The organism is Actinomyces oris (assembly GCF_006546825.1).
GTDB lineage: Bacteria > Actinomycetota > Actinomycetes > Actinomycetales > Actinomycetaceae > Actinomyces > Actinomyces oris.
Window position 1 is genome coordinate 409,617 of record NZ_VICC01000001.1, and the last position, 115,343, is coordinate 524,959.

The 115,343-nt window shown below is 69.4% G+C and carries 89 protein-coding genes and 1 pseudogene (2 of these 90 cut by a window edge); 47 read left to right on the plus strand and 43 right to left on the minus strand.

Going from position 1 to position 115,343, the window contains the following annotated elements; genetic code table 11:
* Nucleotides 1-1,720, minus strand: the 5' portion of a protein-coding gene (locus FK267_RS01740) for a carbon starvation CstA family protein (RefSeq protein ID WP_141405983.1). The gene continues 671 nt to the left of window position 1, outside the view; the window shows 1,720 of its 2,391 coding nt (coding positions 1-1,720); its start codon is at nt 1,718-1,720; the stop codon falls past the left edge of the window.
* Nucleotides 1,721-1,991: 271 nt separating this feature from the next.
* Between FK267_RS01740 and FK267_RS01745 the strand changes: the two genes are divergently transcribed.
* Nucleotides 1,992-3,575: an aspartate:alanine exchanger family transporter gene (locus FK267_RS01745; RefSeq protein ID WP_141405985.1), complete on the plus strand. Its 1,584-nt coding sequence runs from the start codon at nt 1,992-1,994 to the stop codon at nt 3,573-3,575.
* Nucleotides 3,576-3,859: 284 nt separating this feature from the next.
* Here FK267_RS01745 and FK267_RS01750 read toward each other — a convergent pair whose 3' ends face one another.
* Nucleotides 3,860-4,288, minus strand: a complete 429-nt coding sequence (locus FK267_RS01750) for a carboxymuconolactone decarboxylase family protein (protein WP_141405986.1) — start codon at nt 4,286-4,288, stop codon at nt 3,860-3,862.
* Nucleotides 4,285-4,830 (minus strand): MerR family transcriptional regulator, encoded by a 546-nt coding sequence (locus FK267_RS01755; protein WP_141405987.1) that lies wholly within the window; start codon nt 4,828-4,830, stop codon nt 4,285-4,287. Before FK267_RS01755 ends, FK267_RS01750 begins: the two co-directional genes overlap by 4 nt.
* Before the next feature lie 89 nt (nt 4,831-4,919).
* On the opposite strand from FK267_RS01755, the gene FK267_RS01760 reads away from it, so the two are divergent.
* Complete coding sequence (locus FK267_RS01760) at nt 4,920-5,228, plus strand: thiamine-binding protein (RefSeq protein WP_141405989.1); 309 nt, start codon at nt 4,920-4,922, stop codon at nt 5,226-5,228.
* 109 nt (nt 5,229-5,337) lie between these two features.
* Here the strand turns inward: FK267_RS01760 and mtnN are convergent, their stop codons facing one another.
* The 3 genes from mtnN to FK267_RS01775 form a co-directional block, all read right to left on the minus strand.
* Nucleotides 5,338-6,081 (minus strand): 5'-methylthioadenosine/S-adenosylhomocysteine nucleosidase, encoded by a 744-nt coding sequence (gene mtnN / locus FK267_RS01765; RefSeq protein WP_141405991.1) that lies wholly within the window; start codon nt 6,079-6,081, stop codon nt 5,338-5,340.
* A gap of 358 nt (nt 6,082-6,439) precedes the next feature.
* Nucleotides 6,440-7,393, minus strand: a complete 954-nt coding sequence (locus tag FK267_RS01770; protein ID WP_141405993.1) for a hypothetical protein — start codon at nt 7,391-7,393, stop codon at nt 6,440-6,442.
* Nucleotides 7,394-7,716: 323 nt separating this feature from the next.
* Complete coding sequence (locus FK267_RS01775; protein WP_141405994.1) at nt 7,717-8,340, minus strand: TetR/AcrR family transcriptional regulator; 624 nt, start codon at nt 8,338-8,340, stop codon at nt 7,717-7,719.
* 129 nt (nt 8,341-8,469) lie between these two features.
* Here FK267_RS01775 and FK267_RS01780 point away from each other — a divergent pair, with 129 nt between their 5' ends.
* A complete protein-coding gene (locus FK267_RS01780; RefSeq protein WP_141405996.1) occupies nt 8,470-10,800 on the plus strand; it encodes an MMPL family transporter in 2,331 nt (776 codons plus the stop codon).
* Between the two features lie 435 nt (nt 10,801-11,235).
* Here the strand turns inward: FK267_RS01780 and FK267_RS01785 are convergent, their stop codons facing one another.
* Together FK267_RS01785 and FK267_RS01790 are read right to left on the minus strand one after the other, a co-directional pair.
* A complete protein-coding gene (locus FK267_RS01785; RefSeq protein ID WP_003788621.1) occupies nt 11,236-12,204 on the minus strand; it encodes an AlbA family DNA-binding domain-containing protein in 969 nt (322 codons plus the stop codon).
* A gap of 437 nt (nt 12,205-12,641) precedes the next feature.
* The gene (locus FK267_RS01790) at nt 12,642-13,124 is read right to left on the minus strand and encodes an S-ribosylhomocysteine lyase (RefSeq protein WP_009406873.1); all 483 of its coding nucleotides are present in this window, start codon (nt 13,122-13,124) and stop codon (nt 12,642-12,644) included.
* A gap of 40 nt (nt 13,125-13,164) precedes the next feature.
* Between FK267_RS01790 and FK267_RS01795 the strand changes: the two genes are divergently transcribed.
* Nucleotides 13,165-13,989 (plus strand): alpha/beta fold hydrolase, encoded by an 825-nt coding sequence (locus tag FK267_RS01795; RefSeq protein ID WP_141405998.1) that lies wholly within the window; start codon nt 13,165-13,167, stop codon nt 13,987-13,989.
* A 190-nt stretch (nt 13,990-14,179) separates the two neighbouring features.
* Nucleotides 14,180-15,478 carry an AI-2E family transporter gene (locus tag FK267_RS01800; protein ID WP_141406000.1) on the plus strand — a complete coding sequence of 433 codons (1,299 nt, stop codon included), beginning with the start codon at nt 14,180-14,182 and terminating at the stop codon, nt 15,476-15,478.
* A 273-nt stretch (nt 15,479-15,751) separates the two neighbouring features.
* Here FK267_RS01800 and FK267_RS01805 read toward each other — a convergent pair whose 3' ends face one another.
* From FK267_RS01805 to FK267_RS01825, 5 genes are all read right to left on the minus strand, one after another.
* Nucleotides 15,752-16,699, minus strand: a complete 948-nt coding sequence (locus FK267_RS01805; protein ID WP_141406002.1) for an ROK family glucokinase — start codon at nt 16,697-16,699, stop codon at nt 15,752-15,754.
* A 193-nt stretch (nt 16,700-16,892) separates the two neighbouring features.
* The gene (locus tag FK267_RS01810) at nt 16,893-17,840 is read right to left on the minus strand and encodes a DsbA family protein (RefSeq protein ID WP_141406004.1); all 948 of its coding nucleotides are present in this window, start codon (nt 17,838-17,840) and stop codon (nt 16,893-16,895) included.
* 223 nt (nt 17,841-18,063) lie between these two features.
* Nucleotides 18,064-18,561, minus strand: a complete 498-nt coding sequence (locus FK267_RS01815; RefSeq protein WP_141406006.1) for a fluoride efflux transporter FluC — start codon at nt 18,559-18,561, stop codon at nt 18,064-18,066.
* Nucleotides 18,558-19,241 (minus strand): fluoride efflux transporter FluC, encoded by a 684-nt coding sequence (locus FK267_RS01820; protein WP_249039330.1) that lies wholly within the window; start codon nt 19,239-19,241, stop codon nt 18,558-18,560. The genes FK267_RS01815 and FK267_RS01820 overlap by 4 nt, the downstream gene beginning before the upstream one ends.
* Nucleotides 19,234-20,955, minus strand: a complete 1,722-nt coding sequence (locus FK267_RS01825) for a DUF2079 domain-containing protein (RefSeq protein ID WP_141406007.1) — start codon at nt 20,953-20,955, stop codon at nt 19,234-19,236. The genes FK267_RS01820 and FK267_RS01825 overlap by 8 nt, the downstream gene beginning before the upstream one ends.
* Before the next feature lie 80 nt (nt 20,956-21,035).
* Here FK267_RS01825 and FK267_RS01830 point away from each other — a divergent pair, with 80 nt between their 5' ends.
* The 7 genes and pseudogenes from FK267_RS01830 (at nt 21,036) to FK267_RS01870 (ending at nt 30,703) form a co-directional block, all read left to right on the plus strand.
* The gene (locus tag FK267_RS01830; protein ID WP_198498119.1) at nt 21,036-22,502 is read left to right on the plus strand and encodes an amino acid permease; all 1,467 of its coding nucleotides are present in this window, start codon (nt 21,036-21,038) and stop codon (nt 22,500-22,502) included.
* Entirely contained in the window at nt 22,499-23,368 is an 870-nt protein-coding gene (locus FK267_RS01835) for an inositol monophosphatase family protein (RefSeq protein ID WP_141406008.1), read from the plus strand. Before FK267_RS01830 ends, FK267_RS01835 begins: the two co-directional genes overlap by 4 nt.
* A 145-nt stretch (nt 23,369-23,513) precedes the next feature.
* Entirely contained in the window at nt 23,514-24,803 is a 1,290-nt protein-coding gene (locus tag FK267_RS01840; protein WP_141406009.1) for an AAA family ATPase, read from the plus strand.
* Nucleotides 24,800-25,327 carry a hypothetical protein gene (locus FK267_RS01845; protein ID WP_141406010.1) on the plus strand — a complete coding sequence of 176 codons (528 nt, stop codon included), beginning with the start codon at nt 24,800-24,802 and terminating at the stop codon, nt 25,325-25,327. Before FK267_RS01840 ends, FK267_RS01845 begins: the two co-directional genes overlap by 4 nt.
* Nucleotides 25,328-25,404: 77 nt before the next feature.
* Nucleotides 25,405-25,578 (plus strand): annotated as a pseudogene (locus tag FK267_RS01850) (inositol monophosphatase family protein); the annotation flags it as partial.
* Between the two features lie 894 nt (nt 25,579-26,472).
* Entirely contained in the window at nt 26,473-28,035 is a 1,563-nt protein-coding gene (locus FK267_RS01860) for an MFS transporter (RefSeq protein WP_141406014.1), read from the plus strand.
* Between the two features lie 781 nt (nt 28,036-28,816).
* Nucleotides 28,817-30,703 (plus strand): alpha/beta hydrolase, encoded by a 1,887-nt coding sequence (locus FK267_RS01870; RefSeq protein WP_141406017.1) that lies wholly within the window; start codon nt 28,817-28,819, stop codon nt 30,701-30,703.
* Nucleotides 30,704-30,829: 126 nt separating this feature from the next.
* Here the strand turns inward: FK267_RS01870 and FK267_RS01875 are convergent, their stop codons facing one another.
* From FK267_RS01875 to FK267_RS01890, 7 genes are all read right to left on the minus strand, one after another.
* The gene (locus FK267_RS01875) at nt 30,830-31,894 is read right to left on the minus strand and encodes an SGNH/GDSL hydrolase family protein (protein ID WP_232622477.1); all 1,065 of its coding nucleotides are present in this window, start codon (nt 31,892-31,894) and stop codon (nt 30,830-30,832) included.
* 682 nt (nt 31,895-32,576) lie between these two features.
* Nucleotides 32,577-32,948, minus strand: coding sequence for a hypothetical protein (locus tag FK267_RS13550; RefSeq protein WP_232622478.1), 372 nt, complete (start codon nt 32,946-32,948; stop codon nt 32,577-32,579).
* 71 nt (nt 32,949-33,019) lie between these two features.
* A complete protein-coding gene (locus FK267_RS13555; protein ID WP_232622479.1) occupies nt 33,020-33,196 on the minus strand; it encodes a hypothetical protein in 177 nt (58 codons plus the stop codon).
* Nucleotides 33,197-33,383: 187 nt separating this feature from the next.
* Nucleotides 33,384-33,464, minus strand: coding sequence for a hypothetical protein (locus FK267_RS13810; RefSeq protein WP_309313460.1), 81 nt, complete (start codon nt 33,462-33,464; stop codon nt 33,384-33,386).
* 557 nt (nt 33,465-34,021) lie between these two features.
* Nucleotides 34,022-34,825 (minus strand): IS1634 family transposase, encoded by an 804-nt coding sequence (locus FK267_RS13465; RefSeq protein ID WP_198498120.1) that lies wholly within the window; start codon nt 34,823-34,825, stop codon nt 34,022-34,024.
* Nucleotides 34,826-34,830: 5 nt separating this feature from the next.
* The gene (locus tag FK267_RS13470) at nt 34,831-35,436 is read right to left on the minus strand and encodes a hypothetical protein (RefSeq protein ID WP_198498121.1); all 606 of its coding nucleotides are present in this window, start codon (nt 35,434-35,436) and stop codon (nt 34,831-34,833) included.
* 400 nt (nt 35,437-35,836) lie between these two features.
* Nucleotides 35,837-38,806, minus strand: a complete 2,970-nt coding sequence (locus tag FK267_RS01890; RefSeq protein WP_141406020.1) for a lysylphosphatidylglycerol synthase domain-containing protein — start codon at nt 38,804-38,806, stop codon at nt 35,837-35,839.
* 158 nt (nt 38,807-38,964) lie between these two features.
* On the opposite strand from FK267_RS01890, the gene FK267_RS01895 reads away from it, so the two are divergent.
* The 4 genes from FK267_RS01895 (at nt 38,965) to FK267_RS01910 (ending at nt 42,180) form a co-directional block, all read left to right on the plus strand.
* Nucleotides 38,965-39,618 (plus strand): hypothetical protein, encoded by a 654-nt coding sequence (locus FK267_RS01895; protein ID WP_141406022.1) that lies wholly within the window; start codon nt 38,965-38,967, stop codon nt 39,616-39,618.
* Nucleotide 39,619: 1 nt separating this feature from the next.
* On the plus strand, nt 39,620-40,021 hold the full coding sequence (locus tag FK267_RS01900) for a winged helix-turn-helix domain-containing protein (protein WP_141406024.1): 402 nt from the start codon (nt 39,620-39,622) through the stop codon (nt 40,019-40,021).
* 206 nt (nt 40,022-40,227) lie between these two features.
* The gene (locus FK267_RS01905) at nt 40,228-41,232 is read left to right on the plus strand and encodes an alpha/beta hydrolase (protein ID WP_141406026.1); all 1,005 of its coding nucleotides are present in this window, start codon (nt 40,228-40,230) and stop codon (nt 41,230-41,232) included.
* A gap of 213 nt (nt 41,233-41,445) precedes the next feature.
* Nucleotides 41,446-42,180, plus strand: a complete 735-nt coding sequence (locus FK267_RS01910; protein ID WP_141406027.1) for a response regulator — start codon at nt 41,446-41,448, stop codon at nt 42,178-42,180.
* A 315-nt stretch (nt 42,181-42,495) separates the two neighbouring features.
* Here the strand turns inward: FK267_RS01910 and FK267_RS01915 are convergent, their stop codons facing one another.
* Nucleotides 42,496-43,164 (minus strand): response regulator transcription factor, encoded by a 669-nt coding sequence (locus FK267_RS01915; protein WP_170198564.1) that lies wholly within the window; start codon nt 43,162-43,164, stop codon nt 42,496-42,498.
* A complete protein-coding gene (locus FK267_RS01920; protein WP_170198565.1) occupies nt 43,161-44,336 on the minus strand; it encodes a sensor histidine kinase in 1,176 nt (391 codons plus the stop codon). Before FK267_RS01920 ends, FK267_RS01915 begins: the two co-directional genes overlap by 4 nt.
* Before the next feature lie 420 nt (nt 44,337-44,756).
* Here FK267_RS01920 and FK267_RS01925 point away from each other — a divergent pair, with 420 nt between their 5' ends.
* Complete coding sequence (locus FK267_RS01925; protein ID WP_198498122.1) at nt 44,757-45,596, plus strand: ABC transporter ATP-binding protein; 840 nt, start codon at nt 44,757-44,759, stop codon at nt 45,594-45,596.
* The gene (locus FK267_RS01930) at nt 45,593-46,336 is read left to right on the plus strand and encodes an ABC transporter permease (RefSeq protein WP_141406034.1); all 744 of its coding nucleotides are present in this window, start codon (nt 45,593-45,595) and stop codon (nt 46,334-46,336) included. The genes FK267_RS01925 and FK267_RS01930 overlap by 4 nt, the downstream gene beginning before the upstream one ends.
* 115 nt (nt 46,337-46,451) lie before the next feature.
* Here FK267_RS01930 and pulA read toward each other — a convergent pair whose 3' ends face one another.
* On the minus strand, nt 46,452-49,349 hold the full coding sequence (gene pulA, locus FK267_RS01935) for a pullulanase-type alpha-1,6-glucosidase (RefSeq protein ID WP_141406035.1): 2,898 nt from the start codon (nt 49,347-49,349) through the stop codon (nt 46,452-46,454).
* Nucleotides 49,350-49,783: 434 nt separating this feature from the next.
* Here pulA and FK267_RS01940 point away from each other — a divergent pair, with 434 nt between their 5' ends.
* On the plus strand, nt 49,784-51,166 hold the full coding sequence (locus FK267_RS01940; RefSeq protein ID WP_141406037.1) for a replication-associated recombination protein A: 1,383 nt from the start codon (nt 49,784-49,786) through the stop codon (nt 51,164-51,166).
* Between the two features lie 224 nt (nt 51,167-51,390).
* Here the strand turns inward: FK267_RS01940 and FK267_RS01945 are convergent, their stop codons facing one another.
* Complete coding sequence (locus tag FK267_RS01945) at nt 51,391-53,982, minus strand: (Fe-S)-binding protein (protein ID WP_141406039.1); 2,592 nt, start codon at nt 53,980-53,982, stop codon at nt 51,391-51,393.
* Between the two features lie 370 nt (nt 53,983-54,352).
* Nucleotides 54,353-54,670: a DUF4235 domain-containing protein gene (locus FK267_RS01950; protein ID WP_070510195.1), complete on the minus strand. Its 318-nt coding sequence runs from the start codon at nt 54,668-54,670 to the stop codon at nt 54,353-54,355.
* 451 nt (nt 54,671-55,121) lie between these two features.
* Here FK267_RS01950 and FK267_RS01955 point away from each other — a divergent pair, with 451 nt between their 5' ends.
* Nucleotides 55,122-55,439, plus strand: coding sequence for a hypothetical protein (locus tag FK267_RS01955; protein WP_232622480.1), 318 nt, complete (start codon nt 55,122-55,124; stop codon nt 55,437-55,439).
* Nucleotides 55,440-55,696: 257 nt separating this feature from the next.
* Here the strand turns inward: FK267_RS01955 and FK267_RS01960 are convergent, their stop codons facing one another.
* The 4 genes from FK267_RS01960 to FK267_RS01975 form a co-directional block, all read right to left on the minus strand.
* On the minus strand, nt 55,697-56,062 hold the full coding sequence (locus FK267_RS01960; protein ID WP_003788709.1) for a hypothetical protein: 366 nt from the start codon (nt 56,060-56,062) through the stop codon (nt 55,697-55,699).
* An 81-nt stretch (nt 56,063-56,143) separates the two neighbouring features.
* Nucleotides 56,144-56,593 carry a TetR/AcrR family transcriptional regulator gene (locus tag FK267_RS01965; RefSeq protein ID WP_070510191.1) on the minus strand — a complete coding sequence of 150 codons (450 nt, stop codon included), beginning with the start codon at nt 56,591-56,593 and terminating at the stop codon, nt 56,144-56,146.
* Nucleotides 56,594-56,671: 78 nt separating this feature from the next.
* Complete coding sequence (locus FK267_RS01970) at nt 56,672-57,739, minus strand: YdcF family protein (RefSeq protein ID WP_141406040.1); 1,068 nt, start codon at nt 57,737-57,739, stop codon at nt 56,672-56,674.
* Between the two features lie 301 nt (nt 57,740-58,040).
* On the minus strand, nt 58,041-58,472 hold the full coding sequence (locus tag FK267_RS01975; RefSeq protein ID WP_141406041.1) for a winged helix-turn-helix transcriptional regulator: 432 nt from the start codon (nt 58,470-58,472) through the stop codon (nt 58,041-58,043).
* A 111-nt stretch (nt 58,473-58,583) separates the two neighbouring features.
* Between FK267_RS01975 and FK267_RS01980 the strand changes: the two genes are divergently transcribed.
* The 15 genes from FK267_RS01980 to FK267_RS02050 all read left to right on the plus strand — a co-directional run bounded on the left by FK267_RS01980 (nt 58,584) and on the right by FK267_RS02050 (nt 82,145).
* A complete protein-coding gene (locus FK267_RS01980) occupies nt 58,584-59,411 on the plus strand; it encodes an NAD(P)H-binding protein (RefSeq protein ID WP_141406043.1) in 828 nt (275 codons plus the stop codon).
* A 368-nt stretch (nt 59,412-59,779) separates the two neighbouring features.
* Nucleotides 59,780-60,877 (plus strand): thiamine ABC transporter substrate-binding protein, encoded by a 1,098-nt coding sequence (locus FK267_RS01985; protein WP_075375411.1) that lies wholly within the window; start codon nt 59,780-59,782, stop codon nt 60,875-60,877.
* On the plus strand, nt 60,874-62,766 hold the full coding sequence (locus tag FK267_RS01990) for an ABC transporter permease (RefSeq protein ID WP_141406045.1): 1,893 nt from the start codon (nt 60,874-60,876) through the stop codon (nt 62,764-62,766). The genes FK267_RS01985 and FK267_RS01990 overlap by 4 nt, the downstream gene beginning before the upstream one ends.
* Nucleotides 62,763-63,911 carry an ABC transporter ATP-binding protein gene (locus FK267_RS01995; protein WP_141406047.1) on the plus strand — a complete coding sequence of 383 codons (1,149 nt, stop codon included), beginning with the start codon at nt 62,763-62,765 and terminating at the stop codon, nt 63,909-63,911. The genes FK267_RS01990 and FK267_RS01995 overlap by 4 nt, the downstream gene beginning before the upstream one ends.
* 212 nt (nt 63,912-64,123) lie before the next feature.
* The gene (locus FK267_RS02000; RefSeq protein WP_141406049.1) at nt 64,124-65,161 is read left to right on the plus strand and encodes an ABC transporter permease; all 1,038 of its coding nucleotides are present in this window, start codon (nt 64,124-64,126) and stop codon (nt 65,159-65,161) included.
* The gene (locus tag FK267_RS02005; RefSeq protein WP_141406051.1) at nt 65,158-66,144 is read left to right on the plus strand and encodes an ABC transporter permease; all 987 of its coding nucleotides are present in this window, start codon (nt 65,158-65,160) and stop codon (nt 66,142-66,144) included. The genes FK267_RS02000 and FK267_RS02005 overlap by 4 nt, the downstream gene beginning before the upstream one ends.
* 103 nt (nt 66,145-66,247) lie before the next feature.
* Nucleotides 66,248-67,924, plus strand: a complete 1,677-nt coding sequence (locus FK267_RS02010) for an ABC transporter substrate-binding protein (RefSeq protein ID WP_141406053.1) — start codon at nt 66,248-66,250, stop codon at nt 67,922-67,924.
* A complete protein-coding gene (locus FK267_RS02015; RefSeq protein ID WP_075378939.1) occupies nt 67,921-69,891 on the plus strand; it encodes an ATP-binding cassette domain-containing protein in 1,971 nt (656 codons plus the stop codon). Before FK267_RS02010 ends, FK267_RS02015 begins: the two co-directional genes overlap by 4 nt.
* 345 nt (nt 69,892-70,236) lie before the next feature.
* Nucleotides 70,237-73,890, plus strand: coding sequence for a DUF4011 domain-containing protein (locus tag FK267_RS02020; RefSeq protein ID WP_232622481.1), 3,654 nt, complete (start codon nt 70,237-70,239; stop codon nt 73,888-73,890).
* Between the two features lie 525 nt (nt 73,891-74,415).
* Nucleotides 74,416-75,471 carry a hypothetical protein gene (locus FK267_RS02025; RefSeq protein ID WP_040322109.1) on the plus strand — a complete coding sequence of 352 codons (1,056 nt, stop codon included), beginning with the start codon at nt 74,416-74,418 and terminating at the stop codon, nt 75,469-75,471.
* 161 nt (nt 75,472-75,632) lie between these two features.
* Nucleotides 75,633-76,124: a hypothetical protein gene (locus FK267_RS02030; RefSeq protein ID WP_141406054.1), complete on the plus strand. Its 492-nt coding sequence runs from the start codon at nt 75,633-75,635 to the stop codon at nt 76,122-76,124.
* 123 nt (nt 76,125-76,247) lie between these two features.
* Nucleotides 76,248-76,688: a YbjN domain-containing protein gene (locus FK267_RS02035; RefSeq protein WP_141406055.1), complete on the plus strand. Its 441-nt coding sequence runs from the start codon at nt 76,248-76,250 to the stop codon at nt 76,686-76,688.
* Nucleotides 76,688-77,539, plus strand: a complete 852-nt coding sequence (locus tag FK267_RS02040; RefSeq protein WP_101587623.1) for a hypothetical protein — start codon at nt 76,688-76,690, stop codon at nt 77,537-77,539. Before FK267_RS02035 ends, FK267_RS02040 begins: the two co-directional genes overlap by 1 nt.
* 389 nt (nt 77,540-77,928) lie before the next feature.
* On the plus strand, nt 77,929-80,964 hold the full coding sequence (locus FK267_RS02045) for a hypothetical protein (RefSeq protein ID WP_141406057.1): 3,036 nt from the start codon (nt 77,929-77,931) through the stop codon (nt 80,962-80,964).
* 314 nt (nt 80,965-81,278) lie between these two features.
* On the plus strand, nt 81,279-82,145 hold the full coding sequence (locus FK267_RS02050) for a glutathione S-transferase C-terminal domain-containing protein (protein ID WP_101587627.1): 867 nt from the start codon (nt 81,279-81,281) through the stop codon (nt 82,143-82,145).
* 72 nt (nt 82,146-82,217) lie between these two features.
* Here the strand turns inward: FK267_RS02050 and FK267_RS02055 are convergent, their stop codons facing one another.
* From FK267_RS02055 to FK267_RS02075, 5 genes are all read right to left on the minus strand, one after another.
* The gene (locus tag FK267_RS02055) at nt 82,218-82,733 is read right to left on the minus strand and encodes a GNAT family N-acetyltransferase (RefSeq protein WP_070513752.1); all 516 of its coding nucleotides are present in this window, start codon (nt 82,731-82,733) and stop codon (nt 82,218-82,220) included.
* Entirely contained in the window at nt 82,730-83,035 is a 306-nt protein-coding gene (locus FK267_RS02060) for a type II toxin-antitoxin system TacA family antitoxin (RefSeq protein ID WP_070513754.1), read from the minus strand. Before FK267_RS02060 ends, FK267_RS02055 begins: the two co-directional genes overlap by 4 nt.
* Before the next feature lie 190 nt (nt 83,036-83,225).
* Nucleotides 83,226-84,572, minus strand: a complete 1,347-nt coding sequence (locus FK267_RS02065; protein ID WP_070513756.1) for a DUF4921 family protein — start codon at nt 84,570-84,572, stop codon at nt 83,226-83,228.
* 90 nt (nt 84,573-84,662) lie between these two features.
* On the minus strand, nt 84,663-85,103 hold the full coding sequence (locus tag FK267_RS02070) for a TA system VapC family ribonuclease toxin (protein ID WP_075378948.1): 441 nt from the start codon (nt 85,101-85,103) through the stop codon (nt 84,663-84,665).
* Nucleotides 85,090-85,320 (minus strand): hypothetical protein, encoded by a 231-nt coding sequence (locus tag FK267_RS02075; RefSeq protein WP_040322114.1) that lies wholly within the window; start codon nt 85,318-85,320, stop codon nt 85,090-85,092. The genes FK267_RS02070 and FK267_RS02075 overlap by 14 nt, the downstream gene beginning before the upstream one ends.
* 193 nt (nt 85,321-85,513) lie before the next feature.
* On the opposite strand from FK267_RS02075, the gene FK267_RS02080 reads away from it, so the two are divergent.
* On the plus strand, nt 85,514-87,124 hold the full coding sequence (locus FK267_RS02080) for a cation:proton antiporter (RefSeq protein ID WP_141406059.1): 1,611 nt from the start codon (nt 85,514-85,516) through the stop codon (nt 87,122-87,124).
* Nucleotides 87,125-87,321: 197 nt separating this feature from the next.
* Here FK267_RS02080 and FK267_RS02085 read toward each other — a convergent pair whose 3' ends face one another.
* The gene (locus FK267_RS02085) at nt 87,322-87,981 is read right to left on the minus strand and encodes a GOLPH3/VPS74 family protein (protein ID WP_141406262.1); all 660 of its coding nucleotides are present in this window, start codon (nt 87,979-87,981) and stop codon (nt 87,322-87,324) included.
* 255 nt (nt 87,982-88,236) lie between these two features.
* On the opposite strand from FK267_RS02085, the gene FK267_RS02090 reads away from it, so the two are divergent.
* The 5 genes from FK267_RS02090 (at nt 88,237) to FK267_RS02110 (ending at nt 93,703) form a co-directional block, all read left to right on the plus strand.
* Complete coding sequence (locus FK267_RS02090) at nt 88,237-91,884, plus strand: DEAD/DEAH box helicase (RefSeq protein ID WP_141406060.1); 3,648 nt, start codon at nt 88,237-88,239, stop codon at nt 91,882-91,884.
* A 513-nt stretch (nt 91,885-92,397) separates the two neighbouring features.
* A complete protein-coding gene (locus FK267_RS02095; RefSeq protein WP_020992132.1) occupies nt 92,398-92,649 on the plus strand; it encodes a DUF4244 domain-containing protein in 252 nt (83 codons plus the stop codon).
* 21 nt (nt 92,650-92,670) lie between these two features.
* Entirely contained in the window at nt 92,671-92,856 is a 186-nt protein-coding gene (locus FK267_RS02100; RefSeq protein ID WP_141406062.1) for a hypothetical protein, read from the plus strand.
* On the plus strand, nt 92,850-93,164 hold the full coding sequence (locus tag FK267_RS02105; protein ID WP_043538407.1) for a TadE family type IV pilus minor pilin: 315 nt from the start codon (nt 92,850-92,852) through the stop codon (nt 93,162-93,164). The genes FK267_RS02100 and FK267_RS02105 overlap by 7 nt, the downstream gene beginning before the upstream one ends.
* A 134-nt stretch (nt 93,165-93,298) precedes the next feature.
* Entirely contained in the window at nt 93,299-93,703 is a 405-nt protein-coding gene (locus FK267_RS02110; RefSeq protein WP_141406263.1) for an Rv3654c family TadE-like protein, read from the plus strand.
* 47 nt (nt 93,704-93,750) lie between these two features.
* Here the strand turns inward: FK267_RS02110 and FK267_RS02115 are convergent, their stop codons facing one another.
* The 7 genes from FK267_RS02115 to FK267_RS02145 form a co-directional block, all read right to left on the minus strand.
* Nucleotides 93,751-95,961: an ABC transporter ATP-binding protein gene (locus tag FK267_RS02115; RefSeq protein ID WP_232622484.1), complete on the minus strand. Its 2,211-nt coding sequence runs from the start codon at nt 95,959-95,961 to the stop codon at nt 93,751-93,753.
* Nucleotides 95,958-97,691, minus strand: coding sequence for an ABC transporter ATP-binding protein (locus FK267_RS02120; RefSeq protein ID WP_141406063.1), 1,734 nt, complete (start codon nt 97,689-97,691; stop codon nt 95,958-95,960). The genes FK267_RS02115 and FK267_RS02120 overlap by 4 nt, the downstream gene beginning before the upstream one ends.
* A 197-nt stretch (nt 97,692-97,888) precedes the next feature.
* A complete protein-coding gene (locus tag FK267_RS02125) occupies nt 97,889-100,759 on the minus strand; it encodes a DEAD/DEAH box helicase (protein ID WP_141406065.1) in 2,871 nt (956 codons plus the stop codon).
* 577 nt (nt 100,760-101,336) lie between these two features.
* Nucleotides 101,337-102,101, minus strand: coding sequence for a zinc transporter (locus tag FK267_RS02130; protein WP_373693216.1), 765 nt, complete (start codon nt 102,099-102,101; stop codon nt 101,337-101,339).
* A 53-nt stretch (nt 102,102-102,154) separates the two neighbouring features.
* Nucleotides 102,155-102,793: a DUF6318 family protein gene (locus FK267_RS02135; protein ID WP_141406265.1), complete on the minus strand. Its 639-nt coding sequence runs from the start codon at nt 102,791-102,793 to the stop codon at nt 102,155-102,157.
* Between the two features lie 409 nt (nt 102,794-103,202).
* Nucleotides 103,203-104,993 carry a M20/M25/M40 family metallo-hydrolase gene (locus tag FK267_RS02140; RefSeq protein WP_141406068.1) on the minus strand — a complete coding sequence of 597 codons (1,791 nt, stop codon included), beginning with the start codon at nt 104,991-104,993 and terminating at the stop codon, nt 103,203-103,205.
* A 143-nt stretch (nt 104,994-105,136) separates the two neighbouring features.
* Nucleotides 105,137-105,319: a hypothetical protein gene (locus FK267_RS02145; RefSeq protein WP_232622485.1), complete on the minus strand. Its 183-nt coding sequence runs from the start codon at nt 105,317-105,319 to the stop codon at nt 105,137-105,139.
* Between the two features lie 620 nt (nt 105,320-105,939).
* On the opposite strand from FK267_RS02145, the gene FK267_RS02150 reads away from it, so the two are divergent.
* The 4 genes from FK267_RS02150 to FK267_RS13815 all read left to right on the plus strand — a co-directional run bounded on the left by FK267_RS02150 (nt 105,940) and on the right by FK267_RS13815 (nt 111,210).
* The gene (locus FK267_RS02150) at nt 105,940-106,824 is read left to right on the plus strand and encodes a PDDEXK family nuclease (RefSeq protein WP_081379388.1); all 885 of its coding nucleotides are present in this window, start codon (nt 105,940-105,942) and stop codon (nt 106,822-106,824) included.
* A 564-nt stretch (nt 106,825-107,388) separates the two neighbouring features.
* On the plus strand, nt 107,389-109,368 hold the full coding sequence (locus FK267_RS02155) for a ribonucleoside triphosphate reductase (RefSeq protein WP_075378957.1): 1,980 nt from the start codon (nt 107,389-107,391) through the stop codon (nt 109,366-109,368).
* A gap of 267 nt (nt 109,369-109,635) precedes the next feature.
* Nucleotides 109,636-110,346, plus strand: coding sequence for an anaerobic ribonucleoside-triphosphate reductase activating protein (locus FK267_RS02160; RefSeq protein ID WP_198498186.1), 711 nt, complete (start codon nt 109,636-109,638; stop codon nt 110,344-110,346).
* A gap of 210 nt (nt 110,347-110,556) precedes the next feature.
* Nucleotides 110,557-111,210 carry a 4'-phosphopantetheinyl transferase family protein gene (locus FK267_RS13815; RefSeq protein WP_075373699.1) on the plus strand — a complete coding sequence of 218 codons (654 nt, stop codon included), beginning with the start codon at nt 110,557-110,559 and terminating at the stop codon, nt 111,208-111,210.
* Here the strand turns inward: FK267_RS13815 and FK267_RS02165 are convergent.
* Nucleotides 111,182-111,793: a TetR/AcrR family transcriptional regulator gene (locus tag FK267_RS02165; RefSeq protein WP_075373700.1), complete on the minus strand. Its 612-nt coding sequence runs from the start codon at nt 111,791-111,793 to the stop codon at nt 111,182-111,184. The genes FK267_RS13815 and FK267_RS02165 overlap by 29 nt on opposite strands.
* A 186-nt stretch (nt 111,794-111,979) precedes the next feature.
* On the opposite strand from FK267_RS02165, the gene FK267_RS02170 reads away from it, so the two are divergent.
* Both FK267_RS02170 and FK267_RS02175 read left to right on the plus strand, forming a co-directional pair.
* Nucleotides 111,980-113,527 (plus strand): MFS transporter, encoded by a 1,548-nt coding sequence (locus FK267_RS02170; protein WP_232622486.1) that lies wholly within the window; start codon nt 111,980-111,982, stop codon nt 113,525-113,527.
* A 120-nt stretch (nt 113,528-113,647) separates the two neighbouring features.
* Nucleotides 113,648-115,343 carry the 5' portion of an SDR family NAD(P)-dependent oxidoreductase gene (locus FK267_RS02175; RefSeq protein WP_141406074.1) on the plus strand. Its footprint extends 3,023 nt past the window's final position, so the window shows 1,696 of its 4,719 coding nt (coding positions 1-1,696); it begins with the start codon at nt 113,648-113,650; its stop codon lies beyond the right edge, outside the window.

Consider the following 115,343-nt stretch of genomic DNA (forward strand, 5'->3'; position numbering starts at 1 on the left):
CGTCGGAGAGCTGGAAGCGGGCCACGCGGGTGACGGCGTCGACGGCCGAGAGGATGAACAGGGCCTCGAACATGATGGCGAAGTGGTACCAGAAGCCCATCATGGCCCGGCCTCCGCCGATCTGGTGGAGGATGTGGGCGATGCCCACCGACAGGGTGGGGGCGCCGCCGGTGCGCGAGACGACGTTGGGCTCGCCGACGTCACTGGCCAGGCGCTCCAGGGCCTCAGCGCCCGTGTAGGTCTTGGGGTTGCCGTTGTCGTCCCAGGAGTCCCACTCGGGAGTGGGCTTGTGGCCCTGGGCGTCGGTGACGCCGAGGTTGCCGACGGCGACCTCGGCGAGCTTCTCGCAGTGGTGCTCGGGGTCGTCGGTGGTCTTGCAGGGGGCCGCGGCCACCGTCTCGGGGCCGGCGAGCTTATTCATGGTCGCCGTCGAGGTGTTCATGGAGAAGTAGATGCCCGGGCTCAGCGAGACCGCGGCGGCCAGCGCCATGATGGCCACGAAGGACTCCATGAGCATGCCGCCGTAGCCGATCATGCGGACCTGAGTCTCCTTCTCCACCATCTTGGGGCTGGTGCCCGAGGCGACCATGGCGTGCATGCCGGACAGGGCGCCGCAGGCGATGGTGATGAACAGGAAGGGGAAGAGGGTGCCGGCGAAGACCGGGCCCGCGGTGTTGAAGGCGAATTCGGTGACGGCGGACATCTCCACCAGGGGGCGCACGATGATGATGCCCAGGGCCAGGATCGTGATGGTGCCGACCTTCATGAAGGTCGACAGGTAGTCGCGCGGGGTGAGCAGGACCCACACCGGCAGGACCGCGGCCAGGAAGCCGTAGATGATCATGGCCCACACCAGGGTCTTGGGGGACAGGTGCAGGTAGTGGCCCAGGGGTGACTCGGCCACCCAGCGCCCGCCGATGATGACGGCGATGAGCAGGCCGAAGCCGACGAAGGAGACCTGCGTGATCTTGCCGGGCTGGACGAAGCGCAGCCACAGGCCCATCCCGATGGCGATCGGGATGGTCATGCCCACCGAGAAGACGCCCCAGGGGGAGGCGGCCAGGGCGTTGACGCAGACCATGGCCAGGACCGCCAGGACGATCATGAGCATGACGAAGACGACGATGGTCGCCACGATGCCGCCGATCCGGCCGATCTCGTCAGTGGCCATCTGGCCCAGGGAGCGGCCGCCGCGGCGCATGGAGAAGAACAGGACGAGCATGTCCTGGACGGCGCCGGCCACGAGCACGCCGATGATGATCCACAGGGTGCCGGGCAGGTAGCCCATCTGGGCGGCCAGGACCGGGCCGACCAGCGGGCCGGCGCCGGCGATGGCCGCGAAGTGGTGGCCGTAGAGGACGACGCGGTGGGTGGGGTCGAAATCGCGCCCGTTGTTGATGCGCTCGGCCGGGGTGGCGTTGGTGTCGTCGGGGCGCATGATGCGCCGCTGGATGTAAAGGGCGTAGAAGCGGTACCCGATCGCGTAGGTGCACACGGCGGTGACCACGAACCAGATGGTGTTGACGTGCTCGCCGCGCACGACCGCCAGCATCCACCACCCCAGGACGCCCAGGGCGGTAATGGCCACCCATGTGGCGATCCGAGCGGGTGTCCATCGATTGTCAGGATGTATGCCGACGGGGACGCCGTCGGCGTTGCGGATGATCCGCTTCTCCTCCTCCGGTGAGTAGGTCGGCAGAGAGGCTTCTTTCTGGGGCATCGGGATTCCGTTCTCGTCGTCGAGAAAAGGTGTGACGTCATCGTCTCCGGTGACTCTCCCAGGGTATTCCTCCTGGTGGCGGAAAGGAAGCAATCGTGAGACCGATGGCGGGGCGTTCGTCTTTCTGCTCCGATATCAGCACCATTTATCCCACCTATTGAATAATGCTTCCGGTGGCCGCTTCGCGGCCTCGCGCATGACGCCGGCGGGCCCGAGCCGAGACCGGTGCGCGGGGTTCGGGGTGCCCGGGGCCTGCGACTACCCTGGCGTCGTGTCCGTGCTCCATCCCGTCCTCGACGTCCTCGCGCAGGCGCCGATCCTCACCGTCTTCCTCGTCATCGGCCTGGGGACCGCCGCCGGGCAGATCCCGCTGGGGCCGATCCGCTTCGGCGCGGCCGGGGCGCTCTTCGTGGGCCTCGCGGTGGGCGCCCTCGACCCCCGGCTCGGTGCCGATCTGACTCTGCTGCGCAGCCTCGGCCTGGCGCTGTTCTGCTACACCGTGGGCCTGGGCGCCGGCAACACCTTCTTCCGCGACCTGCGCAGACAGCTGCCGCTCATGGCCCTGTGCGTCGTCGCGCTCGTGATCGCCGGCGCGGCGGGCGGCCTCTACTCCCACCTGACCGGGGTGAGCCCCGCCATGGACTCCGGCGCCTACGCGGGGGCCCTGACCTCACCGGTGCTCGACGCCGCCATCGAGGCGGCCGGTACCCAGGAGCCTGCCGTCGGCTACGCCCTGGCCTACCCCGTGGGCGTCGCCGTCGCCATCCTCATCGTGGCCGGGGTCGTGGGGCGCACCTGGCCCGGGCGACGCGACCCGCGGCCCGCCAGCGCCGACGGCATCACCGCCACCAGCGTCTACCTCCTCCAGCGGGTGGCCCTGGGCGAGATGAAGGCCTTCAAGGAGGGCCGCATCCGCATCTCCTACCTGGAGCGCGACGGCGAGACCCGGGTCGTGGCCCCCGGTGAGGAGCTGCTGCCCGGGGACAAGGTCGTCATCGTCGGGGCGCCGGCCGCCGTCGAGTCCGCCATGCACGACCTGGGCACCGGGCTCCACAACTGCCTGGCCAAGGACCGCACCGCCGTCGACTTCCGGCGCCTGACCGTCTCCTCGACGCGGGTGGCCGGGCGCACGATCGCCGAGGTGGACATGCCTGGGCGCTTCCAGGGCGTCATCACCCGCGTCAAGCGCGGTGACCTGGACCTGCTGGCCCGCGAGGACCTTGTCCTGGAGCTCGGCGACCGGGTGCTGGCGGTCGTCCCCAGCGACGAGCTGGAGAAGGCCGCCGACTGGTTCGGCGACTCCGAGCGCTCCATCGCCCAGATCGACGCCTTCTCCGTCGGGGCAGGCATGGCGCTCGGCGTGCTCCTGGGGCTGGTGGCGATCCCGCTGCCCGGCGGCATCACGCTGCGGCTCGGGGTGGCGGCCGGGCCGCTCGTCGTCGGCATGATCCTGGGGTGGGTGGGGCGCACCGGACCCTTCGTGTGGGGGCTGCCGCACGCCGCCAACTCCACCATCCGCCAGCTGGGGCTGCTGTTCTTCCTGGCCGCGATCGGGCTGGCCTCGGGGCCGGACTTCGCGGCCTCGGCCTTCTCGATGACGGGACTCAAGGTGGGGGTGCTCGCCGCGCTCATCGTGGTGGTCAACGCGATCGTCCTGCTGGCCGGGGCGCGGTGGGCCGGGGTGTCCGCGCAGCGCGCCTCCGGCGGCCTGGCCGGGCTCGTCGGGCAGCCCGCGATCCTCGCCTTCGCCCTGTCCAAACGCGATGACGAGCGCATCGAGGCCGGCTACGCGACCCTGTTCGCCCTGGCCATCGTCGTCAAGATCGTCATGGTCCAGGTCCTCGTGGCGCTGTAGGCGCGGATCCTGGTGGTGGGCGGGGGAGTGCCTCCGGGGCCGCCGGATCCGGGCGGCGGTGCACGAAGGAGCGCTTCTTGGGTGGTCGGAGCCGGTCCGAGTGAGCCCTGGTGTCCACATCGGTGACAAAGAAGCCTGTGGCTCGATGAGGCCGTCAATAGAACCGCGGAATCATGCGGTTTCTTGGCGGCGGTGTGTACCCGGAGCCCGCCTTTGTCTCCGATGTGGACACGCACGCGTCTTTCGCTGTCTGCTGTGGCCGTGCGACGGGGCGGTGCGGACGATCAGTCGGTCGCGTCGCGCCCGGCGAAGACCTCGCGGGCCACGAAAGTGGCGTTGAGCGCCCGCGGGAAACCGGCGTAGACCGAGGCGTGCAGGATCGCCTCGACGATCTCCTCACGGGTCAGCCCCACGTTGAGGGCGGCTCCGATGTGGATCCTCAGCTGCGGCTCGCAGCCGCCCAGCGCCGTGAGCACGCCAATCGTGACGAGCTGACGGCTGCGCGGGTCCAGGCCGGGGCGGGAGTAGACGTCCCCGAAGCCGAAGGCTGCGATGTGGTGGCCAAGTGCCGGGCTGATGTCCGCCAGCGAGTCGATGACGGCCTGGGCGGCCTCGCCGTCGACCGAGCGGGCGACCTCCAGGCCGCGCTCGCGCCGCGCCAGGTTCTCGGGGCTGGTGACGTCGTGCTGTGGGTGAGAGGTTTCAGCGGTCATGAGGGGTTCTCCTTGTCAGTGCTGGAAATGTTGGTGTTGGGGGTGTTGATGTTGTCCGGGACGGCCTGCCCCTCCAGCTCCCGTGTGTAGGCGGCGATCTTGTAGTCGGTGGCGGCCAGCGCCAGCCGGAGCTCGTCGATCCGGGCTCGCAGCCCCTCACGGTGCTCGGTGAGCAGAGCCAGGCGCTCGGGCACCGTGTCCCGACCGGCTTCGACCAGTTCGATGTAGCGCCGCAGGTCGCGGATCGGCATGCCTGAGGTCCGCATCCGGGTGAGGAACACCAGACGCCGCACGGCCGCGGCGTCGTAATGACGGTGTCCGGAGGCGTCACGGTCCACCCGCACGAGCCCGATCCGCTCGTAGTAGCGCAGCGTGTGGACGCTGACCCCGAGGCGGTCGGCGGTGGTAGCGATGTCCCATCCGGTCGCACCGGGCCCGTCTGTAGGCCCGAGGTTGTCGCTGCGTGGGATGGAGGCGAGCCGCAGCGCCTCGCGGAGCCGGGCGTCGTCGGGCTCGCCGCCTGGAGCAGTTGGGCTGGTCATGGGGCAGACCGTAGGACTTCGAGCGCGCTCGAAGGCAAGAATGCTCGGAGTGGCGGCTCCGGGCGGCGGCGCGGGGATAGCCTGGCCGCATGCTTGTCGCCTTCTCCGTGTCCCCGACCACCACTGACGCGCCCGACGGGTCTGTCTCCGAGGCGGTGGCCCGAGCCGTGCGCGTGGTGCGCGACTCCGGCCTGCCTTATGAGACGATCTCGATGTTCACCACGGTCGAGGGTGAGTGGGACGAGTGCATGGACGTGGTCAAGCGGGCCTGCGAGGCGGTCGCCGAGGTGAGTCCGCGCGTGGTGCTCGTCCTCAAGGCCGACATCCGCCCCGGCTGGACCGGCCAGATGACCGCGAAGGTCGAGCGCGTCGAGGCCCGCCTGCGCCAGGCCGACTGAGCGCGCCCGGCAAATCGACCAAAACTTCAAAAACGACGCGGCTCCGAGTCGATTCTGAAGATTCTGTCGAAGTGTGGGTGGGGAGGGAGGCGCGAGCGGCGTCAGCGACTCAGCTGAGCAGGGCCAAGACGACGGCGGCGCTGCGGGCGGCGGCCTCCTCGGCGGCGATGTGGAAGTCCTGGCCCGCCTCGGGGCCGCACAGGTCGGACACGCCGCGCACCGAGACGAAGGGGACGCCGGTTCCGGCCGCCACCTGCGCCAGCGCCGTCGACTCCATGTCGGTGCTCAGTGCCGCGGGGAAGACCTCGCGGGTGTCGGCGACGTTCGCGGCCGTCACGAAGGAGTTGCCGGCCAGCATCTGACCGACGCGCAGTCGCGCCGAGCCCGACGACGCCGTGGCGCCGCGCAGGGCCTCCTGGCCCACCTGCTCCAGGCGCTCCAGCAGGGCCGCATCCCCGGCGAAGGTCTCCGGCTGTCCCGGGGTCTGGCCGCGGGCGTAGCCGAAGGCGGTGGCGTCGGCGTCGGTGTAGGCCAGGCTCTCCGAGGCGCACACGTCGCCGACCTCGACCTGCCGGCCGAGCCCGCCGGTGGTTCCCGCCGAGATGACGGCGCTGGGGCGGACCTGAGCCAGGACCGTCGCCAGCGCGCTCGCGGCCGCCACGAGCCCGATGCCGCTGCGCACCACGATGAGCTCGCGCTCGTCGCCGGGAAGCTGGAGGGACCAGGCGCGTGCGGCTCCCGGCAGGATCGGCGCCTGGGCTGCCTCGCGCTCGGGCAGGGCGTCCAGGAAGGGCTGGACCTCCTCGGCCATAGCGCAGGAGACAATGACGGGTGCGGCACTGGTGCGACTCACACGCCGAGCCTACAGGGGCGGCCGAGCCCTGAAAGCGTCCAGAGGGGACGGCTTTGACGGCCGATCGCAGCCACTATCAGGAAGTAACAGGGCGATGACCTGGGCTTTTGTAGACCGCGGTGCGGGTGTCGTGATTCAAAGTCGTCCCAGATGGACAGAATCGCTGCATGGTGACTCTGCCGGTGTCGTTGCTCTGAAGACATGCTGCCGTCATACGTCCGCGGGTCAAGAGCTGGGGCGTCTGGTTCCCGGGCGGGGCAGATGCGGCGGGATGCGCCCGCCAACGATCCAGGTGACGGTTCCCTCCGGTTCGTCTGCCGTGCCCGTCGCACTCGGAACCTATGAGGTAAGAGTGCCATCACCCTGCCTGGAGCGGGATGATCGGGGTGATCCCCATGCGCATGGCGATGGGGGCGACAATTTCGACCGTGCTGTGCTGGAGGACCTGTCGGCTAGTCAGACGCACTGGAACGTGACTCGCGGTGAGTGCGGCCTGGTCGCGCAGGTGGTCGTGCTCCCAGTCGAGATGGGAGGAGTGAAAGGCGTAGCCGTCCGTTTCGATGAGAAGTGCTGGGTGACTGTCTGCTCGAAGCGCCTTGGTGTCGGGCGTGAGACCGGGGATGAGGTCGTGTGGATGAGCTGTCAGCACCAGATCCACCTCTCCAACGCCCGGGACGAACACTGCCGTCGCCGGCCGGTATCCCGCCTCTTCCAGCTCGTAACGAGCGATCGTCTCCAGAAGAGAGCGGGCATCGGGGAGCGACCGCGACACAAGCGTGCGGGAGCGGTGGTTTCGCGGACCCCGTAGGAGGCTCTCAAGCTGAGAACGGGTCGTCAGACCAAGTCGAAGGGCCGCATCGAGCGCGATGAGTGCATCAAGCTCATCCGCACAACGCAGGTAACAGATGAGTGCCGGCTCCACGGGTGCCACCGGTGCCGCATCTGCGGCGGGCAGAATGAGTCCACTCAACCGATGGGTGACGACGCGTCCGATTGCGTCCGGTATGTGACCCTGGTTGCAGGGGATGGCGATATGCAACGTTGTGGGCGCTGATTGCAGCGGTAGGCCGTAGTGCCGCATCGCGTGGGCACAGGTGATGACACCCCTGATGCGTCGGCAGAGGATGAAACGAGGGTCGGCGCCCTTCAGCGCGGCCACGTGGTTCGGGTGAAGAGTGACGAGCCCGTCGGCGGCGGCTCGGGCAACCAGACGACGCTCGGTCCGCGTGCTGCACAGCGTGCTCAGGCGCGCTGCTCCCTGGTAAGCGGCGAGACGCGCCAGCAGTCCCTCGATCCTGGATGACTTATCCATACCTAAATGATGTCAAACATCATCAAAACGCGCCTTGCTGGAGTGGGGGGTTGTGGACTGAGGTGTGTCCGTTTTGTCCAGAGGGGACGGCTTTGACGGCCGATCGCAGCCACTATCAGGAAGTAACAGGGCGATGACCTGGGCTTTTGTAGACCGCGGTGCGGGTGCCGTGATTCAAAGTCGTCCCATCTGGACAGATTCGCCGCACGGCAACTCTGTCGAGGCGCTGTAGAGAGCGTGCAGTGGGGGTCGGTGGGGCGGTGGCCTTCTGTCGGGGTGGAATCCTCGCTTCGCCAGGAGGCAAGCTCTGGTGTGGAGCGACGTCAGGCGTCGCCGGTCTGCGTCGGCGTGCTCAGCCCGATAATGACCGCCTCGATGAGGTCTCGCAGCCTGTCGCAGTCCGCGTTCTCAGTGATCGAGTCCATGAAGAGCAGGCTGACGAGGTCGGCCAGGCTCGCCGTGGGGACGGTGGGGCGGCGCCCCATGCGGGCGAGAACCTTCTCGACCGTCCCGGACAGTCTGGCGGTGAAGTCGGCGCGCGCCGTACCGGGGATTGTCGGGCTGTCGGGGTTGCGCAGCTGGAAGAGGGAGTACTCCGTGGTCAGCAGGTAGATGGTGCGGGCCTCGGGGCGGATGGCCTCGAGCAGCTCCATCAGCGAGTCCATCGTGGGGGCGCCCTCGAAGGAGTCGATGGCTTGCGTGACCCGTGACAGCAAGGTGTTGGAGCGCGTGACGATGGCCTCGGTCAGGACGTCCTGGAGTGAGGAGTAGTTGGAGTAGAAGGCGCCCCGGGTGAAGCCGGCCTGTTTGACGACGTCGTCAATGCGAGTGCTGGCAATGCCCTTGGAGGCAACGATGTCCGCAGCCGCCTCAATGAGGCGGGCGCGGGTGTTCTCCCGCTTGCGCAGCGTGCGCTCGGCGGCGGGCGGGTCGGTACTCGGTGTCATGAGACCGCCCACCTTACCGGCGCCATAGGGGTGCGAGGAGTCACAACGTCCTGGGTTTCAATACATGAATGTATCCAGTACGTTTGCGTATCGAATTCGATCATCTCCGTACCTTCTGAAAGGTCCGCCATGTCCACCTTCCTTTTATCCCTGGGGCGATGGTGCGCTCGTCACGCCACCCGGGTCCTCGCGGCCTGGGCGCTGCTTATCGCTGCCCTCGGCGGCGTCGTCGCCACCACCGGTATCCAGCTCGACGACACCTTCACCATTTCCGGCACTGAGTCGATGCGCGGCCTGGAGGTCCTCACCGATCGGCTTCCCCAGGCGGCGGGCACCAGCGAGCAGGTCCTCATCACCAGCTCCAACGGCCGCATCGAGAACCACGCCCCGGCGGTCAACGCCTTTGCTCTTCGGGCATCGCAGATCGACGGCGTCGCCACGGTTTCCCCGCCCTTCGGTGACAAGACCGCAGGCGTTGCGTCATCCGTCTCCGCGGACGGCGCCCACGTACTCGTCCAGGTGCAGACGGACGCCTCGGTCGGCTCCATCACCACCGGAACCACACCGAAGGCCAAGACCGTCGCCCAGGACCTCGACACCCTCGCCGAGCGCGCCGAGGCCATGGACCCGTCTCTGACAGTCCAGCGCAGCGGCAACATCGACCAGGAGGTGGGGATCGGCATCTCCGCCGTTGAGCTCGTCGGCGTCGCCATCGCCGCGATCGTCCTGCTCATCACCTTCGGCTCCCTCGTGGCCGCGGGTACCCCGCTCATCGCCGCCGCCGCCGGCGTGGGCGTCGGCATGCTCGGCATCCTCGCGGCGGCGAGCATCACCGACATCAACTCCACCACCCCGGTCCTGGCCGTCATGATCGGACTGGCGGTCAGCATCGACTACGCCCTGTTCATCGTCTCTCGGGCGCGCGAGTACCTCGCCGACGGCGTTGATCCGGCCGAGGCAGCAGGTCGGGCCACCGCCACCTCCGGAGGGGCCGTCGTCTTCGCCGGCACCACGGTCATCGTGGCCCTGTGTGGTTTGAGCGTGGCCGGCATCAGGTTCCTGACCACGATGGGGCTGGCCTCGGCGGCGGTCGTGGCAGTGGCCGTGCTCGTGGCCCTGACGGTCGTTCCTGCTCTCATCGGCCTCCTCGGTCAGCGCCTGCTCCCGAGGCGTCGCAAGGTCGCCGGCGTCGGCGCGGACGCGGACCGGAGGCCGGCCTCCCGCTGGGTGCGCACGGTGACCCGCCGCCCGTGGGTGACCATCGGCGCCGTCGTCGTCCTTCTGGGACTGTGCGCCGTCCCCGTCAGCGGCCTGCGCCTCGCCCTGACCGACAACGGCTTCGCTGAGAAAGGGTCGCAGCAGCGCGAGACCTACGACGCCGTCGCCGCGGCCTACGGAGAGGGCTACAACTCTCCGATCGTCGTGATCGCTGACATCTCTCAGCCCTCCGGCTCCGTCGCCGCGGTCCAGGGTCTGGCCCGTGACCTCTCCCAGCTCGACGGCGTCGAGGGAGTCTCCCTGGCCACTCCCAACGAGGACGGGACCCTCGCCTTCGTCCAGCTCCGCCCCGAGAAATCGCAGGCCGACCCCTCCACGATGGAGCTCGTGCGCAACATCCGCTCCCACGCCGGTGACTATGAGAGCCGCTACGGGCTTACTAACGTCATGGTCACCGGTCAGACCGCCGTTGCGATCGATGTCGCCGAGGAGCTCAACGCCGCCCTCATCCCCTTCGGCATTGTGGTGGTGGGCCTCTCGCTCATCCTCCTCATGGTGGTCTTCCGCTCCATTGCCGTTCCCGTGACCGCGACCCTCGGGTACCTGCTGTCTCTGGGCGCGGGCATGGGCGCCGTGGGGGCCGTCTTCGGCTGGGGCTGGGCTGCCGACCTCCTGGCCGTCTCCAAGGTTGGCGCCGTCATCTCCTTCCTACCGGTCATCGTCATGGGAGTCCTGTTCGGGCTGGCCATGGACTACCAGGTCTTCCTCGTTTCACGCATGCGCGAGGAGTGGAGCCGACGGCGCGGCGACGCGACTGATGCGACGCCTGAGGCTCGCCGCGAGGTGGCCGTCGCGGCGGTCGAGACCGGATTCCTGGGAAGCGCGAAAGTCGTGGTCGCGGCGGCCGTCATCATGATCGGCGTCTTCATGGCCTTCGTCCACACCGACAACGTGTACGTCAAGCCCATCGCCCTTGGCCTGACCGTCGGGATCGCCGCCGACGCCTTCCTCGTGCGCATGACCCTCATCCCTGCGCTCATGGCGGCGCTGGGAGAGAAGGCCTGGTGGCTGCCGGCATGGCTGGACCGGCTGCTCCCCGTCGTCGACGTCGAGGGGGAGGGCCTGGAGCAGGTACTGGAGCAGGAGGAGGCCGCCGCCGGCCAGTCCGCCCGACCGGTGACGGACAGCTCGGGCGATGAGGCCGCGGACGCCGAGGACAGGCAGGCCGCTGTCGTGTCCTGAGCCCGCGCTCGCGGGGTCTGGCGAGGGCGGGTCAGGTGGATTGCCGCCGGCCCGCCCTTGCCGGGGACATTCCACGCGGCCGGGTGCGTGTCCTTCCGGGCGGGGGCGTTCGACGCCGTCGGGGACAGGAATACGGTCACCGGACGCGCAGGATGTCCCCGGCCGCGGGGAAGTGTCCCCGGGTGCGCAGGATGTCCCCGGTCGTGGGGAGGTGTCGGTGGGGTCTGGTGGTGGATGCACCATTCGTGGGAGGGGTGTTTTGTGTCTGGTTCTGGGGTTGGTCAGGATGTGCGTCGTGATGCGGTGGCGCGGGTGGTGGCTGGTGAGTCGGCCTCGGCGGTGGGGCGGGTTCTGGGGTACCGGCGTGGGACGGTGAGCCGGTGGTGCCTGGCGGTGGGCCCCACTGTGTTCCGGTGCCCCATGGTCTGCGACGCCCTACTGACCCGCACCCTCGTCGTCCCGGGAGCCCGTGGCGGCGGTGACGGCCGCGGCCGGGTTGATGGGCAGTGCCCGGCGCGACTGGTCGCGGCGCAGCAGGAAGTTCCCCAGCCGGATCGGCCAGGCCACGTGGTTGATCCGCGGCCAACGCAGCATGACGTAGTCGACCGCGTCGTCCACCTCCAGGCGCCGCGTCGAGTTGCCGACCCGCACCCACAGCGCCGCTCCGTCGTGCCCTTTGGCCGGCTTGAGGTAGACCGGCAGCGGGGATGGGGGCGCCGTCACCCGGCACACCTCCGCGGTCCCGTCCGGGGTGGGCGCGAAGTCCACCCGGGGCAGTGCCGCCGCGTTCGTGCCCATGCGCGTGCGCCACATGCCGCGCAGCCACAGCTCGAAACGGTCGGCGTCGGGCTGTTTGAGGGTCGCGTAGTCGGGGCCGAGCCCGATGAGGTTGCCGCCGTCATCGACGCCGAGCAGGAGCGTGCCGCCCGCGGAGTTCATGAAGGCCGCCACCGTCTTGGCGACGACCTCCTCCATGGCCTCATCGCGCTTGTCCGTGCGCAGGTTCCAGCGCGCCGAGGACTTGAACTCCAGGCGGTCGGACTCGCCCATCTGGGCGACCTCCGCGATCGGCAGCAGCGTGGGATGGTGCTGGACGCGCGCCAGCACCGCGGAGGTTGCCACCAGCACCACGACCGCCACGCCGCAGGAGGTCGCCAGCATCTTGAACGAGAACAGGTCGCCCTCGTCGAAGATCCACCCCGCCAGCAGCAGCCCCAGCCACAGGCCGACAAGCGCGATGAGCGTGGCCGCCGCACCCGACACGGAGACTCGCCCGCGCAGCAGGAACCGCGTCAGCCGCCCCACGAGGAAGGACAGCAGGAGCAGCAGCGGCTGGGCGATGACCCACCAGATGAGGATGGGGTTGGCGGGGTTGGTGATGGTGACGGTCTCGATGCTCTCCACGTGCGTCAGGTTCTCTTCGTCTCGGTGCCTCGCGGCGCGGGCACGGGGTGGGCGGGGGTGGGCTGAGTGCGATTCAGGATGCGGTTGGTGCCGGTGCCGGTGCTGGACCGGGCCCGACGTCGGAGCCCGGCGACGGCGCGCCGTCCCGCTCCATGACTGTGCCAGGCCCGGTGTTGCCAGACTGTGAGGACGGTCCTCTCCGCGGTTCCTGGTCTCGGTGGTTCCTGGTCTCGGTGGCGCTTGGTTGTGCCGGCTCCGCGTCTCGCCGGCGGGGACATTCCGCGCGGCCGGGTGCGTGTCGTTCCGGGCGGGGGCGTTCGACGCCGTCGGGGACAGGAATACGGTCCCCGCACGCGCAGCTTGTCCCCGGCTGGCAGGGAGTGTCCCCGGGCGCGCAGGACGTCCCCGGCCGGGCGGCACAGGGTCGCGCGGCTGCGTCAGGCCATGACCTGCGTCCACTCCTCGCGGGCGGCGAGGAAGTCGCGCACCGCCTCCTGGGCGGCGGCCAGCGAGTGGTTCGCCCCCCAGCCGCACTGGACCTCGTTGGCCGCCGGCACCTCCTGAGCAGTGAGGATGTCGCGGAAGGTCGCCTCCAGCAGTGGCAGGAACTCCTCGGTCTCCACCCCCAGCATGAGGGCGTAGAAGCCGGTCTGGCAGCCCATGGGGGAGAAGTCGATGAGCCGGTCGGTGTGGTTGCGCATGAGCTCGGCGCTCAGGTGCTCGATGGAGTGCACGGCCTCCATCTCCAGGTGCTCGTGGTTGGGCTGGCAGAACCGCACGTCGTACTTGACGAGCACGTCCCCGCCGGGCAGCTCCTTGCGGTCGGCGACGCGCACGTAGGGCGCGGCCACCTTGGTGTGGTCCAGGTTGAAGGACTCGACGTTCATCCTCGGCGTGCTTTGCTGGCTCGTCTCGCTCATGGGCTCAGCCTACGGGGCGGTCACGAGGCAGGATGGGGCCATGACTTCACTGGCGCGCATCGTCACGGGGCCCGACGACGCCCCCACCCTGGTCCTACTCCACGGCATCACCGGCTCCGCGGTCTCCCTGGCCGAGGCCATCGACCACTGGGTGGGCCGCGGCTACCGGGTCGTAGCGGTCGACGCCCGCGGGCACGGCCTGTCCCCGCGGTGGGAGTCGGCCCAGCTCGAGCGGGCCGGGGAGGTCCTCGTGGAGGACCTCATCGTCGTCCTGGAGGAGTTGGAGGCCGCCTCGCGCGGCCGGGCCGCCCTGGGCCTGCCGACGCCGCCCGCCCCGGTCGTCATCGGTCACTCGATGGGCGCGGCCACCGCCATGGTGGCCGCCGTCCGTCGCCCCGACCTGCTCTGCGGCGTCGTCCTGGAGGACCCGGCCCGCTTCGGCACCCGCAGCCCGCGCGAGCTCCTGGCCCGCGGCGCCGCCCGGGAGCGGGCCCGCGCCGCCGAGGTCGCCGACCTGCCGGCCGCCGTCGGTCGCGCCCTGGAGACCATGCCCGACGCCGAGGCCCTCCCGGGTGTATGGGCCTCCCAGCGCACCGACCCGGGCCTGCTGCTGTCCGGCGTCGTCGCCCCCGAGGTCCCCTGGGACGAGGCCATGGCCGCCCTCGAGGTCCCCGCCCTGCTGCTCACCGGCGACCGGCCCGGCAGCGCCCGCGTGGGCAGCGAGGGCCTGGCCGCCGCCGCCCGCAACCCCCGCATCACCCCGGTCCTCGTGCCCGGGGCCGGCCACCAGGTGCGCCGCAGCGACCCGCAGGCCTTCTACCGCGCCGTCGACACCTGGCTGGCCGAGGTCCTGCCGGTGGGCTGAGGCGGGACCGCAGGCCACCGGGGCTCCACCCGGCCGCCGGACTGTCGCCGGAGCGCCGTCGCCACACCGTCGCCGCGCCGTCGTGCCACTGCCGCGTCACCACCGCGACCGCGGAAAAGGGGAGAGCTCCCACGGCGCGCACAGGCCCGTCAGAGCGCTGCGCGCCGCCCGTCCGTGGGAGGATGCGCCCATGGCAGCTGTGTCGGAAAAAGCTCGGAAGGCCGCCGTTCCCCTCCCCGGGGAGCGCACGCAGGGGGAGACCATCGCCTATCTCCTGGCGGCACTGACCATTGGCGCGGTGGGGCTCTATCTCATCCAGGACCTCTTCGCCCCGGCCTTCTTCGCCCTCACCCTCGTGGTGACGGTCCGGCCGCTGGTGTCCTGGATGACGCGCCACCGGGTGCCGCGCGTGGTCGCGGCGACGGCGGCGATCGCGCTCATCTTCACCTTCGTCGTCCTGCTGTTCGCGGCCCTGGCCGTCGCCGTCGCCCAGCTCGTCGACACCCTGCCGCAGTACGCCCCCAAGTTCCAGGCGATCTGGAAGCAGGTCGAGACCCAGCTCAACAGCATGGGGGTCGACCAGTCCGCGGTGCTCAAGCAGGTCACCAACGTCCTGGACACCTCCCAGCTCGTCATGGTGGCGCAGTCGGTCCTGGGGCAGCTGACCTCGGCCAGCGCGATGATGGGCGTCATGTCGATGGTGGTCGTCTTCCTCATGTTCGACACCGCCAAGATCGAGATCCGCACCGCGGCCCTCGGTGTCCTCAAACCGGGCATGGCCTCCGCCCTGGTGTCCTTCTGTGAGGCGGTGCGCTCCTACTGGATGGTCTCGACGGTCTTCGGTCTCATCGTGGCCGTCATCAACGCGGTCACCCTGTGGTACCTGAATGTGCCGATGGCCATCACCTGGGGCGTGGTCTCCTTCATCACCAACTACATCCCGAATATCGGCTTCGTCCTGGGCGTGGTGCCGCCGGCGATCCTGGGGCTGGTGGACTCCGGCCCTTGGACGGCGCTGTGGGTGGTGCTGTCCTACACGGCGGCCAACTTCGTCATCCAGTCCCTCATCCAGCCCAAGTTCACTGGGGACGCGGTGGGGCTCAATACGACGACGACCTTCCTGTGCCTGCTGTTCTGGTCCACCGTCACCGGGGCGTTGGGGACGATCCTGGCGGTGCCGCTGACCCTGTTCGTCAAGGCCCTCCTCATCGACTCCGACCCGCGCTCGCGCTGGGTGGGGATCTTCCTGTCCGCCGGCGACTCGCCCGTGCGCGACCCCGATGAGCTCGACCAGGGCGTGCTCGACCAGCTCGACCTCGACGGCGACGGCGTCGGCGAGGCCGATCCCGACTACGGCCGGGCCGTCGTCGAGAAGCGCGCCGAGGTCATCAAGGAGCGTGAGAAGGCCGGCAAGTCGGCCGTGCGCGCCGACGGCGACGACGTCGAGGTCTCCGCGCCCGCGGACTCGAGCCGGGCCACCAAGGACTGAGCTCAGGCCTGCGCCCCGGCGCACTGATGGCCGCAGGGCGAGCCTGGCGCTCAGGGAATCGGCGACTGCGTTTCGCCCCGAGAACGTACTTCTCCTCCAGATCACTGAGGTCCGTCCCCAGTCATCTGGAGGAGAACGCAGTCCTCGTTCAGAAAGTACGTTCTCGATGACGCGATCTGCCGTTCAGCTGGCCGGTGAGGGAGCCCTCGGGCTCAGGCCTCGGCGCGGCCGGACGGCTTCCCAGACGGCTCCTCGACCGACGCCCCGCGGCCCTCAGGGCTGGCGGGCCAGGTCCGCGGCTCCGACGAGCCCGGCCTCCTGACCGCCCTCGGCCAGGACCACCGGGATGGCGGGGCGGTGGGTGCCGGCCGTGAGGTTCTCGGCGAAGGCCTTGCGCGTGGGGGCGAGCAGGATGTCGCCGGCCTCGGCCAGACCGCCGGCGATGACGATGACCTCGGGGTCCAGCAGCGCGCACATGTCGGCCAGTCCCACCCCCAGCCAGTGGGTGAGCTGCTCGTAGCACTCCAGGGCGGCGGGGTCCCCCTCGCGGGCCGCGGCGGTGACGGCCTTGCCGGAGATGTGCTCCGGGTTGCCGCCGGAGAGCTCGATGATGCGGGCCGCGTAGTCGGGGCGGAACTGCGCCAGCTCCCAGGCGTTGATGCCCAGGGCCGTGCCGGCGCTGTAGCGCTCCAGGCACCCGCGCAGGCCGCACCCGCAGGGGCGGCCGCCGGGAACGACGTTGAGGTGCCCGATCTCCCCGCCGAATCCGGCCGCCCCGCGCAGGAGGTGCCCGTCGACGATGATGGCCCCGCCCACGCCGGTGCCGATGGCCACGATGAGGGCATTGCGCTTGCCGCGGGCCGCCCCGAAACGGGCCTCGGCCCACCCGAAGGCATTGGCGTCGTTCTCGACGACGACGGGCAGGCCCACGCCCTCGGAGACGACGTCGCCGATCCGCATCCCGGTCCAGTCCAGGTTGGTGCCGTGCGCCATCGTGTTGCGGTCGGAGGACACGAAGCCCGCCGCCCCGATGCCCACGGTGGCCACGTCGGGGAAGTCCTCCCGCAGCCGGCGCACCACCGTCGTGATCGTGTCAATGATCGCCTGGCGGTCGGCGGCGGGGGAGTCGCGCCGAATCGTCTGAAGAACCTTCCCCTCGTCGTCGACGACGCCGGCCGCGATCTTCGTTCCGCCGACATCCACTCCGATGCTCAGTGCCATGCTCGCGCTCCTTGGTGAAACGACCGTTGCTGACGTCGCTGCTTGCGTCGTTGCTCGTCAGACGATCAATGGGATAAGTGGTGGAAGAATAGCGTCCCCCGGCCCGCCCATGGGGCGAGTCGGGGGAGGAGCCCCGGCGTGGGGCGGGAGCACCTGAGCCGAGGGGCGCCATCGGCGCTCCGCTGCGCGGCGGTCAGTGCGCCGACGCCGGTGCCGCCGGGCTCGTCGGACTCGCGGTCCCGGTAGCGCCCTGGGCCCCCTGGGCCTCCTTGGCCTTGGCGGCCTGGCTCTTGACGACGGCCGTCATGTAGTCGGCGTCCTTGTACCCGTTGATGTAGGTCTCGCCCACGATCATGAACGGGGTTCCCTGAATGCCGATGGAGTGGACGTGCTGGGTGGACTCGGAGACGGCCTTGACGGTCTCGGCGGCAGTCATGTCGGTGCGGAACTTCGACAGGTCCGCCACCCCGGCCTTCTTGGCGAAGTCGACCAGGGAGTCCTCGGTGTAGGCCGGGTGGCCCTTGGGATCGGCGGCGGCGTAGACGGCGTCGTGGAACTCCCAGAACTTGCCCTGCTTGGCGGCGGCTCGCCCGGCCTGGGCGGCCAGGGGCGAGGTCTCGCTGATCTGGGCCAGGTCGCGCCACTCGATGCGCAGCGTGCCCTCCTCCACCAGCTTGTTCAGCTCGGGCTCGACATTCTGGGCGAACTGGGTGCAGAAGGGGCAGGCGAAGTCGGAGTAGATGACCATGACGACCGGCGCGTCGACCTTGCCCTTGGCCTGGCCGTCGGCCGGGTCGCGGTGGATCTCGGAGTGGATGAGCTCCAGGGTCTGCTGGTCGGCGACCGGCGGGGCCGGTACGGGCTCGGGGACCGCGGCGGCCGAATCGGAGGAGGAGGCGGGCGCCTGGCTGGCGGCGGCGGCTTGATGGCGGCGGGAGGCGACGTTCTGCAGCAGCACTGCGGCGAGGACGGCCAGGATGACGGCGATGACCACGAGGGTGATGACCGTGGCGCGGTTGGTCTTCGACTGCGTCTGCGTCGGCGTCGAAGAAGGCGGCTGAACACTCATGGCAGCGAGTCTGTCAGAGGAGACAGGCCCCGCAATACGCCTGATATGGCTGATGAGAGCACAGTTCGTCACAGCCGTCTCAGGCCGATCTCGGCAGACCCGCCAACCTCACGGGGCGCTCACGAGCCGCTTACGGCACGCTCACGAAGGTCACCGAAGCTCATCGGCCCCGGCGGAGGCGCCGTCGTCCATTCCTCGACCCACACACTTCGACCAAATCTTCATAATCGACCCGGAGCCGCGTCGTTTGTGAAGTTTTGGTCGAAGTGAGGCGGGGTCCCGGCCGGGCGGCGCTCTAACGCAGGGCTGCGCCGGCAGCCAGCCCGAGTCCGACGGCGCCCAGCGTCGCCGCCGTCATGAGGGCCGCGTGCGCCAGAGCCGGCCCCCACCGCCCGGCCAGCAGCAGGCGCGCCCCCTCGACGCAGGCCGTGGAGAAGGTCGAGTACCCGCCCAGGAAGCCGGTCCCCACGACGGTCAGCGCGGTGGCGGCCCAGGTCCCGGAGTGCGGCGTGCCGGCCGCCCGGCCCACGAGCAGGCCCATGAGCAGGCAGGCGGTCACGTTGACGACGACCGTGCCCCACGGCATCCGCAGCATCCGCGACATCCAGGGCGCCCGCAGCCCGGAACGACGCCGCTGCCGGCCTCCCGCCGCAGCCTCCCGGGCGACTCGGCGGCTGAGGCGGCTGACGGAGGTGTCCACGCCCCAGCGGCAGGCCGCCCCCACCCCGCCGGCCAGCGCCAGGGGGAGCCAGTCGGTGAGCCAGGTTCCCAGCCCGGCGGCGGCCCCGCTCATGACGCCTCCGGGAGGCGGCCGCTGCCCGCTCGGTCCACTCGGCCTGCTCGGCCCACACTGCCTGTGCGACCCGTGCGACCCGTGCGGCGCAGACGGCCGGCCAGCCACAGCCCAAGCCCGGCCGCCACCAGCCCGGCCACCATCGACCCCACCAGGTAGGCGGCGCCGAGGACCGGGTGGCCGCCGTCCCCACCGGAGGTCAGGAGCCGGTGGCTCTCCAGGATGAAGGTCGAGTGCGTCGTCAGCCCGCCCAGGACCCCTGTGCCCAGGGCCAGTCGCAGGCGGGGGCGGCCTTCGCCGAGCGCCCCGAGCAGCAGCCCCAGGGCGAGGGCCCCGACGACGTTGAGGGCCAGGGTCGTGACCGGCAGGTGCCCGGGGGAGGCGGGCCAGGCCCGCTCCAGGGCCGCGCGCACCAGCGTGCCCGCGCATCCGCCCGCGGCGACCAGGGCCAGGGAGGCAGTCACGGATGGGGCCCGCCCGGCTGCTGGCGGGGAGTCTGCGGCGGCTCCCGAGGCGGAGCCGGCTGTCGAGGGGGACACAGCCACGGTCGGGGCCGGCTCGGCTCCCGGCTCAGTCCTCGGCCCGGCCCCCGGGCGGGCGACGGCCCCCGGCGCGGAATCGCCCCCGGTCTCGGAGGCGCCGCGGGTTCCGGCGCCGGCGCCGGGGTCGGCCTCAGCCATTGCGCTTGGCGATCTGGTAGTTGTCCTTGTTGTAGATGAGGGTGTAGGTGGCTCCCTGCTTGGAGTGCTTCTTGCCCCAGGCGGCGGCATCACTACTGCCCCACTGGTTGGCGCTGGTCGGGGTCATGACGATGTACTCCTTGTCGGGTCCGCTCGTGCCCGCCCAGGAGACCTCGGCCCGGGGCACCAGGTAGGCCAGCAGCGACAGGTCGGTGACCACCGTGGCCCCCTCGGGGATCGTGGCGATGACCTCGTGGGCGACGGCCACCCGATGCGTCTCGGTTCTCTTCGCCTCGTCGCTCTGCTTGGCCTCGGCGGCGAGCGGGTCGAAGTTCTTGTTGGTGGCCTGCCACAGCGGGAGGTAGGGGGCGGTCAGCACCCCGGTGGCCACCGCGGTGAGGATGCTCGTGGCCACCACGAAGCGGTGCCGCATCGGCACCGTGAGCCAGGTGGGGAAGGCGGTCGGGCGCCGGCGCGGGCCGTCGACGTCGGACTCGCCGGCGGTGCCTGCCTCCCCTGCCTCCCCGGCAGCCAGGGCGGCCCGGGCGGAGCGCCCCATGACCGCTCGGCCATCGACCCCCACCTGCCTGACGGGGTGGTCGGCCACGTAGGAGCCGTGCGCCCGGCGCCGGGCGACGACGTCGAGCAGCGCCCCCAGCGCGATGGGCATGAGGGTGGCGTTGTAGTGCCAGTTGTCCCACACCCAGTAGAACTCCACCGACCCCAGGAACCGCCACGCCAGCGTCGGCAGCACCACGAGCAGCCACGGCGAGGTGACCCCGATGATTCCGCTGGTGAGGATCAGCATGACGACCACCGTGGCCTTCTGGGTCAGGGCGTCGGGTGAGGTGGGCTGGTCCTGTGAGCTCAGGCCGTAGTCCCACACCCCGTTGATGTTGAAGGCCGGAAGGAACACCTGGATCGCGAAGAGGAAGGCCGCGATCCCGCCGACGATCATGCCCACGCCCAGGCGCAGCCCCCGACGCCGGTTGCGGGCGGCGTCGTCCTGGGGAGCGCTTCCAGCGGAGTTCCCAGCAGCATCCCCAGCGGCGTCGAGGCCGTCGGCCCCACGGCTACCGGGCCGGATGACCGTGCACGTGCGATACCAGGCCGGGACCGCTGAGGTGAGGATGACGGCCACTCCGATCATGAGCACCGTCAGCCCCATGTCCTCCTTGACCAGGACCAGGGGCACCGACCAGGCCGTCACCGCCCCCCAGCGTCGCTCCACGAAGGCCACCGAGGCGTAGGCCAGCAGCGGCATCGCGAAGGCGATCTCATGGAACTGTGCCGCCACGGCCCCCTGCATCCCCCAGGACAGGACGTAGACGAGCCCCAGCCCGCCGGCCACCCACTCATTCGTCAGGCGGCTGGCCAGGCGGGTCAGCGGCCATGCCGAGAACGCCAGCAGCAGGTCCTGAGTGATGAGCAGGCTCAGGGGCGTGGGGAAGAGCCTCCAGATCGGCCCCAGCAGAATGAGGATCGGGTGGAAGTGGTCACCCAGGAGGTTGTATCCGTCACCCTTGACCGGCACGATCGGGGTCTGGAAGTGGGCGTAGGCCTTGGCCAGCTCGGAGAAGATCGCCAGGTCCCAGCTGGGCACCGGCTTCATCGTCTCCCACTGGACGATCGAGTAGTAGATCATCACCCAGGCGCCGATGACGACGACGATCGCAGCCGGAATCGAGTGGCGGATCTGCTCCTTGAGGTTCACGGCGCCGAGCCTACCCGTGTGAATCGGGGATGAACCTGGTAGCGCTAGGCTCGTGGCGTCACCCACGATCAGGAGACGAGATGCCCCTCACGCCGCCGCCCGCCGATTCCACCTCGGCGGCCGAGTCCTCGCCGCCTCAGCGGCCTGACCTCGACCAGATGGTGGACCACGACGCCGAGCCTCAGCTCCAGCGCCACCTCACCAACCGCCACGTCCAGCTCATCGCCATCGGCGGGGCCATCGGAACCGGGCTGTTCATGGGGTCGGGGAAGACGATCTCCCTGGCTGGTCCCGGTGTGTTCCTCGTCTACGCGGTCATCGGCGCCATCCTCTTCCTGGTCATGCGGGCCCTGGGCGAGGTGCTGCTGTCCAACCTGTCCTACAAGTCCTTCGCCGACGTCGCCCACGACCTCATCGGGCCGTGGGCGGGCTTCTTCGTGGGCTGGACCTACTACGTGTGCTGGCTGGTGACGGCCGTGGCCGAGGTCATCGTCATCACCGGCTACGTGAGGTACTGGTGGCCACACCTGCCTCTGTGGACCACGCCAGTGGTGACCGTGATCCTGCTGTTCGGCCTCAACCTCGCCACCGTCAAGGCCTTCGGGGAGATCGAGTTCTGGTTCTCCATCATCAAGATCGTGGCCATCATGGCGCTCGTCGTCGTCGGTGTCCTCATGGTGCTGCGCGGGTTCACGGCGCCCAACGGCGCCCACGCCCAGTTCTCCAACATCTGGAGCGGCGGGCTCTTCCCCAACGGTGCGAGCGGGTTCTTCGGGGCCTTCCAGATCGCCATCTTCGCCTTCGTGGGCACCGAGCTCGTGGGGACCGCGGCCGCCGAGGCCAAGGACCCGGAGGTCACCCTGCCCCGGGCCATCAACGCCATCCCGGTGCGCATCGTCCTGTTCTACCTGGGGGCGCTCGCGGCCATCATGGCCGTCACCCCGTGGCAGGAGATCAACCCCGAGGCAAGCCCCTTCGTGGCCATGTTCGCCCTGGCGGGGCTCGGCGTGGCCGCCAGCGTCGTCAACTTCGTGGTGCTCACGGCCGCGGCGTCGTCGGCCAATTCCGGGGTCTACTCCACCTCCCGGATGCTCTTCGGCCTGTCCTGGGCGGACAACGCCCCTCACGTCTTCCGCAAGCTGACGGCTCGTTCGGTGCCGGGTGTGTCCCTGGCCGTCACCTGCGCCAGTCTGCTCACCTCGATCCCGCTGCTCTACACCTCCAAGTCCATCATCGCGGCCTTCACGACGGTGACCACGGTGGCCAGCGTCCTGTTCATCCTCGTGTGGTGCGTCATCGTCGTGAGCTACCTGCGGTTCCTCACCCTGCGGCCCGAGCTTCACCGCGCCAGCACCTTCCGCCTGCCCGGTGAGCGTGGGGCGGCCTGGTTGTGCCTGGGCTTCTTCGCCTTCGTCATCTGGACCCTCACTCAGGCCCACGACACTCGCATCGCGGTCTTCGCCTCGCCCCTGTGGCTGGTGGTGCTGGGCGTGGCCTGGCTCGTCCACAGCAGCCGGCTCGCCAGGCAGCAGGAGCTCCAGTCATGAGTGCCGGTGGCGGTGGGTCAGTGACACCGGAGCCGTCGGTCGGGCCGACGTCGTCGGCCTGCCTGGAGGAGCTGCTCGCCCGCGGGGTGGCTGCGGTCCGCCAGGCGGCCGTCTTCGCCCTGGACCCGGGTGAGGAGCTGCGCATCGAGGCCAAGGCCCACCGCAACGACCTGGTCACCCAGGTCGATCGCGGCGTCGAGGAGCGCATCGCCGGTCACCTGGAGGCCACGGGCGTCCCCATCCACGGCGAGGAGGCGCACCGCGTCGAGGACTTCGAGACCTACCGCGGGCGGGCCTGGGTGCTCGACCCCATCGACGGGACCCTCAACTACGTGGCCACCCACCGCGACTGGGCCATCTCCCTGGCCCTGGTCGACGACGGCGCGCCCACGGTGGCCGTCCTCGCCGACCCCGTGGCGGGCCGGCTCTACACGGCCATCCGCGGGCGGGGCGCATGGGTGCAGCCGCTTCTGGCGGGGTCGGCGGGCACCGACGACGCGGCGCCGCGGGCCCTGGAGCGGCTGGAGGACCTGCCCTTGAGTGAGGGCATGCTCATCGCCCACTACCAGCTCACGCAGGATGCGGGCATCGGCCAGGCCATCGAGGCCTCGCGCGGCATGCGCTGCTACGGGGCGGCCGCCCTGGAGATGGCGGAGGTGGCCGCGGGCGGCGCGGTCGTCTATGCCCAGCCGCGGCTCCAGCCCTGGGACGTCGCGGCCGGTGCGCTGCTGTGCACCGAGACCGGCGCGGTCCTGACCCGGATGGACGGGGCGCCCTTCGACGTGCGCCGCGCCGGCTCGCTCCTCGTGGGCACCCCGACCGCCCACGCCGAGGTGCTGGGGCACCTGCGCGCCGTCGGGGCCTGAGGCTCGCTGCGGCGGGCCAGGTGCCTGCCTTCGCGCCTCTACATTGCCGACTTGCAACGGTTCAGGTGGTGCGAGGTGGCTCGCCAAAGGTAGCCTCGTCGGCTCTTCTGGACAACAGGTGTTGTGTTGGTGATAACATCAAGACATGGACTCACCTCGCCTCGTCAAGCTTCGCTTAGGGAGTTTCAAGAGTTTTAAGAATCAAGAACTTCCGATTTCGTCACTGACGATGCTCATTGGTCGCAACGCCAGCGGAAAGTCGAACACGCTTGATGCGCTATCGTTGCTCGCCCTTCTCTCCTCGGATCGCACTCTGACGGACCTGGATCGCGACGATCCGGAGGTCGCGGGCCTTCGTGGCGGCCTTAGTGGCTGCACCCCCTTCAATCAAGGCTCGATTGACGTCGGGGTGACCATTGACCTGGGTGATGATACGCAAGCAGTTCTTGATATCGAGCTTGATCCCCAAAGGTTTGAGGTTCTTCGGGAGCGGTTGCGACTTACTGGGCAGCGCAATCTTACGCTCATTGAAGCCGTTCAGGATGATCCTGGAAGTGGTCTTATTTCAGCGAAGATATATAGTGGGGGGTCTCCCAAGATTTTCTCAATGCCTGCCAATCGAATGGTGGCATTTCAGGCGGTCACGAGAGTTCCCGAAGACACAAAGTCCCGTAGATTAGTAGTTGGCGTCGCTCGTCGGGTCATTGAAGTTCTCTCAGGAATTTTTGTCCTTGATCCTGTCCCCTCAAGTATGCGATCGTATGTGCGCCTTGGGGCCTCGCCGGACCGCACAGCCTCGTCGTTGTCGGCGCAACTGCACAGTCTTCGCTCGAGTCCTCAGCTCTGGGAGCGCTTAGTTGACCTGGTGCAAAGCCTTGTTGGTGCGCGTGCAACCGACCTCACTTTTGCTGAAGGTAGATTCCCGGATGCGCCATCTCCTGTTGATGTCATGGTCGCACTCAAGGAAATCGGTCCTGCCGGAGAATTTCTCATTCCTGCAAGCACTATGAGTGACGGGACGCTGCGTTATCTGGCAATCCTGGCCACCCTTCTTATATCTCAAGAATCAGATAACCACCCCCAAAAGGGGAGGGTTATTGTGGTTGAGGAAATTGAGAACGGTCTCTTTCCTGATCAAGCTTCTCGCATTCTATACCTATTGCGAGAGGAAGCGGCGAATCAAAATATCACCCTCATCACAACGACACACAGTCCAGCGCTGCTTGATGCTGTTTCACCTGAAGATCATGAAGGTATTATCGTTGTTCGTCGGGACGAGGATTCTCGTAGTCGCCTCACTCCCCTCATCGAGCATGAGAACTATATCCAGCTTGTCCAGGCTGGTCGACTTGGACAGGAGGTTGCTCGCGGCTCGCTTACCGTCACTCCGTCCTCGACGTCAACATCGCGCTCTCTTAGGGACATCATCTCATGAATGCTTCGACAACCGTTCCCCCCAGGAGGCTGGAACTGCTCGACACCAGTGTTCTTCTGGAAATTCTGGAAGTCCCATACGAAAGTGATCGATCTGTGGAGGTCGTCGAGGAGTTTCAAGCCAAGTGCGACGCAGGTGTTGAACTGCAGATCCCTATGGCAACGGTTCTTGAGACAGGGGCACACATCAGGAAGATCAAAGTTCCTAAGGAACCTGAGGCAAGAAAGAAATGTGCAAATAAATTCTCCCGCTTTCTTGAAGCGGCGCTGAAGGGTGAGGCTCCGTGGGCGTTTACGTCGTTTTCTTGGGACGACAAGGTGATTCGTGCTCTATTGGACGGTCAAGGTCATGGCTACGGTCTCGAGCGCTCTCTTGGGGACGGTGTTTTTGAAATCGGGGATCTCACCATCGTCGAGGAGTGGCGCCTCTCATCGAAAAACTTCAATCGTAAAGTGGTCGACGTCGATGTTTGGACTCTTGATGACACGTTACGAGGTGTCATTGATGATCTTCGTGGTTGCTGACAATCAGGTTTAAGAACTGCTGCAAGTGATTCGAATCTGGACAATCTAATGGGGTACTGCGTCCTCTAGACTGTGTGCGGCTCCAGCCCTGGGACGTCGCGGCCGGTGCGCTGCTGTGCACCGAGACCGGCGCGGTCCTGACCCGGATGGACGGGGCGCCCTTCGACGTGCGCCGTGCCGGCTCGCTCCTCGTGGGCACCCCGACCGCCCACGCCGAGGTGCTGGGGCACCTGCGCGCCGTCGGGGCCTGAGGCTCGCTGCGGCGGGCCAGGTGCCTGCCTTCGCGCGGTCGTGCCTTATGCCTCGAGATCGAGGGTTCAAGGGTGCTGTGTTGTCTCATGACTTCTGAGAGTTTCGGATGTCATGACATCTGAGACACCGGTGGGGTGCGTCTGCCAGATGGGAGAGCTGCTGCTTCAGTCTGCCGGAGAGGGGCTGCCCCGGTCACTGTGGTGGTTGCCGTCGTCTGGATGCACTGCACGAGGGTGGGGTGTTACTGGAGGAGGGTTGGGGGCACTTTGGGTGGGTGGGGCCTTCGTGCAGTACGCACAACCCTTGGTCAGTGGATCCCGACCCTCGTGGAGCGGGCCGACTCGAGGCGGAGCCGGCGTCGGGTCATAGCCTCCCGGCCCTCTGCGCAGACGTCGGTCGGAAGTCGGTCGGGCGGACCTGTGACGGAGGCGCCGGGCTGTGCCGTAAGGACCCCGGTCTCACTCCTGCGCGGCCTAGTGTCCACAGCACTGACATTAACGGGCCCACCGTCAATGTTCCCAGCGGGGATCGTTGGAATCCTGCGGTTTCTCTCCGGCGAGCGGCGCCGAGGCACCCGTGATGTCAGCACCATGGACACCCACACCCCGTCATGTCTCGCCCCTAGGCCGCCCTCGCCTCCTGGACCACCGGCCTGCCCCGGGTTCGTGCCCGAGCGGGTGTCTCAGAACTCATGACACCCAAATGTCTCAGAAGTGAGGAGACAGCACAGAGGGTTCAAGGGTGCGACCGCGCGACCTACCCTACGACCGCGCGGTCGTGCAGCCGGATGAGCGCTGCGCACAGGTGGTCGCCCCGGTGTTAATCTGTGTGGCGGTCGTTTAGGTCTGGGGGCGCGTGCCACCACCCGGGAACCCTCGCGAAAGGTGCGCCATGTGAGGCAGACACTCGTTTTGCTGCTGATCTGCACCGCCAGCTTCATGAACGTCCTGGACGTCACGGTCGTCTCCGTCGCGCTGCCTGACATGGGGGCCGCGCTGGGGGCGTCGCTGAGCGAGCTCCAGTGGGTGGTCAACGCCTACACCCTGCCGCTGGGGACACTCCTCATGTCGGCGGCGACGCTGAGCGGATCGGTCGGGCGGCTGCGCCTCTTCCGCTGGGGCGTTGTCCTGTTCACGGCCGGCTCCCTGGTCTGCGCGCTGGCACCGTCGGTCGGTGTCCTGGACTGGAGCCGCTTCATTCAGGGGGTCGGTGGCGCGATCTTCCTGGGCGTCGGCGTCCCCATGATCTCGGACCGCTACCAGGCCGGCCCCGCCCGGGCGCGGGCGATCGGTGTCTACGGCGCGGTCTCCGGTGCGGCGATCGCCCTGGGACCGCTCCTTGGCGGAGGGCTCGTGCTGATGGCGGGCTGGCGCTCGATCTTCTGGGTCAACGTCCCGGTGGGCCTGGCGGTCTGGCGCGGATCGCGCTGGGTTCCCGAGGTCGGCGCGGACCGGGGCGGCGCCGCGGGCAAGGCGGCATCCAGGAAGGTCGACTGGCCGGGCACGGTGCTGTGCGTCGCCATGACGGGGGCGCTCACACTGGCGCTCCTCCAGGGCAACACGTGGGGATGGGCCTCGCCCGTGATCGTCTCCCTGCTGGCCGGCTCGGCGGTGCTGCTCGCCGCGTTCTGCCTCGTCGAGAGACGATCGGCCAGCCCCATGGTCGACGTCTCGATCCTCACCGAACCCACCTACGCCGGCAGCGTCCTGGTCGGCTTCATCATCCAGGCGGCCCTCATCGGGCCAATGGCCTTCCTGTCCCTGTACGCGCAGAACATCTACCGGCTCACCCCCGCCCAGACCGGACTGTGCTTCCTGCCCTTCAGCGCCTCCGCCCTCATCGTGGCCGCCACCTGCGGGGGAGCGGTCAGACGCCATGGAGCCAGGGCGAACCTGCTGGGAATCGTGCTGGGCGGCGTCATCGGCTCCTGCCTGCTTATGCTCCTACGCGGATCGAGTACCTGGCTGGTCCTCATTCCCGGGCTCGTCCTGGCGGGGGCCGCCACCGGGGCCACCGGGACGATCGTCAACCAGCTGGCGGTCTTCTCGGCCGATGAGGACACCGCCGGGATGACCTCAGGATTCTCCGCCTCCGCTCGGCAGCTCGGCATCGTCATGGGGGTCGCGGTCATGGGTGTGAGCTATGAGCGCGTCATCCGGAGCGTGATGACGATGGCCCCGCAGATCGGCGTCCTGGGGCGGACTGCGGATCGGGAGCGTCTCATCTCCTTGGTGGCCTCCGGCAAGGGGCTGCGGGCCCTGGACGGATGGCCCACCGCCACGCCGGCAGGGATGCGCTCCCACCTGGCACCGCTGGTCCGCTCCGCCACGGATGCGGGGCTCAGCGTCAGCCTGGGGGTGGGGGCCGCGGTGATGCTCGCCGTCGCGATCCACCTGGCCCTGACCGTCCCCGGACGGCGCCAGAAGCGAGAGGTCTCGCACCTGTTCGCCTCGTGATCGTGCTCCCGCGCTGTCGAGGGTTCAGGGCACTGTGCTGTCTCCTCACTTCTGAGACATGTGAGTGTCATGACTTCTGAGACTCTCGCTCGGGCGGGAACTCTGGGCGGGCTGGTGGTCCTGGAGGCGAGGATGGGGCGAGGGGAAGAAGTCTGGAGGGCCGCTGGTGTCCACAGCACTGACATTAACCCCGTACCGGCGCTGCACACCGGAGAGAAACCGCAGTATTCCAACGATCCCCGCTGAGCGCGCTGACGCCGGGCTGGCTAATGTCAGCGCTGTGGACACCAGTCCTCGCAGGAGTGAGTCCGGGGTTCTTGCGGCACGGCCCGGCTCCTCCGTCACAGGTCCGTCCCCACCGTCCCCTGCCCGCCGTCTGCGCTGGGGCCCGGTGGTCATGGTTGGACGCCGGCTCCGCAGTGAGTCTCACCTCGGGTCGACCTGCTCCACGAGGGTCGGGATCTACTGGCCAAGGGTTGTGCGTACTGCACGAAGGCCCCACCTACCCAAAGTGCCCCCCACCCTCCTCCAGTAGCACCCCACCCTCGTGCAGTGCATCCAGACGACGCCGGCAACCACCACAGCCACCGGGGCAGCCCCTCCAGCAGGGAGAATCAGCAGCTCTCCCATCTGGCAGACACACACTCAACCGGTGTCTCAGATGTCATGACATCCGAAACTCTCAGAAGTCATGAGACAACACAGAGGGTTCAGGGTACGACCGCGTGACTTACCCTACGAACACGCCGGGCATATGGGGGACACAGGTGGCCTTCGTAAGATGCCGCGCATGACAAGAACACTAAGGCGGCGTCCGGTCGATTCAGGGCGCGCCAGCGCGGCGCAGACGTCCGCGCAGTCCTCGATGACAGGCGGCGCACCGCGCCGTCGTCGTACGGGCATCAGTGCCCTGGCGGTCCTCGTCGGCGGGTGCCTGAGCGCCTGCGGGGCGGGACTGTCCGCCGCAGCGGGCGGCTCGGCCACCGTCGCGGGCCCGATTCCCTCCGGCCTGGAGTCCTTCTACCGCCAGGCCGTCAACTGGTACCCCTGCGCCGCCACCGACGGCGTGGAGAAGGCCTCCGAGAAGACCGCCCAGGCGAGTGCCTCCACGTCGGCCGCCACGGCCTCGGCGCAGGCGACCGCCACCCCGAGCGCCGACGGCGCGACCGGCGCGACCGGGACGGCCGGGACGGCCGGCTCCTTGGAGGAGGAGACCGACACGGCCACCTTCAGTTGCGCCGTCATCACCGTCCCCCTGGACTACGCCAACCCCAAGGGCGAGACCATCTCGATCGCCGTGAAGAAGCGCGCCGCCACCGGCGGCCACGCCCAGGGCGCCCTGTTCATCAACCCCGGTGGTCCCGGCGACTCCGGGGTCTCCTTCGCCGAGCGGGCGGGCAACGCCTTCAGCCCCGATCTGCTCGAGGCCTACGACATCATCGGTTTCGACCCGCGCGGGGTCGGCTCCTCCACGGCCATCACCTGCTCCAGCGACGACGACTCATCCTCCGGCACCGCTGAGCCCTCCGCCTCGGCTGGGGCCACGGCCTCGCCGTCGGCCTCGGGCACGCCGTCGGCAGGTACTGAGCCCTCCGCGGAGGCCTCCGCCGAGGCCGCCTCGGGCGGCGAGTCCTACGAGGAGTGGGCGGAGTCGACCCGGCAGTCCTTCCAAGAGCTGACCGAGCAGTGCGCCTCCAACACCGAGCCCGCCGCCCTGCTCGACCACGTCGACACCGTCTCCGCAGCCCGGGACCTCGACATCCTGCGGGCGCTGGCCGGCCAGGAGAAGCTGAACTACCTGGGCTTCTCCTACGGCACCTACCTCGCCTCCGTCTACGCCGAGACCTTCCCCGGCAACACGGGGCGCATGGTGCTCGACGGCGCCATCGACCCCTCCCTGTCCCTCGCCGAGCAGGGACTGGGGCAGGCCAAGGGCTTCGAGCAGGCGCTGCGCACCTACGTGGACTACTGCCAGAACTCCACCGGCTGCCCGCTGAGCGGGGGCACTGACGCCGGAGTCCAGCAGATCCGCGACCTCATCACCTCCGCCAACAGCACGCCCCTGGCGACCGGTGACCCGAACCGCACCGTGACCGGCGCGGACATCGTCACCGCCCTGAGCGAGTACCTCTACACCACCGAGCAGAACTGGGAGCCGCTGAACAAGGCCCTCGACCAGGCCATCAACCACCGCGACGGCTCAGCCTTCGTGGCCTCCGAGGAGCAGGACACCTCCGCGAAGGATGACGGCGGTGGGGCCTTCCAGGCCGTCACCTGCCTGGACTACCCGGTGGAGGGCGACAAGACGACCTGGGCCGCGCAGTACGAGCAGGCCCAGCGCGAGGCCCCGGTCTTCGGGAACACCGCGGTCGGCATGGACCTGGTGTGCAGCGTGTGGGGGCACAACGGGACCCGCAAGCCCACGCAGATCCATGCCCGCGGGGCTGCGCCGATCCTCGTGGTAGGAACCACCGGTGACCCGGCCACCCCGTACGCCTGGTCGAAGTCCCTGGCCGAGCAGCTCGACTCCGGCCAGCTGCTGACCTGGGAGGGCAATGGGCACACCGCCTACGGCGGCGACGCCTCCTGCGTCAACGACGCCGTCGACGCCTACCTGATCTCCGGCACTATGCCCAAGAAGGGTCTGACCTGCCACGGCAACGAGTAGGCGCGTAGCCGACGACTCAGCGGGCGGGCCGAGGTGCACTCGGCCCGCCCGCTGGTGTCACTGAGGGGGTGCGTTCGACGACCGGGGCTGCGCAGGGGCGACCTGCCGGGAGGAACACGCGGCGGCTCAGGCGGCGGGGGCGATCTGGGTGGTGAAGTCCTCCTTGCCCTGGTTGTCAGTGATGACGGCGGTGACGGAGACCTGCTCATCGGCGGGCACGGTGGCGGTGGCCTGGGTCCCGGTGAGGATCTCCTCGGAGCCGTCAGCGCGCTGGATGTACCAGTCGATGTTTGTGATCGTGCCGTCGGAGTCGGTGGAGGCCGAGGCGTCCAGGGCCAGCTGGTCGCCGTTGCGGGCAAGGGTGAAGGAACCTGCGGGGCGCGTGTTGTCCACCTGCGCCTGTGCGGCGGCGGGCAGCTCCTGCGCGGCGGCCGGCTGCTCCTTCAGGACGCCCATGATGGAGCCGGCGATGGCTTTGTGGCCGGCGGCGTTGGGGTGGAAGCGTCCGTCGTTGATGAGGCCGTCGAACCAGGAGGACTGCTTGCCGCACAGCTCGTGTCCGGCGAAGGGACCGGAGGGGTCGGCGAACCGGTAGCCGTGGCGCTGGGCCGCGGCCTTGGCGGCGGCGTTGATCTCGTTGGTCTTGGCGTTGATCCAGCGCTGATCCACCTTGGTGACGCCTTCGCAGCGCCCCGGTACTGGGAGGATCTGGCCGGCTCCCTGCGGGGTGAACATGCGCGGGTAGCCGACGGCGACGACGGTTGCGCCCGGGGCGCGGGCGGCGATGTCGGCCACGAGCGTGTCATAGCTGGTGATGTCCGCGCGCGTGGTCTTGCCGGCCAGGGCGCTGATGGCGCCGTCAACCTGCTCGGAGACCTCCTTGTTGCCGGAGCAGGTGGTGAAGGGGGCGGCGGTGATGCACTTGGAGAAGAGTGTGGAGAAGCCGGCGTCGTTGCCGCCGATGGAGAAGGTGACCAGGCTCGTGGAGGCGTTCAGGTGGTCGAGCTGGGCGGCTTCCTTCCCGGGCTGGTAGAAGTCCTTGCTGCGGGCCCCTGCGCAGGCGCCGAAGTCGAGCGACTTACCGGTCTGGCCGGCCACCTGGTGGGCGTAGGCACCCGCGGCCCGCTTGCACCCGTCATCGTCGTAGGGAGGAGCCCCGACGCCGGAAGCATAGGAATCCCCCAGAGCCACATAGGTACTGCTGGGGGGCGAAGGCTCCTGAGGTGTGGCATTGCCCGAGGGACTGACGGCGGAGGTCCACACGAGGGCTGCGGCACAGGCCAGCGCACCCAGGTGCGTGTGGCGTCTCCGTGACCGTGTGTCTCGTGGCGTGGCACTCGATGAGGCCGACGACGGTGCCGTTGAAATGTGAGAATGATTGAGCATGCTCTCTCCAAGAAACTCTCTTTATGAGAGGATGTGGTTCTATCAGTTGTGCCAAACGGGATGGGTGTGCGATATCAGGCTCCGTGCCTGATCGAGTTGGCGCGTGCAACGATGGAGTCGTCAGGGCCAAACTGTAACTAGTTCGTGTCAAATTTACCATAGCGGAAGTTTGGAGGGGCTTCGTGTTTGAGGGAGTGGTCTGGTTTAGGTGGTTGTTGTCGGATGGTCTTTGAGGCGTCCGGTGTGGATGAGGCTGCGGATGGTGTAGTGGGTCAGGGGGTTGGCAAAGTCGGTTTAGGTGGTTGGCTGGGTGAGTAGCTTGATGGCGTGTTTTGGTTGTCGTGACAAGGATCTGGTGGCTGAGGCGATACAGGCACTGGGGCCGTGAAGGAGCCGGATGAGGCTGATGGCCAGGTTCCTTAGGGCGGCCATGTTCTCGGGGCCGTTGGCGGTGCGCAGCTGGTGGTGATCCTCGCCCGTGACCACGTCACGGACCGACGTGGAGCCGGTTCTTTATCTTCCAATGTCCCCGGACCCAGGCGGCAACCTGCTCGGGTTGGGCCTGTCCCATGGGTAGGGAGCAGACCAGGTAGACCACCTCCACAGTCGTCCTCTTGGCGCTACCGCCGCCGTTCTTGCCCGCGCTCCTGCGATCCTTGGTGGTTCGGGTGCGCCGGACCTGGACCACTTGAGCCGCTCCGGGGAAGTCCACCCACTTGGGCGCCTGGACAGCCATGACGGTGCGCCGCACTCGCCACCCATGGCCGGTGTCGACGCTCGAGATGGACGGGACCTTCTTCCAGGGCAGGTCCTTGAGCGTCCTGCGCAGAGTCTTCTGGTTGCCTTTGACGGTGAGCACGTAGTGGCCGCCCTGATCGCGAATTCACTGGGCGGTGTCGACCTGTGTGTGCATGGCGTCGGCGGTGACCACTACCCCGTCGAGGTCGAGGGGCTGGAGAAGCTCTCTGATGGCGGGGATCTCTGGTTGGACTTGTCCGCTACCCGGGCCTGGGGCAGCACGGCACCCGTGGCGTGGTCCAGGGCCGACAGGAGGTGCGGTGCCGAGGCCTGCCCCAGGCGGGCCCCGCGCATGGTCTTGCCGTCCACCGCGATGACTGTTCTTCCTTCGATGGTGCCGGTGCGTGTGCAGAACCATGACCTCAGACGGGTGTTGAGGTCGGTGGGGTCCAGGTCCTACAGCACCCGCCGGATGGATGACTGCCGACGGCAGGGCCTGCCCCGTCTCCAAGCCCAGGGACCGCAGATCAGACGGGGTCAGGTCGGTGGTGTGCTCCTAGATGGCCGTCAGGCTCCGGCGGCCTTCGAGCACTCCCGTCATGGCCAGGGACAGGACCGTGAACAGGCTGTGGCGCACGCCCCGCCGATCCCGAGGGTCGGTGATGTTCCTAAAGAACCTGGCCCGGGGGCTGGTGCGACAGGGCAGACGTGGTGGAGGCTGACATCAGCGCGGGCTTCCAGGACGAGGAGATGACTAGACGCCACTCATCGTCCCTACGGGCCCATGCCCCCGTCCCAGCGACACACCACCCCCATCAAAGCGGCTCAGACACCCTCACCCACTGACCTTGCCGACCCCCTGGGCCTGCCTCACCCAGGTGCGTAGAGACTCGTGATGGAATCCCGGCTTCGTGGCGATCTGACGTAAGGCGCCCTTAGTCCGTACTGGGTCAGCCAGTGCCTCCAAAGCCATCCTCGTGGCCCTCGCCAGTTCATCGGGGTACTTCTTCTGTCCCATGGCAATATTCCCCCCGTATCATCACTGCTGCCATCAAACCCGGGGCAATTCAGAAGCAACTACAAATACTCACTTCTTGCCGGGACCTTGTGCCCATACCCAGCTCCCACACAGCACCTACCGACGCGGCCTCTAAGAAAACTATCGTGGATGTTGCTTACCTGACCTGAGTTGGCTCATTTAGTGTCGTGGTGGATGTTGTGGAGGGCTTGGGTGAGGTCAGGTGGGAGGGGGTCAGCGGCTGTGAGGGTGTGTCCGGCGATGTTGATGGTGATGGTGCGGTAGCGGCGTGCGGTGGTGATTAGGCGTCTGATGGACCAGCCGGTGGTGGTCTCCAGCCAGCGGGCCATGGCAAGGGCTGCGGTGACGATGGTCAAGTGGGCCTCGATGGACTGGCGCAGGTGGTGGTAGATGGGGCGTGCTCGCAGGTCGGACTTGGACATGCGGAAGGACTTCTCGATGTTGTACAGGCGGTGGTAGGCGCTGATGACTGTCTCGGGGTCGGGGTTGGGCAGGTTGGTGACGTAGCCCTTCCACCCGGCCAGGGTGCGGGCCCTTTTCTCCAGGTCGCGGTTGATGCTCCGGGTGGCGCCGGACAGGTGCACGAAGCGGTTGCGCTTGACGGGGATCTTTCCTGCGACGGCTGTCTCGGCCTTGGCGACCTGGGTGTCGATCCCGCGTAGGGTGCGTCGGGCTCTGTCGGCGCTGTAGCGGTAGTAGATGGTCTCGTCGCGGCGCTGGTCACTGGGGCCGGCGGGCCAGGGCTGGGACTCGGGGGCAGCCCGTCGGGGACGTCCTGGTCGGGGTGGTTGTCGTGCCAGGAGCTGATCACGTGGGGGACGCGCGGGGGTGCGTGAGCCCGGTACGTAGGACAGGTCGGCTCTCTCCAGGGCCTGCTTGTTGGCGGCGCTGATCATCCCGGCGTCAGCCACGACCACCACGTCGTCGAGGTCGTAGGCGTCCATGAAGTCGTTGATCATCGGGATCATGGTGGCGGTCTCGGCCTTGCTTGCCCTCGAAGGCCCCGGCCCGTAGAGGGAACCCTGTCTCGTCGGTGAGCAGCCCTACCGTGATCTGCGGCTCCAGGCGTCTTTCCTTGGAGAAGCCCGGCTCGCGAAAGCCGTCGGCCTTGTCGGTCTCGAAGTACAGGGTCATACGCGTCGAACAGGACCAGCGAGGCCCGGCCGATGCGGGCGTACCCGGCCAGCAGGCGTGACAGGTTCCGGGTGAAGTCCTCAGTGGCGTAGCTGGGCAGATGACGCTTGACTGTCGCGTAGGACACCGGTGACAGGCCCGCCTCGGTAAGGACCCGCAACGAGTCCTGCTTGCTGGTCGGCTCAATCAGTCTGGCGGTAACGAGCTGGCGGAAGACCTCGTCAGCACCATCGAGCCTGTCCAGCCCCACCGCCTTCCAAGCCGCCTCCAGGGCCTCCAGGAGCACTCCCATCCGGTTGGAGGCGATAGGTGCCACGCACCCCGTCCCAGCCGGTTCCTGCGGCGCAGAACCTGCGTCGTTCTCGCTGTTCAGGCCCAGCAGGTCGAAGCTGAGCTGGCCGGCGTTGAGCCGTTGCCTGGCGACCTCCTTGAGCACCGCCAGCTCAGCGTCATCATGGGCCGAGCCAATGTGCTCGATGCTGCGCGCCCCTTCCGGGAGGAGTGCACAATCTGCACCGCACGGGCCCCCGACGCCGTCCTGACCGTGCGAACGTACGGACTCATACCCCCACGTTAGTGCGCACCCCAACCCACGCAACCCCCACAATCCCAACAACAACCAGCCCCCAAGCAACCCAACCACCCCACAATGAGCCAAGTCAGGCATAGGGGTCCCTTTGCCCCCTACGCCTGGATTGAGGGTGACAACCGTGTTGCTGACGAGCCCATTGACGCACGGTGACTGTGGGCTATCTATCGAGTGTGTGTCTCGGCCCGGGCGTGACTAGCCAGCACCGAAGACGCCTTCGTGTTAGAGCCGTGTCCCTGCGCGCGCTCTACAGGTCCCCGACCTTCTGGAGGCGCTGGAGGCTGAGCCAGCCCACCGGGATCGGGATCCAGAAGGTCACCAGGCGGTAGACGATCGCCGTGGACAGCGCCACCCCGTAGGGGACGCCGGCGGCGACGAGCCCGGCGGTCAGGGCGAGTTCGACCGGCCCGATACCGCCGGGGGAGGGCACGATCGAGCCCACCGTGTTGGAGGCCAGGTAGGTGATGGCCAGGACCGCGAAGGGCACCGTGTAGCCGAAGGCCCACAGGCTCGCACTGAAGGACAGGATGTAGGACAGGGTCAGCATGAGCGCGCCGCCGACCCCCAGCACCAGGCGCATCGGGTTGGACATGACCCACACGAGCCGCGGCCACACCTGGCGGTAGGTGGGCTCGATCTTGGCCCAGGCCCAGGTGCGTGCCTTGGGGATGGTCAGGACCACCGCCGCCACCACGACGACGGCGCCCGCGGCGACCAGCACCCAGCCGGACGGCAGGGTCAGTCCGGTCGACTGGCCGGTCATGGCCGCCAGCACCACGAGCAGCATCACGGTGACGACGAACTGGACCACCTGGACCAGGGCCACCGTGGCCACGCCGACCGCGGTGGGCACCCCCTTGCGGTTGAGGAAGCGCAGGTTGATGGCCGCCCCGCCCACACCGGCCGGGGCCACGAGTGAGACGACGGCGCTGGCCAGGTGCACCTCGGTGGAGCGCCACAGGGAGAGCCGCTCGGGGCTGAAGGCCACCAGCGTGAGCCCCGCGCCCACGTAGGTCGCCACCGAGAAGAACAGGGCCGCCAGCATCCACCAGATGTTGGCCTGCGAGACGGCCGCGGAGACCTGCTGGAAGTCCAGCTGGGCCAGCAGCGTCCACACCGCCACCAGGGCCACCACGGCCATGAGGACGGTGCGCGTGGAGAAGCGGTTGAGGCGGGCCGGCTCGGCGTCGGCCGTGGGGGTCAGCGCCACGAGGGCGTCGCGCAGATCCTGGAGGACCTGCCGGCTCGCTCCGCCCCGCCCCATGACCTCGCGGGTCTGACGCGGCAGCACCACCCGCTGGAGCATGGGGGCGATCGAGGCCAGCTGCGCGGTGGTCAGTGAGCGGGAGGCGGCGTCGATGGCCCGCTGGGCACCGACCGCCAGCGCCGTCAGCGCCAGGGCCTGAGCCAGGTCCACGCGGCGGGAGAGCTCGGTGGAGATCGTCTCACCCGAGGCCCAGTCCAGGAGCCACAGCCGCCCGGACTCGTCGACGACGACGCTCGAGGCGTCGATGCTGCCGTGCGCCAGCCCCGCGGCGTGAGCGCGCTGGAGCTGGCTCCACAGCTGGTCCAGGACGTCGTCGTCCACCTCGGCCCCCAGGTCGCTGATGGACCGGGCGCCCACGACGTGGTCGGTCACCAGCAGCACGGACTCGGCGGCCTCGGCCATCCCCAGCAGGCCGGGGGTGCGTACGCGGGCGCGGCGGGCCTCCATCGTCATGAGGGCGGCGTGCTCGGCGGCCGGGCGCAGGGATAGGTCGCGGGTGGGGGACAGGCCCCGAACGCGGATCTGGTCCCAGATGTTGGAGAGGAATCCGGCCACCTGCCGGTCGGCGTCGAGGAGGGTGACGTTGTGGCGCTCACCGGCCGAGTCCCATACGGCGTACATGCGGTGGACCGAAGGGCGCTCCTGTGACAGGGCCTCGCTGGAGGCCTCGGCCAGGACGGCGGCCAGGTCGACGTCGGTGGCCGGCCTGATCGTGTTCGCGCCCGCCGGCGCCCCGGTGCCCCCGGTCCCGGCCGTGTCCAATGGCGTCGAGTCGAGGGGGGAGGCGGTCTCGCCGCTCGATGAGCCGGTGGGGGCGTCGGTGACCTGCGCGTCGGTGGGGGCGGAGGCGTCGTCGTTGGTGGGCTCGAGGCCCGCCGGCTCCTGCGGGGCCGAGGCCAGCGGGTTCTCGCTCACCTGCTCACGCACCTGCTCACGAACCTGCTCGGTGTAGCCCAGGGGGGCGTCGGTGGTGACGACCCAGGCGCGGGCCTCGGGGGCACGGTCCATGCGGACCACGCGCACGGCGTCGATCCCGGCCCGGCGCAGGGCGCGCACGAGCGTGACCCCGTGGGCGCGGCGGTCCTCGACCCCGAAGACGTAACGCACCAGCAGGCCGACGGTGCGGCCCAGCAGCAGGGAGAGCACCGCGCCTGGCAGGGTTAGGGCGCCGCGCAGGACCGCCATGCCCAGGACCACCCACAGGGCCGCCCAGCCCGAGCGCATCACGGTGGAGCTGTTGCGGTCGCCGGCGCCCGTGAGCAGGCCGGCCATGGAGGCGAAGACCGTGGAGATGCCCAGCTGGGCGGTGCCCGAGGCGGTGACCGTCAGCCCCATGACCAGGGCGGTGGGGCCCCAGGCCACGAGGCCGGTCATGGCGGCGACGGCGACCAGGTGGCCGGCGATCCCCGACAGGACGGCCTGGCCCAAGGATCGCCAGGAGCGGCGCAGGACGCGGTCCAGCAGAACGGCCAGCGGCACGATGAAGGTGACTAGGCCCTCAATGGTCTGCAGGGGGAAGACGAGGATGCGGCGCAGGACCACCGCCAGGGCGTTCTGGACGTCCTGGGTGACGCCGGTGGTGGTCTCGTGGGCGTAGATCGCCAGGACGAGGACGGCGAAGATGCCCAGGAGCGTCAGGGTCAGGTCGAGCAGGTCCTCCGTGCGGCGCAGGCGGTGCGCGGTGGTGTCCACCAGGAGTGTCGTCGAGCGGGGGGCGGCAGGGCCGGAGGCCGGGGTGGGCTCGGCCATGGGGGCGACCCCGATGACCGGGATGCCGACCGGAGAGGTGGAGGTCGATTCCGCGGAGGGCGCGGAGGTGGCCGACGGGACGGCGGCCGCAGATGCCTGCTGGTCGACGGCGGTGGGGGACTCGCCAGGAGGCGAGGTGAGCGTCGAGGCGTGGTCGAGGTCGCCTGCGGGCGGGGGCGACCCTGGTGCCGCATCTGTCATGACGCCGATTCTAGGGGGAGAGCCTGGGTGGACCCTCCTACGCCGGAAGGAGCCGCGCGGCGGCGTTGGCTTGTTCAAAGTAGTTTGCAACACAAACTAAGGGGCGCTATCCTGGAGCTGGTTTGAAACGCAAACCACTGTTGACGAGGAGGTTCACCATGAGTGCTGTCACTGAGCACCCGAAGGTTCCGGTGGGGCCCGATGAGGCGCTCGCCGTCGTCGAGGCCCAGCGGAGCGCCTTTCTCAAGCGGCACGAGATCAAGGCGACCCCACTCCTGACCGCCTGGGGGCTGGCCTGGCTGGTCGGCTACGCCGCCCTGGCCCTCTACCGCGAGGCGGACTACAGCCTGCCGACGGCGCCGTACCTGTTCTTCTGCGGCTGCCTCGCGGCGGCCCTGCTGTTCACCTTCGCCTACATCGTCCCCAAGACGCGCGGCATCCGCGGTCGGAGCAGTCGCGAGGGCACCTACTACGGTCTCGCCTGGAGTCTCGGGATGCCGCTGGGGGCCATTATCCTCAGCCGGGTCAACGCCTTCCTGGGCACCCTCAACACAAGTGAGGCCAATGAGGTGATGAGCGTGGTGTCCAACGCCGTGCCCTGCCTCGTCGTCGGCGTCATCTTCCTCATGAGTGCCGCACTGTGGAATGAGGCGGTCATGGGCGTCCTGGGCGGATGGATCCTCCTGGTGACCCTCGTGGTCACGATTGTCGGGATGCCCTGGGCCTGGTGGATCATGTCGGTGGCCGGTGGGGGCGGCATGTTGGTGGCCGCCGTCGTCGCTGCTGTCGTGGGACCGAAGCGAGGTGCGTGACATGACCGGAGAAGCGCGGGCTCAGCGGCCTGGGGAACCGGAGGATGCCGGCAGGGCGGGGGAGTCGGCGGAGCCGGGCGGTGCTGAAGCTCCGGCTGTCGCGACGGCCTCCGCCGTCGACATCGACCCCGTCATTCACGCCCAGGCCCGCCTGCGGATCATGGCGACCTTGGCCGCCGTGCCCGTTGGCGACGAGCTGCACTTCCCGCGGTTGCGCGAGCTGCTGGACATGACGGCGGGCAACCTGTCCACCCATCTGTCCAAGCTGGAGGGGGCGGGATACGTGCAGCAGAACAAGACCTACGCCGGGCGCAGTCCTGCCACGTACCTGGCGCTGACCCCCGAGGGGCGGGTGGCCTTCGACCGGTACGTGCGCAACCTACGTGCCCTGCTCGACGCCTGAGCTCCTCCGGGCTGGACGCGACAAGGGGTGGTATTAACCGAGCGGTTAGCGTATGGTGTGAAGCAAGTCTCATAGGTGGATGCCGATGGAGGCGCCGCCGTGAGGCCTTGTCGCAAGGGTCGGCCGGTGCCCGTCAGCCGGCCGGTCCCCGGGGCGGCAGGTCCGCCCCGCCACTGCCGTCATCGTCGACTCACCAAGGACACGCCATGCCTTTCAGTGCACAGACCCCGCCCGCTGACTCGCCATCCCACCTTCAGCCCAACCGTGCCTGCGCCCACCGGCTCAGCCGCCGGACCCTGCTCAAGGGGGTGGGTGGTCTCGCCGCCGCCTCCGTCATCGGGGGCGGCGCCGTCGTCGCCGGAGCGGCCCCGGCCCAGGCTGCCCTCACCGTGGCCGAGCACGAGGACCACGGCCGCATGCAGTACTACAAGCTGGCCACGTCCTCGATCGGCTGGCTGCCACGCGTCAACGTGCTGCTGCCCGACGGCTACGACACCTCGCGCCGCTACCCGGTGCTCTTCCTGCTGCACGGCGGCGGCGAGAACTACTCGACCTTCGACACGAAGTACGACATCCGCAACCACACCGCGGGGCGCGACCTCATCGTCGTCATGCCCGACGGCGGGGCGGCCGGCTGGTACTGCGACCCCGAGTCCTCCAACGTGGGGCCGCGCAACTGGGAGACCTTCCACATCAAGGAGCTCCTCCCTTGGGTCGATGCCACCTTCGCCACCACCGGGCAGGCCTCCCGTCGCGCGATCTCCGGCTTCTCGATGGGCGGCTTCGGAGCCCTGAAGTACGCCGCGAAGTACCCCGAGCTCTTCGCGTCGGTCTCCAGCCACTCGGGGCCGGCCGATCTGCGCATCCAGGACGGGGCGGTGGTCCACTGGGCGAACTTCACCGCCAGCGCCACCGACCTCAAGGGCGGCACCATCTATGGGATCCCGTGGGACCAGGCGCGGGTGAGCGCGGACAATCCGATCGAGCACGTGGAGAGCTACCGCGGCAAGCGCATCTTCCTCGTCTGCGGCACCGACAGTGATCGCTACGAGAGCATCGTGCTGCCCAGCCAGCAGAACTTCGAGAAGGCGCTCGACGGCGCCGGCATCGGCTACGAGCGCTACGAGGACACCGGAGCCCACATCGTGCGCTGGGGCCGCATCCAGCAGGACATCGACTCCCTGCTCAATCACTTCGCCAAGGGCGCGTGAGGGCCGGGCGCCGACGGGGTCGGTCGGATCGGCCGGCTCCGCCGGGATGGTGGGTGGCGGCAAGGCTCCCCGCCTGCTCACAGTGAGAGCCAATCACTCTGATATGGCGAACCTCGCAGGGCGCCGTCGGCACTTCATCAGGACAAAACCGCGCCGGCTGAACCGGAAGGGCGGATACTTCCGGTGAGTTGCCGTCAAGAAGGGGAGGCGCCTGTGATCCGCCTGGGTCTGGCTGACGACGAGCCGCTGCACATCATGGGCCTGGCCACGCTGCTGGGGGCGCAGCCGGACATGGAGATCATCTGGCGGGCCGCCGACGGCAAGGAAGCGCTCGCGCGCAACGCCGCCGACCCGGCCGATGTCCTCCTCCTCGACGTGCAGATGCCGGGCCTGAGCGGCCCGGCCACCACCCGCGAGCTCATGGCCCGCGGTGCGACCGGCAGAGTCGTCATCCTGACCACCTCCGACACCGACGGCCCCGTCATGGACGCCATCGAGGCCGGTGCCTCCGGCCTTCTGCTCACAAGCACCCCGCCCCAGGAGCTCGCCGCCGCGATCCGTACCGTCCACGACGGCAGCTCCGTCATCTCCCCGGGGCCCACACGCCGGCTGCTCACCGCCGCGCGCACCGGCCACGTCAGTGGTGTTCGGGCTAGGGAGGGGGCCGGGCGCCACGCCTCCGAGGACTCAGTCGAGGCACTCCGGGCCGCCGAGGCCTCCCAACAGGTCGCGGGCCTGACCCAGCGCGAGCGCGAGATCCTGGCGCTCATCGCCCTGGGCCTGAGCAACCAGGAGATCTGCGACCGGAAGTGGCTGTCCATGCCCACGGTCACAACTCACGTGAGCCACCTGCTGTCCACAACCGGCTGCCGCGACCGGATCCAGCTCGTGCTGCTGGCCCTGCGCGGCGGCGTCGTCGACCCCGCCGACATCCTGGGGAGTGCGTGAAGGCGCATGCAAGCTCTTTGGGTCAGTCGCCGGGAGCCGCTTTGTGTCACTGTGGGCGACTTTTCGAGCTGATCGCCTCCTCGGTCCTCCGCAGCTCATGAGCATATGCCCAGGTCGGGGCGGTTTGCTGGTTGTGGTGGGGCACCCAGGGCCGGGGAATAGTCGCCACACGTGACAGTTTCCCTCGTCGGGGAGCCTCCCGGGAGCGAGCGCGCAGCCTCATCGACAGGACAGGTCATGATCGAGACCGCACTGCGCCGCCTCCTCCCTGTGTTGGAGGCAAGGCGGTCGTTGAGATGAGGCCGATCGCGGGCATTAACCGCTGATACCTCGCTTGTGCGCCTCGACGACGATCTCGAGCCTGCTGCGCACATCCATTTTCCGCATGATGGAGGAGACATAGGTTTTCACGGTGGTCTCAGCGACGTTCATCTCGCGCGCGATCTGATGGTTCGTGTGAGCCTGGCACAGGAGGTGAAGCACCTGCTGCTCGCGGCCGGACAGGTCCAGGTCAGCGATCGTGCCGACGTTGGGAGTCTGGCCGTGGATATATCGCTCCAGGACCCGCTTCGTCGGACCGGGTGAGAGAACCTTGCCGCCGGCGTGGATGGTGCGGATCACTCCCGCAATCTCCGACGAATGCGTCGTCTTGAGCAGAAAACCGGAGGCCCCGGCGGCAATCCCACCATCGAGGAAGGTGTCCTCGTCAAAGGTGGTGAGCAGGAGGACGCGAGTCCTCTCGCTGGTCTTCCGAATCCGGGAGGTGGCCTCCACGCCATCGAGCACGGGCATCTGGATGTCCATGAGTGCGACGTCGACGGTGCGGTCGTGGACGAGGGCGACTGCCTCGGCGCCGTTGTCCGCGGTGGCGATGACGTCGATGTCCGGTTCCGAGTCGAGGATCGAGGACAGCGTCTCACGCACGATGGCGTCGTCATCGACGACGATGACTCGGATCGTTCCGGCTGGGTTCTGCTGCGTCACGGAGTGTCCTTGGGTGTGAGGGGGAGGGTGGTGTGGAGGATCCATTGGTGGGCGGTGGGGGTGATGGTGGTGGTGCCTCCTAGGGCTCGGCTGCGTTCTTGGATGCCGAGGAGGCCCAGTCCGGAGGAGAGCTGTTGGTCGTGGTGGTGGTTGGCCAGGGGGTTGATGACGAGGAGCTCGGCGTGGGTGTCGGTGATGTCGAGCTGGATGGTGCACTGGGCGTCGGGGGCGGCGTGCTTGATCATGTTGGCGGTGGACTCGTGGAGGATGTGAGTCAGGGTGGTGGTCAGGGTGGGGGACAGGGTGGTGAGGTCTCCTTCGTGGGTGATGGTGGTGTGTAGTCCGGCGGTGGTCAGGTCGTGTTGGGTCTGGGTCAGGGCGGTGTGCAGGTTGGCGGTGGGGGTGGGGTCCAGTGGGGTGTTGGTGTCCTGTCGTAGGAGGCGGAGCATGGTGCGTAGGTCGGTGACGGATTGTCGTCCGGTGGTGATGATGTCGTTCAGGGCGGTGGTGGTTTGGTGGTGGTCGTGGGGGTTGTTGCGGGCGTTCTGGGCGAGTAGGACGATGTGGGTGTTGGCGCGGGCGAGGGTGTCGTGGAGCTCGCGTGCGATGAGGGCTCGTTGGTTGTGGAGGGCCTCCATGCGGGTGGCTTCGGCCTTGGCCACGCTCGTGTCTGCCCGGCGCAGCACAGCAACCATCCCGAAGCAGACGGTCGTGAAGATGGTGAGGTGTTGCAGGTGCGGCCCCACCTCCTGACCCATGAGCCAGGCGACCAGGTTCGTGCAGACGAGGGTGAGCAGGGCGAGGAAGAGTTGAAGGTAGCGGCGTCGGTACATGAGGTAGCCGATTGCGAACCAGGTGGCCACCGTGGCGCCGGTGAACTGAGAGGTCATGATGTTGTACGCCTCGCTCGGGACGATGACCGTGACGGCCGTCCACGGGAAGCGGGGTACCAGCAGCAATGCAGCCGAGGCGAGGAAACCCAGGATCTGGTTGGTGTGTAAGCCGGACAGGATCGCGTCGAGGATCGAGAGGGCGACATTGATCGTCGTCAGGGTGCACATCCCCCAGTTGGCGCTCCAGGCCGCCCGCAGGCGGGTGTAGGCGTGGCGCAGCGTGGGCGACGACAGATAAGGCACCAGTGATCCCCCGGCGCCGTCAGTGTGCACAGGCATCAGTCCAGTCCTCCCAATGAAGGGGCCTACACCAAGCATTTAACACGTATTTCGGGCTCAGGTTGGCGATACGAGTGGCCGACTTCAGCTCGGCTCCCTCTAAAGGAGGAACGGCCTGGGACGGAAAGCAGGAATCCATAGGCCTTGTCGATGCGGGACTCTGATGTCATCACACAGATCGACGGCGCACCGCCGTCGCCGAGTAGAGGAGAGACAAGCATGACTATTGTCCTCGATCATCCAAGTCCGGCCCCCTCCCGGTCGGTGGACTCCTCGGAGAGTCCGCCCCGGGCCTCAACCCACCGCAGGGCGAACACTGCTCCCGTTGGTGCCTCCAAGACCGTCTCGGAGGTTGCCGCAGCACCAGTGATCGTCCGTGGCGTGCGTCAGTCGTATGGGGGGCGTGAGGTGCTCAGGGGAGTGGATCTTGTTGTGGAGCGGGGCTCGTTCCACGGCGTGATCGGCCCTAACGGTGCCGGTAAGACCACCCTGGTGGAGATTGTCCAGGGGGTTCGTCGGTGCGAGGCAGGCAGCGTGCAGCTGCTGGGGCAGGCACCGCTGCCCAGGGACCCGCATCTCCTTGCGCGGGTCGGGATTCAGCCGCAGGCCACGGCGTTCTTCACACGGGCCACCGTGTGGGAGCACCTGTCGACGGTGGCCTCGATCTTCGGAGCCTCAGCCGCTCGCGCCGAGCAGCTGGTCGAGCTCATGGGACTGGGGCACGTGCTCAAGTCGCGTGTGGAGAAGCTCTCGGGTGGGGAGCGCCAGAAGCTGGCGGTGGCCTCAGCGATGGTGCATCGCCCGGAGGTGCTGTTCCTGGATGAGCCGACGGCGGCTCTGGACGCCACGGCGCGCCACGACCTCGTGGGGCTGCTGGGATCGGTACGTGAAGAGGGAACGACGGTGGTCTACACGACTCACTACCTGGAGGAGGCTGAGCGCCTATGCGACGTGGTCAGCGTTCTCGATGGGGGTCGAGTCGTGGCCACGGGGTCGCCGTCGTCGCTGGTGGCGGGTACCGGCGGTGGTGCATCGGTGCTGCTGCCCGGTGCCGGTGGCTTCCTGGACGTGGTCCGGGGGCTGGGGCCGGTTGCCAGTGCTGAGCTGGGGGCCGATGGCCTCACGGCCCATGTGAGTGACGTGGGTGAGGCGTTTGCGGCCTTCAACGCGGCGGGTGTGCCGGTCGGGGGAGCGCAGGTGCATGGCCCGACGCTGGAGGATGCGTTCATTGAGCTGACTGGAAAGGAGTACGCGTCATGATCGCCTACAAGACACTGACCGCCTCACTGGCACGCACCTGCATGCGTGACCCCGTGACCCTGTTCTTCTCGTTCGTCTTCCCGCCGGTGCTGCTCCTGGCTCTCGGTATCGGCATGGGAGACCTGCCCGGAATGAACGGACACACCCTCATCGACACCATTGGCCCCAATGTCATGGGCTTCGGTATTGCCTTCGTGGGTATGTTCGCCGGTGCCATGAATATCGCCGAGTGGCGCGAGAAGGGCGTCATGCGCGTCCTGCGCAGTGCTCCGATGAGTGTCGGCTCGATCCTCGCATCAGCCCTGACCGTCGCCATCGTCACCGCGCTCATCCAGGCCGTCCTCGTCGTCGGCGTCGGGCTCATCCCCGTGGTGGGTGTCAACCTGTCCACCTGGGCGGCGCTGTCAGTCGTGCCGGTGTTCCTGGGGACGCTCTTCTTCTACTCCCTGGGCGTGCTCGTGGGGCTGGCGGTGCCAACCGTCTCCGCCGTGTCCCTCGTCGTCACGATGGTGGTTGTGCCCATGGGCTTCGCCTCCGGTGCGATGATGCCGGTGGAGGTCCTGCCGAACTGGGTGCAGACGCTCTCGGACTTCCTTCCGCTGACCTATCTGCTCGACTCCCTGCGCTGGTCACTCACCGGGGTGGCTGAGATGAAGGACGCGCTCATCGGCTGCGGGATCACCGCCGCTGCTGGACTGGCCCTCTTCCTGACCGCCACCCGACTCATGCGCTGGAAGTGAGGCGCACGCTCCATCCGGATCGCTCGGATGAACCGCCGGTGGGCCACATCGCACCTGCGAGGTGGCCCACCGATCCGCGTCCGCGCCCTCGCCGTCCGGGAACGAGCGCGCCGCCTCAGCGGCTCTGGGGCTGTACCAGGACGGCCACGGTGCGTGCCGGCACCGAGATCGTCCCGCTGGCGCGGTCGAAGCCGGTGCGGCGTACCACCTCATCGGCCCCCTCGGCCTGGATGGGGCAGAGGCGGAAGTCCCGGCCCGCCAGCTCGGGCAGCGGCTGAGTGAGCGTCTGGCCCGAGGCGTTGAAGACCACCAGGACGGCGTCGAGCTCGGGGTCTACGTCGCTCCCGCCCCGGGTGTCGTCGATGAGCATGACGATCACTCCCGCCGGCGCCCCGAAGCCCGCCCCCGGGAAGCTCAGCTTGTCCTGGATGAGGCGGGCCGAACCCAGGCTGAACAGCGGCGTCGAGGCGCGCAGCCGCAGCAGATCCAGGGCCTGGGAGCGGGCCGCCGCGATCTCCTCGGGCGAGGGGCGCAGCCAGTCGTCCTGCAGCAGCGGCCCCTGGATAGCCCAGGAGCCCTCGTTGCGGCTGGCCGGCGGCAGACCCCGCCCGAAACCGTTGGACTGCCCCGTGAAGTCGATGGTGTTGAACCAGTCCCCCGAGTTGTAGGAGTCCCGGTCCAGTGACTTGCTGCGCAGCAGCTCGGTGCCCGCGCACCAGAAGGCCGGCGACTGCGCCAGCGCCACCGTGGCCAGGCACACCGTGTTCATGCGCACCCGCTCGGCCACCGGCATGCCCTGGGGCAGCTTGTAGGCCAGCAGGTCGTAGAGCGTCTCGTTGTCGTGGGCGTCGACGTAGTTGACGTTCTCCTGGGGGTGGGAGGCGAAGGCCGCCGGCGCCCCGTTGTGGATGAGGTCGATGCCGCGGCGCACCGACCCGTCCGAGATCGTCATGACGTAGTCCTTGAGATTGCCCGCCAGACCTAGGCGCACCAGGTCGGTGCGGTGGGCCAGGTCCGCCGACTGCTCGTTCCAGCCGCGGTGGTCCAGGCCGCTGGGCTGCGTGAGCAGGCCGGTGCCGAAGCCCTGGAAGACGCGGTGGTCGGGGTCGAAGGCGCCCCCGCCGTGGACGGCGTCGCGCAGGCGGTCGTTGAAGGCACCGATCCCGGTGCCGTCGAGCTGTCCCTGGGTGGCCTGCACGAACAGGGCGTTGCCCGCGACCTCCCCGAAGTTCCACCCCTCCCCGTACAGGTAGATGGAGCGGCCGTCGACGCCGTCGGCCTCCAGCGTCAGCTCGTCCAGGGCCGCCCGCACGCGCTCCATGACGGCTCGCGGGTGGTGGCCCATGAGGTCGAAGCGGAAGCCGTCGACCCGGTACCAGCGCGCCCAGCGCACCACCGAGTCGACCATGAGGCGCGCGCACAGGGCGTTCTCCGTGGCCGTGTTGGCGCAGCAGGTCGAGTTCGTCACCCGCCCGACGGCGTCGAGACGGTGGTAGTAGCCCGGTACTACCCGGTCCAGGACGCTGCGTGGGTCCTGCCCGCAGGCGGCCGTGTGGTTGTAGACCTGGTCGAGGACCACCTGGAGGCCCAGGTCGTGCAGGGCCCCCACCATCTCGCGGAACTCGATGACGCGCGCCCCGCCGTCCTGGTGGCCCTCGGTCGCGTAGGAGCCCTCGGGGGCGCCCCAGTGGAGCGGGTCGTAGCCCCAGTTGTAGGCGTCGTGGTCGGCCACCTCCGCGATGGCCGCCTGCTGGTCGGCCGAGGCCGGGTGCGCGCCGTCGGGGATGTTGGGGTGGCGCTGGGAGCCGCGGTGCTCGGGGATGGTGGCGATGTCGAAGGTGGGCAGCAGGTGGATCGTGTTCATGCCGGCCCGGGCCAGCTCGGCCAGGTGGCGCACGCCCGCTGAGCCCGCCACCGTGAAGGCCCGGTAGGTGCCGCGCAGCTCGGGCGGGACGGTGCCGTCGGCGGCGGAGAAGTCCCGTAGGTGGAGCTCGTAGATGCTGCGGGCCGAGTCGTTGCGGACCGCCGGACCCCGGGTGGTGGCCCACTGCTCGGGGGCCAGGCGGGGGTCGGCCAGGTCGACGGCGACTGAGCGGGTCGAGTCCGTTGTCAGCGCCGTCGAGTAGGGGTCGGTGACGACGTTGGTCTCCACGCGTCGAGTGCTGGGCACGTAGACCCGCACCTCCCACAGGTACTGGCAGCCGGCACTGATGGGGGCGGCGGGGGCGCTCGCGGCGGCGTCGGCCGGGGAATCGGGGCGGTTGGCCACGACCCAGCGGCCGTCGCCTTTGCGGACGGCCGGGGTGCGTCGCGGCGGGCCGGGGACCTCCGGCACCGATCCCAGCCGGTCGCCGGTCTCCCAGGTCAGGAGGGTCACGGCCTGCGCGGTGGGTGCCCACAGGGCGAAGGAGGGGAGGCCGTCGGAGAAGGTGACGCCCAGCTCGGCGCGGGTGGCGGCCTCGGCGTAGAGGTGATCCAGGAGGATGGCGGTCTGCACCCCGGTGAAGGCGTCGAGGCGGGCGCCGCTGACGTCGGCGTCCTCAGTGGGGTCCGGGGCCCCGACGTACTGGGCGATGGCGACCTGGCCGGTCAGGGCGGTGGCGACGGCGTCGTCGTCGAGCAGGGGGGTGCCGGCGGCGTCGGTCGCGCTCAGGGCGATGTAGCCCTCCAGGTGGGGGTGTGCGGCGAGGACCTCGTCGGGAAGGTTCCCGACGATGCGCAGGGGTGTCACCGTCGGGGCGGGCATGCCGTCCGCGCCCAGGATCCGACCGTGGATGGCTGCGGCGCCGCCGTCGGGCGCCGTGATGAGACGCAGGGCGAGGCCGGAGCCGGGGAGGGGGTGACCGGCGTTGGTGACGACGACCTCGCGGTCCATCCCCCGGGGCAGCAGCGACAGTGGCCACGCCAGGATGGTGGGGGTGACCCAGTAGGCGCGCTGCTCCTCACTGCCGGCCACGGGTGGGAGGGCCGTGGTGGTGTCGAGTGTGCAGGTGAGCGTGTAGGTGAAGGTCATGGGGTGTGTCCTCCCGAGTGGAGGCGCCGTGGTGGGACGCCGCCGGTCCTGCCGGTCGTGTCGCGGGCGGCCCCGTGTGCGGGGGTCGGCAGTGGGACCGCGCACCTCGTAGTCTCCCCCGGGTGGAGGGGCCATGTCAGCCCGATGCGGGAATTCTCCTGCCTGGCGGGCGGTGCTTGGTCTACCGGTATCCCATCGGCGGGTGCGTCCGGCCCCGGCCGGGGGCATTCGACGCGTGCAGGGACATCTCTGTACGGCCGGGTGCGGTTCGCGCGTGCGGGGACCGGAATCCTGTCCCCGGACGCGCAGGATGTCCCCGGCTGCACGGGATTGTCCCCGTGGATGCGGGAGGGCCGAGTGGGACGGTGCGGGTCGAGGTGGTCGGACGGGCGACCGTCGGCACTGATGTCACCGTCAGGCCCTACGCTCGAGGCATGGCTCGCCGTACGCCCGAACCGGAATCACCCTCACTGTTCGACGCCGCCGGCCCCGACGGCTCCGGCCTCGTCGACGACCCGGCCCGCCCGCTGGCCGATCGGCTGCGCCCTCGGGTGCTCGACGACGTCGTCGGCCAGGACCAGCTGCTCGCCGACGACGCCCCGCTGGGCCGCATGGTCGCCTCGGGCCGTTTGTCATCGATCATCCTGTGGGGCCCGCCGGGCTGCGGCAAGACGACGATCGCGCGGCTCCTGGCCGACCGCACCGGCCTGGTCTTCGAGCAGGTCTCGGCGACCTTCTCCGGGGTGGCCGACCTGCGCAAGGTCTTCGCCGCAGCGGCCCGCCGCCGCGAGATCGGGCAGGGAACGCTCCTGTTCGTCGACGAGATCCACCGTTTCAACCGGGCCCAGCAGGACTCCTTCCTGCCCTACGTCGAGGACGGGACGGTTGTCCTGGTCGGCGCGACCACCGAGAACCCGAGCTTCGAGCTCAACGGCGCCCTCCTGTCACGCTGCCAGGTCATGGTCCTGCGCCGCCTGGATGAGGCCGCCCTGACCGAGCTGCTGGCGCGCGCCGAGTCCCTGATGGGTCGCAGCCTCGCTCTGACTGAGGATGCCCGCACCGCCCTGCTGTCCATGGCCGACGGCGATGGCCGCTACCTGCTGGGCATGGTCGAGCAGGTCCTCGCCGCCCAGGACGCAGACGGCCCGGAACCACTTGACGTTGAAGGGCTGCGCAGCGTCATCGCCTCCCGGGTACCCCTGTACGACAAGTCCCATGAGGAGCACTACAACCTCATCTCCGCCCTGCACAAGTCGATGCGCGGCTCCGATCCGGACGCCGCCCTGTACTGGCTGGCGCGCATGCTGAGCGGGGGCGAGGACCCGCTCTACGTGGCGCGCCGTCTGGTGCGATTCGCCAGCGAGGACGTCGGCATGGCCGACCCGGCCGCCCTTCAGATGACGCTGGCGGCCTGGGACGCCTACGAGCGCCTGGGATCGCCCGAGGGGGAGCTCGCCATCGCGCAGGCGGTCGTCTACCTGGCCACCGCGCCCAAGTCAATCGCTGTCTACCGCGGCTACGGCCGCGCGGTGCGCCTGGCCCGACAGACCGGCTCGCTCATGCCGCCGGCCCACATCCTCAACGCCCCCACCCGACTCATGAAGGAGCTCGGCTACGGCGAGGGCTACGAGTACGACCCGGACACGACCGACGGCTTCTCTGGTGCGGACTACCTGCCCGACGGCGTCGAGCGCCGGCCTCTCTACGAGCCCACCGCCAACGGCCACGAGCGCCGTATCCGTGAGCGGCTGGAGTACTGGGAGGGTCTGCGGGCGCGCAAACGTGGCGAGGACGTTGGTGAGGGAGGCGCCGGCTAACCGAGCCAGGTGGGGACTGAGATGTAGGCCAGTTCCTGACCCGCCTCTCATCGACAGGGACAATCGACGCCGTCGGGGACATCTCTGTGCGGCCGGGTGCGGTTCGCGCGTTTGGGGACAGGAATCCGGTCCCTGCACGCGCAGGATGTCCCCTGCGGGAGGGAAGTGTCCCCGGCCGCGTGGAATGTCCCCGGCCGAGCCCACGGGGTGAGGCCGACGTCCGCCTACTCCCCGCCGCGGCGCACGGCCTCCAGCATGAGGGTGGCCACGTCCGTGACCCGCACGTCGGCGCCCTCGGAGGCGACGCCGTCGGAGAGCATCGTGGTGCAGAAGGGGCAGGCCGTGGCGATGACCTGCGCGCCGGTGCCGATGGCCTCGCGCGAGCGCTCCACGGCGATGCGCGTCCCGATGGTCTCCTCCATGAAGGCGCGCGCCCCGCCGCCCCCGCAGCAGAAGCCCCGCTCACGGCTGCGCGGCATCTCCACCGTGGTCGCGCCGGTCGCCTCCAGCAGCTCGCGCGGCGGGGAGTAGACCTGGTTGTGGCGGCCCAGGTAGCAGGCGTCGTGGTAGGTGACCGTCGGGATGACCGGCTCGCCCGCCGCTTTACCGGCTTCCTCTTCGCCCGACGGCGCCGCCGGGTCCTCGGCCTGCGGCTCGGCGGCCTCGGCACTCGACGTCGGGGCGTCCTCGGTCGGTGAGCCCCCGTCCTGCCCGGAGGCGGGTGCCGGCGTGGCCAGGGCGGCGGAGGTGGATGGGGCGGCGGACGCCGTCGAACCACCCGCGGCCTGCGGCGGCGCCGGACGCAGCCGGCCCTCGCGCACGAGCCGGTTGAGCAGCTGGGTGTAGTGGACGACCTCGTAGCGGCCCCCGATCTGCGGGTACTCCCGCGAGATCGTGTTGAAGCAGTGCGCGCAAGTCACCACGATCCGCTGCGCCCCGACCTCGCCCAGGGTCTCCACGTTCTGCGCGGCGAGCATCTGGTAGAGGATCTCGTTGCCGGCGCGCCGGGCCGGGTCGCCGGTGCAGGTCTCGGCGTCGCCCAGCACCGCGAAGCTCACCCCCGCGGTGTGCAGCAGCTCGGCCACCGCCCGCGTCGTCTTCTTGGCCCGGTCCTCATAGGCGCCCGCGCAACCCACCCAGAACAGGTAGTCGACGTCCGCGGCGCTCTCGACGTCGTCACCAATGACCGGCACCTCGAAGTCCAGATTCTTGGCCCAGTCCATGCGCTTGCGCGCCGGCAGCCCCCACGGGTTCCCCTTGGACTCCATCTTGCGGAACATGCCGCCGAGCTCCTTGGGGAAGGCCGACTCCATGAGCACCTGCTGGCGGCGCACGTCGACGACGTGGTCGACGTGCTCAATGTCCACCGGGCACTGGTCCACGCAGGCCCCGCAGGTGGTGCAGGCCCACAGGACGTCGGCGGGGATGACCTCCCCGGCCAGGGGCGCCGGCCGCGTGGCCACACCCGTCTCGGTAGGGGCCGCCTTGGCCGCCAGCAGCGCGCCGAGCACGTCGCCGGTGTGGGCGGTGCCCGGCTCCAGGCCCAGGTTCGTCTCGCGCGCCAGACCGTCGTGCATGCCCAGCGCCTTGCCGACCAGCCCACCGGAGGTGGGGCGGGAGGCCACCATCTCCTCGGTGACGTCGTCGGGCTCGACCCCCAGGGCGCTCGCGGCCCGCAGGTAGGGGGCGGCCGCCGCGTGGTGATCGCGCAGCGCCATGACGAACAGCTTGGGGGACAGGGGCTTGCCGGTGTTCCACGCCGGGCACAGGTCCTGGCAGCGGCCGCACTCGGTGCAGGTGGAGAAGTCCAGCAGGCCCTTCCAGGTGAAGTCCTCGATGCGGCCCACGCCCAGGCGCACCTCGGGGCCCTCGCCGGAGTCGGCGGCCTCCATGGCCTCTTCCAGCGTGTCCATGGTGGCCTCGGTCAGGGGCTCGTCGCCGACCATGAGCGGCTGGAGCGGGCCCAGGGCCTTGGAGCCGTCCACCTCGCGGCGCGCGTAGACGTTGAGGATCGCCAGGAACCGGTGCCAGGCCACGCCCATCGAGGGCTGCAGGCCCACGACGACGAACCAGGTCATCGACAGCACCACCTTGATGGTGGCGACGACGAGGATCGCGTTGGCCAGGGCGCTGGCGCTCGCGGGGGCGAGCAGCGGGCCGGTCCATGCCGTCAGGGGGAAATGCGTCCAGGAGGCCAGGGCCCGCTGCGCCGGGTCGGGGGAGGCGGCCAGGTGGGCGTGCTCCAGCATCCGCAGCGCCAGCACGCAGGCGACCACGCCGATGATGGTGGCCTCGACGAACTTCGCTTGGGCCGACGTCGAGCCGGCGAAGCGGGAGGTGCGCGGGCGCTTACCGCCGTCGGAGTCGGGGGCGTAGGGCGGGGCGGCCCGGCCAGCCCGGGTCAGGCGCCAGCGCAGGATGGTCAGGCCCACGATCCCGAAGGTGGACAGCCAGGCGATGATCTCGACGATCCAGGCCCACCAGGCGGCGTGCCCGATGAGAGGCAGCGCGAAGTCGGGACCGCCCAGCACCTGCCCGTAGCCGGCCACGAGCGTGAGGAACAGCAGGGGGAAGGAGACCATGACCAGCCAGTGGGCGGCCTTGACGAAGGGGCGGCCCTTGAAGGCGGTGTGGCCCACGAGCGCCCCCAGCGTGAGCGCCAGGCGCCGGCCGACCGGGCGCAGGCGCTCCGGTGCGGTTGCGTGGCCCACGGCCATGCGGGCGCCAATAGTGCAACAGGCGCGTGCGAAAACTGCGATACCGATCGTCGTGGCGATGACGACGATGACGACACAGGCGATCTGCACGGCACTCATCGGGGCGGGTTTCCTCAGGTCTCCGAAGGCAAAGGCGGAAGCGCTGGGAGGTGGCCGGTGGCGCCCCGGAGGGTCGCCTGCGCGGCACACCGTTGGCGCTTCCCGTCAGCCTACCTGTGGGTTGGCGGAGCGAGGCGGCTGAGGCGCGGTAGAGGAAAAGTGTCACGATTGGCGACTTTTCAAGGAGCGGCCGACGGCCGCGAGCTCGACTGGATCCCCGGAGACTAGCTCTGACCTGCGCAGACGCCGTGGTGCCGAGTGTGCGGAGGGTCTTTGCGAACGGTGTGCCGGCGGGAAAAGTCGCCAATCGTGACACGGGACCGCAAAAAAGTGTGCCGACCCCGCAATGGGGCCGGCACTGACGGAGTCCTCAGGCGCTGATGGCACGCATCGCGTAGGGGGAGTCGGGGCGGCGGGCGCTGTACCACTTGGCGGCCTGGCGCAGTCCGAGCTCGCGTACCAGGGTGACGGTGGCGCCAGAGATGATGGCGAAGGTGACGATCTCGGCCAGCTTGTAGTTGAGGAGCTGGTCCTCCTCGCGCGGGGCCGGCTTGCCGGAGATGGCTCGCCAGCCGAGCGCCACGACCTTCTCGGCCACGAACCCGGAGGCCAGCGTGGCCACGGCCGCGGTCGCCTTCCACATGAAGTCGGTGGTCTGGTCGATCTCGGCGGGGTCCTGTGCGCTCATGAGTCCTCCTTGCGCCCGGGCCGGGCGGTGTCGTGGGTACCTGCCTGCTTGGTGGTGGGGCCGACGGAGTCGGTCCGTTCCGTCCCGATCATGCCGTACCCGGGGCGACGGCGCAGCCAGTGCCCGCCCGCGTGGCGCCAGCCGCCGGGCCCGGGTGGGAGGGGATTCTCGTGGCGCCAGGCGCTTGAACGAACGGGGCAGATGGCATCAATACATTGGATTGTTAAGACGTTTCAGGGAGAGCCTAAGTGGTTCCCAGAAAACTGAGTGGCAGGCGCCTTGTACTCGTCAGTTCGCCCTGTTACCTTCTTTCATGAGGTCTTGGAAATTTCCCGATCCTCCTTGAATGACCAGGATGTCGAGGGATCTACGGCCGGTGGGCTCGCCTGCTGAAGAGTGGGCGCCGCGCTTGCATAATGGGGGTGCATGAATGCTGCGAGAGAACAGTAGTGTGAGTGCCCTGCTGACGTATGTCATCGTTATTGTTTTCGCAGTGCTCTTTGTCGCCGTTAACTGGTCGGGTTCGGGAAGAGTCTTGTCACTGGCCTCCGCTGCTGTCATTGCCTGCGCGTTGCTGGCGCTTCACTCAAAGTCCTTCGCTGCGGCTGTCGGTGCCGCGCTACTCCTCGTGCTGCTGCCCTTGATAGCGGTGTGGACGAACGCCGGCTCAGCGACGGGCGTCATCGGGCCACTGGTTCTGTTGGTCGGAGTCGCCTGCTGGCAAACCTGGAGATCCTCAAAGAAGGCGGGGCTGAAGCAATCTGGTTGAGTCAGTTGGCCGGAGGTGGCCTCCCCCTTCGTATGTGAGGGTGTTGGAGTGTGTAGCTCCTCCTGAGCTGATACCGCAGCCAGTCCGGGCTCGCGTGGCGCCAACTGCCGCGCCCGGGTGGTCGTACTGTGCGCCGCGCGTTCGGGGGTCAGGGCTCGAAGCGGTGCCCCACCCCACGAACGCGCGGGAGAGTGATGGGTGTCGTGGTGTGTGGTGCCGAGCCGCTGCCTGGATGAGGCGGCGGCTCAGGCCTGGGCTCACGCCTGGGCGGGGCGGATGGCGGCGTTGATCTGTGCGGCCAAGCCGGCCGGGTCGTCGACCGTGAGGTAGAGGTGCGTGAAGCGCTCGTCCTCCAGGGTGACGACCAGGGTGTTCTCGTAACCGGAGATGTTCCAGAACTGCGCGGTGCCCTCGGCGTGGAAGGTCCCGGAGAGCTTGCTGCCGGCCTGCAGTCCGGGCCCGCGCCAGCCCTTGGGCTCGTGGCGCAGACCGGGGTCGTGCGTGGCGCCGCGCACGTGCGCGAGCGGGATCTCCAGCCGGGAGGTGTAGGACCACATCTTGTCCAGCCCGTGCGGCTCAACGCTCAAGGTGGTGTCGGTGATGGTGACGGTGTTGCGACTCATGATGTCTGCTCCTCTCATGGGCAGGTCGGTTGGGTGGAAGTGAGCTGGTGATCTGGCAGGTGGGCGCGGGGCTGGAACGGATCACGTCGGCGGTGAGGCCGATGCCGTCGGGGCTGATGGGGCCGAGCCCGACGTCGTGGCGCCGGCCCGCACCAGCAGTCGCCGGCCGAGCGCCTCGGCGGTGATGCCCGCCCGGTTCAAAGCGACCTCGAGGGACTCGTGCACGGCCGGGTCCCCGGGGGCGATCTCCATGAGTGCCACAAGGATCAGGTCGAGATCCTCGCGTCCCGCCCCTGCGGCGTCGGCGGAATCGTCGGGGGTGGCTGCAGTGCTCAGAGCGGCCAGCGCCTCGGTGAGGCAGCGCTGGAAGAGCCCGTCCTTGGAGCCGAAGACCCCGTAGAGGCTGGCGCGATTGACGCCGGTGGCCCGAACCAGATCGTCCACAGAGGCTCCCGCGAAACCGCGCTCGGCGAAGACCGCCGTCGCGGAGCTGATGGCCTCGCTCTCGATGAAGGTACGTCGTCGTCCCATGAATCCAGAATAAACGTTCTGGAACGGTCAGTCAAGAACAATCGTTCTGAAATTCTTGGGCGGGAAAGGCCGCCTCCCTCAGCCGATATGCCCCGTCTGCACGCCGAGGACCAGCAGTGCGTACAGCACGGCGAAGACCCCGGCGATACCAGCGCAGGCCAGGGCGGGGCGGCGCCGGTAAGTCAGCACGGCGACGTACTCCCGCAGCCAGGCGTTGACAATGTAGAACCAGGCCGTGCGCGCCGGCTCCACCGCCCACGGCACCCCCATGTCGGAGGCCAGGATCGCGGTGCGCACCGCGTGGAAGGAGCTCGTCACCAGCAGCACCTGCGGGTCCGTCATGCCGCGCTCGGCCAGCAGGTCGCGCGTGTAGGAGATGTTCGTGCGCGTCGTCGTCGAACGGTCCTCCAGGAGGATCCGCTCAGGCGGGACGCCACGCGCGATCGCGTAGTCGGCCATGGCGCGCGCCTCGCTGACCGGCTCGTCAGCGCCCTGCCCGCCGCTCATGACCAGCAGCGGCACGCCGGGGCGCAGGCCCTCCTCGTCGCGCCAGGCCTCGATGCCTCCGGCGATCCGCGAGCTCAGCAGCGGACCGACCTTCCCGTTGATGAGCCCGGCGCCATGGACCACGACGACGTCGGGGTGCGGCATGGCCCGGCGCCCGCCCCAGATTCGCTGCACCGCCGTCTGTGCCAGGAAGATGAGAAGGAAGACGCCCAGGTAGGCGCAGGCGCAGAACATGAGCGCGGCGACCAGCAGGGCCCAGGGGTTGGCGGTGGCCACGAGGGCGACCGCGGCCATCGGCGTGGCGATGAGTCCCAGGCCGGCCGCCAGGCACAGCAGGTTGCTCAGGCGCCGGCCCTCGCGGCGGATGAGGACGACGCCGTTGAACATGAGCAGGAACGGCATGAGGGCGATGAGCAGGAAGAAGGCGACACCGCCCAGTCCCACCGGGATCGTGAGGACGGGGATGAGGGAGGCCAGGTGGAGCAGTGCTCTCACCGTAGCGCCGACCAGGAGCAGGAACAGGAGTCCGTTGCGAAGCCGGCGGTTGTCGCGGCGCCGCGAGAGCCTGAGAAGCCCCCACCACAGCGCCAGGGCAGCGACGTCGACCAGCGGAGCGGGGAGGAACCAGGGGGTGCTCATGGGGCGGCTTCCTCTCGTGGTGCAGGGGGTGGGTTTGTCCTGGGTGCGGGGAAGGCGGGCCTTCCCGGCATGGCGCGGGACGGTGGGTGCTGATGGGGCGGCGCTCATCATAGAACCGGGGCCGGCTGGTGCCGCCTTGCGCTCATATGAGCAGGTTAGGAGGCGGCTGCCGGTGGGTGTGAGCGTCGTTGGGACGATTCGTGGGAGCCGGCTCTCCACCCTACGGACGACGGCTTGTGCCCCGACTCCTCCCTGGGGTGAGGTCGGGGTGCCCGTCCGCGTGGGAGGCTCACGCCACGATCTAACGCACGGGCCTGCCTGGGTGAGTGTGGTCGTAATCGGTCTGGGCCTGGGTGATGTCCTTCCGGTGCTCCAGCGACCAGTCGGCAAGGGCTTTCAGCAGATGTGTCAGGCTCGCCCCCATCTCGGTGAGCCGGTAGTCGACTTGGGCGGGAACCGTGGGGTAGACCGTGCGGCGCACCAGCCCGTCGCGCTCCAGACGCCGCACCGTCAGGGTGAGCATGCGCTGCGAGATGCCGCCGACGGCGTGCTGCAGCTGACGGAAACGCAGTGGGCCGCGCGTCAGCTCCACGATGACCAGTAGGGACCACTTGTCTCCCAGTCGGTCGTGGACCGCCCGGATGCCAGGATCCTCGCGGTGCGCTCGGGTGCAGCGCTCCAGAGGCGCCGGATTGGGATCGCCGGTGGTCACATCGCTGTGCGTTGGTGACAAGAAACTGCCTCCTTGTAGGTGCGTGCACGATGCCTCAGGCTCATGCGCAGAAGGTTCGGTGGCTGCAGGAGCCAGCTTCCAGAGTGTGGTTGAGCCTGAAGGAGGCTACTCATGATCTTGGTGACCGGTGCAAGCGGACGGTTCTCCTCAGCTCTCCTGGCGGAGCTGCGCGCTCGCGGCATTCCGGCGGTGGGTGGCAGCCGCACGCCGTCGGCGGGGCAACGGCATGTTGACTTCAGCGTCCCGGACAGCCTGGATTTCAACGGCGTCGACACCCTGCTGCTGGTGCCCGCCGGGGCGCAGGAGGACGACCGGCAGATCGCCTTCAACCGCGCCGCCGTTGAGGTCGCGGAGCGCGACGGCGTTTCCCACATCGTCTACACGAGCCTCACTGGTGCGGGCGACCACTTGTCAATGGCGCTGCCGCACCGCGTCACCGAGGGAATCATCATGGCCAGCGGCATGACATGGACCATTCTGCGCAACGGCGTCTATGCCGAGATTCTCGGCGTTCCGCTCTCGTGGGAGAAGCACGGGGAAGCGTTGAGAATTGTGTCGCCGTTGGGAGACGGGGCTGTGGCTGCGGTGGCACGGCACGACCTGGCCTGCGCGGCGGCCTCCCTCCTCAGCGACCCGGGTAGGCACGAGAGGAAGGTCTACGAGTTAGTGGGAAGCCGTGCGGTGTCCGTCGCTGACGTCGCAGTCCGCCTGGGCTGTGAGGTGAGGGACATCAGCCTGGGCGAGTACCGGCAACTGCTCGCCGAGGGTGGGATGCCGTCCTTCCGCCAGTCCCTGATGCTCTCGATCGCCAGTGTCATCCGGCACGGGTTCTTGGCCAGGACGGGTGATGACCTTCCGTATCTGCTGGGCCGGGAGCCCACGGATCCGCTCGTTGTCGCAGCCAAGGCTCTGGCTGCTCGGCGCGCGGTCGTACCGTAGGTCGCGCTGTCGAGGGTTAAAGGTACGACCTCGCGGATTACCCTACGATCACGCGGAAAGGCGATGGCGCGGGAAGGCGAACGTGCGGCCGGGTGCAGCGGCAGGGCTCCGGCGCGCGGCGCGGGCCGGATGGAGTTGGTGTCAGCGGACGCCCTCGAACTACAGTTGACCTGCAATGACAGGGGAGCGCCCCGTCGTCGGCCCGGCCGCCACTGGTCGACGGGCCGCCGCCGACGGCGCTGAGAGTGCGGAAACCCGCAGACCCTCGAACCTGCTCCGGTTAGTACCGGCGAAGGAAGTCGAGACCATCTCCCCGGCGCGCCGCAGGTGGTCGCCGGGCCCTCCGGAGAACCATCCAGGAGGCACACATGAGCATCCAGTCCACCCACCGCCCCGGCCGGCCCCACCCGGCCCTCAGCCGCCGCGCCCTGCTCGCCGGAACCGCCGCCGGCGCCGTCGGCCTGAGCCTGGCCGCCTGCGGCAAGGGCAAGAAGGCCGGCTCCCAGGCCGACTCCAAGACCGTCACCGTCGTCACCCACGACTCCTTCCACGTCTCGGAGAACCTCCAGAAGGCCTTCACCTCCGAGACCGGATACACCCTCAAGATCGCCACCTCCGGGGACGCCGGCGCCCTGGTCAACAAGCTCGTCCTGACCAAGGACGCCCCCCTGGGCGACGCCGTCTTCGGCATCGACAACACCTACGCCACCCGCGCCCTCGACCAGGGTGTCATCGACACCTCCGCCACCGTCACCCTCCCCAAGGGCGCCGAGAGCTACGTCGTCGCCGACACCCCGGCCCTGGCGCCCATCGACGTCGGTGACGTCTGCCTCAACATCGACACCGGCTACTTCACCGGCAAGGGCCTGACGCCCCCGGCCACCTTCGAGGACCTCACCAAGCCCGAGTACAAGGGCCTGCTCGTGGCCATCAACCCCACGAACTCCTCGCCCGGCATGGCCTGGCTGCTGGCCACCATCGGCCACTTCGGCGCCGGCTCCTTCGCCGGCTACTGGAAGCAGCTCATGGCCAACGGCGCCCGGATCGCCGAGGACTGGAGCGCCGCCTACGAGACCGACTTCTCCGGCAGCGGCAAGGGCACCTACCCCATCGTCGTGTCCTACGCCTCCTCGCCCTCCTTCACGGTCTCCAAGGATAAGAGCTCCAGTACCACCTCCGCCCTGCTGGACACCGCCTTCCGCCAGGTCGAGTACGCCGGGGTCCTCAAGGGCGCCGCCAACCCCGAGGGAGGCAAGGCCTTCGTGACGTGGATGCTCTCCAAGGCCGTCCAGGAGGACATCCCCGGCCAGATGTACATGTACCCGGTCCTGCCCGACGCCGCCCTGCCCGAGGCCCTCACCAAGTTCGGGCCGCTGTCGAAGTCGCCGGTGAAGGTCGAGCCCAAGGAGATCACCACCCACCGCGAGGAGTGGCTGAACACCTGGACCGAGGCCGTCGGCAAGTGAGCGCGCCGGGCGAGGAGACGCCAGGGGCCGACGCCGCCGCGCGAGCCGACGGACCGGGTGCCGGCGGCCCCCGGCCCGGCTGGGGCGAGCGGGCCGGCTGGACCCTGGCCGTCGTCGGCCCGCTGGCCTTCCTGGCGGTCTTCTTCGCCTGGCCCGTGGCCACGCTCATGGGCCGCGGCCTCGCCCCCGACGGCGCCCTGGACCTCAGCGGCTTCGGCGAGGTCCTGGCCCGCGAGCGCACCTGGCGGATCCTCACCCAGACCCTCACCCAGGCGGTACTCGGCACTGCCGTGTGCGTGGCCCTCGGCATCCCCGGAGCCCTCGTCCTCTACCGGCGCGCCTTCCCCGGCCGCGACCTGCTGCGCGGGGTGGTGACCGTGCCCTTCGTGCTGCCCAGCGTCGTCGTCGGCGTCGCCTTCCACGCCCTGGTCACCCGCGGCGGGCCCCTGGAGGCCCTGGACCTGGATGGGACGCTGACCGCGGTGGTGGCCGCGCTGGCCTTCTTCAACTACGGGCTCGTGGTGCGCGCCGTGGGCACCATGTGGTCGCGGCTCGACCCGCGCGCCGTGGAGGCCGCCCGGGCGCTGGGGGCCTCGCCGATGCGGGCCTTCGCCACTGTCACTCTGCCTGCGCTGGCCCCCGCCATCGCCTCAGCCGCCTCCCTGACCTTCCTGTTCTGCGCCACCGCCTACGGGGTGGTGCTCGTGCTCGGCGGGGTGGGGATCGGCACCATCGAGACCGAGATCTACCGGCTGACCACCCAGTACCTCGATCTGCGGGGCGCCGCCGTCCTGTCGGTCGTCCAGCTCGGCGTCATCGCCCTGGCCCTGTGGGTGGCCGAGCGGGCGCGCGCCGCCACCCAGACGCGCCTGCGCCTGCGCACCGAGGTGCCCGCCGGGCGGCTGCGGGCTGCCGATGCCCCCGCGCTCGCGGTCACCGCCGCCACGGTCGGGGGGCTGCTGGTGGCGCCGATGGCGGTGCTGGTGGCGCGTTCCCTGCAGCGCGACGGCGCCTGGACGCTGGCGAACTACACCGACCTGGGATCGACCGGCGGGCGCAGCGCCCTGCTCGTGACCGTGTGGGAGGCGGCCGCCAACTCGGTGGCCGTGGCCGTAGCGGCCGCGGCCATCGCCCTGAGCCTGGGGGTGGCGGTGTGCCTGGTCGTCTCGCGCCGACCCCGCAGCCGGACGCTGGCCCGGGTCATCACCGGGCTCGACGCCGCCTTCATGCTGCCGCTGGGCGTCTCCGCCGTGACGGTCGGCTTCGGCTTCCTCATCACCCTGGCGCGCCCGCCGCTGGCCCTGACCCGCTCCTGGTGGATCCTGCCGCTGGCGCAGGCCGTCGTGGCCGTGCCGCTCGTGGTGCGCACCCTGCTGCCGGCACTGTGCGCCATCGACCCGCGTCAGCGCGAGGCGGCCGCTGCCCTGGGGGCCGGACCCGGCCGGGTGCTGGCGACCGTGGACGGGCCCCAGCTGCTGCGCGCCGGCGGACTGGCGGCCGGCTTCGCCCTGGCGACGTCGCTGGGGGAGTTCGGGGCGACGTCGTTCCTGGCCCGGCCCCAGGAGCCGACCCTGCCGGTGGTCGTCTACCGGCTCATCGGCAGCCCCGGCTCCCAGAACCAGGGGATGGCGCTGGCCGGGGGCGTCGTCCTGGCGGTGGGCAGCGCCGCCGTCATGCTCGGCTGCGAGTGGCTCCAGACCCGGCTCGGCCCCGGGCGGGGCGAAAGCGCGGGCGCGACGTCGAGGCCGGGTGGGGCGTCGGCGCCTCAGCCGGCTCCGCAGCGCGCGGTACCCGTGGACGCCGGCCAGCATGCGGCGGGCACGACGGGCGGAAACAACAAGACGGCCCGGGTACGCGGGCCCAGGACGGACGGAGGCGAGCGGCCATGAGCCCGACTGCCAGTAACACCAGTGCTTCGACGGGACTGTCCGTGCGCGGGCTCGCCGTGACCTACGGGGACCTGCGCGCCGTCGACGGCGTCGACCTGGAGGTGACCGCCGGGGAGGTCGTCGCCCTCCTGGGGGCCTCGGGATCGGGCAAGTCCTCCCTGCTGCGGGCGGTGGCCGGCCTGGAGGATGTGGCCGCCGGCGAGGTCGCCTGGGACGGGCGGAGCATGGTGCGCGTGCCGGTCCACAAGCGCGGCTTCGGCCTCATGTTCCAGGATGGTCAGCTCTTCGAGCACCGCGACGTCGGCAGCAACATCGCCTACGGGCTCACCGGCCTGCCGCGCGCCCAGCGGGGCGAGCGCGTGCGCGAGATGCTCGAGCTCGTCGGCCTGCCCGGATTCGAGCGGAGGCGCGTGACGACCCTGTCCGGCGGGCAGGCCCAGCGGGTGGCTCTGGCCCGGGCGCTTGCCCCGGCGCCGAGGCTGCTGCTGCTCGACGAGCCCCTGTCCGCCCTGGACCGGGCCCTGCGCGAGCAGCTGGCCACCGACGTGCGCACCATCCTGCGTCAGGGCGGTACGACGGCGCTCTACGTCACCCACGATCAGGACGAGGCCATGACCGTGGCCGACCGGGTCGGCGTTATGGAGGCCGGCCGCCTCCTGCGCCTGGACACCCCCCAGCGCCTGTGGGCCGACCCCGGAAGCAGCAAGGTGGCGCGGTTCCTGGGATTCGACGTCGTCGGCGACCTCGCCCTCGCCCCCGGCGCGCTGCGCGTGGTGGAGGCCGCGGCGGGGGAGCCGGGGGAGCCGGACGGGCCCGCGCAGACGGAGATACCGGCGGCACCGGAGACCCTGCCGGCCACCGTACTGGCCTCGCGGCTGCGTCGCGGCCAGTGGGAGGCCGAGGTCGAGCTCGACCCCGAGCGGCTCGCCGCCCTGGCGGAGCCGGAGGGGCCGGACGGGTTGGCAGGGCCAGACGAGGTGGCCGGGCTGGACAGGCAGGCTGAGCCGTCCGGCGTCGAGGCTGATGCGGCGGCGGATCGTGAGCCGGTCCGTGCTGCCCGTGCTACCGCCCTGACCCGGCGCCCCCACGCTCCCGGTGCGCGCGTCACCCTGTACCTCGACCCCGCCCGCACCGCCCGGCTCTAGGGTCACCGGCCGGCCGTACCTCGATGCGCCGGCCCGGGTGACCGAGACGACTTTCGCGATTCATCAGACTTCCTGCTACTGTCTGCTCGTCATCTTCCGGTGCCTCTCAGGAGAACATCATGGCCAAGCGAATGTGGAGTTGTTGCTGTCGCTGACGACAGCCCACGTCCCATTCGTTGAGCGCCTGCTCCTAACACCTGTGAGGTGCCCCCGTGCACTCGTCCGCCCAGGACACCCCTGCCTCCACCAGCCCCCTCGAGGCCGCTGACCCCGCCGATGCCGCCGTCGAAGCCGCCGACGCCGCCACTGCCGCAGACGCCGCGGCGCCCACCGCCGACCGCGCCTTTCACGAGCGCCCCGGCGGCTCCCGCCAGGTATGGCGCCGCCTGGCCGCTGACCGCTGGGCCCTGGCCGGAGGCGCCGTCGTCATCGCGACCACCCTTGTGGCCCTCCTCGCCCCCTGGATCACCCGGGCCCTCGGCGTGGACCCCTACACCTACCACCTCGACCTGCTCACGCCCTCCGGCATCCCCGCCGGTCGCCTCGGGGGCATCAGCGCCGCCCACCCCTTCGGCGTCGAGCCCCAGACGGGGCGGGACCTGTTCGCCGTCGTCGTGGAGGGAACCCGCACCTCCTTCTCCATCGGCATGGGAGCCACCGTCCTGTCGATGCTCATCGCCATCAGCCTGGGGCTGAGCGCCGGCTACCTGGGCGGCTGGTGGGACGCCATCGTCTCGCGCCTGACCGACATCACCCTCGGCTTCCCCCACCTGGTCTTCATGATCGCCATCTCCGCGATCATCCCCGCCACCGCCCCGCGCGTACCGGTCATGATCCTCATCATCGGGATCCTCGGCTGGCCCTCGACCGCACGCGTCCTGCGCTCGCGGACCATGGCCGTGCGCGCCCGAACCTTCGTGGGAGCCTCGCGGGCCATGGGCGCCGGCGGCCTGCACATCATGACCACCCAGGTCCTGCCCAACCTCGTGGCCACCATCATCGTGCTCACCACCATCTCCATCCCCGGCAAGATCACCGCCGAGGCCGCCCTGTCCTTCCTTGGGGTGGGCGTGCCCCCGCCGACACCGTCCTGGGGCCGCTCCATCGGCTCGGCCATCACCTGGGTCGCCACCGACCCCTGGTACCTCGTCTTCCCCGGCGCCGCCCTGTTCCTGGTGACCTTGGCCTTCAACCTCTTCGGCGACGGCCTGCGCGACGCCCTCGACCCCAGGACCGGTGAGCACCGATGAACCGCCTGCACTTCCTCGGCCTCAGGCTCGTCCGCACCCTGGCGACCCTCGTCATCATCGTCTTCATCACCTTCGCCATCTTCTCCCTGTGGCCCTCCGACCCGGCCACCCTGGCCTGCGGCCGGCCCTGCACCCCGGAGAACCTCGAGCGCGCCCGCGCCTTCATGGGGTACGACCTGCCCTGGTACACCCAGTTCTGGCACTACCTCCAGGGCATCATCGGGGGGCGCACCTTCGGTGAGGGCTCCGGCGCCATCGCCTGCGCCTCCCCCTGCCTGGGCTACTCCTTCCGCCTGTCGACGCCGGTCAGCGAGCTTGTGGCCACCCGACTGCCGGTGACCGCCTCGATCGCCGTGGGCGCCGCCGTCCTGTGGCTGGCCATCGGCGTGGGCGCCGGCGTCGTCTCCGCCCTCAGACGCGGCTCACGCCTGGACCGCACCATCATGACCGGAACGGTCCTGGGCATCTCCTCACCCGCCTACCTCGTAGGGCTGCTGGGCATCCTCCTGTTCGGCTTCACCCTCGACATGGTGCCGGTCTCCGGCTACGTCCCCTTCGCCGACAGCCCCGTGGACTGGGCCTGGCACCTCATCCTGCCCTGGTGCGTCCTCGCCCTCATCTCCGCGGCCGTCTACGCCCGCATGGTGCGTGGCGAGATGCTGGAGAACCTCGGCGAGGACTACGTGCGCACCGCGCGCGCCGTCGGCCTGCCCGAGCGCCGCGTCGTCGGCCGCCACGTGATGCGCAACATCTCCCTGCCGGTGGTCACCTACTTCGCCCTCGACCTGGGTGGCCTGCTGGGCGGCGCGGTCATCACCGAACGCGTCTTCTCCATGCAGGGCCTGGGCGCCCTCCTCATGGACGCCGTCGGCACCTCCGACGTCCCCGTCGTCATGGGGGTCACCCTGGTCGCCGCCGCCTTCGTCGTCGTCGCCAACCTTGTGGCCGACGCCGTCGCCACCCTCATCGACCCCCGTCTCTGAGCAGCCTCACGAAGGCCCATCCCACTTCTCCTCCGGCGCCGACGGCGTCGGGACCCCGACCGGCGACCCACCACGGGCCGACCGCAGCACAGGAAGGACACCCATGTCTCACCACCACCGCACCCTCATCGCCTCCCGCCGCGCCTTCCTGGCCGGAACCGGCATGACCGCCCTAACTGCGCTGACCCTGGCCGCCTGCGGGGCCAACTCACGCTCATCCTCGGGCGCCTCGGCCAGCGCCAAGGCCGGCGGCAACCTCACCATCCTGACCTCGGCCACCGACGTCGGCTGGGATCCCGCCAAGAGCCAGTCGATGCCCATGACCTCCCTCGGCCTGGTCCACCGGCGTCTGACCACCTGGAAGCTGGAGCCCGGCAAGCCCGTCGAGCTCGCCCCCGACTTGGCCACCGACACCGGCAAGGCCTCCGACGACGGCCGGACCTGGACCTTCACCCTCAAGAAGGGCCTCAAGCTCTCCGACGGCACGGCCATCACCTCGGCCCACATCAAGCACGGCGTCGAGCGCTCCTTCGCGCCGGCCCTCTCCGGGGGCCTGGGCTACCACAAGTCCCTCCTGGCCGGCGCCGAGGGCTACCAGGGCCCGTACTCCGGCGCCCACCTGAGCTCGATCGAGACCCCCGACGAGTCCACCATCGTCTTCCACCTGGCGCGCGCCTTCGGCGACTGGCCCTGGATCGTCGCCCAGCCGGCCTTCTCACCGGTGCCCGAGGGCGACGACCCCGCCACCTACTCCCACGCACCCATCGCCTCGGGGCCCTACCAGATCGACCAGTACAAGCAGGGCTCCTCCATCACCCTCAAGCGCAACCCGCACTGGTCCAAGGACACCGACAGCATCCGTCTGGCCCTGCCCGACACCTTCACCTTCTCGCTCGGCCAGGACGAGACCACCTCCGCTCAGCGGCTCATCGCCGACTCCGGCGAGGACCGCAACGCCTTCGGTGCCGACCGCGTCTCGGCCGCCCAGCTCGCCCAGGTCTCAGCCAACGAGAGCGCCAAGTCCCGCTTGGCCACCAGCCCCGAGGGCGGGCCGCTGGCCTTCCTGGCCATCAACGTCCAGCGCGTCAGCGATGTCAACGTGCGCAAGGCCATCGCCCACGCGGTCGACAAGGCCGCCGTCGTCGCCGCCCTGGGTGGGGAGCTCGGCGCCCAGGCCGCCTCCACCTACATCACCCCGGGGATTCCCGGCCGCCAGAGCTACGACCTCTACCCTCACGACGCCGCCAAGGCCAAGGGGCTCCTGACCGGCAAGACCGTGCCGGCCCTGGTCCTGCTCACCGACAACGGCGCCGCCTCCAAGGCGATGGCCGAGGCCGTGGGCCAGTCCCTCAAGGAGGTGGGCCTGACGGTCACCATCGAGCCGGTTGAGCCCGACACCTTCACCGAGCGCGCCACCAAGGGTGATGGCTCCACCTACGACCTGGCGATCGCCAACTGGAACCCGGACTACCCCTCCGCCAACGCCAACATCCAGCCCCTGTTCGCCTCCTCCGAGATCGGCTCGGGCGGCTCCAACTACGCCCGCTACTCCAACGCGGAGGTCGACGCCGCCATCGCCCAGGCCCAGGCCAACCTCGACGCCAAGGCCGCGCAGGCCCAGTGGGCGGCCCTGGACCGCAAGATCGCCGAGGAGGTGCCCGTGGTGCCCCTGGCCTACCGGCGCAACTCCTTCCTGCACGGCTCGGGAGTGGCCGGGTTCTTCGTCGAGTCCTACCCCGCCTACCCCAGCTACCAGGTGATCGGAGTGAGCGCCTCATGAGCCGGCAGACCCAGGGCGCCCGCGCGCAGTCCACTGACGTACCGGTCGCCGACGACGCGGCGCTGAGCCTGCGCGGCTTCGGCGTCACCTTCGCCGGCTCCGATACTCCCGCCTCCACCGGCATCGACCTGGACCTTCGGCCCGGACGCGTCCAGGCCCTCGTGGGAGAGTCCGGCTCCGGGAAGTCGGTGACCGCCCTGGGCGCCCTGGGTCTGCTCCCTCCCACCGCCACCGTCACCGGCTCGGCGCGCGTCATCGACCCCGACGCGGCCCGCCAGGCCGGCCGGGACGGCGGAGAGTCCGGAACCGCGGACGCCGTCGAGCTCGTGGGGGCCTCGCGCCCGGTGCTCGACGACGTGCGTGGACGCCTCGTCGGCACGATCTTCCAGGAGCCGACCACGGCCCTGGACCCGCTGGAGACCATCGCCTTCCAGATCGGGGAGGCCGTGCGCGCCCACCCCGACGCCTTCCGGCGGGCCCACGCGAGCGCCGGATCGGATGCCGGCTCCCAGGCCGGTGGCGGGGGCCGACGGCGACCCGGCCGACCCGGCCTACCCGGCCGGTCGGGCCGGTCAGGCCGGCTCAGCCGCGCCGAGGTCGACGCCAGGGTGCGTGAGCTGCTCGCCCGAGTGGGGCTGGGCGGCCGCAGTACGGGCGGGAAGGACAGCGCGGACGATGCCGACGGTGCTGACCGTGCCGATGGTGAAGTGCTCGAGCGCATCGCCCGCTCCTACCCCCACCAGCTCTCCGGCGGCCAGCTGCAGCGCGCCTGCATCGCCCTGGCCATGGCCTGCGACCCACCGGTCCTCATCGCCGACGAGCCCACCACCGCGCTCGACGTCACCGTCCAGGCGGGGATCCTCGACCTGTTGCGCTCCCTGACCCGGGACGAGGGCGTGGCGGTCCTCCTCATCACCCACGACATGGCCGTCGTCGCTGATGTGGCCGACGACGTCGCCGTCATGCGCCACGGACGCATCGTCGAGCGCGCAGCCGTGCGCGAGATCTTCCAGAGGCCCAGGCACGAGTACACCCGCGAGCTGCTCGCCGCCGTGCCCCGCCTGGACTCCCTGCGCCAGGAGGACCCCTTCGCCGCGGTCGCCCGCGAGTCCGAGGCACCGGCCAAGGGAGCGGCCGAGCCCGTCGTCGCCGTTGAGGGACTGAACGTCGTGTACCGCAACGGTCGCCGCACGGTCCACGCCGTGCACGACGCCTCTCTGACGATCGCGCCGGGCGAGGTCCTGGGCCTGGTGGGCGAGTCCGGATCGGGCAAGTCGACCATCGCCGGGACCCTCACGGGGCTGGTGCCCATCGCCTCGGGCAGTGTGCGTGTCGACGGCGTCGAGGTGGCCGGGGCCCGGCGCCGCGACCTGCTGCCCGTGCGCCGCTCGACGGGCGTCGTCTACCAGAATCCGGCCTCCTCCCTCAATCCGCGGCGCACCGTGGGGGCCTCGATCGCCGAGCCCATGCTCATCCACGGCGGCTTCGACTCCCCGGCCAGGCGGGCGCGCGTGCGCGAGCTGCTGGAGGCGGTGCGCCTGCCGGCCGCCATGGCCGAGCGCTACCCCCACGAGATGAGCGGTGGCCAGCGCCAGCGGGTGGCGATCGCCCGCGCCCTGGCCCTGGACCCGCGCCTGGTCATCGCCGACGAGCCCACCAGCGCCCTGGACGTCTCCGTGCAGGCCGTGGTCCTGGACCTGCTGCGAGCCCTGCAGGCTGAGCTGGGGTTCGCCTGCCTGTTCGTCTCCCACGACCTGGCCGTCGTCGATTCCATTGCCGCGCGCACGGTGGTGCTCAGCGCAGGCCGCGTCGTGGAGTCCGGACCCACGGAGCAGGTGCTCGCCCGCCCACGCGAGGACTACACCCGGCGCCTGGTCATGGCGGTGCCCGTGCCCGATCCGGCCGTGCAGGCCGCCCGCCGCGAGCGCCGTCGAGCCCTCAAGGCCGTGGAGGGCGTGCACGCGTAGCCGCCGCCGGCCCCACTGCCGGCCCCGCTGCCGGCCCCGCCGTCGCGTTCGTGCCTTATGCCGCGAGATCGAGGGTTAAGGGCACGACCTCGCGACCTACCCTACGATCGCGCGGGGACAGCGGCTCCTGGGACGAGTGGTGTCCGATCGTGTCGCAGTGCCGTTGTAATCTGCGCTCGTCGGCCGGAGCAATCCGCATCCCCTGCCCGCATCGGCCGTCCACCGGCGGTCATCGGCGTCCCCATCGACAGGCCTGCGGTGCGCGGGGCGCTCGGGTCGGCCCAACTGATTCGGGTGAGCGGGTCGACGCACATCCCTACACCACCCATGAACCGCATGAACTCCATGACCTCTGACAATCTGCCCGTTTCCAAGGCGCCCACACCGGTCCAAAACTGGCAGAAGAGTCTGCTCGACCTCTCGCTGCGCAACCCTCTCATCAATCGCACCTCGCGCCATGCCGTGGAGCTGCGCGTCCCGCTGGCGCTCATCGGCGAGTTCGAGGATCTTGTTAATGACAAGGAATACATCACCCTCGCCGCGGGGCGATACCGGCCTGCGGAGCCGTCCGGTGAGGACCTTCGCCAGGAGGAGATCCGCGCGGACTCGCTCCTGAAGGAACGAACCGTCGAGGTCGAGCTGACCGCCACCGAGCGCGTGCAACGCCTCCAGGCCCTGGCGACCAGCGCCCGCACCGCCGTTGAGGAGACGGGCGCCAACAACCTCTACCTGGCCATCGGCACCCTCCATTGGGACAGCGACAGCAGCCGCCTGCACTCCCCGCTTATCCTCATCCCGGTCAACCTCGAGCGCACCGGGGACGACTTCAGGCTCATCCTGGACGAGACGGGCGTCTCCACGCCCAACTACTCCTTCCTCGACCGCTTCGCGCGGGATACCGGCATCGAGCTCACCGAGCTGAGGAGCCCGAAGCTCGACGAGCACGGCATCGACCTGCGGGCCACTCTCGACGGCGTGTGCGATCGCCTGCGGCGCGCCGGCTGGGACGACGTCGTCACCCCCACGGTCCACCTGGGACTGTTCCGCTTCTCCACCTACCGCATGTGGAAGGACCTCGAGGACCACTGGCCGACGATCGCCGCCAACCCACTCGTCGCCCACCTCATGTCGGGAGGGCGCCAGGACTTCGTGGACCCGGTCGGCCCGGCCGATAGGGACCTCGACATCAACGAGGCGACCCAGAACCTGCCCCTGGCCGCGGACTCCACGCAGGCCCGGATCGTGGCCGACGCCGTCGCCGGGCGTAGCCTCGTCGTCGAGGGACCGCCCGGAACGGGCAAGTCCCAGACCGTCTCCAACCTCATCTTCCGGGCTCTGGCTACGGGGCGGACCATCATGTTCGTCGCCGAAAAGAAGTCCGCTCTCGACGTCGTCGCCCGCCGCCTGCGCGAGGAGGCCGGCATCGGGGCCCTGCTGCTCAACCTGCACGACAACGGCATGAAACCGACCGAGGTCCGCCGAGCCCTGCGCCGCGCCCTGGCCCTGCGGCGAGGAGAGTGCGGAGACGGTGCCGGTTCCGACGTCGATGCCGGCGATGTGGCCGGCCACTCCGACCCGGCTGTGCTGCGCGCCGAGCTGGCCAGGATCCGCGCTGAGTTCGACACCTACCGCGAAGGCCTGTACAAGCCGGCGCCGGATGGCCCGTCCTATAGCGGAGTCCGAGAGGTACTTGCCCAGCTCGGGAACTCTGAGGATTCTGCCGATTCTGTGGCTGCCCAGGCCGCCCTGAAGGAGCGGGCCCGAGCCACCGGCCTGGACACCTTCGACGCCGACGCCCACAACCGGCTCATCGAGCGCTACCGCAGCACCCTCGAAGAGCTGCGGGCAGCACTGACACCCGAGTTGCTCGACGTCGTCCTGACCCACCGCGACCAGGTCCTGCAGGACGCCCCCGCCCGCGCCGAGGCGCTGCGCAGCGAGCTCAACCGCCGTCGCAGCGCCATGAGCGTGCGCGAGCTGATCCGCACCTACGGCGACCTCATCACCGCCCTGACGCCCTGCCTGCTCGTCTCGCCCGACTCGGTGGCGCGATTCTTCCCGGCAGACCGCCGCTACGTGGACATCGTCGTCTTCGACGAGGCCTCCCAGATTCGGGTGGCTGATGCCGTGGGCGCCATGGGGCGCGGCCGTAGCGCGGTCGTGGTCGGCGACCCCAAGCAGATGCCGCCCGCTCCCGGAGCCGGCGACATCAGAGGGGAGCAGGCGCCTGAGGCCAGCTCCATCCTCACCCGCTGCCTGGACGGCGGCCTGACCCAGCACCGGCTCACCTGGCACTACCGCAGCCGGGACGAGTCCCTTGTCGCCTTCTCCAACCGCCACTACTACGACGGCCGGCTGCTCACCTTCCCGAGCCCGCTGACGATTGTCCCCGGATCCGACGCCGCCCCCGGCGGCCACGGCATCTCGCTGCGGCGGGTCCGCGGCCGCTATTTCCGTCCCGAGGATCGCGCCCGTCACCCCCACGTCCAGCCGAACACCAACCCCCTTGAGGCCAAACGCGTGGTGGAGGAGGTGCTCCGGCACGTCGAGGCCTGCCCCGACCGCCTGCCCTCGCTGGGCGTCATCACCTTCAACGATCGCCAGCGCGACCTCATCGAGAACAGCCTGCGCGAGGTCGCCTCGCCCCGGGTCATCGAGGCGCTCGACGCTCGTGACGGCCTGTTCGTCAGGAACCTGGAGAACGTCCAGGGCGAGGAGCGCGACACGATTCTGTTCTCAGCGACCTTTGCCGCTAACGCGCAGGGCGACCTGCCACTGAACTTCGGGGTTCTCAACCATGCCGGCGGCGAGCGCCGCCTCAACGTGGCTATCACCCGGGCCCGCAGGCAGATCATCGTCTTCACCAGCTTCGACGCCCAGGACCTGCACGCTGAGCGCACGGCCCACCGAGGAGTCAAGGACCTGCGCGCCTACCTCCACCAGGCCGCCGAGGGGCGGGCCCCACGGGCCCTGCCAGCCTCGCAGAGCCCGCTCAACTGGCACCGCCGCGAGATCGCCGAGGCGCTGGAGGCGGCCGGGCTCACGGTCCACACCGGCGTCGGCCACTCCACCTTCGAGATCGACCTCGTCCTGGCGCGCGCCGACCAGCCGGACCGCCCCGCCGTGGCCGTCTTACTCGACGGGCCGCAGTGGAACAAGCGGGAGGGTGTCGTCGAACGCGACCTGCTCCCGGTCGATGTCCTGCGCACCATGGGCTGGCAGCGGGTCGAGCGGGTCTGGATGCCCGAGTGGCTGGCGGACCGGCAGGCCGTCGTCGCCCGGCTTATCGAGGCGGCCGGCGGTCACTGGGTGCCGTCGACGCCGTTGACCGCGGTGTTCGAATCGGAGCGGACCGGGCAGACCGAGGACGCCGCGCCGCTGACCGACGACGGTGTGCAGGCCGATGCCCGGGACGGCGCCGATGTGGGCGGCGAAGCGATGGCGCCTGCCTCCGGCCCGCGGACCTCGGGTGAGGAGTACACCGCTTGGAGCCCGGCAGGTGTGCGCCCCCTGGAGATCCTCGACCGGGCCGGTACCGACGCGGAGGCCAGGAAGGTGCTCATCGAGGTCGCTACCACCATCTGCCAGGTCGAGGCCCCGATCGCCAGGCGCCGGCTCTACGTCAAGATCTCCCGCGCCTTTGGGCTCTCGCGAACCGTCAAGTCCCGCGAGGAGTCGATCAGGGCGGCTCTGGGGGAGGCCTTCGCCTACTTCGACGAGGACGGCTTCGTGTGGGCCAGCCGGGATGACGCGCTCGCGGCCCCGTCCTATCGACGCAACGCCCTGGACCACGTGGACTCCATCGAGGAGATCCATCCCCGCGAGCTGATGGGGCTCATGGCCCAGGCATGTGCGAAGAACCCGGAGTGGGCTTCCCAGGAAGACCTGTTCAGGTGGGCGCTCAAGCGTCTGAGTGCGAAAAACCGCAGTCTTGGAGCGCGTGGGGTGGCGGAGGCTCTCACCAAGGCCCTCAAGGCCGTGGAGGGCGTGCGCGCGTAGCCGCCGCCGGCCCCCGCCGTCGCGTTCGTACCTTGTGCCTCGGGATCGAGGGTTAAGGGCACGATCTCGCGACCTACCCTACGATCGCGCGGTTAAACGCCGTTGGGCCACCTGCCGATCACGGAAAGGTCTCGCCGCGCGTCCCAGCAGGGCGGATTGCGCCCGCAGTGACGCCGTGATCCTTGTCACTTGCTGGCGTTTCCCGGCTCGCCCCGGCACGGCCTCCACCAGGACTTTTCTCCTGTGTGGCGCCGCCGTTGTGGGCGGGCGAGAAGCCATAGCGTCGGAGGAATGGCAAGGGGGAGTCCTGCCCGGATGTCGAGCCTGGCGATGCCAAAAGATCACGAACAGGTCGCAGTTGAAGTCTCCAGTTGAGTAGCATCCACAGTGCTGGCAGCCGTGGGCGCCTCTGCGCTGGGCTCGTGCGTCGGCGTTGTCGCCGGCCCCGGGGTCGCGTGTCTCCCTCCTCGGCAATCGGCGCCTTCCTCAGTGATAATCCCGATCCTCCACCGCAAGGAGCCTGACATGTCCGCCTACGTCCGCTACTACCGGCGGCTTCAGGCACTCACTCAGCGCCTGAGCACCTATCTGGACCGGTTGGAGGCTCGCGCCCGGGAGTTCGGCGTCAGCTCGGCCCGCACCGCGATGGAGATGCAGATCACTGACCCGGCCTCCGTCTCAGCCTTCCGCTCGGAGGTCGAGGCCCAGATCATGTTCCTGCACACCAAGGCCCAGCGGGTCTTCGCCAAGCACTTCGCCCCCTTCCTGGACATCGACGCCGACCTGTCCATCGACGAGGACCGTCAGCTCTCCGCCCGCCTCCAGGACGCGGCCAACCTCGTGGGCAGCTTCGAGGTGCGCCTGCGCAACATCATCGAGGAGGTCTTCGCCCCCGGCCGTGCCGAGCAGGCCCGCGAGGAGTGGAACCGCGCCATGACCGACTGGCGCCAGGCCCAGTTCTCCTTCACCTGCGACAAGTGCGGCGACCCGGTGCCGCTGCCCGAGCTCTACCACATGCCGGTGTTCATCACCTGCCCGCGCTGCAAGTCGCGCGTGGCCTTCCAGCCCACCGAGGCCATGGCGGCCGCGCCCACCTGGGCCAAGGAGGTCGCCAAGACCACCTGCTACGCCGAGTGGCAGAAGTCCGAGTCGGAGCAGGCCGCCGAGGAGGGGGTGGGCCTGGCCTTCTTCTACTACGTCGACTACGCCATCGCCCACCACCTCATGATGAACCGGCTGCTGCCCTTCTACGTGCGCTCCCAGGGCGGCCAGGAGGCCCTGCGCCGCGACGTGCGCAAGGCGCTGGAGACCCGCACCCACCAGCTGCGCCCCGACGAGGTCTCCCCCCAGTACCACGCCATGGAGTACGTCAACTTCATGGGCGGCCTGGGCCGCTCGGCCCAGATCCTGGGCCAGGAGGGCCTCGAGGACCGCCGCGAGCTCATCCTGCAGACGGTGCGCGACATCATGCGCCCCGACGACCCGCTGGCCCGCTCCATCCTGGACAACACCTTCACCGAGGAGCTGTGGAGCCAGCAGGCCCATGCCGCCGACCAGCTCTCCTGCGAGGTGCCCCGCTAGCGTTCCCACCCGCCGTCCGCCCGGCCTGGCACGCAGGCGGCGCGCAGACGGCTTGAGCCCGACGGCGCATCGCGCGACTCCTTCGTCGTCCCGTCGGCCTGTCAGCTCTTCGTCCCCCGGGCGGCCCGACGCCGCTCGGAACCGTTCCCGAAAGGACCACCATGGTCGGCTTCCGCAAGAAGTCCCAAGACAGCGCCTCCTTCTCCCGGTCATCCGGTGTCAAGGCGGACGGGAGAGCGGGGGCCGCCTCCTCGGGTGCTGCTCAGCGCTCCCGCACCGGGCGCACCGAGCCCACCGCGCGCGCAGGCAAAGGGCGACGTAGCCCGGCCGCCGGCCGCCGCGGATACAAGGCCTCCGAGCAGATGGACTCGCGCTGCCTGACCCTGGCCGAGTCGGCCTCCGGCGTCCTGGGGCGATCCCTGGACCAGGCGCTGGCACGACTCCCGGAGGGGCCTGGTGCCCCCGCCGCCTCTCGGGGCCCCGCCGGACCGGCGGGCGCAGCGGGCCCGGCTACCGGGAACCGCTCCGACGCCGTCGGCGCCCCGCGCTCGACTAGGGGTCGGGGGGCTTCAGCGGGTAGCGTGCGCAGCACACAGGCCGGCGCCGGCCAGGTCGACACGGTCGCGGACATCGCCTCCGACATCGAGTTCTGACGGCCCGCCCTGCGCCTGAACCGGCCCCGAGCCGGCTCACCAGCTGCGCGCCGCACCCCCAAGCGGCGCCATCCGCACCGAATCCGCATCACATCCCGTACCGGGTAGGAGGCGAGGGATCCCATGAGCGCCCAACCGGCTCTGACCTTAGAGCGGGTCGAGACCTGGTTGTCCCGGCACGACATCACCGCCGGCCCCGAGGAGGACGGCGCCGTCTTCATGGGCTTCCCGGGCTGCGACATCGGCGTCTACCTGCATGATGAGGAGGACGCCCTCGTCGTGGCCGGCATGTGGCGCGGGCGCCCGGCGGCCGCGCGCCTCGACGAGATGCGCGCCTTCATCGATACCCAGCACCGCTCCACCTACGGCCCGGACCTGGCCGTCACCCCCGCCCACGACCCCGGCCACCTCCTGCTGAGCACCCAGATGGTGGCCTATGTCGGAGCGGGCATGAGCCAGGCCCAGCTCGACGCCTTCATGGACATGGGCCTGGGCATGACCCGCGCCTTCTTCTCCACGGTGGAGGAGCGCTTCCCCGAGCTCGTCACCTGGGAGGAGGACTGATGGCCTGGTGGAATCAGCCGGAGGGGTCGGTGACCCCGACTGTGACCCTCAGGCGGCTCGCCGCCTGGCTGGCCGTGCGCGGCCACCGCTACGACCTCGATCTGTCCGAGGGGGTGGTGCACTTCTCGGTGGCCGGATTCGACTACGTGCTCATGGTGGTGGACCGCCGGATCCTCGCCGTGCGCGCCCACCACCGGCTCGCCGCCACCCGGCCGGGCTCCGCGGAGCTCTCCCGGGTGCGCGCCGTGGCCCAGGAGGTCTCCAGCGGCCGGCTCATCCCCGCCTTCTACACCGAGGTCGACGACGCCGGCCTGAGCCTGTGCGCCGAGGTCCTCACCAACATCGGGGCCGGGCTCGACGACGCCCAGCTGGCCGGCACCCTGGACTTCATCCTCGACGGCGTCGATCAGGCCCTGCGCGAGGTCCTCGGCCTTCTGGCCGCCCAGGACGCCGCTGCCGACAGGCGGCCCGACGTCGGGCCGGAGGCCGAGAGCGCGCCCCGGGCTGAGAGCGGGCCGGAGACCGTCGGTGAGATCGCCACTGAGGGAGAGGGTGGCGGGGCGACCGTGATCGCCCTGCCCGAGGCACCCCGGCCCGACCGGGCCGCCGGGACCGTCGGTACCGCCGACACTGCTGAGGTCGCGGGAGGCGAGTCCACCCGGGACAGCGCGCAGACTCCTGTGGCGGCGACGACGCGGAGCGCGGCTGCCGGTACGGCTGCGGGCCGGGCCGATGCGACGGTGGAGATGGCCGCCGTCGTCGACGGGCCGGTCCCCGCAGCCCCGGGTGATGCTGAGGGCGGAACCGGGGCTGAGACAACCGACACCCCCAAGCCCCTGCTGGTGTCCTAGCGCGCGTCGGCCTCGCAGACCCGGAGCGGCGACATCCGTTGGAAATACTGGAGTGGCGGGAGTCGGCGTCGGGGAGCCCGGTCCTGGAGCCGGCCGGGGCGGGCGGTGGCTCCCGACCCCGACATGCCCCGCGGCCGAGTTGCCGCTGGCCGTTGCAGTAGCGGATTCTATAACTGTTCGGTAACACTGGACGTCGGACAACCGCCCTCTGGACGAAAGGAGCCCGAGATGCCCATGCCGCCGTTCACCGGTGAGCGGTGCGGGACGACGCTCCACCCACGGCGTCCCTGGGGTCGGCGGAGCGCATTCCGTGCGTTCTTGCAGCACACGGTGGAAGCCTTCGCCTCATGACGGTGCAACGTCAGGCTCCGCCCGGAAGGACAGACTCCATGACCACACGCGAAGACATCCTCGAGCGTCTGGCCTACGCCGATGCCCTCGGCCACGGCCCCCAGACCTCGGCCCTCATCGCGGAGGCCGTCAGCTGGGCGGACGCACTGGGCGACGAGGACCTGCGGATCGCCACCCGGCTGGCCCTGACCGAGGCCTACCAGCAGGGCAACGAGGCGTGGAAGGCGCTGGCACCCTTCTCGTGGAACCTCGGCCGCTACCAGCGCCGCCCCGAGGCCTTCGACGACGCCCAGGTGCGCACCCTGCACTGGCACTTCAAGTGGGCGGTGGCCGTGGCGGGCGCCAACCCCCGGGTCTCCAAGGACAAGGTGCGCCAGCTCGAGGCCAGTCTTGAGGAGTTCTACCGCTCCGGGGGTGCCTCCATGCACGTCGTCCACGGTGAGCGCGCCTCGGTCGCCGGCCTGCTGGGGCTCGAGGAGGAGGCCGCCGAGGAGCTGGCCGCCTGGCGGGCCACCCACCGCGACGAGAACGCCGACTGCGAGGGCTGTGACCCCATGCGTCAGGTTGCCTTCGCCTACCGCACCGAGGCCTGGGAGCTGGCCGTGGCCACCGCCGTGCCCGTGCTGACCGGCGCTGTCAGCTGCTCCGTGCAGCCCCAGACCACGCAGTCCCTCGTGCTACTGCCCCTGCTGGCCTCCGGCCGGCCCCGGGCGGCCTGGGAGGCGCACCTGCGCTCCTACCGGGAGATCCGCCGCAACCCCAAGGCCCTCATCTCCCTGGCCTACCACCTGGAGTACCTGGCCCTCGTGGGGCGGGTGGACCGGGGCCTGGAGCTCCTGCGCCGCCACCTGTCCTGGCTGGCCCAGGCCGAGTCCGCCTACGTGCTGCTGTCGGCCCTGCGCGGCATGAGCCTGGTGCTGCGCGAGGCCGAGCGGGCCGGCCGCGGCGAGGAGGCCCTCGGCGTCGAGGTCCCGGCCGCCGACCTGTGGTACCCGCTGCCGGGACTGGATGCCTCCACCACCATCTCGCGCGTCTACGCCGAGATGACCGGCTGGGCGCGGCGCCTGGCCCAGCAGTTCGACACGCGCAACGGCAACTCCACCATCTCCGACCACCTGGAGCGCTCCCTGGCCCGGGCCGCCTTCGACGCCGCCCCCGGCGCGGTCCACGGGCTGGGCGTGGAGGTCGACCTCCTGGAGCCCTCCGAGGAGCTGCCCGAGGCGGCCCAGACGAGCCTGACCGTGGACGAGGACGGCGCCGCACCCGACGTCGCCTCCCTCCTGGGCCTCGTGGCCGACGACGACGGCCTGGTCCAGGAGCACGCGCCCCGCGCGACGTCGTCGAGCCGGGAGGCGGCTGGCAGACGCGCCCGCGCCGCCACCAGCCACCAGAGCGGCGATGCACCCTTCCCCCTGGTGGACCTCGTGCGGCCCCGGCCGGTGCGCAACGGCGAGGAGGCGGTGCGCCGCTACGTCGACCACCGCCGCACCATCGGCTCCTCGACGATGGACTACTGGTACGTCGTCGACCAGGTGGCCACGCGCGACCTGCTGCCCCCGATCGGTGAGGAGATTCCGGGACTGGAGTACCACACGGGACTGCTGCGGGCCGCCGCCCTGACCTGCCGCACCGAGATGGATGAGGCCATCGCCGAGCGCCTGCGGATCCGCCCCCTCATCGAGCTGGCCTTCGGGCCGCTGGGCGCCTACTACGTGGACCTGCTCAACCTCGACAACGAGATCACCGCCGACTCCATCGCCGAGTTATCCCAGGACGCCGTGCGCGATGAGCGCCTGCAGCGGGCCACCTCGCTCATCGGGCAGATCGAGGCTCAGGTCGAGGACCTGGTGTCCACCGAGCTGCTCGACCCCGGGGGCACCGACTCCCTCGTCCTGGCCGCCGACGCCCTGCTCGTGGGGGCCTCGGTCCTCACCGACCTGCATGCCAAGGACGAGGCGCTCGGGGCGATCCAGGTCGTCGCCCGCGCCGCTGAGGCCGTCCCCGAGGACCGCCATGCCGAGCGGATGGAGGACATTCTCGACATGGCGCGCGCCGAGGTCCTGGCCGAGTGCGGCGACGTCTACAACGGCTGCCTGCTGGCCGAGGAGGTCATGCGCCGCCACGAGAAGGTCTCCCCGGTCCTGGCCGCCCGCGGTCGGCGCCTGCTGGGCATCTCCTCGATGGAGGTGGGCCAGTTCGACGAGGCCATCGCCCAGTTCCGCGAGCAGGCCAACATCATGCTGGCCGCCGGCATCACCCTCTACGCCGTGGCCTCCCTGCTGTCCCTGGGCTCGGCGCTGGAGTCCTCCGAGCGCTACCTGGAGAGCGCCGAGGTCCTGGAGTCCGCGCTGTCCCTGGCCCAGCGCACCGGGGCCAAGAGCGTCGCCCTCTACCTGCACCGGCTCCTGGCCCAGACCGGCATGGCCATGGGTGAGGAGGAGAGCGTCGCCGAGCACTCGCTGGCCGCCGCCCGCATCCTGCAGGAGCAGGGGCGCCGGGCGCTGGCGGGGGAGTACCTCTCGCACGCGGCGATGGCCGCCTCCAACCTCAAGGACAATGTGGGCGCCGCCGCCCTGTTCCGTCAGGCCGCCGACCTGGAGGACACCCGCACCGACCAGGGCTGCCTGGACCGGGGGCGGGCGCTGCGCCGCTCGGCGCGGGCGCTGGTGGATGACCTCACCCTGCCTATGGCCCGGGGACGGCTCGACGAGGCCCGCCAGATCATGGAGGAGGCCCGTCAGGCCTTCGCCGGCGTGGCCGACACCGAGGGCTACTCCTCGGCCTGGGAGATCGGCGACTGGCACGACGACATGGCCTGGATCCTGTGGCGTACCGGCCAGAACTGGCAGGCCGTCCAGCACTGCGAATCCGCATACGACGGCTACATGGACACCGAGGACCGCGACTCGGCGTCGCGTGCCCTGTGCATGCTGGCCCGCCTGCACGCCGAGCGCGGCGAGCGCGATGAGGCCCTGGCCGCCTGCGCCCGTGTGCGCGACCTGCTGGGCGAGCCGCACTGGGACGGTCACGACGCCCTGGAGTTCGTGGCCTCCGTGGAGGAGACGCTGCGCTGACGTGAGGCGCGGGCTCTGCCGCTGTTGCCTGCGGCCGGGGACATTCGACGCGGCCGGGTGCGTGTCGTTCCGGGCGGGGGCGTTCGACGCCGTCGGGGACCGGATTCCTGTCCCCGCACGCGCAGTTTGTCCCCGGCTAAGAGATAGTGCACCCCGACGCGCAGAATGTCCCCGGTCAGTGAGGACGATCCGGCGTCGGCGGGCGCGGGGTGGAGGATTCCGCCCCGTGTGAATCGGGTGACGGCGGCCGATATGCGAGGAATGATTAGCCTTGGGCATCACGACCCCTCGACGACCCTTCCGGGAGGCACCCCTTGGCCATCGCAGTCTCACACCGATTCTCACCCAGCGGCGACCTTCCCGTGGAGGCGGGGCGCTACCGACTCGTGGCGTCGGGGGCCTGCCCGTGGTGCCGCCGCGTTCTCATCGCCCGGCGCCTGCTGGGCCTGACCGAGGCGATCCCCGTGTCCTGGAGCTACGGCAAGGGCGCCGACGGATACTGGGAGCTGACCGGCCCCGACGGCGAGCCCGGCGTGGATCCGGCGCTCGGCGCCCGCTCCCTGGCTGAGGTCTACGAGAAGACCCCCGGCTACACGCCTCCCCCCACCGTCCCGGCCCTCGTGGACACCACCACCGGCCAGGTCGTCAGCGACGACTCCGGCGACCTGCTCTTCGACCTGTCCACCGCCTGGTGGGACCTCCACCGCGAGGGCGCCCCGGACCTCTACCCGCTCAACCGCCGCAACTCCACCGACGCCTGGGACGCCTGGATCGGCTCGCAGATCAACGTCGGCCATGCGGTGGCCACCCACTCCCAGGACCCGGAGAAGGCCGCGGCGGCGGCCAACGGCGTCCTCGTGGGCTTCGACGTCATCGACACTCTCCTGGCCCGGGCCACACGGATGGAGGCCTCCCGCGAGGACGGCCTGACGATGCTCGACGGGCCGGCCCTGTCCGCCGTCGTCGCCATCGGCCAGTACCTGTGCGGCGACAAGCCCACCGGAAGCGACATCCGCCTGTTCACCACCGTCCAGTCCTACGAGTACGGCGGGCGCCAGCACTACCCCGGCGGGGAGGCGCCGTCGATCTCCTTCTGGCCGGCGCTGGCCCGCTGGTTCCGCGCCCTGGAGAGCCGTTCGGGCTGGGTGGGGTCGGAGGAGCGCAGCGCCCTCGGCTGCTGAAGGCGCGTCGGGTCGGCGCCGGGCCGACGACGTCGAGCCGTCCTCGCCCTCGGCTCTTGTGGCCGGTTCGGGTCAGGAGGACTCGAGCATCCGGCTCAACTGCTTCATGGACAGCAGCAGGTGCAAGGCGTTGGCCGGTGAGGGAAGAAAGTCGCCGTTGGCGAGGTAGAAGGCGCGCGCCTGCTCATCTCGGCAGTGCACGATGAGGGCGGCGGCGCCCACTTCTCGGCTGAGCCTGTAGCACCGCTCGATCGCGTCCTTGAGCAGTGCTGCGCCAACGCCCCGCCCCTGAGCCCGCTCGTCCACCGCGAGCCGGGCCAGGAGGATGCACGGGATCTCCTCAGGGCGGCTGCGGTGGTTGAGTCCCTGGGGCGCATCGTCGCGGGAGTATGTGGCCGTCGTGATGGCGTAATAACCGAGAATGACGTCATCCTGGGCGGTGATGTATACGACGGCGTTGTTGGCCTTCTGGTTCTGCCACGCGTAGCGCTGGAACCAGTCATCCAGCTCGGTGGCCCCGCTGCGGAAACCGGCCGTGACGTCCTGGCGGACGAGGCGCCGCGGGGACTCGAGAGCTCCGGTACTCACGATTCGTCGTCAAGGTTGATGCGGGTCCCGAAGGGTGAGGGGCGGTTCCACAGGCGGGCGAAGCGGGACGTCTCCTCCAACGGAGCGTCCAGTACGGCCTCGATGGCATCGAACTGCTCTGACGTCACGGAGAACCAGCGGCGGTCGGCAAGGACGCGTTCAGCTTCGAGCGTTGCTGAGGACAGGATGAACTCGCTGACGGAGCGGTCCGTCTGGGAGGCTGCTTGCTGAATCAGGGTCTCCTGGCGCGGCGTGGCGCGTAGATCGATTCTCTGGGTTCTGCGGGCTGTTGAGATCGGCATGCTTTGGCCTCCTTGGTGGTACGGATAATGTACGTACAGGTGGGAGGGTGTGCAAGGTCAGCGACGGTACGGTGTGGGTGCTCGGGCTGGGTGGGGCCGGAGGAGCGCAGCGCCCTCGGCTGCTGAAGGCCGTGCCGGTCCTGCGCCGAGCCGGAGAGGGGCCGCGGCGTCGGCCCGGGCCTGCTGGCTGCTACGGCCGGGCGGTGAGGACCGGGTTGTACAGGAGCCGGTTGGGCGTCGTCGGGCACTCCTCGCCCACGGCCATCGGTGCGATGAGCCGGTCGGCCCGCAGATCCTCCAGACGCGCCACCACGCGGTCGCGCAGCGTCCACGGGTCGATGGTGTTGAGGTAGATCTTCGTGCCGCCCTCGAAGCCCGCCAGGGTGGAGACCCGCCACTTGAGCGTGATGTGCCAGGGCATGGGCTGGTCCACGTCGAGCGGCTTGTGATGCCACTCCTCGTTGCTGGGCACGTCCGCGCCCGTGGCCGCGTGCAGGGCTTGCACCAGGTCGGAGACGGCGTCGACCTCCTCACGGCTCATGAGCCACGGCTCGGGCATGGCCGACGTCGAGTACACCTCCAGCGTCGGGTAGCGGTGCCCGAACCCGGCGAAGGCCACCGCGTGCTCGTTGCTCGCCACCAGCAGCCCCTGGTAGGCGGCGTAGTCCACCGCCATCTCGTTGTACAGGTTGGGGTTGGCCCGCACCTTCTGCAGCTCCAGCTGGCTGGTCACCCCGCGCTCGTCGATGCCCACCAGCTGCTTGTGCAGGTGGTCGAAGCTCGCCCCGGCCGGCCGCAGCCAGTTCTGGAAGACGGCCACGTAGCGCACCCACCGGTTGGCCTCGTACAGGCTGTGCATCGCGTGGATCGCCAGGCGCGTGTAGGCGCGGTGCTCGGCCACGCTCAGCGTCCCCGAGCCGGCCAAGCCCGTGGTGTCGTGAGCGTCGTCGGTGAAATGGCGCCGACCGATGATGACGTCATGGCCCCCGGCGAAGAAGGCCGCCAGGAAGGTGTGGCGGGTCCGCTCGTCCATCGAGTCCCAGGAGTCCGGGTCCGCGCCCGCGGCCGCCAGCTTGGTGCGAGCCACCCGCTCCACGTGCTCGACGCCGACCGGGTCAGCCAGGTAGGCCTCCATGCGCTCGCGGGCGGCGTCGGGGATCTCGTAGCCGTGGTTGATGTGCCAGTAGTCGAAGGAGAGGATCTCGAACAGGTTGGGCACCCGCCGGAACTCGGCCACCGTGTCGAACAGGGCGGAGGCGGCGACGGCGTCGAGGCGCTCGAAACCGCCGTCGGCCCCGCGCACGACGCGCGCCTTCTCCGGGGGCGTCTCCAGGTAGCGCGCCGAGCAGAAGGCACAGCTGTGGGTGCGGTCGGCCTCCTCCAGCGGGCGGACCTCGGCCACCGGGTGCGAGATGGGGCGGTTGGCGCGGCCCGGCACGGTCCACACCTCAGTTCCGGTGAAGGGGCTGATCTGCTTGACCGTCCCGTCGGCCAGGCGCGTGAGTGGTTCGGCGGAGGGTGAGTACGGCATGAGCATGCTTCCATTGTGACGCCTTACGCCGCTTTCGCGCGCCCGGCGGCCCCGATGGTGGACCCGGCCGGCCTCTGTGGACGGGGCGAGTCCTGCCTACAGGGGAATGATCTCGATATGTCGTCGATCCTGTGACGTGAGCGCCTGCACCATGCGTCCGTCCATGGTGGCGAGAACAGCGTTGTGACGTGCCGCGAGGTCCACCAGGTGCAGGTCGGTGACCTGTTTTGGGCCCTTCAGCCTCGAAAAGCTGATGGACGGCTCAGCAGGAGGGGCGTCGTCGACAAGGAACACGTGATCGTCAAGCGATGTCAGCTCACCGAGTCCGGAGAGCACATCAGCGGCCGCGATCTCGAATCCGGTGACTCGAGGATTCATGAGGAGACGCAGGTAGGCGGCTTGGGTGATGGAACAGGTCGCCCACTGATCCACACCGTCGAACCAGGCGCTGACCACCTCATGGTGCGCATGGTTGGGCAGTGACAACGCCACGAGGACATTGACGTCAAGCAGTCGCAGGCGATCAGTGGTCGTCATCTCGGTACTGCTCGATGAGCTCTGGCGTCACCACATGAGCCTGCTGGCCTGCGGGCGGGAAGAACAAGGGGATCCCGTGCCTGCTGGTGCGGCTCCCGTGGGAGATTCCTTGGAGCGCGAGATCGGACACGGCGCGTCCGAGTGACACTCCGTCGCGATGAGCGCGTTCACGAGCCAGGGACAGGACCCGGTCGTCGATCTCAAGTGTCGTCCTCATACGATCATGATCGCACCAGCGCATCACGTCATCAATGAGCCGATGAACTGTTGTGGATTCTGACGGCGGGCCCGGCCGGCCGAGGTCGGGGTAGTCTCACAGGCTCGTGCGGACCTGCGCCGGGCCCGGCCCTGCGCCCCGCACTTCCCCCATCCTCTGCACCCCCGTACCCGACTGGAGACAAGGAGACGATATGGCCGAGGTCTTCACCTCCCTGCTGCTCATCGTCGCGGTGGCCTTCGTGGCGCCGCTGATCTCCTGGACCATCCCCAAGCGGCTCGTGCCCGAGGTCGTTCTGCTCATCCTGGGCGGGATGCTCATCGGTCCCCACGGCTTGGGGCTGGCCGTTGAGGACTCCTCGATCGAGCTGCTGCGCGAGCTCGGCGTCGCCTTCCTCTTCCTCATGGCCGGCTACGAGATCGACATCAACGAGCTGCGCGGGGCGGGCGGGCGCCACGCCGCCGTCGCCTGGTTACTCTCACTGGGGCTGGCTTTCGGTGCGGTCAGCGTCATCGGGGTGACCGGAGGGGCGGCGTCGGCCAACGGCATCGCCATCGCCACCGCCATGACCTCCACGGCCATCGGCACGATCCTGCCGATCCTGCGCGACCGCGGTCTGCTGCCCACGGCGGTGGGCGCCTCGATCCTCAACCACGGCGCCGTCGGCGAGGTCGGGCCGATCCTCGTCATGGCGCTGCTGCTGGGATCGCGCTCCACCTGGGCGAGCATGGTGATCCTGGGCGTCTTCCTCATCATCACCCTGCTCATCGTCCGCTTCACCAGCCGCGTCAAGCGCGTGGGGCGCCGCCTGGTCGAGGCCATCCATCTGGGGGCCTCGACGACGGCGCAGACCACCATCCGGGCCACCGTCCTGCTCCTGGTGGGGCTGTGCGCTATCGCCGCCATCTTCGACCTCGACGTCATCCTGGGGGCCTTCGCCGCCGGCTTCGTCCTGCGTCACGCGCTGCCCGAGGGGGATGCCGAGTTCGAGGAAAAGCTCGACGGGCTGGCCTACGGGTTCTTCGTCCCGATCTTCTTCGTCACCTCCGGCATGGGCATCGAGGCCGGGCTCGACGCCGGGGACCTGGTCAACCTCCTGGCCTTCTTCGTGCTGCTGGTGCTCGTGCGGGGCGTGCCGGTGTGGCTGGCCTCCCGGGCGGAGCGCCGCAGGGACGGCACGCGCATCTACTCGATGCGCCAGAGCCTCCAGATCGCCGTCTACTCGACGACCGCCCTGCCCATCATCGTGGCTGTCACCCAGGTGGCGGTCAGTGCGGGGGCCATGTCGACCTCCTTCGCCTCCACCCTCGTGCTGGCCGGGGTGCTGTCGGTACTGGTCCTGCCGGCCGCCGGGCTGGCGCTGGGCCACCGGAGCGACCACGTGCCGGCCAACGAGGTGATGCGCGTGGTCCAGGGGCCGGCCGCCCCCGACGGACGCACCCCCGAGGAGGCCACGGCCCCGGTCGGCGAGCAGGTCTCGGAGCCGCGCCGACCGGCGTCGCCGCCCAGTGGTATCAGGCTGCCGGCGGGGGAGCGCACCCCGGCGACAGGCGTGAGGCGGCCGGCGCAGCCCGACCTGGTGGGCCTGCCCGACCTGCGCGAGCAGGCGACACCGGCGATGGCGCGCCTGGCCGAACTGGGGATGCACGCCCGAGGGCTGTCGCTGGAGGAGTCGCACCGCCTGGCCGCACGCCTGGCCGAGATCGAGCAGGATCACGCCCTGTGGCGCGAGCGCTGGCACCGTGTGCGCAGACACGGCGGTACCTCCCGGGCGGCTCGACGACGTCGGCCCCGCAGCGAGTGACGGTACTTGCCGACGGGGACATCTCACGCGGCCGGGGACGTTCCACTCCAGCCGGGGACGTCTCGCGCGTTCGGTGACAGGATTTCGGTCCCCGACGGCGTCGAATGCCCCCGCCCGGAAGGACACGCACCCGGCGGCGCAGAATGTCCCCGACGGGGCCGGGACGGGGTCGGTGGTTCCCGGGGTGCCGGCGGCGATCAGCTCGACGAGGCCGCCGCAACGCTCCCTGCGGCGATGATGGCCATCGTCACGGCCTCCACGGCCCGCTGCACCGCACGCCCCACGGGGCTCTCCCCCGCGAGCTCCTTGATCCGGCGCTTGAGCTCGCCGCGGCTGAGACCGGTCTCGTGCTGTGGCAGGACGGTCGGTGCGACACTGAGCGCCTGCAGGATCGACAGCAGGGCGACGTCGGAGGCGGTCGGCGGCTGCACCCCGCGCAGGGCGGCGTCGATACGTGCGCGCAGCTGCTGCTCGGGGACGGGGTCGAGCGTGGGGTAGCTGGGGTGCAGCGAACCGAACAGCCCGCCGGTGTGGATGCGCACCACCCCGGCCGCCTCCAAGGACTCGGCGATGTGGCGGGTGGGGTTGAGCTTGCCCCAGGTCACCAGGGAGGAGAATCGCTTGCCGTCCTTGGCGGGCAGGATCTCCAGGGCCCGGTCCAGGACGGGGTGCCCGGTCGGCTCGGAGCTGACGACGTAGATGCGGGGGCTGCGCTCCTCGGTCAGGCTGATGCGGCCGGCCAGCAGCAGGTCGGTGAGCAGTGCCCCGGTGAGCCCGTAGGACGAGTGCGCCATGCGGCTCTCCGGCTTGCCTGAATCCTTGGTCAGCAGCAGGAACAGTTCTTCACAGGTCAGCATCGCGTTCATGGATCCAGTACAACGCACCGTTATCGAAATGTGATCCACCCGGGGTGCGAGATCCGGGTCCGGGGCGGCTCCTCCTCACGGGGAGGCCTCCACCCACCCGTCCGACCGGGCTACGGCCGGTCGCTCACCCCACCCCTCACCCGGCCCCACGTGACCGGGTGCGAGACCGACGCCGTTCGCGCCCAGCGTGCGATCAGCAGCCGGACGGCGCCCGAAGGTGTCGTACCCCGCGTTTAACCTGGGGTCATGGCTCGCGCGATTCGGCATGACGACTGGCCGGTGGAGCTCACTGATGACCAGATCATCAGTCGGGTCGGCCACCGGGCCTTTGAGCGCGGCCTGGACTATGCGCGCAAAGGGCGGGTGCGGGGCATCAGCGTCGCCGGGGACGGGGACATCATCAGCGCCCAGTCCAAGGGCTCGGGCGCGCACACCTACCAGACCATGATCTTCCGCAAGCAGGGCGCCCGCAGCGCCGCGGCGTCCTGGGCCGGCACCTGCTCGTGCCCGGTGGGCAGCAACTGCAAGCACACGGCTGCCCTGCTCATCACCGCGCGCGCCCTGGCGCAGGCCGAGCCCGACATCGCCGCCCCCTCCGGCGGGCCCGCCCCCTGGGAGAGCCGGCTGGCCGACCTGCTGCAGGTGGAGCGCGCCCCGCGCCGTCGGATGGCCCTGGAGATCATCGACGACCCCGGCAACATGTGGGGCACCCCCGCCGGCCTGTCCATGCTGCCGCTCATCGAGGGCAAACGTGGCTGGAACCGGCAGGGCGCCGCCTGGACCCAGATCTCCTCCGGGGGCCTGGACGACGACGTCGATCTCGCCGTCATGGGCGTCCTGCGCGAGCTGGCCGGCATGGCCGGCGGCTACGGCTTCTACTACGCCGACGACCGCCTCTCCCTGACGACCGCGCCCGCCCACGTCTGGGACGTGCTGCGCCGCGGGGTGGCGGCCGGCCTGACCCTCACCACCGCCCAGCGCCACGGCATGCCCGTCTACCTCGCCGACGGGCTGCGCGGCGGCATCCACCTCACCCGGGAGGACGACGGCGACATCGCCATCACCCCCGCCCTGGAGATCGACGACGTCGAGGAGCTGCGCCGCCTGCAGGTCCCCGGACTGCGCCTGAGCTTCTCCCTCATGCCGATCGGCGACCCGGTCCACGGCTTCTACACGTGGATGCCCGGGCGCGAGCTGCTCCTCATGCCGCTCGAGCCGCGCCCCACCGAGGCCCTCTCCCGGGTGCTGCGGGGCGACGGCGAGGCCATCACCATCCCGGCCGGGGACGTCGAGCGTTTCGAGACTGAGCACCTTGAGGCCCTCACCCGGGCGCTGCCGGTCCTGTCCGCCGACACCTCCATCCGCATGCCCCGCCCCACGACGCTGCGCGCCGCGCTCGCGGTCCACGTCGATACCGCCGAGCACCACCTGAGCACCGAGTGGTCCATCCGTTACGTCGGGGAGGACGGCGAGGTCCGGAGCAGTCACGCCCTGCCCGACCTGGCCGCGGCGGCCGAGGGTCGCATCGAAGACGGAACCGCTGGCCGGGACATTGATGGGGAGACCCGCCTGGTCCGCGAGGTCCTCAACCACCTCCTGCCCCTGGCCGGCCGGCACCCGGCCCTCTGGCAGCCCCTGGACCTGCGCGGCATGGACACGGCCCGCTTCATGACAGAGACGCTGCCGGTCCTGCGCGAACTGGAGGCCTTCGACATCGAGGTCGACGACGACGTCCCCGACTACCGCGAGGCCGAAGCCGCCCCGGTCATCACCACCAGCGTGAGCGACGACGAGGACCGCCCCGACTGGTTCTCCCTGTCCGTGCGCGTCCACGTGGGTCAAGAGGAGATCCCCCTGGCGCTGCTCATGGCGGCCGTGGCCACCGGGGAGCCCGAGGTGCTCCTGGAGTCGGGCACCTGGGTGAGCATCGACCGCCCAGAGATCGAGGCCCTGGTCCGCCTCATGGAGGAGGGCCGCGAGCTGGCCGACCCGCAGGCGCAGGGCGAGCTGCGGGTCAGTGCCCTGCACGCCGGCTACTACGAGGTCCTGGAGTCCCTCGGCGTCATCGAGCAGGCCACGGCCCGCTGGAAGGAGCGGGTCGGGCGACTGCTGGAGCGGGCGCGCGCCGCCGACGAAGGCAACGACGCGGGCGGCACCAGTGGGAGGACCGGCGAAGGGGCCGGCGGGGCGCCCGTGCCCGAGGGGATGCGGGCGACGTTGCGCCCCTACCAGCTCGAGGGCTACCGGTGGCTGGACTTCCTGCGCCAGGCGGGCCTCGGCGGGGTCCTCGCCGACGACATGGGACTGGGCAAGACCGTCCAAGTGCTCGCCGCCGTCCAGCGCCTCATCGAGCAGCGTGAGGAGACCCAAGGGAGCGAGCCGACCAGCTCCGGCGACCCCGGTGAGCCGGAGGGGACCGGGCCGGTGCTCGTCATCGCGCCGACCTCCGTCGTCGGCTCCTGGGTGGAGCAGGCCGAGCGCTTCTGCCCGGGGCTGCGGGTGCGGGCCGTGAGGCGGACCGCCGCCAAGCGCGAGGAGACTGTGGCGCAGATCGTGGAGGGCTGCGACGTCGTCGTCACCTCCTACACGATCGTGCGCCTGTGCGAGGAGGAGTTCATCGCCCAGGACTGGGCCTGGGTGGTGTGTGACGAGGCCCAGTTCGTCAAGAACCACACCTCGGCCACCTACAAGGCGGTGCGGCGGCTGCGCTCGCCGTCGACCATCGCGATCACGGGCACGCCGCTGGAGAACTCGCTCATGGACCTGTGGGCGCTCATGAGCATCGCGGCGCCGGGGCTGCTGCCCGACCCGGAGCGCTTCGGGCAGGTCTACCGCAAGCCGATCGACCGCGGGGACGCCGAGGCGCTGGGGCGGCTGCGGCGCAGGATGCGGCCCTTCCTGCTGCGGCGCACCAAGGAGCAGGTTGCCGCGGACCTGCCCGCCAAGACCGAGCAGGTCCTGTCCGTCGAGCTCGGCGCCAAGCACCGCAAGGCCTACGACCAGCGCCTGGCCCGCGAGCGGCAGCGGATCCTCGGGCTGCTGGAGGAGGACACCGCCCAGTCGCGCTTCATCGCGCTCAAGGCGCTGACCACCCTGCGGCAGATGGCGCTCGACCCGGCGCTCGTCGACGGCGAGGACGGCGCCGAGCCTGAGACGGTTGAGACCGCCGAGAGCGCGGGTGGTGAGGAGGCCGGCGAGGCCGCCGGCGGTACGGGCGGTTCGGGCAAGAGGGCGGCCCGCGGCGCGACAGCCGTGAAGGGCAGGGATGCCGGCGCCCCCGCAACGGGCCGCAGCGGACCGGGGCGGCGGCCGAGCCCGTCGGCCAAGGTCGAGGTGCTGGTCGAACACCTGGGGCCGATCCTATCCGAGGGGCACCGCGCCCTCGTCTTCTCCCAGTTCACGCGCTACCTCTCCGGCGTGCGCGAGCACCTGGAGGCCACCGGTGTGCGAACCGCCTACATGGACGGCTCCACCCCCGACCGGCAGAAGGTCATCGACGCCTTCCGGGCCGGCGAGGCCGACGTCTTCCTCATCTCCCTCAAGGCCGGCGGCTTCGGGCTCACGCTCACCGAGGCCGACTACGTCTTCCTGCTGGACCCGTGGTGGAACCCGCAGGCCGAGGAGCAGGCCGTCGACCGCACCCACCGGATCGGCCAGGACAAGCCGGTCATGGTCTACCGGCTCGTCTCGGCCGACACCATCGAGGAGAAGGTCATGGCCCTCAAGGAGAAGAAGGCCGAGCTCTTCGCCCGGGTCGTCGAGGGGGCCGGGGAGGCTGAGGCCGGCGGCGAGGGTGCTGGTGCCGCCGGTGGTGCGGCTGCTGCGGCGGGCTCGGGCGGACTCAGCCCGGCGGCCCTGACCGCCGCCGAGATCCGCGAGCTCATCGAGGGCTGAGGCCTTCGACGTCGTCGGACGCCGCCGTGGGCCGGCCGTGCCCACACGCCTGCACTGGGGCCCCTGCCAGGTTGTGCCCGGGTGGGTGGGGCCTTCTGCGTGGCTGGGGACATTTTCTTCCGGCCGGGGACGTCCTGCGCGTTGGGGGACGGGATTGCTGTCCCCAACGGCGTCGAATGCCCCCGGACGGAACGACACGCCCCCGGCCGCGCAGAATGTCCCCGGTCGGGAGTGATGGGGGCGCGGCTGGTGGCAGTCTGCACCTCCTCCCCCGGTCTCCTCGTGTGGCATCCGGCCATCGCCTCACGGGCGCCTGCAGGGGACCCATCCACGCCGATCGGCCAGGGCTCAGGCGGTCCCCGATGCCACAGAGCCGGGACTGCAGGTGGTCTCCACAGGGCTGACCAGCCCCTGAGCGCGGCGGCTCGGGGCGGCCCGATGCTGGTGGGGCGGGCACGGCGCCCGCTGGGGAGCGGCGGCGTGCTGGTCCCCACCGACCAGAGGAGAACCACCATGAGGAGACCCACCCGGACCACCTTGCGTACCCTGCGCACCAGCGTGATGCTGGCCCGCCCGAGTGACGCCTCAACGCTGCCGGCGCTCCTGCGGCGCTTGACGAGCAAGGAGGAGGGCATGGCCACCGCCGAGTACGCCATCGGCACCTTGGCGGCCGCGGCCTTCGCCGGCCTGCTGCTGGCGCTCATGCGCTCGGGCAGCCTGAGCGGGGCGTTGCAGTCCATCATCGAGCAGGCGCTCTCGGTGTGATGTGCGCTGTCATCGCAGCAGGTGCGCGCGCTCGCCCCCGAGTGGCCCGGGTACCCGGCGGTGGCCGACGTCGCCGCCCGGGTCCCGCTTCCCGCCGGCCCTCCGGCCGCGTGGAACCGCATCCCTCACCTGGTCGCCGGCCCCGACGAGGCCGCTGGGGCGGCGACCAGGGTGGGTGCACCGGAGGAGGAGAGGAGGGGATGGTGACGGCTGAGACGGCGTTGTCACTGCCTGCCGTCGTCCTCGTCCTGCTGATGGTGCTGGCGGCGGTCAGCGCTGGCGTCACTCAGCTGCGGGTGGCCGACGCCGCCCGCACCGCCGCCCGTCAGGCCGCCATCGGCCAGGAGGACTACGCCGGCGCCGCCCAGCGCGTGGCCGGAGGGGTGAGCCTCGGCGTCGAGCAGGGCGAGCTCACCTGCGTCACCGCAGCCCGCCCCGTCCCCGGCCCCCTGGGCGGACTGGGCCTGACGGCCCGGGCCCGCGCCTGCACCTACACCGAACCGAGCAGCCCATGAACCGCCGTGGAGACAAGACCCGGCAGGTGGCCCACGTTCCGGATCCGCCAGCCTCCTCGGCTGTGGCCTCCACCGCGCTCACGACCGCCGATCAGGGAACCGGCCGTCCGCCCTGCTACCCGGCTGGACGAACGGTGCGGCAACCGGCCGCGCGGGGCGCCGGAGGAAACCGCCCCGGCTGTGACGAGCGCGGCTCGGGGACCGTCTACGCGCTCGGCGTCATCGCCGTACTGCTGGTTGCGGCAGTCGGCATCGCGGGCCTCATCCAGGCCCAGAGCGCCACCGGCCGGGCCAGGGCCGCCGCCGACCTCGCCGCCATCTCCGGTGCCACGGTCCTGTCCTCTGTCGTCGCCCCGGGCGACCCCTGCGCCATGGCGCAGCGCGTGGCTGCAGCCAATGGCGCCTCGGTGAGCACCTGCTCCGTGGCCGGTGAGGACGTCACCGTCAGCGTCGCCGTCCCGACGACGATCCTCGGCCGACCCCGCCAAGCCACCGCCCAGGCCCGCGCCGGTCCCGTCGACGCCCCACCCACGCCGTGAAGCGGCCCAAACCCGGTCGTTGAGACGGTGCTCCGAGGCTCCCGGCCTCAGTCCTCGACGGCGACTGTGGCGCCGCCCGCGAACTGGGCCGCGTGGAGGCGCGCGTAGGCGCCGCCGGCCGCGATGAGCTCATCGTGGCTGCCCTGCTCGACGATGTCGCCGTGTTCCATGACCAGGATGGTGTCGGCGTCGCGGATCGTGGACAGGCGGTGGGCGATGATGAAGCTCGTGCGGCCCTCGCGCAGCGCGTTCATGGCCTGCTGGACCAGCAGCTCTGTGCGGGTGTCCACGCTGCTGGTGGCCTCATCGAGGATGAGCACGGCCGGGTTTGCCACGAAGGCCCGCGCGATCGTGAGCAACTGGCGCTCGCCGGCGGAGATGTTCGCGGCGTCCTCCTCCAGAACCGTGTCGTATCCCTGCGGCAGGGCCTTGATGATGTGGTCGACGAAGCACGCCCTCGCGGCGGCCTCGACCTCCTCATCACTGGCCCCGGGCCGCCCGTAGCGGATGTTCTCGCGGATCGTGCCGGCGAACAGCCACGGGTCCTGCAGGACCATGCCGGTGCGGCGACGCACGTCGTGGCGCGTCATGGTGGCGATGTCGCGCCCGTCGATGAGGATGCGTCCCCCATCGAGTTCGTAGAAGCGCATGAGCAGGTTGACCAGCGTGGTCTTGCCCGCTCCCGTGGGCCCCACGATCGCGACCGTGTGCCCGGGGTCCACCCGCAGCGACAGATCCCGGATGAGCTCGACCTCCGGGCTGTAGGAGAAGCGCACGTGCTCCATCTCGATGACACCCGGGCCCGCCGGGCTCTTCGGTGAAGCCGCCGCGGCACTGGGTCCGGCTCCCGCAGCCCGGCCGGCATACCCGGTGTCGGCGGTCGCGGTGTCGGCAGTACCTGTGGTGCCCGCGGCGCCAGCAGTACCTGCGGCACCAGCGCTCCCCGGTACGACGTCGTCGGGGCGCTCCTCCTCGGCGTCGAGCAGCTCGAAGATCCGCTCGGCGCTCGCGGTCCCGGACTGTACGGCCGTGGCCATGCCGCCGAGCTGGCCCAGGGGCTGGGAGAACTGCTGGGAGTACTGGATGAAGGCCTGCACGTCGCCCAGGCGCAGTGACCCGGAGGCGACCATGGCGCCGCCGACCACCGCGATGGCCACATAGTTGATGTTCCCGATGACCAGCATGATCGGCATCATGATCCCGGAGAGGAACTGGGCGCGCAGCGAGGCCCGGAACAGCTCCTCGTTCTCGGCGGCGAAGGCCTCGCGCACCGAGGCCGTGCGCCCGTAGACCTGCACCAGGGCGTGCCCGGAGAAGGACTCCTCCACTCGGGTGTTGATCTTGCCGGTGCGGGCCCACTGGTGGGTGAAGGCCTGCTGCGAGCGCGGCCCGATCACCCCGAAGACCACGCCCATGAGCGGGAACATGAGGAGCGCCACCAGCGCCAGCTTCCAGGAGATGGAGAACATCATCCCCAGCACCCCCACCACCGTGAGGATCGCCGTCAGGGCACCGGACAGGGACTGCTGCAGGGTGTTGGTGACGTTGTCGACGTCGTTGGTCAGGCGGCTGAGCAGCTCGCCGCGCTGGACGGTGTCGAAGTAGCTCAGCGGCAGGCGGTGGACCTTGTCCTCCACCTGGGCGCGCAACCGGTAGAGGGCCTTGATGGTGATGCGGTTGATGAGCCAGCCCTGAAGCCAGTTGAGCAGGCCCGAACCCACGTACAGGCCCAGCACCACTGTCAGGATCCGGCCCAGGCGGGTGTAGTCGATGCCCGCGCCGGGAATGACATCCATCGCCGAGAGCATCGTGGCGAAGTCATCCATCCCCCGCGCCCGCAGGGCCTCAATGGCCTGGGCCTTGGTGGTGCCGGCCGGCAGCATCGTGGAGACCACGCCCTCGAAGATGACGTTGGTGGCCTGCCCCAGCACCTTGGGGGCCGCCACCGCCAGCACCACCGTTCCCACGGCGGCCAGGGCCACGATCATCAGGGAGACCCGGTAGGCGCCCAGTAGCCCGACCATCCGCTTGAAGGAGGGCCAGAAGGCCTCGGCCTTGCCCGGAGGCGGACCGTCGTGCCATTCGCCCGAGGCGGCCTGCGCCTCAGCGGCCAGCTTGAGGTCCTCCTCGCTGAGCTCATCGGGGGCGACGACGGCGCTCGCGGCGGTACTCGCACCGCTCCCGGCCTTCTTGCGGGTGCCCCTGTCGGCGTTCTCGTTGGTGTTCCTACCCATGGGGCTGCTTGCGTTCCTGCTCATGCTGCGGCCTCCGCTCCGAGCTGGGAAGTGACGATCTCGCGGTAGACGGCGCAGGTGGCCAGCAGCTCAGTGTGCGTGCCGCTACCCACCAGATGGCCGCCGTCCAGGACGAGGATCTGGTCGGCCTCGACGATCGTGGAGACGCGCTGGGCCACGATCACCTTCGTGATGCCGACCGTCGCCGGCCCCATGGCCTCGCGTAGCCGCGCGTCAGTGGACACGTCCAGGGCCGAGAAGGAGTCGTCGAAGATGAGGATGTCAGGTCGGCGCACCAGGGCCCGGGCGATGGCCAGGCGCTGACGCTGACCGCCCGAGACATTCGTGCCGCCCTGGGCGATGGGCGCCTCGAGGCCCCCGTCCATCTTGGAGACGAAGTCCTTGGCCTGGGCGACCTCCAGGGCCTCCCACAGCTCGTCGTCGGTGGCCTCCTCGCGCCCCAGGCGCAGGTTGGAGGCCACGGTGCCGGCGAACAGGAAGGGCTGCTGAGGCACGAGCCCCATCTGGGCCCACAATGCCTCGGGGTCGGCCTGACGCACGTCGGTGCCGCCGATGAGCACCTGCCCGCTGCTGGCCTCCAGCAGCCTCGCCAGCAGCCGCACCACCGTGGACTTGCCCGACGCCGTCGAGCCGACGATCGCCGTGGTCGTCCCGGGCTGGACCGTGAAGCTCACCTCCGCCAGGACGCGGGCGTCGGCGTCGGGGTAGACGAAGGTGACGTCCCGCATCTCAACCGTTCCGGGAGCCGGGAAGGTTTCGACGGCGTCGGGGGAGGAGGTGATGGTCGGCGGCGTCGCCAGCACCTCGCTGATGCGCTCGGCGCACACGGCGGCGCGCGGGATCATGATCGTCATGAAGCTCGCCATGACGATGCCCATGAGGATCTGCATGAGGTAGGACATGAAGGCGATGAGGGTGCCGACCTCCACGTCGCCGTCACCGACTTGGTGGCCGCCGAACCAGATGACGCCGACGATCGTCACGTCCAGCACCAGCATCACCAGCGGGAACAGCAGGACGAAGAGCTGCCCCACGCGCTCGCCGACCCGGGCGATATCGGTGTTGGCGTCCCCAAATCGCTCGGTCTCGGCCTCCTCGCGCACGAAGGCGCGGATCACCCGGATACCGGTGAGCTGCTCGCGCATCACCCGGTTGATGGCGTCGAGCTTGTCCTGGTAGGAGCGGAACAGGGGCAGCATCCGGCTCACGATGAGGCCCACCGCGACCAGCAGGACCGGCACCGACAGCCCGATCAGCCACGACAGACCCGGGGCGCGCGTGACCGCCATGACGATGCCGCCCACCGCCATGACCGGTGCCGTCACCAGCATCGTGGCGCTCATCATCACCAGCATCTGGACCTGCTGGACGTCGTTGGTATTGCGGGTGATGAGCGAGCCAGCCCCGAAGGCGGAGATCTCCCGCTCTGAGAAGCCGCTGACCCGGTCGAAGACCTCGCCGCGCAGGTCCCGGCCCATGCTCATCGCCGCGCGCGCCGCGAGGTAGGTCGCCGCGACCGAACACACGCCCTGGGCCAGGCTGACCCCCAGCATGAATGCGCCCATCCGCCAGATATATCCGGAGTCCCCGGTGGCCACACCCTTGTCGATGATGTCGGCGTTGAGGGTGGGGAGGTACAGGGAGGCCATCACCTGTGCGAACTGAAGCACCAGGACGCACAACAGCAACCCGGTATAGGGGCGCAGGTGCGTGCGCAGCAATCGAAGGAGCATGCTGGCAACGTATCAGCCTCACGGTGCGTGAGGGCGAGCATCTCATGAATATGAGGGAGAGCGTCTTATGAATTTTGGTTCATGCCCGCGTAGGGGGCGGGCTCACGTCGCGTTAGGTCCGGCGACTGGATTGACCGTCTCGGATGACTTCGCCGCCGCTCCTGCGAGGTGCGACTCGCCAAGCAGCAGGTCGGAGCTCAGTTGCCTCTGGTCACTGGGGTCGAGGGGGCGTCCGAGTCGTCCGTTCCGGACAGGTCTCGGTGAGCGGGGTCGGCGGTTGAGGGGTGCTGGGGCGCCGCCTCGAGTAGGAGCCGCAGCAGGACGGCAGCCCCGGCCTTGTCCAGGGGCTCGTTGTTGTTGCCGCACTTGGGCGACTGCACGCAGGAGGGGCAGCCGCTCGCGCAGCCGCAGCCCTCGATGACGGCCAGCGTCGCCTCCAGCCAGTCGCGCCCGGCCCGGTAGCCGCGCTCGGCGAAGCCCGCCCCGCCGGCGTGCCCGTCGTGGACGAAGACCGTGGGCGCCCCCGTCTGCGGGTGCATCGCCGTTGACAGCCCGCCGATGTCCCAGCGATCGCAGGTGGCCAGCAGCGGCAGCATCCCGATGCTCGCGTGCTCGGCCGCGTGCAGGGCCCCGGGCAGGTCGGTGGGCTCCAGGCCCGCCGCCTCACAGACTTCCTGCGGGATCGTCCACCACACGGCGGCGGTGGGCAGCACGTGCTCGTCCATCTCCAGGGCGTGCTGGGAGACGACCTCCCCGCCCGGCAGCGCCATCCGCTGGTAGCCGGTCACCTGACTGGTGACCTCCACCGAGCCGAAGGACCAGGTGATGGCGGGCGTGCCCGTGGGGTCGGGGGCGTCGCCGGGGGCAGGACTGGCCGGTCCGACGCCGGCCGGCTCTTCAGGCTCGCGCGCCGACGGCTCACGGAAGTCCTCCAGCGTTGTCTGACCCGGCCGCCCCCAGACCTGCTGCCCGCGCTCGGCGATGATACGCACGCTCGAGCGCGACCGGGCCCGCGTGCGGTAGCCGACCGCCGCCTTCTGCCGCACGAGGGCGACGTCGTCGGCCAGCTCCTCGACCACGTAGACGCGCCCCTGGTGGACGTAGACCGCGCCCTCATGGACGGTGGAGTCGGCGGCCGCGCCGTCCACCGTGCCGATGACGACGCCCGTGTCGGCCTCCACCACCGGCACCTCGGGCGGCCCGTCGCCGCGCAGGGAGGTCAGGTCCTGGGGCCGCCCGGGCAGGTTGACGTTCCAGAACCAACCCGTGGGCCGACGCCGCAGCGCGCCCCGACCCTCCAGCTCGCGCAACAGGGCGTCGTCGGCCAGGCCGAACAGGGCCAGATCCGAGGCCCGCAAGGGTGCCTCGGAGGCGGCGGCACACAGGTGGGGCGCGAGCACGTAGGGGTTGGCCGGGTCGAAGACCGTGGCCTCCGGGGCGGCGAAGACCGCCTCGGGGTGGTGCACGAGGTAGGCGTCCAGCGGGTTGTCGGAGGCGATGAGGACGGCCAGGCCGCGGGTCCCGGCGCGCCCGGCCCGGCCCGCCTGCTGACCCAGCGAGACGCGCGTGCCCGGCCAGCCGGCGATGAGGACCGCGTCCAGTCCGGTGACGTCGATGCCCAGCTCCAGGGCGTTGGTGGTGGCCAGGGCCCGCAGTCGACCTGAGCGCAGGTCGGCCTCCAGAGCCCGGCGCTCCTCGGGCAGGTAGCCGCCGCGGTAGGCCGACACCGTGCCGACAAGCTCGGGCAGCGAGAGCCCCAGCGTGTGGCGGGCCCGCTCGGCCACAACCTCCGCCGAGCGACGCGAGCGCACGAACACCAGCGCCCGGGCGCCCACGCTCAGCAGGTCCACGAGCAGCTCGGCGGCCTCGACGACGGCGCTGCGTCGCGCCGAGGGGTCCTCGCCAGGGTCGCCTGAGTCTGGTTCGGCGCTGCCGGGCGGGGTAGTGCCGCTCGTGACCGGAGGCCGGCTGTGGGCGGCGGAGGCGATGGCGTCGGTGCCGGCCCTCGGCGGGGTCTCTGTCCCCAACACGTGCTGCGGGGACGGCGTGACGTTGGGGGCGGGGAGGCTTTCGCCGTCGGCTGTGGCGTGTGTGGGCTGGGGCGCGTCGGGGCTCGGGGAGCCCGCGGGCGCCGGACCGCCCGCGCCGGGGGCCGGCAGCACCCAGGGGTCGCGCAGGGCAGGCTGCCACAGGGCCAGGGTGCGTTCCCCGGCGGGTGCGGCGTCGTCGGTGACGGCGACGACGTCGTCGGGATTGACTCCGATGAGGCGGGCCGCGGTGAGGGCCGGCTCGGCCGCCGTCGCCGAGGCGCACAGGACGACCGGCTGCGGGCCGCGCGGGCGCAGGCGCGCCACGAGTCGCAGGAGGCGACGCAGCACGAGGGCGACGTGCGCCCCCAGGATCCCGCGGTAGGCGTGGCACTCGTCGATGACGATGTAGCGCAGGCCCCGCAGGAGGCGGCTCCAGCGCTCGTGGCCCGGCAGCAGGGAGAAGTGGAGGAAGTCGGGGTTGGTCAGGACGACGTCGGCGTGGGCACGCACCCAGTCGCGCTCGGGCAGGGGTGTGTCGCCGTCGCAGGTGCCGGCGCGGACCGTGCGCAGGGAGCCCGCGGGCGTGCCGGCCTCGCGCTGGACGGCCTCGAGCTCGCCGATGAGCCGGGCCAGGGCGGCGGCCTGGTCGGCGGCGAGCGCCTTGGTGGGAGAGAGGTACAGGGTGGTGGGGCGCCGGGTGTGGGCGGAGATGCGCGAGTCGGCGCCGGGGGACTGGGCGGCCAGGACGTCGGAGAGCGCCGGTAGCCAGGCCGCCAGGGACTTTCCCGAGCCGGTGCCGGTCGCCAGGACCGTGTGGCAGCCGGCGTGGGCGGAGTGCGCGGCGGCGACCTGGTGCGTCCAGGGGCGCTCAACGCCAAGGCGGCGGTAGGCGGCCACGAGGTCGGGGTCCGCCCAGTCGGGCCAGTCGGTGTGGTGGCCGGGGCGGGCCGGGGTGCGCTGGAGGTGGACGAGCCGGCCGTCGCGCCCGCCGATGGACTCCAGGAGCCCGGTGAGGTCGCGTGCGGTCCCGTCTGCCATGGGGCACAGTGTGCACCACCGGTGGATGAAGGCGTCCGTGGGGTCTCGGCGGTGGGTTGTGGGGTCTTGGTGTCACGTTTGGCGACTTTTAGGCCGTCCATCGGTTGGCGCGCCTGGGCCTGTGGGGCTCTGACCTGCGCATATGCACCGGGGTGTGATGTCCATGAGTCTGGCTCGTCCCTAAAAATCGCCCACAGTGACACCTTTCGCCTAGCGAGCCAGCGGCCTGCTCTCCGGCCGCGCGTGCCGGCTCTCGGGCACAGGTGTTGCGGGCTCAGTGGGGGGGCCTCGGTGGTGCGCTGTGACACCGCTCGCGGAGCGAGCTAAAGGTCTCAGGTGCGACCGTGTGCTTTGGCGTCTGGTCAGGCCTAGGGGTGCGTTGTGCGCCGTTGGTGTCACGATTGGCGACTTTTAGGGTGTCCGTCGGCTGGCGTGCCCGGGGCTGTATGGCTCTGACCAGCGCATACCCGTGCCAGGGCGCGATGTTATCGGCCAGGGGTGGTCTTAAATTTCGCCGATTGTGACACCGTTCGCCGGCCGAGCTGGTGGTCTGTGGCGTGGGTGCTGGGTGTGGGGGTTAGTGGCCTTGGGCTTCTTCGGCGTCGTCGGTGAGGTAGGTGATGACGCGGACCAGGTCGTAGGGGGTGGGGGTCTCGGTGGTGGTGATGGTGCCCTCGATGGGCCGCCACTGGCTCTCGCCGGCGGGGCGGAACCTGGTGGTCCAGGTGGTGGTCAGGGCGGTGGTGATGCCGGTGGCGGTGTGCTGGTAGTGGTGGGTCACGGTCTGGTGGGGGTAGGGGGCGCCGGGGTCGGTGGTGGTTGTGGTGGTGCCGTCTCCCCAGCCCCAGGTGTAGGAGGTGGGGGTGAACTCGACCTCGATGGAGGTGCCCAGGATGGTGGTGGTCTGGTAGCGCACGGCGGGGTTGGTGTAGACGATGAAGGCCTTGGAGATGATGACCTTGGGGCCTGGGGGCTGGCGCGTGATACCCGAGCCGGAGGCGATCAGCGTGGCGGCCTCGCGAGTAGTGACCGTGACCGCACGAGCACCACCACTGGTGGTGGGTTGGTCGGGCTGGCCGGGGCGGTGGAGGGTGGCCAGGTTGCACCTGTACTTGTCCAGCCCGTAGGCGTCCTTCTCGGGCGAGCACTCCCGATGAGACTGCTCCTCCCACATCGACGGATCCGAGGCCGTCACAACCGGACGCCCCTGAGACGAAGGCTCACCAGAGCTTGAATCAGGCAAAGGGACTTCTTGTGATGCTTCCCCGGTAACCTCTGACCTATTTCCATTGTTTCTGCCACCCACAGTAGGTGGTGGCTCCTGAGGGTCACTTGCGGCGATGGCGGCAGGAAGGAAGGCGAAAGCAGAAATCGCTGACAAAGCAATCAATCTCCTCACTTGGAAATCACCTCCCCTTCGCCGATCATCCATCGGCCGCTGATATATCGAACACCGAACTTAAGTTCCTGTCCCTCGATCGGGTCGGCGGTCTCCGGATTCTTTCCTGGGTAGCACCATGTCATCTGGCCATAGTTGATGGAGACATGGACAAGGTTGTAGTTATATCCATCAAGTTTCTCGTAGTAGCGGATATTTGTAACATCTTGCTCCCATTTGTTAGCCCAGCCACCACTTTTGTGAAGCTTGACGGCATCATCGATAACTGATTTGCAGAAGACGCAACGATCTTCGCTCATCTTTGCTAGCTCGGTGGTGTTGCCGGTCATGAAGGCGTAGCGGTAGAGGTTGAGGAAGTAGCCGATGCTGGCTGCTGCGCCCTCGGCGCTCTCCTCGTTCAGCTGCGGGGGCTTGGCCGGGGCTGGTTCGGCCAGGGCGGCGTCGCGCTTGGCGCGCAGCTCAGGAGTCAGGGCCGCTTCCCGGGAGGCGGTCGCGCTGGCGTTGGCGTCAGCGATGCCCTTCTCAGCCCGAGCAATAGCCGCCGACGCACTGGCGCTCGCGCTCGCACTGGCCTCCGCCTTGGCATCCTTCATCGAGCAGGCCGCCACCCCCAGCGCCAGCACACACACCGCCACCAACCCAGCCACACCCCTGCGGCGGCTGTGCGCGGCAGGGTGGTGCTCCAACACGGTGACCCGGCCAGAGCTGGATGCAGGACGCCGGGTATCTGCAGGCTCGGGGGATCGTAGGGACGTACTCATCACGGAAGCCTCCTCGCCACCGAAACAACTCCATACCCCGCCCGGCCGGGCGACACTGCCCGTCCAGACGGTGCATTGACATTACCTGCCCCAACGCCCCCAAACCAGACCCCGAGGACACCCTGTGGAAAACCTCGAAAAGAGACTCGTGCACCAGCCCCGTCGCACCCGGCCGGAACCTTGATCCACCCCGCTCAACAGGCCGGGGCCTCGGTGCCACTCACCAGGAGTGGTCCCGAGGCCCCGAGGCCGCGCTCGCAGCTACTCCTTCCTGCGCGCTGTCCTACGCCGTCGCGGCAGCCCGACCTGCAGTGGCAGCGCCGTTGGGAAGGCCGTCAGAACTGCTGCTGGTCCACGCGATGGTGCTCCGGGTGCGCCGGGAACCGGCCTGCAGGAGCACAAGCGCCAGCGGCGCCATCGGCACGATCGCGAAGAACACGGTCACCCACACTGCGCTCAGGCTGAGCATCTCGTGGATGAGCAGGATCGTGGGTGCGAAGATCACCACGCTGATAAAGGCCGCCAGGGCCCCGACCACCGGCCGCATCCGCTGTGGCGCTAGGGCGGTCAGCGCCAGGGCGAGCGTGGGGAGGACCAGGACGTAGGCAGCGCCGGGCAACAGCACCATGAGTGGCACGCAGGCGGCCGCCAGCAGGAGCAGCACCGCGGCGAGGGTCTCCTGCCCGAGCCCCTCCTTCCAGCGCCGCACCACGAAGTGCGCCGTGAGCCCAACCCCGATGAGGGCCCCGCCGGCGAACATCCACGGCAGCAGAGGGTTCGGTCCGAGTCCGCTCTCCGGCGCCCACTTCATCGCCATGGCCCCGCGCTGCACCAGCCCCGCGGCGGCAGAGGCGAACGCGGCCCGCCACGTCAGACCCCAGACGCTCCCCAGGACCCGCTTCCAGCGCAGCGACCGTGCCCGCACCGCGACGGCGCCGAGCGCCGCGATGACGGCCAGGCAGCCCAGCCCTGTTCCGACCGCGGCCGGGTAGCGCACCGTCAGCCCCCGCCACAGCTGGAAGAAGTGAAGGTCGCCGTCGGCCGTGAGCGTGGGGGCCTGCCCGTCGAAGGCCCAGGCCCGCGCGAGGTCCAGGACCTGGTCGCCGTAGTGCTGGAGGGTCGAGTGGTCGACGTAGCGCGGGGCGTCGGTGGGGTGGTGGTAGTGCTCGGCGTCCCCAATCGCCGCGATGTTGAGCACCGTGAAGCCCTCCGGGATGAACGCCGCCATGTCAGTGGTGTTGGGCATGCGCGCGTACAGCGAGGGGAGGAATGAGCCGGCCACGGGCTGCTTCACGTGGCTGAGGAAGTAGCCGGCGACGGCGCTGTTGTTCGAGGAGGTCTCAAACATGAGTGCCGGGCCGCTTGTGCCGCGCGCCTCGAGGTTGAGGACCAGGTCGACGTTCTCGTAGTCGGCGCGGTGGTGGCGCATCTCGTTGCGGGCGCCGACGAGGCCGACCTCCTCGCCGTCGGTGATGACGATCTTCAGCGAGTTCTCCGGCTGGCGCCCATCGGCCTTGAGGACCCGAAGTGTCTCGACGATGGCGGCCACGCCGTAGCCATCGTCGGCTGCCCCGAGAGAGGTGCCGTCGGTGATGTGCTGATGGCCGCTCTCGTCCGCCTCGACCGTGGCCGAGTCGTAGTGGGCCATAAGCGCCATGGTGTGCTCGGACTTCCCCGGCACGTCGACGACGATCGTCTCAGCCGGCGCGTCCTTGAGCACCGCCTGCTGCTCGGCGGACAAGCCGTCGAAGATCCTCTTGTCCGCCGGGTCGCTGAGATCGAACATCGGGTCGGAGTGCACCTCGGCGGTGTAGCCCAGATCGGAGAACATGCCGATGACGTCGTCGCGTGCCCGGTCGTGCGCCTCGCGGCGCAGGACACTGTGGGGCTCGTCGGCGAGGCGGTTGATGGCGGCCATGGCGCGCTCGGCGGAGAACGTGGTCGGGTCGGCGGTGGTCGGTGTGGGGGAGGGCAGGATGAGGACGCTCAGGCCCGCCACCAGCCCCAGCAGGGCGGCGATCGGGGCCAGCAGGCGCCGGGTGAGACCGGGCGCGGAGATACGGCGATCAGTCATGGTGTCAGCTTTCCGGACGTGAATCGGTGGTGAATGGGGGGGAGGAGGGGCAGCGTCGCCTTCACGCCTTCAGCTCGCCGGTGGTGAGGACAGGGCCCCGGGATGCGGCGTGGGGAGCGAAGGCGGCGCCAGGCGTGGCCGGCTCAGGCCTTGGGCCAGGCGACGACCAGGCAGACGGCGACGAAGGCGACAGTCAGCGCCACCTGCGTCCAGCCGAGCCAGGCCCGGCGACGCGGCAGGGCGGGCAGGTCCGGCCACAGCGTGATGCCCCGGACGATGCCGTACAGGCCGGGCAGCGACGCCGCCGCCAGGATCCAGGTGGGCACATACGCCCAGGGCCCCGAGACTGGATGGGAGATATGGGTCTGACCTGCTGCGACGGAGGTCGGGAACGGTGGAAGGGAGAGGTATCCGTGCTCATGGACCCAGGCTGTCGGAGCATGATCGTCCACACGATCCAGTCACCTGGTCGGTCGATGTCGGGCCAGCCCGACAACACCGTGACAGTCCACGAGAAGGACGGGGTGGCGGGGTGAGGTGGGGTGTCCCGTCCGGATCCGGGTGAGCGTGGGTAACGGTGATGCCGGCGAACGGCCTCCCGTGTGGTTCCGGGCGTGCAGAGGGCCTTGGAGCGGTGGGGAGTGTCCAAATCGGATACAAAGGCGGCAACGAGTACTGAGCGCGTCTGACAGAACCGCATGATTCCGCGGTTCGTATCGCTGGGTGAAACGTTGTTGGGCTCCTTTGTGTCCGATTTGGACACCATGCCTTGGCTACTGGGGCGTGAAGTCTCTGGACATGGGTGACAGTTCTGTGTCAGGACATCGGTGACACTTCGATGGGTCCTGGAGGCCACAGGCTGACGGATGCGCCAGTTGTCCACAGAGTGACGGCGGCCGGGTTGCGCCCATTCCGCAAGCGGGCGGCAATGAGTCCCGTGAACACCATGGACGCTGAGCTGCTTGCCGCGGTGCGCGGCTGTTACGGAGGAGTGCGCATTCGGGACCTTGACCTGTCCCGCACCCAGCGCCGTCACATCGCCTCGCTGGTGAGAACCGGTGAGCTCATCGCCCATGAGCATGGGGTTGTCGGTATCCCGGGTGCTGAGCGCGCCGTTGTGCTGGCGCGCATTCATGGAGGGCTCCTCACCTGCCAGGCCGCTATGCGCTACTACGGGCTGCCCGTAGCCCAAGGGGCTGAGCAGGTTCATCTTGTCGTTGCGCCCGGCAGGCGATTCTCGATTGCCGGGCGGGAGGTGCTCCATGCAGACCGGTACCGGACTCGTATATCGCCAACCTCTTATCCGGTTCAGCCACTCCCTGAGGCGCTGGCTCGTTTCCTGCGCTGCCACGTCCAAGACGACTCCCCACTCATCGCTCTCGATGCGGCACTTCACGACGAGCGCGTCACTGCCGAGCAGATTCGCAATCTGCTTCGTGGCCCCGGTTCGGCACGGGCGCTCGCACGACTCGATCGCGCCAGTGACCGGGCCCGTTCCCCCTTGGAGACGTTGGCGCGAATGGACCTTGAGGCTGCGGGCCTGAGCTTCGAGGACGGAGTGGAGATCGAGGGAGTCGGCGAGGTGGACTTGGTGATCGAGGGGTGGGTGGTCGTCGAGCTCGACGGCTACACCTACCACTGCGACGAGTACCAGTTCGGCCTCGACCGTTGGCGCGACCGCCGGCTCGTCGCCCGCGGCTTCCTGCCACTGCGCTTCACGAGGAAGGATGTCTACGCGCATCAGGTCGTTCCGGATGTGCTGAGGGTCTTGGAGTGCAGGGGAGTGTCCAAATCGGATACAAAGGCGGCAACGAGTACTGAGTGCGTCTGATAGAGCCGCATGATTCCGCGGTTCGTGTGGCGCGGTGAAAAGTGGTTGGAGTCCTTTGTGTCCGATTTGGACACGAACCTCCCTCAAGAGGGTCTTCCACAGTTCCGGTGATGCCACGTCGCCGGGGATGACAGGAGGCCGGTGGCAACGATGCCGGGGCACATGGGTCGTGCGGAGAGTGATCGCGCGCGGGGATGGGAGGTGCGCTCCCGACCTCGCCCCAACACGCCGGGCAGGAGTGACCTGGACCTCACATGTGCTCTCAGGGTGGTCCTGTCGGCTCGCGTTCCAGCTTCGACGGCATCCGCGAGATCGTGCGGAAAGGCGTCACCTATCGGGACAAAAGTCCTCGCCTCTATCGCAAGATGTTGTGGTTGAAATACAATTTAGACACAAGATGATGTGTCTCATCGGTGTGATTTGGGAGTATGGTCGGCACCGGTGCCGCCGACCGCCCCGCTCCCCGCAGGCAGCGCGCAGCCGCTGACGGCACCCGGAAGGACCGGCCCCATCCATGCTCGGCAGGGCCGCGAACAGGAACGAGAAGGACCATCGGAGAGACCCGTGCTCGAGAAGAACCTTGCCTCCACCACCCCCGCAGCTGACGGCTCGGCGCAGCCGTCGGCCGCCACTCCCGCCACCGACCCACGCCTCGTGGCCCCCGGCTCGGCCGACTCCGCCGTCGTCCGCGGCGAGCGCCCCACTGTGGACGCCATCGCCACCATCACCGAGTACCTGGACCGCTCCGACTGGCGCGTCAACGCCAACGCCAACCAGGGCTACTCGCTGGGCGGGATGATGCTCAACACCTCCGGCAAGGTCGTCGCCAACTACTGGCTCAGCCAGGTCTACCCGGCCGTCGCCGGCCAGGCCCACCGCAACGCGGACCTCCACATCCACGACCTGGACATGTTCGCCGGCTACTGCGCCGGCTGGTCCCTCAAAGATCTCCTCCAGCAGGGCTTCAACGGCGTCCCCGGCGCCATCGCCGCCGGCCCCGCCAAGCACTTCTCCTCAGCCGTCGGGCAGATCGTCAACTTCCTGGGGACTCTGCAGAACGAGTGGGCCGGCGCCCAGGCCTTCTCCTCCTTCGACACCTACATGGCGCCCTTCGTCCGCCTGGACGACATGACCTACGAGCAGGTCAAGCAGTGCATGCAGGAACTCATCTTCAACCTCAACGTCCCCTCGCGCTGGGGCACCCAAACCCCCTTCACCAACCTCACCTTCGACTGGACCTGCCCAGCGGACCTGGCCGACGAGCACCCCCTCATCGGCGACGACGTCTGCGACTTCGCCTACGGCGACCTCCAGGCGGAGATGGACCTCATCAACCGCGCCTTCATGGAGGTCATGACCGAGGGTGACGCCGAGGGCCGCGTCTTCACCTTCCCCATCCCCACCTACAACATCACCCGCGACTTCGACTGGGACGCCCCCAACACCGAGCTGCTGTTCACCATGACTGCGAAGTACGGCCTGCCCTACTTCCAGAACTTCATCAACTCCGAGCTCGACCCCGGGATGATCCGTTCCATGTGCTGCCGTCTCCAGCTCGACCTGCGCGAGCTGCTCAAGCGCGGCAACGGCCTGTTCGGCTCGGCTGAGCAGACCGGGTCGGTCGGTGTCGTCACCATCAACATGGCCCGGCTCGGCTACCTCTACGCCGACGACGAGGCCGCCCTGACCGCCCGGCTCGACGAGCTGCTTGAGATCGGCCGCGACACCCTGGAGCTCAAGCGCACCGTCATCCAGCACCACATCGACGCCGGCCTGTTCCCCTTCACTAAGCGGTACCTGGGCAGCCTGGACAACCACTTCTCCACCCTGGGCGTCAACGGCATGAACGAGATGGTCCGCAACTTCACCCATGACGCCTACGACCTGACCGACCCGCGCGGCCACGCCATGTGCGTGCGCCTCCTGGACCACGTGCGCGACAAGATGGTCGAGTTCCAGGAGGCCACCGGCCACCTCTACAACCTCGAGGCCACCCCGGCCGAGGGCACCACCTACCGCTTCGCCAAGGAGGACCGCAAGCGCTACCCCGGCATCCTCCAGGCCGGTACGGAGACCAACCCCTACTACACGAACTCCTCCCAGATCCCCGTGGGATACACCGACGACCCCTTCGAGGCCCAGGAGATGCAGGAGGAGCTCCAGACCAAGTACACCGGCGGCACCGTCCTGCACCTGTACATGAACGAGCGGATCTCCTCGGCCACCGCCTGCAAGGAGCTCGTGCGCCGCTCCCTGACCGCCTTCCGCACGCCTTACATCACCATCACGCCGACCTTCTCCATCTGCCCGGTCCACGGGTACCTGGCCGGCGAGCACCTGACCTGCGGCAAGTGCGCCGAGCTCCATCCCGAGGCCGAGCCGGTCGAGTGCGAGGTGTGGACGCGCGTCATGGGCTACTTCCGCCCGGTGCGCTCCTTCAACATCGGCAAGAAGGGCGAGTACGCCGAGCGGCAGATGTTCACCGAGGTCGCCGCCGGCGGCCACGGCCCGGCCGTCTCGCGCCTGAGCGCGGTCAGCGCCTGAGAGGACCCGCCGGGACCGCTGGGTGTCGTCGGATGATCCGGCGACGGCGCCCAGCGGTCCCGGTGTCGCAATGGCGCCGCCCCTCGGGTCGGCCCCGCAGCCCGGCAGTTCCCCGCAGTCCCGACGACGTCCCGAGAGGAGGGGACAGTGACCTCACCGCAGACACGTCCGCCGACCGACTCGCACACCGCCCGGCTGGCCCGGGTCACTGAGGACGGTGCGGGCCGGGGCGCTTCCGTCTGCCCCGACCGCCGGCCCGCCGACGACCTGGTGATCGCCGGGCTCGTCCCCATGAGCACGGTCGACTGGCCCGACCACCTGACCGCGACGGTCTTCCTGCAGGGCTGCCCCTGGAACTGCTTCTACTGCCACAACCAGGACCTCATCCCCACCCGCACGCCCGGCCAGGTGGCCTGGGAGGAGGTGCGCGCCCTGCTGCGCCGCCGGCGGGGGTTGCTCGACGGCGTCGTGCTGACCGGAGGTGAGGCGCTGCGCCAGGACGCCCTGGCCGACGCCGCCCGCGAGGTCATCGACATGGGCTTCCAGGTGGGACTGCACACGGCCGGGCCCTACCCGCGGCGGCTGCACGACATGATCGCGGCCGGGCTCGTCAGCTGGGTGGGGCTGGACATCAAGGCTCTGCCCGAGCACTACGGGCAGGTGGTCGCCCGGGCGAACGCGGCCGCGAGGGCCTGGGAGAGCCTGGAGGTGCTCATCGAGGCGGCCGGCTGCGGCGGGCCCGACTTCGAGGTGCGCACCACCGTGGTGCCTGGGGACGTGACGGCCGACGACGCCGTCGAGGTGGCCCGACGGGTGCACGCGGCGGGGGCGCGGGTCTACGCCCTCCAGCAGGCCCGCTCTGAGGGGACGAGCGGCGAGTTCGACGTCGTGGCACCCGGCTGGGACGGGACGTGCGAGCGCATGGCCGAGCGCATCGAGGCTCTGGGCTGGGATCGTTTCACCTACCGCCCGGCGTAGGCTGGGGAGAATGATGACCTGGCTGAGCGTGACTGTCCCGCGTCGCTGGGTGACATCCAGGCGCTCGCACGATGAGCCCGCCGATTGGGCCCGCCAATCGCCAGTGTGGAGATCCCTGCTACGGCTACGCTGGCGCAGGTGCGCGGGGACTGGCGGTGTCGGGCAGGTACGGGGCGGAGTTCCCGCAGGGCGATCGTGGAGAGTTCAGTAATGGTAGATACGGACTTGCTCTTCGGCGATCTGTGCCCTCGAGGGGTGTCGTGCGCCGAGTCCCGGGGCGATGACGACTTCCCGTCCGATCCGCGATTGACGCTTCTGCCCGGAGAAGCTGCTCGGGTTGCGCGCTCATCCCCTACGAGAGCCGCGGAGTTCGCGACAGGGCGTCGACTGGCACACGATGCGATGGAGCAGATTGGTTTTTCTGGGCCTGTACTCTCCGGGGCTCACGGAGAGCCGTGCTGGCCCGAGGGCGTGATCGGCTCTATTACTCACTGTCCGGGTCTGCGTGCCGCAGCCGTTGGAATGAGGTCGCAGGTGAGCGCGCTGGGTATCGATGCGGAGCCCGATCGAGCGCTCAGTGCCGACGTCGCTCGGGCACTGGTCATGCCCGCTGATCGCTTGCCGGATGATGTGAATGCACTCGTGGCGCTTCTGTGTGCCAAGGAGGCGGCCGCCAAGGCCTTCGTCTCGATGGGGGCTCCCACGCGGGACTTCCGTCTCTCTACGGTGCGATTCGTTGACAAAGGTGGATTCGTGGTCCATGGACGGGACGGGTATCCCGCGATGAACGGGAGGTGGCGGCGCAGTAACGGACTCGTACTCGCGGTGGTCGCTGTCATGTGCTGCGATCGTCCGAGGTTCTGACACCTCGTTCAATCAGGTCCAGGAGAGCGTCATAGTTGACCTGAGTGACCCGGTCCGAGGACGTGGAATCCCTTGCCCCGTAAAGGAACTCCACTGAGAACGCGCCTTGGACGCAGGCCCAGATCGCATTGGCGAGGGAGTGGGCCTCGACATCAATGACGGCGCCGGCGGCTTGACCGTATCTGACGATCTCAATCAGCTGGGTGAAGGCGTTGCGGGCCTCAGGGCCTGGTTGGGTAGTCCACATGAACTGGTAGCAGCGCGGGTTGGCCTGCATGAGCTCGTGAACAATCGTGCCGGCCTTCCTGAGCCGGGCAAGGGGATCGTACTCGGAGATGTCGCGCAGGGCGCGCGTCATGATGGCGAAGCGTTCCTCGACGACGGCATGGAGCAGTCCTTGCTTGTCGTCGAAGTGGTTATAGACGCTCATCGGGGCGACCTGAGCGCGGGCGGCAACGGCGCGGATAGTGACAGCTTGCGGGCCGTTCTCCTCCAGCAGCTCCGTCGTGGCATGAATCACTTTGGATGTCAGCAGCTGGGTTGACGTGCGCTTGTGAGGGCGTTTGTGCTGATCAGAGGCCATGTGTCCAACTTTCGTCTCAGTATGTGGTGATCGGTGGGTTGGGGTTGTGGAGCAAGTGTCCATTAGTGTAGAACATTGTTACATCCTACTGGAACATCGTTCTACGAATCGAGGAGCCTCATGACTTCAGTCGTTCCACCTCCGCCTATCGCCCCCCAGTCAACGGGCATGCTTCAGGCGCCGCTTGTGTCGCAGACGCCCGTTAGGCGTGCGCAGGCGCCGAGTCGAGGGCGTGGTCTTCGTGCAGCAGCTCTGGCTGCGCTGTGCCTGGCCGAGCTGCTGGTCGTCATTGACAACACCATCGTCAATGTCGCCATCCCTACCTTCGCGCGTGACCTCAATGCATCAACCACTGGGCTGCAGTGGATCGTTGATGCCTACACCTTGGCCTTCGCCTGCCTGCTCCTGCCTGCAGGCCACCTGGGTGACCGCATAGGGCGTCGGCGCGTTCTGGTCATTGGACTGGCCGCGTTCGGCGTGGTGAGTGGCGCAACGGCGCTGTGCACCACCTTGGATGCGGTGACAACGTGCCGTGCGCTACTTGGCATATGCGCTGCACTCGTCTATCCCGCCACGCTCTCACTCATCATGACTACCTTCGAAGGTTCTCCACGAAAGGGGCTGGCAGTGGGACTGTGGGCGGCGACTTCCGGGCTTGGCATCGCCCTGGGGCCAATCCTTGGCGGTCTTCTGCTAGAGCACTTTTCATGGGAGTCTATCTTCTGGGTTAATGTGCCGCTGGCTCTCATCACTGTTCCTGCCGTGCTTGTGGCGGTGCCCGAGTCCCGTTCCAGCGAAAAGGCACGGTTTGATGTAGTGGGCGCTATTCTGTCCGCCATCGGAGTAGGGGCGCTGGTGTGGGGAATCATCGAGGGTCCTCATCGTGGCTGGACCTCAGGGGCTGTGACAACGGCCTTCATTGTTGGCGCCATCTGTGTATCTGCACTTGTGGCTTGGGAACTGCATTGGCCGCACCCCCTGATTGATGTCCGTCTATTCTTCCGCAGGGAGTTCTCCGCAGGTGCCGTGTCGATTGCCGCAGCATTTTTCGCCCTCTTTGGATTCATCTTCATCATCACGCAGTACTTCCAGGACGTGCGGGGTTACAGCGCTCTGATGGCCGGCGTGGCGACCTTGCCGTTTGCTATCGTGATGGCAGTCGTTTCGCCGATCGCTTCAGTCCTTTCACGTCGGCTGGGGCCGGGATGGGTCGTCGGAGTCGGTCTGGGAATTATGGGCCTGGGATTCTGGCGAGTTACAGTCCTGGAGGCTGATTCTGCGTACTGGCAGATGATCGTTCCTGCGATGGTGATCATGGCTGCTGGTCTTGCGCTAGTCCAAGCGCCTGCGACGAGTGCAATCATGGGCGTGGTACGTAAGGATCAAGTCGGGGCTGCTTCCGCCATGAATGACACCACCCGCGAAATCGGGGGAACTCTTGGAGTGGCTGTTCTGGGATCTATTGTCGCCTCTCAGTTCTCAGATTCCCTGAATTCGGCGGTGTCCGGGTTGATGCCGCAACAGGCTCTCGATCAGGCAGACAACTCGATCACTGCTGCGATGACAGTAGCGAAGTACATGCCGGAAACTGTTCAAGGCCTCTTTAAAGAGGCTGCTGTCAACGCCTTTATGGATACGGTTCATCAGGCAGGCTGGGTAGTGGCTTGTGTGGCGTGGGCTGGGGCGCTCATTGCAGTAATTGCCCTGCCCAGGGGGCGTCAGAATAGCGTCTGAAAGGAGATCGAAAAACATACTTGTGTTCATGGGCGAATATTCCTCGACTCGCCCAGTTGAGCCGCGCCAGGTCCGGCGTGAGTGAATAGAAGAACAGTACTACGCGCGAAAGGGCGTATCATGGAAGCCAACCTCCAGGCATATGAAAAAGACATGATCAGGGAATTAAGGCAGGCGGGAGTGCTTGTTAGTGACACGCAATCCGTTGTCGGCGGGCTTGGATTCCTCTTCCCGGGTCATGGGACTCATTCATCTACAATGTTTGACACCTATCTGAAGGGCTCGTCCTCCGCGGGAAAATTGATTGAAATGGCCGATGAGGTCGTTAATGAGCGCTGCGGTTATCGGCTCACCGACGCAGTGCGCGGCAATGCACGTTTTCCAATCGAGCATCCCTGTGTGACTCAGCCGGCGATCTTCACCGCCGCTTTAGGTGGGGCTCTGATGGCGGAGGAGTACTCGCTGCATCCCAGTCTTCTCGTGGGGCACAGTCTTGGTGAGTATGCAGCGTTGGTATGTTCGGGTGTTCTGACTGCGGAGACGGGCCTTCGAATGGTCATTGATCGCGCTGAATGCGTGGCAGATATCCCTCAAGATCGCCGTGGAGCCATGTTGGCAGTGCTTCTTGATGATGATTCGCAAATTGCCGTCGTGCGACGTGCTGTTGCCGCGCACGCGTCTCGTGGGGCGATTTCGGTGGGAGTGATCAACAGTCCCCGACAGGTCGTCGTATCCGGAGAGCACGAGTTGGTCATCTCCTGCCGTGAGGAATTGAAGCGCTCTGGTGTATCTTCAACACTGCTTCCTATCGGTGTTGGGTTCCATAGCGCGGTTCTTGCCGAGGCGGTCGCTCCTTTTGAGGAACGCCTTAAGCAGTACTCCTGGACTGCTCCGATGACGCCGGTCGTCTCATCGGTATTCGGAGGATATGTCGATTCTGATTCACTTGAGGCGCTTCCGAGTCTTCTTGCCGCTCAGCTGATCACTCAATTTGACTTCCGTAACAGTCTCAAGGTCGCTCAGGATGCCGGGGTCGACATGTATCTTGACTGTGGCCCGCGTTCTGTGCTGAGTAAACTTGTGTCTTCTCAAATGAATCTTGGTGATGTGTCCGTTATGCATCTCGACTACGGGCCTGCTCATGCTGATCGCACGCGAGATGTTCTCACAGCATTGTCCTGGGTTCGCTCTGGAAGTGTGGCGCCCACAGACGTCGAGGTTGTTGATGCTCAGGGTGAGGTGTTTGAGGCGCCGGGGTCTGGGGTCGTTGAGGAGACTCTGGATGGTGCCGGTGTTGACAAGGATGCGGTGTGTACTGCCTTGCGTGAGGCTTTTGCTGAGCGTACGGGTTATCCGCTTGAGCTGATTGAGGCCGATCTGGATCTGGAGGCGGATCTGGGGATTGACTCGGTCAAGCGTGTTGAGGTTGTGGGGCATGTCGGTGAGGTGCTCGGTGTGGACGTCAAGGAGCTGGACTTCAGTCAGGCCTTGAGCGTGTCTGACATCGCTGAGGTGCTGGTCGGCTCCCAGAACGTCGAGGTTGTTGATGCTCAGGGTGAGGTGTTTGAGGCGCCGGGGTCTGGAGTCGTTGAGGAGACTCGGGATGGTGCCGGTGTTGACATGGATGCGGTGTGTACTGCCTTGCGTGAGGCTTTTGCTGAGCGTACGGGGTATCCGCTTGAGCTGATTGAGTCCGATCTGGATCTGGAGGCGGATCTGGGGATTGACTCGGTCAAGCGTGTTGAGGTTGTGGGGCACGTCGGTGAGGTGCTCGGTGTGGACGTCAAGGAGCTGGACTTCAGTCAGGCCTTGAGCG

What these genes read in the sequence shown, in the direction of transcription:
- FK267_RS01995 (WP_141406047.1), top strand. Translation starts at nt 62,763, where the DNA reads ATGAGCCCGACTGCCAGTAACACCAGTGCTTCGACGGGACTGTCCGTG.
- FK267_RS01920 (WP_170198565.1), bottom strand. Translation starts at nt 44,336, where the DNA reads ATGCCTGTGCACACTGACGGCGCCGGGGGATCACTGGTGCCTTATCTG.
- FK267_RS02045 (WP_141406057.1), top strand. Translation starts at nt 77,929, where the DNA reads ATGACCACACGCGAAGACATCCTCGAGCGTCTGGCCTACGCCGATGCC.
- FK267_RS02085 (WP_141406262.1), bottom strand. Translation starts at nt 87,981, where the DNA reads ATGCTGACCTGTGAAGAACTGTTCCTGCTGCTGACCAAGGATTCAGGC.
- FK267_RS01905 (WP_141406026.1), top strand. Translation starts at nt 40,228, where the DNA reads ATGCCTTTCAGTGCACAGACCCCGCCCGCTGACTCGCCATCCCACCTT.
- FK267_RS01835 (WP_141406008.1), top strand. Translation starts at nt 22,499, where the DNA reads ATGAGTGCCGGTGGCGGTGGGTCAGTGACACCGGAGCCGTCGGTCGGG.
- FK267_RS02140 (WP_141406068.1), bottom strand. Translation starts at nt 104,993, where the DNA reads ATGACTGATCGCCGTATCTCCGCGCCCGGTCTCACCCGGCGCCTGCTG.
- FK267_RS02080 (WP_141406059.1), top strand. Translation starts at nt 85,514, where the DNA reads ATGGCCGAGGTCTTCACCTCCCTGCTGCTCATCGTCGCGGTGGCCTTC.
- FK267_RS01985 (WP_075375411.1), top strand. Translation starts at nt 59,780, where the DNA reads ATGAGCATCCAGTCCACCCACCGCCCCGGCCGGCCCCACCCGGCCCTC.
- FK267_RS02105 (WP_043538407.1), top strand. Translation starts at nt 92,850, where the DNA reads ATGGTGACGGCTGAGACGGCGTTGTCACTGCCTGCCGTCGTCCTCGTC.
- FK267_RS01890 (WP_141406020.1), bottom strand. Translation starts at nt 38,806, where the DNA reads ATGACAGATGCGGCACCAGGGTCGCCCCCGCCCGCAGGCGACCTCGAC.
- FK267_RS01795 (WP_141405998.1), top strand. Translation starts at nt 13,165, where the DNA reads ATGACTTCACTGGCGCGCATCGTCACGGGGCCCGACGACGCCCCCACC.
- FK267_RS02095 (WP_020992132.1), top strand. Translation starts at nt 92,398, where the DNA reads ATGAGGAGACCCACCCGGACCACCTTGCGTACCCTGCGCACCAGCGTG.
- FK267_RS01980 (WP_141406043.1), top strand. Translation starts at nt 58,584, where the DNA reads ATGATCTTGGTGACCGGTGCAAGCGGACGGTTCTCCTCAGCTCTCCTG.
- FK267_RS01940 (WP_141406037.1), top strand. Translation starts at nt 49,784, where the DNA reads ATGGCTCGCCGTACGCCCGAACCGGAATCACCCTCACTGTTCGACGCC.
- FK267_RS01800 (WP_141406000.1), top strand. Translation starts at nt 14,180, where the DNA reads ATGGCAGCTGTGTCGGAAAAAGCTCGGAAGGCCGCCGTTCCCCTCCCC.
- FK267_RS01820 (WP_249039330.1), bottom strand. Translation starts at nt 19,241, where the DNA reads ATGGCTGAGGCCGACCCCGGCGCCGGCGCCGGAACCCGCGGCGCCTCC.
- FK267_RS01945 (WP_141406039.1), bottom strand. Translation starts at nt 53,982, where the DNA reads ATGAGTGCCGTGCAGATCGCCTGTGTCGTCATCGTCGTCATCGCCACG.
- FK267_RS01780 (WP_141405996.1), top strand. Translation starts at nt 8,470, where the DNA reads ATGTCCACCTTCCTTTTATCCCTGGGGCGATGGTGCGCTCGTCACGCC.
- FK267_RS02015 (WP_075378939.1), top strand. Translation starts at nt 67,921, where the DNA reads ATGAGCCGGCAGACCCAGGGCGCCCGCGCGCAGTCCACTGACGTACCG.
- FK267_RS02070 (WP_075378948.1), bottom strand. Translation starts at nt 85,103, where the DNA reads ATGACGACCACTGATCGCCTGCGACTGCTTGACGTCAATGTCCTCGTG.
- FK267_RS02075 (WP_040322114.1), bottom strand. Translation starts at nt 85,320, where the DNA reads ATGAGGACGACACTTGAGATCGACGACCGGGTCCTGTCCCTGGCTCGT.
- FK267_RS01895 (WP_141406022.1), top strand. Translation starts at nt 38,965, where the DNA reads ATGAGTGCTGTCACTGAGCACCCGAAGGTTCCGGTGGGGCCCGATGAG.
- FK267_RS02125 (WP_141406065.1), bottom strand. Translation starts at nt 100,759, where the DNA reads ATGGCAGACGGGACCGCACGCGACCTCACCGGGCTCCTGGAGTCCATC.
- FK267_RS01960 (WP_003788709.1), bottom strand. Translation starts at nt 56,062, where the DNA reads ATGAGTCGCAACACCGTCACCATCACCGACACCACCTTGAGCGTTGAG.
- FK267_RS02090 (WP_141406060.1), top strand. Translation starts at nt 88,237, where the DNA reads ATGGCTCGCGCGATTCGGCATGACGACTGGCCGGTGGAGCTCACTGAT.
- FK267_RS01815 (WP_141406006.1), bottom strand. Translation starts at nt 18,561, where the DNA reads ATGAGCGGGGCCGCCGCCGGGCTGGGAACCTGGCTCACCGACTGGCTC.
- FK267_RS01790 (WP_009406873.1), bottom strand. Translation starts at nt 13,124, where the DNA reads ATGAGCGAGACGAGCCAGCAAAGCACGCCGAGGATGAACGTCGAGTCC.
- FK267_RS02005 (WP_141406051.1), top strand. Translation starts at nt 65,158, where the DNA reads ATGAACCGCCTGCACTTCCTCGGCCTCAGGCTCGTCCGCACCCTGGCG.
- FK267_RS13815 (WP_075373699.1), top strand. Translation starts at nt 110,557, where the DNA reads ATGGTAGATACGGACTTGCTCTTCGGCGATCTGTGCCCTCGAGGGGTG.
- FK267_RS01930 (WP_141406034.1), top strand. Translation starts at nt 45,593, where the DNA reads ATGATCGCCTACAAGACACTGACCGCCTCACTGGCACGCACCTGCATG.
- FK267_RS01965 (WP_070510191.1), bottom strand. Translation starts at nt 56,593, where the DNA reads ATGGGACGACGACGTACCTTCATCGAGAGCGAGGCCATCAGCTCCGCG.
- FK267_RS02165 (WP_075373700.1), bottom strand. Translation starts at nt 111,793, where the DNA reads ATGGCCTCTGATCAGCACAAACGCCCTCACAAGCGCACGTCAACCCAG.
- FK267_RS02150 (WP_081379388.1), top strand. Translation starts at nt 105,940, where the DNA reads ATGGACGCTGAGCTGCTTGCCGCGGTGCGCGGCTGTTACGGAGGAGTG.
- FK267_RS01950 (WP_070510195.1), bottom strand. Translation starts at nt 54,670, where the DNA reads ATGAGCGCACAGGACCCCGCCGAGATCGACCAGACCACCGACTTCATG.
- FK267_RS01770 (WP_141405993.1), bottom strand. Translation starts at nt 7,393, where the DNA reads ATGGATAAGTCATCCAGGATCGAGGGACTGCTGGCGCGTCTCGCCGCT.
- FK267_RS02030 (WP_141406054.1), top strand. Translation starts at nt 75,633, where the DNA reads ATGGTCGGCTTCCGCAAGAAGTCCCAAGACAGCGCCTCCTTCTCCCGG.
- FK267_RS02035 (WP_141406055.1), top strand. Translation starts at nt 76,248, where the DNA reads ATGAGCGCCCAACCGGCTCTGACCTTAGAGCGGGTCGAGACCTGGTTG.
- FK267_RS01870 (WP_141406017.1), top strand. Translation starts at nt 28,817, where the DNA reads ATGCCGCGCATGACAAGAACACTAAGGCGGCGTCCGGTCGATTCAGGG.
- FK267_RS01900 (WP_141406024.1), top strand. Translation starts at nt 39,620, where the DNA reads ATGACCGGAGAAGCGCGGGCTCAGCGGCCTGGGGAACCGGAGGATGCC.
- FK267_RS01970 (WP_141406040.1), bottom strand. Translation starts at nt 57,739, where the DNA reads ATGAGCACCCCCTGGTTCCTCCCCGCTCCGCTGGTCGACGTCGCTGCC.
- FK267_RS02040 (WP_101587623.1), top strand. Translation starts at nt 76,688, where the DNA reads ATGGCCTGGTGGAATCAGCCGGAGGGGTCGGTGACCCCGACTGTGACC.
- FK267_RS02115 (WP_232622484.1), bottom strand. Translation starts at nt 95,961, where the DNA reads ATGAGCAGGAACGCAAGCAGCCCCATGGGTAGGAACACCAACGAGAAC.
- FK267_RS02010 (WP_141406053.1), top strand. Translation starts at nt 66,248, where the DNA reads ATGTCTCACCACCACCGCACCCTCATCGCCTCCCGCCGCGCCTTCCTG.
- FK267_RS01755 (WP_141405987.1), bottom strand. Translation starts at nt 4,830, where the DNA reads ATGACCAGCCCAACTGCTCCAGGCGGCGAGCCCGACGACGCCCGGCTC.
- FK267_RS01750 (WP_141405986.1), bottom strand. Translation starts at nt 4,288, where the DNA reads ATGACCGCTGAAACCTCTCACCCACAGCACGACGTCACCAGCCCCGAG.
- pulA (WP_141406035.1), bottom strand. Translation starts at nt 49,349, where the DNA reads ATGACCTTCACCTACACGCTCACCTGCACACTCGACACCACCACGGCC.
- FK267_RS01840 (WP_141406009.1), top strand. Translation starts at nt 23,514, where the DNA reads ATGGACTCACCTCGCCTCGTCAAGCTTCGCTTAGGGAGTTTCAAGAGT.
- FK267_RS02065 (WP_070513756.1), bottom strand. Translation starts at nt 84,572, where the DNA reads ATGCTCATGCCGTACTCACCCTCCGCCGAACCACTCACGCGCCTGGCC.
- FK267_RS01775 (WP_141405994.1), bottom strand. Translation starts at nt 8,340, where the DNA reads ATGACACCGAGTACCGACCCGCCCGCCGCCGAGCGCACGCTGCGCAAG.
- FK267_RS13465 (WP_198498120.1), bottom strand. Translation starts at nt 34,825, where the DNA reads ATGATCAACGACTTCATGGACGCCTACGACCTCGACGACGTGGTGGTC.
- FK267_RS02025 (WP_040322109.1), top strand. Translation starts at nt 74,416, where the DNA reads ATGTCCGCCTACGTCCGCTACTACCGGCGGCTTCAGGCACTCACTCAG.
- FK267_RS02060 (WP_070513754.1), bottom strand. Translation starts at nt 83,035, where the DNA reads ATGCCGATCTCAACAGCCCGCAGAACCCAGAGAATCGATCTACGCGCC.
- FK267_RS01760 (WP_141405989.1), top strand. Translation starts at nt 4,920, where the DNA reads ATGCTTGTCGCCTTCTCCGTGTCCCCGACCACCACTGACGCGCCCGAC.
- FK267_RS02120 (WP_141406063.1), bottom strand. Translation starts at nt 97,691, where the DNA reads ATGCTCCTTCGATTGCTGCGCACGCACCTGCGCCCCTATACCGGGTTG.
- FK267_RS01845 (WP_141406010.1), top strand. Translation starts at nt 24,800, where the DNA reads ATGAATGCTTCGACAACCGTTCCCCCCAGGAGGCTGGAACTGCTCGAC.
- FK267_RS01830 (WP_198498119.1), top strand. Translation starts at nt 21,036, where the DNA reads ATGCCCCTCACGCCGCCGCCCGCCGATTCCACCTCGGCGGCCGAGTCC.
- FK267_RS02020 (WP_232622481.1), top strand. Translation starts at nt 70,237, where the DNA reads ATGACCTCTGACAATCTGCCCGTTTCCAAGGCGCCCACACCGGTCCAA.
- FK267_RS01805 (WP_141406002.1), bottom strand. Translation starts at nt 16,699, where the DNA reads ATGGCACTGAGCATCGGAGTGGATGTCGGCGGAACGAAGATCGCGGCC.